This is a genomic window from Nostoc sp. ChiVER01 (assembly GCF_034531155.1).
In the GTDB taxonomy this organism is placed as follows: domain Bacteria; phylum Cyanobacteriota; class Cyanobacteriia; order Cyanobacteriales; family Nostocaceae; genus Nostoc.
In genome coordinates this window covers 5,106-120,448 of the sequence record NZ_JAVRBS010000007.1, presented here as the reverse complement: position 1 = coordinate 120,448, position 115,343 = coordinate 5,106, and the positions used below count along the sequence as shown (strand labels likewise).

104 protein-coding genes and 2 pseudogenes (1 of these 106 only partly in view) are annotated in these 115,343 nt (G+C 40.6%); 49 read left to right on the top strand and 57 right to left on the bottom strand.

Annotated features, from left to right (window positions below; translation table 11 throughout):
- The 3 genes from RMY00_RS11860 to RMY00_RS11850 form a co-directional block, all read right to left on the bottom strand.
- A protein-coding gene (locus RMY00_RS11860) for an Rpn family recombination-promoting nuclease/putative transposase (RefSeq protein WP_322647730.1) crosses the window boundary here: on the bottom strand, window positions 1-55 show its start. Its footprint begins 749 nt before the window's first position; the window shows 55 of its 804 coding nt (coding positions 1-55); the start codon lies at window positions 53-55; its stop codon lies off the left edge, out of view.
- A gap of 131 nt (window positions 56-186) precedes the next feature.
- The gene (gene panB / locus RMY00_RS11855; protein ID WP_322647729.1) at window positions 187-957 is read right to left on the bottom strand and encodes a 3-methyl-2-oxobutanoate hydroxymethyltransferase; all 771 of its coding nucleotides are present in this window, start codon (window positions 955-957) and stop codon (window positions 187-189) included.
- Window positions 958-1,070: 113 nt separating this feature from the next.
- Window positions 1,071-2,177 carry a ligand-binding sensor domain-containing protein gene (locus tag RMY00_RS11850; RefSeq protein ID WP_322647728.1) on the bottom strand — a complete coding sequence of 369 codons (1,107 nt, stop codon included), beginning with the start codon at window positions 2,175-2,177 and terminating at the stop codon, window positions 1,071-1,073.
- Between the two features lie 800 nt (window positions 2,178-2,977).
- Here RMY00_RS11850 and RMY00_RS11845 point away from each other — a divergent pair.
- The 7 genes from RMY00_RS11845 to RMY00_RS11815 all read left to right on the top strand — a co-directional run bounded on the left by RMY00_RS11845 (window position 2,978) and on the right by RMY00_RS11815 (window position 8,258).
- The gene (locus RMY00_RS11845; RefSeq protein WP_100900845.1) at window positions 2,978-4,408 is read left to right on the top strand and encodes a form I ribulose bisphosphate carboxylase large subunit; all 1,431 of its coding nucleotides are present in this window, start codon (window positions 2,978-2,980) and stop codon (window positions 4,406-4,408) included.
- Window positions 4,409-4,653: 245 nt separating this feature from the next.
- Window positions 4,654-5,061 (top strand): RuBisCO chaperone RbcX, encoded by a 408-nt coding sequence (gene rcbX / locus RMY00_RS11840; protein ID WP_322647727.1) that lies wholly within the window; start codon window positions 4,654-4,656, stop codon window positions 5,059-5,061.
- A gap of 46 nt (window positions 5,062-5,107) precedes the next feature.
- Window positions 5,108-5,446 (top strand): ribulose bisphosphate carboxylase small subunit, encoded by a 339-nt coding sequence (locus RMY00_RS11835; RefSeq protein ID WP_322647726.1) that lies wholly within the window; start codon window positions 5,108-5,110, stop codon window positions 5,444-5,446.
- Window positions 5,447-5,600: 154 nt separating this feature from the next.
- A complete protein-coding gene (locus RMY00_RS11830) occupies window positions 5,601-6,227 on the top strand; it encodes a GDSL-type esterase/lipase family protein (protein WP_322647725.1) in 627 nt (208 codons plus the stop codon).
- 60 nt (window positions 6,228-6,287) lie between these two features.
- A complete protein-coding gene (locus RMY00_RS11825; RefSeq protein WP_322647724.1) occupies window positions 6,288-6,515 on the top strand; it encodes a type II toxin-antitoxin system prevent-host-death family antitoxin in 228 nt (75 codons plus the stop codon).
- The gene (locus RMY00_RS11820; RefSeq protein WP_322647723.1) at window positions 6,512-6,898 is read left to right on the top strand and encodes a type II toxin-antitoxin system VapC family toxin; all 387 of its coding nucleotides are present in this window, start codon (window positions 6,512-6,514) and stop codon (window positions 6,896-6,898) included. Before RMY00_RS11825 ends, RMY00_RS11820 begins: the two co-directional genes overlap by 4 nt.
- A gap of 85 nt (window positions 6,899-6,983) precedes the next feature.
- Window positions 6,984-8,258, top strand: coding sequence for a ribulose bisphosphate carboxylase small subunit (locus tag RMY00_RS11815; protein ID WP_322647722.1), 1,275 nt, complete (start codon window positions 6,984-6,986; stop codon window positions 8,256-8,258).
- Window positions 8,259-8,710: 452 nt separating this feature from the next.
- On the opposite strand, the gene RMY00_RS11810 is transcribed toward RMY00_RS11815, so the two are convergent.
- Both RMY00_RS11810 and RMY00_RS11805 read right to left on the bottom strand, forming a co-directional pair.
- Entirely contained in the window at window positions 8,711-9,007 is a 297-nt protein-coding gene (locus tag RMY00_RS11810) for a hypothetical protein (protein WP_322647721.1), read from the bottom strand.
- 28 nt (window positions 9,008-9,035) lie between these two features.
- On the bottom strand, window positions 9,036-9,503 hold the full coding sequence (locus tag RMY00_RS11805) for a VOC family protein (RefSeq protein ID WP_322647720.1): 468 nt from the start codon (window positions 9,501-9,503) through the stop codon (window positions 9,036-9,038).
- 76 nt (window positions 9,504-9,579) lie between these two features.
- Here RMY00_RS11805 and RMY00_RS11800 point away from each other — a divergent pair, with 76 nt between their 5' ends.
- Window positions 9,580-10,053, top strand: coding sequence for a DUF4385 domain-containing protein (locus RMY00_RS11800; RefSeq protein ID WP_322647719.1), 474 nt, complete (start codon window positions 9,580-9,582; stop codon window positions 10,051-10,053).
- Window positions 10,054-10,635: 582 nt separating this feature from the next.
- Here RMY00_RS11800 and RMY00_RS11795 read toward each other — a convergent pair.
- The 4 genes from RMY00_RS11795 to RMY00_RS11780 all read right to left on the bottom strand — a co-directional run bounded on the left by RMY00_RS11795 (window position 10,636) and on the right by RMY00_RS11780 (window position 13,419).
- Window positions 10,636-11,283, bottom strand: coding sequence for a hypothetical protein (locus tag RMY00_RS11795; RefSeq protein WP_322647718.1), 648 nt, complete (start codon window positions 11,281-11,283; stop codon window positions 10,636-10,638).
- Between the two features lie 302 nt (window positions 11,284-11,585).
- Window positions 11,586-12,605 carry an aldo/keto reductase gene (locus tag RMY00_RS11790; protein WP_322647717.1) on the bottom strand — a complete coding sequence of 340 codons (1,020 nt, stop codon included), beginning with the start codon at window positions 12,603-12,605 and terminating at the stop codon, window positions 11,586-11,588.
- 198 nt (window positions 12,606-12,803) lie between these two features.
- Entirely contained in the window at window positions 12,804-13,139 is a 336-nt protein-coding gene (gene petJ / locus RMY00_RS11785; RefSeq protein ID WP_322647716.1) for a cytochrome c6 PetJ, read from the bottom strand.
- A 55-nt stretch (window positions 13,140-13,194) separates the two neighbouring features.
- Window positions 13,195-13,419 carry a hypothetical protein gene (locus tag RMY00_RS11780; RefSeq protein ID WP_322647715.1) on the bottom strand — a complete coding sequence of 75 codons (225 nt, stop codon included), beginning with the start codon at window positions 13,417-13,419 and terminating at the stop codon, window positions 13,195-13,197.
- A gap of 188 nt (window positions 13,420-13,607) precedes the next feature.
- On the opposite strand from RMY00_RS11780, the gene RMY00_RS11775 reads away from it, so the two are divergent.
- Window positions 13,608-14,408 (top strand): histidine kinase, encoded by an 801-nt coding sequence (locus RMY00_RS11775; protein WP_322647714.1) that lies wholly within the window; start codon window positions 13,608-13,610, stop codon window positions 14,406-14,408.
- A gap of 340 nt (window positions 14,409-14,748) precedes the next feature.
- Here RMY00_RS11775 and RMY00_RS11770 read toward each other — a convergent pair whose 3' ends face one another.
- The 4 genes from RMY00_RS11770 to RMY00_RS11755 all read right to left on the bottom strand — a co-directional run bounded on the left by RMY00_RS11770 (window position 14,749) and on the right by RMY00_RS11755 (window position 18,261).
- Window positions 14,749-14,940: a YqaE/Pmp3 family membrane protein gene (locus RMY00_RS11770; protein ID WP_100898558.1), complete on the bottom strand. Its 192-nt coding sequence runs from the start codon at window positions 14,938-14,940 to the stop codon at window positions 14,749-14,751.
- Window positions 14,941-15,074: 134 nt separating this feature from the next.
- Complete coding sequence (locus tag RMY00_RS11765) at window positions 15,075-15,470, bottom strand: phage holin family protein (protein WP_322647713.1); 396 nt, start codon at window positions 15,468-15,470, stop codon at window positions 15,075-15,077.
- Between the two features lie 275 nt (window positions 15,471-15,745).
- Window positions 15,746-16,087, bottom strand: a complete 342-nt coding sequence (locus tag RMY00_RS11760) for a 2Fe-2S iron-sulfur cluster-binding protein (RefSeq protein ID WP_322647851.1) — start codon at window positions 16,085-16,087, stop codon at window positions 15,746-15,748.
- A gap of 14 nt (window positions 16,088-16,101) precedes the next feature.
- A complete protein-coding gene (locus RMY00_RS11755) occupies window positions 16,102-18,261 on the bottom strand; it encodes a Tex family protein (RefSeq protein ID WP_322647712.1) in 2,160 nt (719 codons plus the stop codon).
- A gap of 991 nt (window positions 18,262-19,252) precedes the next feature.
- Between RMY00_RS11755 and RMY00_RS11750 the strand changes: the two genes are divergently transcribed.
- The 8 genes from RMY00_RS11750 (at window position 19,253) to RMY00_RS11715 (ending at window position 28,306) form a co-directional block, all read left to right on the top strand.
- Entirely contained in the window at window positions 19,253-19,612 is a 360-nt protein-coding gene (locus RMY00_RS11750) for a hypothetical protein (RefSeq protein WP_322647711.1), read from the top strand.
- A gap of 1,430 nt (window positions 19,613-21,042) precedes the next feature.
- The gene (locus RMY00_RS11745) at window positions 21,043-21,198 is read left to right on the top strand and encodes a hypothetical protein (RefSeq protein WP_322647710.1); all 156 of its coding nucleotides are present in this window, start codon (window positions 21,043-21,045) and stop codon (window positions 21,196-21,198) included.
- 389 nt (window positions 21,199-21,587) lie between these two features.
- Window positions 21,588-22,001: an EamA family transporter gene (locus RMY00_RS11740; RefSeq protein WP_322647709.1), complete on the top strand. Its 414-nt coding sequence runs from the start codon at window positions 21,588-21,590 to the stop codon at window positions 21,999-22,001.
- Between the two features lie 3 nt (window positions 22,002-22,004).
- Window positions 22,005-22,361, top strand: a complete 357-nt coding sequence (locus tag RMY00_RS11735) for an EamA family transporter (protein WP_322647708.1) — start codon at window positions 22,005-22,007, stop codon at window positions 22,359-22,361.
- Between the two features lie 96 nt (window positions 22,362-22,457).
- Window positions 22,458-23,762, top strand: a complete 1,305-nt coding sequence (locus RMY00_RS11730) for an NAD(P)/FAD-dependent oxidoreductase (protein WP_322647707.1) — start codon at window positions 22,458-22,460, stop codon at window positions 23,760-23,762.
- A gap of 39 nt (window positions 23,763-23,801) precedes the next feature.
- Window positions 23,802-24,629, top strand: a complete 828-nt coding sequence (locus RMY00_RS11725; RefSeq protein ID WP_322647706.1) for a glycosyltransferase family 2 protein — start codon at window positions 23,802-23,804, stop codon at window positions 24,627-24,629.
- A gap of 568 nt (window positions 24,630-25,197) precedes the next feature.
- Window positions 25,198-26,670, top strand: a complete 1,473-nt coding sequence (locus RMY00_RS11720; protein ID WP_322647705.1) for a TldD/PmbA family protein — start codon at window positions 25,198-25,200, stop codon at window positions 26,668-26,670.
- Window positions 26,671-26,965: 295 nt separating this feature from the next.
- Window positions 26,966-28,306 carry a TldD/PmbA family protein gene (locus RMY00_RS11715; RefSeq protein ID WP_322647704.1) on the top strand — a complete coding sequence of 447 codons (1,341 nt, stop codon included), beginning with the start codon at window positions 26,966-26,968 and terminating at the stop codon, window positions 28,304-28,306.
- Window positions 28,307-28,376: 70 nt separating this feature from the next.
- Here RMY00_RS11715 and RMY00_RS11710 read toward each other — a convergent pair whose 3' ends face one another.
- The 5 genes from RMY00_RS11710 to mgtE form a co-directional block, all read right to left on the bottom strand.
- Window positions 28,377-28,817 (bottom strand): pentapeptide repeat-containing protein, encoded by a 441-nt coding sequence (locus tag RMY00_RS11710; protein WP_322647703.1) that lies wholly within the window; start codon window positions 28,815-28,817, stop codon window positions 28,377-28,379.
- 195 nt (window positions 28,818-29,012) lie between these two features.
- Window positions 29,013-30,005, bottom strand: coding sequence for a pentapeptide repeat-containing protein (locus tag RMY00_RS11705; RefSeq protein WP_322647702.1), 993 nt, complete (start codon window positions 30,003-30,005; stop codon window positions 29,013-29,015).
- A gap of 71 nt (window positions 30,006-30,076) precedes the next feature.
- Window positions 30,077-30,967 carry a hypothetical protein gene (locus RMY00_RS11700; RefSeq protein WP_322647701.1) on the bottom strand — a complete coding sequence of 297 codons (891 nt, stop codon included), beginning with the start codon at window positions 30,965-30,967 and terminating at the stop codon, window positions 30,077-30,079.
- A gap of 535 nt (window positions 30,968-31,502) precedes the next feature.
- Entirely contained in the window at window positions 31,503-32,555 is a 1,053-nt protein-coding gene (locus RMY00_RS11695; protein WP_322647700.1) for an aspartate carbamoyltransferase catalytic subunit, read from the bottom strand.
- Between the two features lie 186 nt (window positions 32,556-32,741).
- Window positions 32,742-34,094 (bottom strand): magnesium transporter, encoded by a 1,353-nt coding sequence (mgtE, locus tag RMY00_RS11690; protein WP_322647699.1) that lies wholly within the window; start codon window positions 34,092-34,094, stop codon window positions 32,742-32,744.
- 943 nt (window positions 34,095-35,037) lie between these two features.
- On the opposite strand from mgtE, the gene RMY00_RS11685 reads away from it, so the two are divergent.
- A complete protein-coding gene (locus RMY00_RS11685) occupies window positions 35,038-35,832 on the top strand; it encodes a DUF2993 domain-containing protein (RefSeq protein ID WP_322647850.1) in 795 nt (264 codons plus the stop codon).
- A gap of 355 nt (window positions 35,833-36,187) precedes the next feature.
- Here the strand turns inward: RMY00_RS11685 and RMY00_RS11680 are convergent, their stop codons facing one another.
- The 8 genes from RMY00_RS11680 to RMY00_RS11645 all read right to left on the bottom strand — a co-directional run bounded on the left by RMY00_RS11680 (window position 36,188) and on the right by RMY00_RS11645 (window position 45,826).
- Entirely contained in the window at window positions 36,188-37,579 is a 1,392-nt protein-coding gene (locus RMY00_RS11680) for a UDP-glucose/GDP-mannose dehydrogenase family protein (RefSeq protein ID WP_322647698.1), read from the bottom strand.
- 146 nt (window positions 37,580-37,725) lie between these two features.
- Window positions 37,726-38,676 (bottom strand): UDP-glucuronic acid decarboxylase family protein, encoded by a 951-nt coding sequence (locus tag RMY00_RS11675; protein WP_322647697.1) that lies wholly within the window; start codon window positions 38,674-38,676, stop codon window positions 37,726-37,728.
- A gap of 564 nt (window positions 38,677-39,240) precedes the next feature.
- Window positions 39,241-41,379: a cation:proton antiporter gene (locus RMY00_RS11670; RefSeq protein WP_322647849.1), complete on the bottom strand. Its 2,139-nt coding sequence runs from the start codon at window positions 41,377-41,379 to the stop codon at window positions 39,241-39,243.
- 144 nt (window positions 41,380-41,523) lie between these two features.
- Window positions 41,524-42,180 carry an HAS-barrel domain-containing protein gene (locus RMY00_RS11665; RefSeq protein ID WP_322647696.1) on the bottom strand — a complete coding sequence of 219 codons (657 nt, stop codon included), beginning with the start codon at window positions 42,178-42,180 and terminating at the stop codon, window positions 41,524-41,526.
- Window positions 42,181-42,238: 58 nt separating this feature from the next.
- On the bottom strand, window positions 42,239-42,436 hold the full coding sequence (locus RMY00_RS11660) for an NAD(P)H dehydrogenase subunit NdhS (RefSeq protein ID WP_109007085.1): 198 nt from the start codon (window positions 42,434-42,436) through the stop codon (window positions 42,239-42,241).
- Between the two features lie 88 nt (window positions 42,437-42,524).
- Window positions 42,525-43,838: a rod shape-determining protein RodA gene (rodA, locus tag RMY00_RS11655; protein ID WP_322647695.1), complete on the bottom strand. Its 1,314-nt coding sequence runs from the start codon at window positions 43,836-43,838 to the stop codon at window positions 42,525-42,527.
- Window positions 43,839-44,011: 173 nt separating this feature from the next.
- A complete protein-coding gene (locus RMY00_RS11650) occupies window positions 44,012-45,082 on the bottom strand; it encodes an Mrp/NBP35 family ATP-binding protein (RefSeq protein WP_322647694.1) in 1,071 nt (356 codons plus the stop codon).
- Between the two features lie 219 nt (window positions 45,083-45,301).
- A complete protein-coding gene (locus RMY00_RS11645; RefSeq protein WP_322647693.1) occupies window positions 45,302-45,826 on the bottom strand; it encodes an SRPBCC family protein in 525 nt (174 codons plus the stop codon).
- Window positions 45,827-46,494: 668 nt separating this feature from the next.
- On the opposite strand from RMY00_RS11645, the gene hemF reads away from it, so the two are divergent.
- Both hemF and RMY00_RS11635 read left to right on the top strand, forming a co-directional pair.
- Complete coding sequence (hemF, locus tag RMY00_RS11640; RefSeq protein WP_322647692.1) at window positions 46,495-47,547, top strand: oxygen-dependent coproporphyrinogen oxidase; 1,053 nt, start codon at window positions 46,495-46,497, stop codon at window positions 47,545-47,547.
- A gap of 255 nt (window positions 47,548-47,802) precedes the next feature.
- On the top strand, window positions 47,803-48,171 hold the full coding sequence (locus RMY00_RS11635) for an STAS domain-containing protein (protein WP_012411454.1): 369 nt from the start codon (window positions 47,803-47,805) through the stop codon (window positions 48,169-48,171).
- A gap of 61 nt (window positions 48,172-48,232) precedes the next feature.
- On the opposite strand, the gene RMY00_RS11630 is transcribed toward RMY00_RS11635, so the two are convergent.
- Window positions 48,233-48,835 (bottom strand): chromophore lyase CpcT/CpeT, encoded by a 603-nt coding sequence (locus RMY00_RS11630; RefSeq protein ID WP_322647848.1) that lies wholly within the window; start codon window positions 48,833-48,835, stop codon window positions 48,233-48,235.
- A 204-nt stretch (window positions 48,836-49,039) separates the two neighbouring features.
- On the opposite strand from RMY00_RS11630, the gene psb29 reads away from it, so the two are divergent.
- Window positions 49,040-49,747, top strand: coding sequence for a photosystem II biogenesis protein Psp29 (psb29, locus tag RMY00_RS11625; RefSeq protein ID WP_100898608.1), 708 nt, complete (start codon window positions 49,040-49,042; stop codon window positions 49,745-49,747).
- 82 nt (window positions 49,748-49,829) lie between these two features.
- On the opposite strand, the gene RMY00_RS11620 is transcribed toward psb29, so the two are convergent.
- From RMY00_RS11620 to RMY00_RS11610, 3 genes are all read right to left on the bottom strand, one after another.
- A complete protein-coding gene (locus RMY00_RS11620; RefSeq protein WP_118165339.1) occupies window positions 49,830-50,192 on the bottom strand; it encodes a phage holin family protein in 363 nt (120 codons plus the stop codon).
- Between the two features lie 272 nt (window positions 50,193-50,464).
- Complete coding sequence (locus RMY00_RS11615; RefSeq protein ID WP_322647691.1) at window positions 50,465-51,163, bottom strand: ExbD/TolR family protein; 699 nt, start codon at window positions 51,161-51,163, stop codon at window positions 50,465-50,467.
- A gap of 41 nt (window positions 51,164-51,204) precedes the next feature.
- Window positions 51,205-51,933, bottom strand: a complete 729-nt coding sequence (locus RMY00_RS11610) for a MotA/TolQ/ExbB proton channel family protein (protein ID WP_322647690.1) — start codon at window positions 51,931-51,933, stop codon at window positions 51,205-51,207.
- Window positions 51,934-52,298: 365 nt separating this feature from the next.
- Between RMY00_RS11610 and RMY00_RS11605 the strand changes: the two genes are divergently transcribed.
- Window positions 52,299-52,613, top strand: a complete 315-nt coding sequence (locus RMY00_RS11605) for a YkvA family protein (RefSeq protein WP_322647689.1) — start codon at window positions 52,299-52,301, stop codon at window positions 52,611-52,613.
- A gap of 97 nt (window positions 52,614-52,710) precedes the next feature.
- Here RMY00_RS11605 and RMY00_RS11600 read toward each other — a convergent pair whose 3' ends face one another.
- From RMY00_RS11600 to glyA, 7 genes are all read right to left on the bottom strand, one after another.
- Window positions 52,711-53,088: a GxxExxY protein gene (locus RMY00_RS11600; protein ID WP_322647688.1), complete on the bottom strand. Its 378-nt coding sequence runs from the start codon at window positions 53,086-53,088 to the stop codon at window positions 52,711-52,713.
- Between the two features lie 19 nt (window positions 53,089-53,107).
- Window positions 53,108-56,314 carry a glycoside hydrolase family 15 protein gene (locus tag RMY00_RS11595; RefSeq protein WP_322647687.1) on the bottom strand — a complete coding sequence of 1,069 codons (3,207 nt, stop codon included), beginning with the start codon at window positions 56,312-56,314 and terminating at the stop codon, window positions 53,108-53,110.
- Window positions 56,315-56,748: 434 nt separating this feature from the next.
- Window positions 56,749-56,970 (bottom strand): type II toxin-antitoxin system HicB family antitoxin, encoded by a 222-nt coding sequence (locus RMY00_RS11590; protein WP_322647686.1) that lies wholly within the window; start codon window positions 56,968-56,970, stop codon window positions 56,749-56,751.
- Window positions 56,967-57,224, bottom strand: coding sequence for a type II toxin-antitoxin system HicA family toxin (locus RMY00_RS11585; protein ID WP_322647685.1), 258 nt, complete (start codon window positions 57,222-57,224; stop codon window positions 56,967-56,969). The genes RMY00_RS11590 and RMY00_RS11585 overlap by 4 nt, the downstream gene beginning before the upstream one ends.
- Before the next feature lie 77 nt (window positions 57,225-57,301).
- Entirely contained in the window at window positions 57,302-57,916 is a 615-nt protein-coding gene (locus RMY00_RS11580) for a hypothetical protein (protein WP_322647684.1), read from the bottom strand.
- Window positions 57,917-58,036: 120 nt separating this feature from the next.
- Entirely contained in the window at window positions 58,037-59,287 is a 1,251-nt protein-coding gene (locus tag RMY00_RS11575; RefSeq protein ID WP_322647683.1) for a competence/damage-inducible protein A, read from the bottom strand.
- A 103-nt stretch (window positions 59,288-59,390) separates the two neighbouring features.
- Window positions 59,391-60,674 carry a serine hydroxymethyltransferase gene (glyA, locus tag RMY00_RS11570; protein ID WP_322647682.1) on the bottom strand — a complete coding sequence of 428 codons (1,284 nt, stop codon included), beginning with the start codon at window positions 60,672-60,674 and terminating at the stop codon, window positions 59,391-59,393.
- A 716-nt stretch (window positions 60,675-61,390) separates the two neighbouring features.
- Between glyA and RMY00_RS36145 the strand changes: the two are divergent.
- The 3 genes and pseudogenes from RMY00_RS36145 to RMY00_RS11560 all read left to right on the top strand — a co-directional run.
- A pseudogene (locus RMY00_RS36145) lies at window positions 61,391-61,756 on the top strand (toll/interleukin-1 receptor domain-containing protein); the annotation flags it as partial.
- Between the two features lie 196 nt (window positions 61,757-61,952).
- Window positions 61,953-62,735: a pentapeptide repeat-containing protein gene (locus RMY00_RS11565; protein ID WP_322647681.1), complete on the top strand. Its 783-nt coding sequence runs from the start codon at window positions 61,953-61,955 to the stop codon at window positions 62,733-62,735.
- Between the two features lie 411 nt (window positions 62,736-63,146).
- On the top strand, window positions 63,147-64,238 hold the full coding sequence (locus tag RMY00_RS11560; RefSeq protein ID WP_322647680.1) for an exostosin domain-containing protein: 1,092 nt from the start codon (window positions 63,147-63,149) through the stop codon (window positions 64,236-64,238).
- 100 nt (window positions 64,239-64,338) lie between these two features.
- Here the strand turns inward: RMY00_RS11560 and RMY00_RS11555 are convergent, their stop codons facing one another.
- On the bottom strand, window positions 64,339-67,110 hold the full coding sequence (locus RMY00_RS11555; RefSeq protein ID WP_322647679.1) for a pitrilysin family protein: 2,772 nt from the start codon (window positions 67,108-67,110) through the stop codon (window positions 64,339-64,341).
- A gap of 484 nt (window positions 67,111-67,594) precedes the next feature.
- On the opposite strand from RMY00_RS11555, the gene RMY00_RS11550 reads away from it, so the two are divergent.
- The gene (locus RMY00_RS11550) at window positions 67,595-68,077 is read left to right on the top strand and encodes a hypothetical protein (protein ID WP_322647678.1); all 483 of its coding nucleotides are present in this window, start codon (window positions 67,595-67,597) and stop codon (window positions 68,075-68,077) included.
- A 186-nt stretch (window positions 68,078-68,263) separates the two neighbouring features.
- Here the strand turns inward: RMY00_RS11550 and RMY00_RS11545 are convergent, their stop codons facing one another.
- From RMY00_RS11545 to RMY00_RS11530, 4 genes are all read right to left on the bottom strand, one after another.
- Entirely contained in the window at window positions 68,264-68,413 is a 150-nt protein-coding gene (locus RMY00_RS11545) for a hypothetical protein (RefSeq protein WP_322647677.1), read from the bottom strand.
- A gap of 46 nt (window positions 68,414-68,459) precedes the next feature.
- Window positions 68,460-70,553: a prolyl oligopeptidase family serine peptidase gene (locus RMY00_RS11540; RefSeq protein ID WP_322647676.1), complete on the bottom strand. Its 2,094-nt coding sequence runs from the start codon at window positions 70,551-70,553 to the stop codon at window positions 68,460-68,462.
- 320 nt (window positions 70,554-70,873) lie between these two features.
- Window positions 70,874-71,095, bottom strand: a complete 222-nt coding sequence (locus RMY00_RS11535) for a DUF2839 domain-containing protein (protein ID WP_322647675.1) — start codon at window positions 71,093-71,095, stop codon at window positions 70,874-70,876.
- A 152-nt stretch (window positions 71,096-71,247) separates the two neighbouring features.
- Window positions 71,248-72,813: an ATP-dependent DNA helicase gene (locus tag RMY00_RS11530; RefSeq protein ID WP_322647674.1), complete on the bottom strand. Its 1,566-nt coding sequence runs from the start codon at window positions 72,811-72,813 to the stop codon at window positions 71,248-71,250.
- A gap of 139 nt (window positions 72,814-72,952) precedes the next feature.
- Between RMY00_RS11530 and RMY00_RS11525 the strand changes: the two genes are divergently transcribed.
- Window positions 72,953-73,915: a M48 family metallopeptidase gene (locus tag RMY00_RS11525; protein ID WP_322647673.1), complete on the top strand. Its 963-nt coding sequence runs from the start codon at window positions 72,953-72,955 to the stop codon at window positions 73,913-73,915.
- A 459-nt stretch (window positions 73,916-74,374) separates the two neighbouring features.
- The gene (locus tag RMY00_RS11520; RefSeq protein ID WP_322647672.1) at window positions 74,375-74,800 is read left to right on the top strand and encodes a hypothetical protein; all 426 of its coding nucleotides are present in this window, start codon (window positions 74,375-74,377) and stop codon (window positions 74,798-74,800) included.
- 275 nt (window positions 74,801-75,075) lie between these two features.
- On the opposite strand, the gene RMY00_RS11515 is transcribed toward RMY00_RS11520, so the two are convergent.
- Window positions 75,076-75,633: a Uma2 family endonuclease gene (locus RMY00_RS11515; protein ID WP_322647671.1), complete on the bottom strand. Its 558-nt coding sequence runs from the start codon at window positions 75,631-75,633 to the stop codon at window positions 75,076-75,078.
- 102 nt (window positions 75,634-75,735) lie between these two features.
- On the opposite strand from RMY00_RS11515, the gene lysS reads away from it, so the two are divergent.
- From lysS to RMY00_RS11495, 4 genes are all read left to right on the top strand, one after another.
- The gene (gene lysS, locus RMY00_RS11510; RefSeq protein ID WP_322647670.1) at window positions 75,736-77,421 is read left to right on the top strand and encodes a lysine--tRNA ligase; all 1,686 of its coding nucleotides are present in this window, start codon (window positions 75,736-75,738) and stop codon (window positions 77,419-77,421) included.
- A gap of 156 nt (window positions 77,422-77,577) precedes the next feature.
- Window positions 77,578-77,985 (top strand): type II toxin-antitoxin system RelE/ParE family toxin, encoded by a 408-nt coding sequence (locus RMY00_RS11505; RefSeq protein ID WP_322647669.1) that lies wholly within the window; start codon window positions 77,578-77,580, stop codon window positions 77,983-77,985.
- The gene (locus RMY00_RS11500; RefSeq protein ID WP_322647668.1) at window positions 77,982-78,689 is read left to right on the top strand and encodes a helix-turn-helix domain-containing protein; all 708 of its coding nucleotides are present in this window, start codon (window positions 77,982-77,984) and stop codon (window positions 78,687-78,689) included. Before RMY00_RS11505 ends, RMY00_RS11500 begins: the two co-directional genes overlap by 4 nt.
- A gap of 136 nt (window positions 78,690-78,825) precedes the next feature.
- The gene (locus tag RMY00_RS11495; protein ID WP_322647667.1) at window positions 78,826-81,573 is read left to right on the top strand and encodes a CHAT domain-containing tetratricopeptide repeat protein; all 2,748 of its coding nucleotides are present in this window, start codon (window positions 78,826-78,828) and stop codon (window positions 81,571-81,573) included.
- A gap of 337 nt (window positions 81,574-81,910) precedes the next feature.
- On the opposite strand, the gene RMY00_RS11490 is transcribed toward RMY00_RS11495, so the two are convergent.
- Both RMY00_RS11490 and RMY00_RS11485 read right to left on the bottom strand, forming a co-directional pair.
- Window positions 81,911-82,375, bottom strand: a complete 465-nt coding sequence (locus RMY00_RS11490) for a DUF29 domain-containing protein (protein WP_322647847.1) — start codon at window positions 82,373-82,375, stop codon at window positions 81,911-81,913.
- A 167-nt stretch (window positions 82,376-82,542) separates the two neighbouring features.
- Window positions 82,543-83,139 carry a glyoxalase-like domain protein gene (locus tag RMY00_RS11485; protein ID WP_118168372.1) on the bottom strand — a complete coding sequence of 199 codons (597 nt, stop codon included), beginning with the start codon at window positions 83,137-83,139 and terminating at the stop codon, window positions 82,543-82,545.
- Between the two features lie 196 nt (window positions 83,140-83,335).
- Between RMY00_RS11485 and RMY00_RS11480 the strand changes: the two genes are divergently transcribed.
- Together RMY00_RS11480 and RMY00_RS11475 are read left to right on the top strand one after the other, a co-directional pair.
- On the top strand, window positions 83,336-83,965 hold the full coding sequence (locus tag RMY00_RS11480; protein ID WP_322647666.1) for a sigma-70 family RNA polymerase sigma factor: 630 nt from the start codon (window positions 83,336-83,338) through the stop codon (window positions 83,963-83,965).
- Between the two features lie 97 nt (window positions 83,966-84,062).
- Window positions 84,063-85,145 carry a tetratricopeptide repeat protein gene (locus tag RMY00_RS11475; RefSeq protein ID WP_322647665.1) on the top strand — a complete coding sequence of 361 codons (1,083 nt, stop codon included), beginning with the start codon at window positions 84,063-84,065 and terminating at the stop codon, window positions 85,143-85,145.
- Window positions 85,146-85,381: 236 nt separating this feature from the next.
- Here the strand turns inward: RMY00_RS11475 and RMY00_RS11470 are convergent, their stop codons facing one another.
- Complete coding sequence (locus tag RMY00_RS11470; RefSeq protein ID WP_322647664.1) at window positions 85,382-86,113, bottom strand: hypothetical protein; 732 nt, start codon at window positions 86,111-86,113, stop codon at window positions 85,382-85,384.
- A 403-nt stretch (window positions 86,114-86,516) separates the two neighbouring features.
- A complete protein-coding gene (locus RMY00_RS11465; protein ID WP_322647663.1) occupies window positions 86,517-87,983 on the bottom strand; it encodes a sensor histidine kinase in 1,467 nt (488 codons plus the stop codon).
- A gap of 445 nt (window positions 87,984-88,428) precedes the next feature.
- Between RMY00_RS11465 and RMY00_RS11460 the strand changes: the two genes are divergently transcribed.
- The gene (locus RMY00_RS11460; RefSeq protein ID WP_322647662.1) at window positions 88,429-90,921 is read left to right on the top strand and encodes a hypothetical protein; all 2,493 of its coding nucleotides are present in this window, start codon (window positions 88,429-88,431) and stop codon (window positions 90,919-90,921) included.
- A gap of 174 nt (window positions 90,922-91,095) precedes the next feature.
- On the opposite strand, the gene RMY00_RS11455 is transcribed toward RMY00_RS11460, so the two are convergent.
- Both RMY00_RS11455 and RMY00_RS11450 read right to left on the bottom strand, forming a co-directional pair.
- Window positions 91,096-91,497, bottom strand: a complete 402-nt coding sequence (locus RMY00_RS11455; protein ID WP_322647661.1) for a hypothetical protein — start codon at window positions 91,495-91,497, stop codon at window positions 91,096-91,098.
- A gap of 620 nt (window positions 91,498-92,117) precedes the next feature.
- Entirely contained in the window at window positions 92,118-92,522 is a 405-nt protein-coding gene (locus RMY00_RS11450) for a hypothetical protein (RefSeq protein WP_322647660.1), read from the bottom strand.
- A 713-nt stretch (window positions 92,523-93,235) separates the two neighbouring features.
- Between RMY00_RS11450 and ppk1 the strand changes: the two genes are divergently transcribed.
- Complete coding sequence (gene ppk1, locus RMY00_RS11445) at window positions 93,236-95,416, top strand: polyphosphate kinase 1 (RefSeq protein WP_322647659.1); 2,181 nt, start codon at window positions 93,236-93,238, stop codon at window positions 95,414-95,416.
- Window positions 95,417-95,606: 190 nt separating this feature from the next.
- The gene (locus tag RMY00_RS11440) at window positions 95,607-96,023 is read left to right on the top strand and encodes a response regulator transcription factor (protein ID WP_322647658.1); all 417 of its coding nucleotides are present in this window, start codon (window positions 95,607-95,609) and stop codon (window positions 96,021-96,023) included.
- 129 nt (window positions 96,024-96,152) lie between these two features.
- Here RMY00_RS11440 and RMY00_RS11435 read toward each other — a convergent pair whose 3' ends face one another.
- Window positions 96,153-96,326 carry a hypothetical protein gene (locus RMY00_RS11435; protein ID WP_322647657.1) on the bottom strand — a complete coding sequence of 58 codons (174 nt, stop codon included), beginning with the start codon at window positions 96,324-96,326 and terminating at the stop codon, window positions 96,153-96,155.
- 274 nt (window positions 96,327-96,600) lie between these two features.
- Between RMY00_RS11435 and RMY00_RS11430 the strand changes: the two genes are divergently transcribed.
- Window positions 96,601-97,170, top strand: coding sequence for a DUF2854 domain-containing protein (locus RMY00_RS11430; RefSeq protein ID WP_322647656.1), 570 nt, complete (start codon window positions 96,601-96,603; stop codon window positions 97,168-97,170).
- A gap of 333 nt (window positions 97,171-97,503) precedes the next feature.
- On the opposite strand, the gene RMY00_RS11425 is transcribed toward RMY00_RS11430, so the two are convergent.
- The gene (locus tag RMY00_RS11425) at window positions 97,504-97,764 is read right to left on the bottom strand and encodes a chlororespiratory reduction protein 7 (RefSeq protein ID WP_322647655.1); all 261 of its coding nucleotides are present in this window, start codon (window positions 97,762-97,764) and stop codon (window positions 97,504-97,506) included.
- Between the two features lie 593 nt (window positions 97,765-98,357).
- Here RMY00_RS11425 and RMY00_RS11420 point away from each other — a divergent pair.
- Entirely contained in the window at window positions 98,358-98,558 is a 201-nt protein-coding gene (locus RMY00_RS11420; RefSeq protein WP_322647654.1) for a hypothetical protein, read from the top strand.
- Entirely contained in the window at window positions 98,546-99,571 is a 1,026-nt protein-coding gene (locus RMY00_RS11415) for a PleD family two-component system response regulator (protein ID WP_322647653.1), read from the top strand. The genes RMY00_RS11420 and RMY00_RS11415 overlap by 13 nt, the downstream gene beginning before the upstream one ends.
- A gap of 57 nt (window positions 99,572-99,628) precedes the next feature.
- Here RMY00_RS11415 and RMY00_RS11410 read toward each other — a convergent pair whose 3' ends face one another.
- The 3 genes from RMY00_RS11410 to RMY00_RS11400 form a co-directional block, all read right to left on the bottom strand.
- A complete protein-coding gene (locus tag RMY00_RS11410; RefSeq protein ID WP_322647652.1) occupies window positions 99,629-100,834 on the bottom strand; it encodes a histidine kinase in 1,206 nt (401 codons plus the stop codon).
- A 1,118-nt stretch (window positions 100,835-101,952) separates the two neighbouring features.
- Window positions 101,953-102,710, bottom strand: a protein-coding gene (locus tag RMY00_RS11405; RefSeq protein ID WP_322647651.1) for an IS5 family transposase whose coding sequence is annotated in 2 segments (ribosomal slippage) — window positions 101,953-102,372 and window positions 102,375-102,710 — 756 coding nt in all. Because the reading frame shifts where the segments join, the coding sequence is not laid out codon by codon here.
- 63 nt (window positions 102,711-102,773) lie between these two features.
- Entirely contained in the window at window positions 102,774-103,649 is an 876-nt protein-coding gene (locus tag RMY00_RS11400; RefSeq protein WP_322647650.1) for a phosphodiester glycosidase family protein, read from the bottom strand.
- A 392-nt stretch (window positions 103,650-104,041) separates the two neighbouring features.
- Between RMY00_RS11400 and RMY00_RS11395 the strand changes: the two genes are divergently transcribed.
- Entirely contained in the window at window positions 104,042-104,362 is a 321-nt protein-coding gene (locus RMY00_RS11395) for a hypothetical protein (RefSeq protein WP_322647649.1), read from the top strand.
- A 288-nt stretch (window positions 104,363-104,650) separates the two neighbouring features.
- Here the strand turns inward: RMY00_RS11395 and RMY00_RS11390 are convergent, their stop codons facing one another.
- Window positions 104,651-106,819: a PAS domain S-box protein gene (locus tag RMY00_RS11390; protein WP_322647648.1), complete on the bottom strand. Its 2,169-nt coding sequence runs from the start codon at window positions 106,817-106,819 to the stop codon at window positions 104,651-104,653.
- A 460-nt stretch (window positions 106,820-107,279) separates the two neighbouring features.
- Window positions 107,280-107,738 (bottom strand): DUF6920 family protein, encoded by a 459-nt coding sequence (locus RMY00_RS11385; RefSeq protein ID WP_322647647.1) that lies wholly within the window; start codon window positions 107,736-107,738, stop codon window positions 107,280-107,282.
- A gap of 230 nt (window positions 107,739-107,968) precedes the next feature.
- Between RMY00_RS11385 and RMY00_RS11380 the strand changes: the two genes are divergently transcribed.
- The 6 genes from RMY00_RS11380 (at window position 107,969) to RMY00_RS11355 (ending at window position 113,424) form a co-directional block, all read left to right on the top strand.
- A complete protein-coding gene (locus RMY00_RS11380; RefSeq protein WP_322647646.1) occupies window positions 107,969-109,312 on the top strand; it encodes an adenylosuccinate synthase in 1,344 nt (447 codons plus the stop codon).
- Window positions 109,313-109,388: 76 nt separating this feature from the next.
- Window positions 109,389-110,006 carry a 50S ribosomal protein L25/general stress protein Ctc gene (locus RMY00_RS11375; RefSeq protein WP_322647645.1) on the top strand — a complete coding sequence of 206 codons (618 nt, stop codon included), beginning with the start codon at window positions 109,389-109,391 and terminating at the stop codon, window positions 110,004-110,006.
- Between the two features lie 75 nt (window positions 110,007-110,081).
- Entirely contained in the window at window positions 110,082-111,611 is a 1,530-nt protein-coding gene (locus RMY00_RS11370; protein WP_322647644.1) for an AAA family ATPase, read from the top strand.
- Window positions 111,612-111,690: 79 nt separating this feature from the next.
- A complete protein-coding gene (locus RMY00_RS11365) occupies window positions 111,691-112,200 on the top strand; it encodes a hypothetical protein (RefSeq protein ID WP_322647643.1) in 510 nt (169 codons plus the stop codon).
- 134 nt (window positions 112,201-112,334) lie between these two features.
- Window positions 112,335-113,126, top strand: coding sequence for a YdcF family protein (locus RMY00_RS11360; protein ID WP_322647642.1), 792 nt, complete (start codon window positions 112,335-112,337; stop codon window positions 113,124-113,126).
- A gap of 76 nt (window positions 113,127-113,202) precedes the next feature.
- Complete coding sequence (locus tag RMY00_RS11355; protein WP_322647641.1) at window positions 113,203-113,424, top strand: hypothetical protein; 222 nt, start codon at window positions 113,203-113,205, stop codon at window positions 113,422-113,424.
- Window positions 113,425-113,429: 5 nt separating this feature from the next.
- Here RMY00_RS11355 and RMY00_RS11350 read toward each other — a convergent pair whose 3' ends face one another.
- Window positions 113,430-113,651, bottom strand: a complete 222-nt coding sequence (locus tag RMY00_RS11350) for a ferredoxin-thioredoxin reductase variable chain (protein ID WP_416212062.1) — start codon at window positions 113,649-113,651, stop codon at window positions 113,430-113,432.
- Between the two features lie 943 nt (window positions 113,652-114,594).
- Here RMY00_RS11350 and RMY00_RS11345 point away from each other — a divergent pair.
- Entirely contained in the window at window positions 114,595-114,774 is a 180-nt protein-coding gene (locus RMY00_RS11345; protein ID WP_322647640.1) for a hypothetical protein, read from the top strand.
- A gap of 51 nt (window positions 114,775-114,825) precedes the next feature.
- Window positions 114,826-115,343 (top strand): annotated as a pseudogene (locus RMY00_RS11340) (integrin alpha); the annotation flags it as partial.

Sequence of the window (115,343 nt, the reverse complement as noted above, 5' to 3'; positions counted from 1 at the left end):
AGAATATACTGGGGAATTCTTGAAATAAACGATAAAAGATGCTGTCAGTTTTCACTCTGGATGTTAAGGCACAATTTTGAACTTTAGCAATTTTATAATGTGCTTCTCTCTAATTGCATAAATTATCACAGATGGAAAACTAGCTATTTGGCAGCTTTTTGTATTTTTTGATCGTAAAATCCATGCCTATGGAAATTTCCGATCGCGTACTTCCACAGCATAATCTTGCACGGCTTTGGTAATAGTTTCTCGCAAGTTTGTGTAAACTTTGGCAAATGGTGGATGCTTTTCGGTAAGTCCGAGGACATCAGAGGTAACTAAAACTTGTCCATCGCAGTGAGTTCCCGCACCGATACCGATTGTGGGAATGCTTAATTTTTGTGTAATGTGCATTGCCAAATCTACGGGTATATGCTCTAAAACTAGAGAAAATACACCTGCTTGTTCCAGAGCGATCGCTTCTTGTAAAATCCTCTCACTCGCCTCTTGCGTTTTCCCTTGTTGTCGCAAACCGAGTTGATGTACTGATTGCGGTGTCAAACCGACATGACCCATTACCGGAATTCCAGCTTGTACCAAACGAGCAATAGTTTCTGCGATCGCTGGATAGCCACCTTCCAATTTTACTGCTTGAGCGCCCGTTTCCTTGAGTACCCGCCCAGCAGAGTGCATTGCTTGCTGGAGACTTTCTTGATACGTCAAAAAGGGTAAATCTACCACCACTAATGCGCGTTTAACCCCACGACGCACGGATTTGGCGTGGTAGATCATCTCATCCAAAGTTATCGGCAGTGTTGTTTCATACCCTAAAACTACTGCCATAGAGTCGCCCACAAGGATTAAATCTACACCAGCTGCATCGATGAGTTGAGCGATCGCATAATCCCAGGCTGTCAACGCCACAATTGAACGTCCCTGTTGTTTCCATTGAATTAATTGCTGGGTAGTGATTGCCATTTTTCTAGGTGGGGAGTAGGGAGTAGGGAGTGGGGAATAGAGATTAGGGATTAGGGAATTTCACCACTTTGTACAGACGCGATTAATCGCGTCTTTCCCCACTCCCCATTCCCTCATTTAACAGCGCGACTGAAAGCAATATGGGTTTTTGCACTGTCAGTTTTGGGCATTAACCAAGCTAGACCTTCACTAGTGCCGATCCATAATTTATTGGCAATGTCAGGTGCAAGAGCAAGAACCCGACTAGAAGGAAGTCCAGCAACTTCTGCATCTAACACAGCCCCTGTATTTGGATTTAATCGTAACAAACCATTGTTAGTCCCGACCCAGACACTACCATCTTTAGCAAAACGTACCGCCGTCACGTCACGCCCACGCAGGCGAGTTACAGAACGCAACACTGCACCAGTTTTTGGATTAATAACTAGTAAATTATTTGGCATTCCTGCCCAAATTAATCCTTCTGGACTGATAGCTAAAGCTTGGACAGTCGTCCCTGGTAAATCGGCTATCCGCTTCATAATTGCAGCACTAGCAGTATTTATCCGCACCAATCCATCAAGAGTGCCAACCCACAGTTGACCTTCAGCATCTAAAGTCAGGGTATTGGCGCTGACACCAGGCAGATTTTTTAATGTTGTCATAATTAGACCTTGGTCAGGACTAATTAGAGCTAAACCGCTATCGGTTCCAGTCCACAAATAACCCCGTTTGTCAACTAACAATGACAACACCCGTTTGGAAGGCAAAAATAAATTCTGCGCGGTGATTTCACTAGTACGGGGGTCTACTCGGAACAGTCCATCATAACTTCCTACCCACAAACGTCCTACTTTGTCTTGGGCTAAAGCACCAATGGCAACATTTGGTAAATTAACACGAGAAATAATCTTGCCAGTTTTAGGATCAATCCGCGATAGTCCCCGCCAAGAACCTACCCAAAGATTGCCAGTAATATCTCCTAGTAAGTTACCCACACGATAATCGGTTTTTGGTGAATTTTCTTGCACTCTACGCTCATCGGGCAAAGGTTCTACTCGCGGTGGCGGTGCAGAAGGTGGGTAAGCAGGAGTTAGATCAGATGAATTAATATCAGGGGTTTTTTGTGCCCATCCTATACTTGGCAAAGCTATCAACCCCAGCAAGATAGAAGTAATCAATAAACTAGTACGCTTGCAAAACAATACCACGGTGACATTTCCTTTGGAGACAGTACCCATAGCCGTTACCTAAACTGCCTTTGGGTTACTTCCAGTGTTCCCCTAGTCGGAATTTTTTAAACGTCATCTAGAATTTTTCTCAAATTTTATAGAGATTGGGCATTGGGAAAATAATTTTTATAACTCTTAACTCCTAACTCCCCACTCGCTTCTTTACAGTTATTGATGACACTTTGTAAAGCATATGTAACAAAATGTTAAATTTTTATATAATAACAAAATTAAATATATAAGTTAAAAACTTTCAAAGAATAACTTATCCAATTATTGATATATTGTGGAATAAGTTACAAATTACGTGGTGTGCAATTTTTTATCTTTACGCTCACGACTCTGCTAAATCTCTGTCAAGTAAATTCTTTTCTGGTATCTTTTCCATCAACGGAAAAGATATAAGGAGTGTAGAGGCGGGAATGTGTGCCAGCTAGCCCAATCCCCTGAATACCCCGATTTGTAGGGAAATTATTTAAATCAAGCCGCAAAAGCGGAAGTTTTGGTGAAATTGAGAAGGTTTAGTTAGGTGCGAAGAAGAGGTAAAAAAGAATTTTGATTCGTAAGAAGAGGGTACAGTAGAAGCGCTAGGTCGTTTTCCCCTAGAAGGGGATAACACTGGTGAGGAGGGCTACCACCGCTACCAAAGTGTCAGCCGGAAAAAAACTGCTACCCTTTGCCAAAAACAACCCTTAACAAAAATTTTTACCGTTCTTTTCCCCGATGAAGGGGGAAAAAATCGGGTGAGGGGAAGTTGCACAAAACGTGATTTGATAATTAACAAGAGTGATTTCAGGGAAGGATAAAATATGTCTTACGCTCAAACGAAGACTCAGAGCAAGTCTGGGTATCAAGCCGGGGTTAAGGATTACAGACTAACTTATTACACACCCGATTACACACCAAAAGATACCGATCTTCTAGCTGCGTTCCGCATGACACCCCAGCCTGGTGTTCCTCCCGAAGAAGCAGGTGCGGCTGTAGCGGCTGAGTCTTCCACAGGTACTTGGACAACTGTGTGGACAGACTTGCTCACCGACCTCGATCGCTACAAAGGTCGTTGCTACGATATCGAACCAGTTCCCGGTGAAGACAACCAGTACATCTGCTACGTTGCCTATCCTTTGGACTTGTTTGAAGAAGGTTCTGTAACCAACGTTTTGACCTCAATTGTAGGTAACGTATTTGGTTTCAAAGCTCTGCGGGCACTGCGTTTAGAAGATATTCGCTTTCCTGTTGCTTACATCAAGACCTTCCAAGGGCCTCCTCACGGTATCCAAGTTGAGCGCGACAAGTTGAACAAATACGGTCGTCCTTTACTGGGTTGTACCATTAAGCCCAAATTGGGTCTTTCTGCTAAGAACTACGGACGCGCTGTATACGAGTGCTTACGTGGTGGTTTGGACTTCACCAAAGACGACGAAAACATCAACTCTGCACCATTCCAAAGATGGCGCGATCGCTTCTTGTTCGTAGCTGAAGCTATCAACAAATCCCAAGCAGAAACCGGTGAAATCAAAGGTCACTACCTAAACGTTACCGCTCCTACCTGTGAAGAAATGCTGAAGCGGGCTGAGTACGCAAAAGAACTCAAAATGCCCATCATCATGCATGACTACCTAACCGCAGGTTTCACCGCCAACACCACATTGGCTCGTTGGTGTCGTGATAATGGTATTCTGCTACACATTCACCGTGCTATGCACGCTGTAATCGACCGTCAAAAAAATCACGGTATCCACTTCCGTGTATTGGCTAAAGCCCTACGTTTGTCTGGTGGTGACCACATCCACACCGGTACAGTAGTTGGTAAGTTGGAAGGTGAGCGCGGCATCACAATGGGCTTCGTTGACCTGTTGCGTGAAAACTACATTGAGCAAGACAAGTCTCGTGGTATTTACTTTACCCAAGACTGGGCTTCTTTACCTGGTGTAATGGCAGTTGCTTCTGGTGGTATCCACGTATGGCACATGCCCGCGCTGGTAGAAATCTTTGGTGATGACTCCGTACTACAATTCGGTGGTGGTACTCTGGGACATCCTTGGGGTAACGCTCCTGGTGCAACCGCTAACCGCGTCGCCTTGGAAGCCGTTGTTCAAGCTCGTAACGAAGGCCGCAACTTGGCTCGTGAAGGTAACGATATCATCCGCGAAGCTGCCAAGTGGTCTCCTGAACTAGCTGTTGCTTGCGAACTGTGGAAAGAAATCAAGTTCGAGTTTGAAGCAATGGATACCGTCTGATCTGGGTTAACAGTTAAGAGTTAAGAGTTAGAGAAGCGATTAATCGCATCTGTACAGTAGAGACGCGACGCCAGTCGCTACAACGGGGAGGCAGTCCGTTGGACGACTTCGCCGACTTGAAGGAACTGCCGTGGGCACCCCCCCAATACGCTGGCTGATGAATCGCTTCTGTACAAGAGTTAGGATTTGCATTAATTCATAACTCATAACTCATAACTCATAACTCTTCAGGGCTGGGGTCAAGCATGAATCTTAAGCAAATTGCGAAGGACACAGCCAAGACTCTCCAAAGCTACCTGACTTATCAGGCTCTAAGGACAGTATTGGCACAGCTAGGCGAAACGAATCCTCCATTAGAACTTTGGCTGCATAACTTTTCTGCCGACAAAATTCAGGATGGTGAATCGTATATTGAACAACTGTTGCGAGAAAAACCAGATTTGGCTTTGCGAATCATGACTGTTAGAGAACACATTGCGGAAGAAATCATCGAATTTTTACCAGAAATGGTTCACACTGGCATTCAGCAAGCCAATATGGAACAGCGTCGTCAGCATTTAGAACGCATCACACGAATAGACACATCTAACCCCAGTCTGCAACCAGAACAGCAAGCAACTTCAGATCCGAATTTGGATAACTTATCCAATTAGTTCGCTCAACCTAGTAGTCAAAAATCGCAACCCATTATCAAAAGCTATGCAAACTTTACCAAAAGAGCGTCGTTACGAAACCCTTTCTTATCTGCCACCTCTGTCTGACGCTCAAATTTCCAAGCAGATCCAGTACATTTTGAATCAAGGTTACATTCCAGCGATCGAGTTTAATGAAACTTCTGAGCCAACAGAATTATATTGGACAATGTGGAAGTTGCCTTTGTTCGGTGCTAGATCCACTCAAGAAGTATTGAGCGAAGTTCAAGGATGCCGTTCTCAATTCAATAGCAGCTATATCCGTGTTGTGGGTTTTGACAACATCAAGCAGTGCCAAGTTCTCAGCTTTCTTGTTCACAAACCTAACAAAGGCAACAGATACTAAAGCAAGCGTTGCTTTAAGTAATTAGTTTATCTTCATAGGAGAGGTGGAATTATCTGCCTCTCCTATTTTTTAAATTTGTTTTGAAACGCAGAGGGACGCAGAGAATAACTCCGCGCCCCTTTGTGTAAATCTCTGCTTTTTTAAAATATAATACATGGAATTACAGCATCTGCCGGAAGTAAGAATTTGCTTTGTTGGTGACTCCTTTGTTAATGGTACTGGCGATCAAGAATGTCTTGGTTGGACAGGGAGAGTATGTGCTAATGCTAATAAAAAAGGTTATGACATTACTTACTATAATTTAGGAATTAGGCGTGATACGAGTACTGATATATCAAAGCGTTGGTTACAGGAAGTATCACTGCGATTACCCAAAGAATATGATGGCAGAGTTGTGTTTTCTTTTGGATTGAATGACACAACATTAGAAAATGGTAAAACTCGTGTGGATTTGACAGATTCTATCAAAAATGCTTGTGAAATTTTAAGTAAAGCTCAAAAGTTATATCCTGTTTTGATGGTTGGCCCTGCACCCTACGCAGAACAAAAAGATAGTCAAAGAACGAACAGAAATACTGATTTATCTAAACAGTTTGCTTTAATTTGCAATAAATTGAATATACCTTATTTAGACGTTTTGACCATATTAGAAAAATCAAACATCTGGATTAATGAAGCAAGAGCTAATGATGGTGTTCATCCAAGAGCAGGCGGTTATACAGAGTTTGCCCAAATAGTAGAAAATTGGGACGCTTGGTTAAATTGGTTTCTTCTAACTTAATCAAACATTCAAAGTTAGTATAGTGGTAGCACCTAATTTTGATATCCGAAGGTGGTAACTATGCAACAAATTACTCTAGCTGAAGCATCTCAAAACTTACCCGACTTAATTGAAGCAGCACTAGGAGGTGAGGAAATTATTATTATCAAAGATAATCAACCTTTGGTGAAGTTAACTCCTGTATCATCACTTAAACACCGCCGTCAACCTGGAAGCGCAAAGGGTTTAATTACAATATCTGATGACTTTGATGCACCACTCGAAGAGTTTAAGGAATATATGGAATGAGATTACTGTTGGATACACATACTTTTATTTGGTATGTGACAGATAATTCAAGACTTAGTAATCAAGTAGTAGAATTAATCAATAATGAGAATAATGAAATTTTACTAAGTATTGCTAGTCTATGGGAAATAGCTATTAAGCAGAATTTAGGCAAGCTTAGTTTCAATCAGCCATTTGAGATATTCATCACACAGCAACTCAACCTGAACGATTTTAGGTTACTCGATATCAAAATTAGCCATGTTACTGTTGTTGCCACACTACCCTTACATCACCGTGATCCATTTGACCGAATTTTAATTGCACAATCGGTAGTGGAAAATATACCTTTGCTGAGTGCTGATAAAATTTTTGATGCATATCCAATAAGACGTGTATGGTAAATAGTGTTGCTTTTCTACCAAAAGATAAATAAACAGTTATCACCAAAAAAACTTAACATTATTGCAGTGCTAGGTAGATAATTTTATGGGTTACTATATCGCTCCCCGCTTTCTGGACAAACTGGCTGTCCACATCACCAAAAACTTTCTAAAGCTTCCTGGCGTGCGAGTTCCCGTGATTTTGGGTATTCACGGACGCAAGGGAGAAGGCAAAACATTTCAATGTCAATTAGTCTTCGAGAAAATGGGTATCGAAGTGACTAACATATCTGGCGGCGAATTGGAAAGTCCAGATGCAGGAGATCCAGCACGGTTGATTCGGCTGCGCTATCGGGAAACAGCAGAACTGATCAAAGTACGCGGCAAAATGTGTGTACTGATGATTAACGATTTAGATGCGGGGGCTGGACGCTTTGATGAAGGTACTCAATATACTGTAAATACGCAGTTAGTGAATGCCACATTGATGAATATTGCTGATAATCCCACAGATGTGCAGTTGCCTGGAAGCTATGATTCCACGCCTTTACATCGTGTGCCGATTATTGTCACAGGTAATGATTTTTCCACTCTCTATGCACCGTTAATTCGGGATGGACGGATGGAGAAATTTTACTGGGAACCAAACCGAGACGACAAGGTGGGGATTGTCAGGGGAATTTTTGAATCAGATGGACTGTCACAGAGGGAAGTTGAACAGCTAGTTGATACTTTTGTCAATCAGTCTATTGACTTCTTTAGTGCTTTGCGGTCGCGCATTTATGACGAACAAATCCGCAACTACATCCATAAAGTAGGTTTTGAGCGGGTATCCTTGAATGTGGTTAATAGCACTGAAGGGCCACCAGAATTTAGAAAACCAGATTTCAGCCTGTCTCATTTAATCGAGTCTGGTAACTTCCTCGTTGGTGAACAAAAACGAGTGGAAAATTCCCATTTGGTTGATGATTACAACCGACTCAATCGAGGTAGAAATTCTCAATCTGCACCACCAGCGGCTGTAACACCAATTAATCAGCCCTCAAGCAATGGTGCAACTCAAGAACTAAAAACTAATGGATTCCAAAAGCAGGAAGCATCAATTACCCATTTGAGTTTGGATACACAAGCTCAAATTAGGCAATTATTATCTCAAGGTTATAAAATTAGTGTTGAACACGTAGATGAACGCCGCTTCCGTACAGGTGCTTGGCAAACTTGTGTTCATAGCCACATTGATGCAGAGTCTGATGCAATCTCAAATTTGGAATCAACTCTGACAGAATATAGCGGTGAGTACGTGCGTTTGGTTGGTATTGATCCAAAAGCCAAGCGCCGGGTGGTAGAGACAATTATTCAACGTCCGAATGGAAAGAATTAGTCATTAGTCATTAGACCTGCCTTGAAAATAGGGACTGGGGATTGGGGAATGGGGAAGAAATATTTTCATTCCTTCATTAGACTTCTTGCATAAGTCGGGAAAAGGGGAAGGTGGGGCCCCCTCTGGGGATAAGGGGCGGGGGGAAGGGGAAAAAGTTCTGTATCGTCCTTTTCCCCTTTAACATGAACCCTTTTCCCCAAGAGTGCAAAAAGCACTTTTGCCAAGAGGTCTATTGTGAAACGTGTTTATCGCTAACGTAATTCGTAATTCCCAATAAAAGGCAGGCATTTACTGTAGACTATAGGACTAATGTTTGATTTCTGAAAAAGCTCGGTAGAACTTGAAAAGCCTAATTCCCTACTCCCCACTCCCCGCTCACGTAGATAATTTCAAAAATCAAATACCATTCCTATATTAATTACGAATTATTCGGTTACAGCAATTTTTTGGCATTAGTCTATTTTTTTAGGAATGAGACTGGCGCTTTTTGTTGCACTATCCCAAACAATCCAGCTAAGAGAATTATCTAAATCATCGGGGCTATTTGAAACTTTGAAATATAGCTTTTCTGTACCTTTTATTTCAATAGCAAAGTCGGCATTTTGAGCATAAACGACTATAAAACCTTTGTCTCGTAAACAATACATCGCCCAGGCTTTCAATGATTGCTTGTATGGTTCGTGTGGAATTGGGGGTTTTGTGATTGTGTCTTCAATTAGTTTAAATATTTGCGTGATTTTCGCGGTCATAGTAGATACTTTTGTTATTACCCTTAAGTTAACTAGCTTCTGGATCACAACGAATTTCAATCATAAAGCCATCTGGATCGTAAAAATACACTCCTTTACCAGTAGGACGCGTGACTGGGCCATGTGCGATCGCTATTTTATTTTCTCTGATCACTGTCACCGCGCGATCAAATAACTGCGGATCGATGTCAAAGGCGAGATGATAGGCTCTGGTAAAGGTCTTTTCTGGATTGGGATTTGGTGGTGTTAAATCGGGTTCTCCAAATAAATCTAGAATTGTACCATCCGGGGTGATGAAGTTGGCTACTTTCCCAGATGCGACAAGTTCTACCAGGGTTGCAGGTACCTCTTCGCCTGTGAGTTCATGTAAACCCAGGATAGTGCCATAAAAGTAGCGGGAAGCTTGCATATCTTGGACATTGAGGGCAATGTGATGCACTTTACGCAGATTTCCTGGCGCAAGGACACTGTTCGCGGATTGGGTGCTAGATAGCATAGTAAAACAAAATCTCAATACTTTGATAGAAGTTGAACTTTCTTTTAAAGTTTATTATTCCTAATAAAAATCTATCATGGCTTTTGATTATTCTTTAGACTTTAAAAATATTGATTTTCGCCAACATCCTGAACTCTATCGTGTTGGGAAGGGTGAGCAGGGCGTACTTTTGGTTGAACCATACAAATCAGAAATTCTTCCTTACTGGCGGTTTAAAACTCCTGATATTGCTAGAGAGTCAAGTGAAAAGATATACGAGATGTTTCTTGATTATTTAGAGAAAGATGATTTTATTGGTGCAGATATGGCACGAAAGTTTATCCAAATGGGCTATACTCGCTCTCGGCGTTATGCTAATCATAAAAGTGGTAGGAAGTATAAACAAAATTCTGAAACTTCAGATTCTAAAAAAGAAATTCTTCCCTATGAAGTTGACCCAGTTAAAGCGGAATCAGCAGCAATATTTAAAGCCAAGTGGGTAGAAGCAAAGACAAATGAGAAATATCAAAAGCTTTTAGCCAAACATAAGCAGATGTATGAGCTAGAGTAAAACACTATTAACTTTCAATTGAGTGGTTTTCGGAGAGTGCGTTAGGTGACTGAACTTCTGAGCTTTGTAAATAAACCTCGTTAGACTTGGAGGCTAAAGCAATCAAAAATCTGAAAATCCTCTGAGTTCTTAACAAAATGTAGGGGTTTAAGTCCCCGGCTTTTATCAAGCCGCAAGTGTTGGGCTGCTTGTCTTTATCGCCGTTACAACACGTAATTGCTCTCTTCTCTACGAGACGCTTTGCGAACGTAGCGGGGCGTTCGCTTTTAGCGTCTCCAAGAGTTGCCCATTGCGTACAGCCCTGCGGGCATGAAAACAGCAAAGCGGGGCATTAGCAAGAGTGCAAATTGGTTTAACTGTTGCTAACTCCTTTGTCTTCAGGCGATCTTATTGGGTTTGTTTGCTGCGGAATGGATAGAACAACAAGTGTTAGAGAACTATCCTACTCTTAACTCAGAAGCACTAACAGCAATATTCGCTTTTACCTGAGGTCAGACTAAATATTAAAGAAAAAGGGGTATCTGATTGAACACAGACCCCCAATTGGCTAAAGCTAAAAAAAGAACAACCAAAATCAACAGGTTAAGGGTTGCAAGTAGGCGGGTTTTTTGAGGTGTTAGGGTTAATGCACAGCGGCCCAAGGTTAGTTAGAGAATTAGGTCGGCTAATAAATGCTAACGGGCCAGCCTTGTGTTCACCATTAAAGGGGGTAGGTTTGCGAACATCAAATCCACACGCAGCAGCATCTTTAGGGTTGTTAAACCAAAACCCTACATGGAAAGTATTAGTAGGTAGTAAGTTCACTTCCGGATCAAAACCGAAAATCTGATCTAGCAGAATAGTTTTAATTGTCACAAGTCTAGGCTCAACGTCAGATTGATACCAAGCCAGACCAAAGTTCTTGAAATTTGGATTTGGGGTACCGAATGCCTGCTGAGGACTATTCTCTACAGTAAACAGATCAAACTTCAAACCAGACTTGAAACCTGTCAGCCTCAAAGTCAGCTGGTCATTAAGATTGCCACGCTTTACGGTGGCTTGAACCCGAGGCGTCACTCCAGGAGTAGCTGCCATACAATTAATGAACTGCTTGTTAGGAAATAACTCAAAAGTAGTTTCATCAGAACTTGATGAAAACTGTGCTGAAGCAAGCTGTCCAAACCCAAATACTAATAGCAACCCTCCGGCAAATATGCGAGGAGCTAGTAAGGATGGAAATTTGCGAAGCATAAATTTAAATTGTTTTGTTAAAGTATTTTGCAAGAAGCAACCTACAGATTTACACTACTATAAATCTGTATATATTCAAAACAATTTAAGATAATGTTACATATTGAACTAATAAGAAAAAGCTAAGTATTCAGGTACTTCTAAAGAATAAGTTAATCAAAAAAATAATAGTTTACCCCTCACAATTATAATCATTGTGAGGGGCAAGTAGACGGTTGCCAACATCGTTCTATTTTAATGGCATGGTTTGTAGAGGTAGATTCCACAATAACCTTCACCGTATTATCAACCTTTTTAGGAAGTTATCGCCGATATTCATCGCCACAATCGCCGATTAGCTGGTACAAATCGTGTGACTGGCGAGATACTGCATTGATGCGATCGCGATCGTCAGCATCTAAACTAAAACTAAATACTTTGGCGTTATCTTCTATATGTTCAGAGACACCAAGTCTTGCACCAACTATCACACCTCCCACGGTTGGCTGATCTAAAATGTAACGCACTGCCACGTTAGAAATACTTACCCCATGCTTATTAGCAATTTCCTTCAGGATAGCCAGCAACTCTTGAAATAATCGCCAACCACCCCAAGCATCGATCATATTTTTATATTTTTTCAAACTAGCAGTGGATAAATCAAATCCTCGCGGTTCCGGTTTTCCCAAATAGTTTTCTGATAACAAACCGCCGCATAGTGTACCGTAAGTAAAAAGCTTTATGTCATACTGTTGACAAAACTCCACCATATTAATTTCGGGACGGCGGTCAACAAGGGAAAATTGCACTTGGTTAGAAACAATTTTGATACCTGCTTCAGTAATAATTTTCAAGTTTTCTGTGTCAAAATTAGTTAAACCTAGATGCTTAATTTTACCCTCAGTCTGAAGTTCTGCCATATATTTGAGGGCATCCAAGTAATTTTTATCTTGATATTCCCACCAGTGGAATTGCATCAAATCTAACGATTCCACATTCATCCTTCTTAGGGAAATATCAATATTTTCCTCAACGAGTTTTTTTGTCATTTTGCCAGGACGAGGTACCCATTTTGTAAAAGCTTGTACCTGAGATAAAGCATCTTTACCACGAGTGTCAATTAGTTGACAGCGAAACTCACCAATAAAGTCTTCTGCGGGGCCATAGTGGTCTGCTAAATCCCAAGTAGTGAAGCCTGCATCTACATATTTGAACATAGTCTCAATAGCGGCTTGGGGATTGATCCGTCCGTGTGCGCCGGAGACTTGCCACATCCCATTTAAGATCCGGCAAATGTTCAAATCAGGAGTGAATTGGAGACGACTAGCTGCGGGTAAGTTCATTTTCAAGTTTAGGAGGAATTAGGAGTGAGGAGTTAGGAGTAAGGTAATGAAGAATTAGTTAGTTCGTAAGCATCTTATTACAAGATTATTAGCCTTTACACCTTCTTAAGAACCATTTATAACAGCGATAATCAATAACTCTTAAATTTTAACTCTTAACTCCTAACTTTTGTACAGAGGCGATTAATCACGTTTCTCTTAACGCCAGTCTTTTTCAGCTTGTTGGAGAACATAAGCAGCAACATCTTGAATTTGCTGTTCAGTGAGGCGTTCTTTGTAGGCTGACATATTATTTTTACCATTGGTAACTATAGATGTAACTGCCTCTATTGAATCCATACCATACTTTTTCAGCGCTTGCTTTTTGAGATTTTTACCTCGTCTGATGATGTTGCTGCCGTTGATATGACAACCAGCACAATGAACACTAAATATTTGTTCACCTTTAACTGTATCTGCTGCATTAGCAGGTAAAGTAAATGTGTTGATTAATAACAAAAATGTTACTAACACTAACGTAAGTAGTCTTCTCACTTAACTTCTCCTGATTTGAATATACTGATTACATAGATTAGTATCAAAAGCAATACTACAAGGATTCAAAGTCAGTTTTAAATCCAGCAAAATTTACACAATCATCTTGAAAGGCTTCGGCATCGCTAACTTCTTCAATTTTGTAAGACATGATGCGCGTCCCATCTGGCATTTTTTTAGAACTAATCAATTCACCTTGATACTTTTCTGCGATCGCTTTAAATTCAGTACCATATAGCTTCCAGGCATCGGTTGAACAAGTAATATTTACTCGCCACATATTTGCATCTCAATTACTACTAATAATTAATCATCTCACGAATGGGCAACATGCTCCACATCACCTCTTTCGGGTTAGTATTTTCTATCTAAAGGAAGTACCTAGCCTTTTTAGGCTACGCCATAATGTGGGTATGGGAACATGTCTAGAAAATATTATCCAAAATAGTTAAACCCTAAGAGTTGAAAATGCCTAACAATATCAAACAACAAATTCAAGCAGACTTGCAACAAGCTAAAGAAACCGGACAATTAAGAACTGAACGGATTCGAGAAATTGTAAAATCCGCAGTTTCTCAAGTAGCTTCTGAGTTTAGACAAGGTTCAAGTGAAGTTCGTAGTCTTGTTAAAGACGCTGTTTCTGCTGTAATTGAAAACTTTCAAGAAAAAGGTGGCGAACTCAAAGATGAAGTGACAGCTTCTATTGAAGGAGCGCTGGAAGGAATTAATAGCAAAAGACACGAAAGCATTGCTAAAACTCAGACAGATATAAAGCGCCTACAGGCTCAACTGGATGGTGAAGAAGAACAACTCCAGCAAGAGGTTGATGTAATTTTGGCAGAGATTGAAGAAACGGGTAAGGAAAAACCCGCTACTACTAAAACCGCAATTGATTCTGCTGTTAATGCTATTAAAGATAGTGAAGAAGTAGGATTGTTAAAGAAACGTTACGCCCAACTACAAGCGCAGCTAGCAATTGTCCGAGCTAACTTAGCTGCACGCTATGGCGGACGTAATATGGAAGTTCAGGATTATCTAGACGAAGCTAAACATTGGTATGATAAAGCTCGTCCTCAAGCAGAATCTATGGCTGTGCAGGTAGAACAGAAGCGATCGCAGCTTGAAGATAAACTAGGTGAAGCTGGTACATCTCTAGCAAGAAAAGAACACCAAATTAAACAGACGTTGAGAGAGTTACTCTTAACGGCAGCTGACTTATTCAAAGATAAGGAACCTGCAAATAAAGAGCGAGATACTATTCATAAATAGACTGGAGTGCTTTTTCACAAAACTCTGATACATATAGAATTTTAGTAGGGGAAACGGCATTGTCGTGCCCCTATTAAAGTATCTGTATAATTATTAAAGATTCACTTTTCATAGGATGCGTTAGCCAAAGACTAAAGCATTGCTTAATACAATTCGCAATTAAAATACTTAAATAAAGCAATGCTTTCAAGGTTTACATCTATATCAGATTTTTCGTGAAATGGTATTAAGGGGTTAGGTCTTATAACCTCTAATTCTAGTAGAAACTAAAATGGTGCGTTACGGCTTTAGCCATAACGCACCCTACTTACTTAAGATTCCTTAAAATTCATCTTGCGTATTAGTAAATATTTCCTTCTCTATTCAGTTGTTCATCATGCTTGGCAATAACCCAAATTGCATGAATACTACCGGGTAGCCAACCTAGAACTGTGAGCAAGATATTAATAAACAGAGTTGGGCCAATTCCAACAGTCAGAAAAACGCCTAAAGGAGGCACTAACAAACCTAGAAGAAAACGAACTAATTTCATGATTTTGCCGTATTTTTGTGATTTTCTTTAATTACATTCTGCTGAAGATACCGAATTAGGAAATCCACCTTCGGATATTTTATTTGGAGTAGAGATGTAACAAAACTAGTATTTCTACTCCTTATAAATAATACTTATCTAGAAGGTAATTCACCTTGGGTTTTTTCGCCACTGCTGGTTAACAAGTTTCTTTCAACAAAGTAGTTGTTAATAAAGGTGTTAGCAAAAGTTAGAATGACTGGCCCAAGAAGGAAACCAATAATTCCGCGAACTGCAAATCCAGGAACTAATACTGCTGCTAACCAGAAACACAAACCGTTGACGACAAGCGAAAATGCTCCAAATGATAGAAAGTTAAGTGGTAAAGAAAGAGTAGACAGAACTGGTTTAACTGAACCGTTAATTAGACCAATTACTAAAGCAGCAATCATAGCTGCGGGAAAATTAGCAATATTAACGCCTGGAACAACTAAATCAACAATTAACAGGCTTAAAGCTGTAGCTAGAGCGGTTAATAATGGTGTTAACATTTTTCTTACCTAATCACTAAAGATTTTTTGTAACTTCTTATCTCATCTTCAACTATGTGTTAGGTTTTAACCTCTCTTGCAAGATAGAATTTCGTTCTACCGTTAGGCCGATCATTAAGAAAAAGATAGCGGTTTGAATACTACGTAAGTTTTACTTAAAACATCACTCGTCGGTATGTTTGGTTAAGGAATGAAACCCAACATTTTCACCATCTTGTCGGGTTTCACTACCTACAACCCAACCTACAAATCTTCTTAACGGATTAATATATCAATCACTTAGATTTTCCAGACTCAGGCTGATAGTAAAGCGCTGATTTATACAAGATTTGTTCTTGATGGGTTTCTAAAGTGCAATTAGATAAAGGGTAAGTTACACAAGTAACAACATAACCAGCCTGTACTTCACTTGGGCGCAGAAATTTTTGCTCACTTTGATCAACTTCACCGCTAATGAGTTTGGCGACACAAGCAGAACATTCGCCTTGTTTGCACCCAGATGGTAGGCGAATACCTGCTTCTTCTGCGATATCCAGAATATATTGATCGTCTGGTACTGGAATAGTACGATCTAATCCAAGTGTAGGATTGATGAATTGAACTTGATAAACTGCCATCTGCTGTTTGTAATTCATTGTTTAACTGCTTTCATCGATAAACTAATCCGCTTGAGTTTCTCGTTGATTTCTAGCACCTGCACTTTGACTACTTGTCCGACTTTGACAACTTTTTTGGGATCGTCTACAAATCTATCAGCAAGTTGAGATATATGCACCAAGCCATCTTGATGTACGCCGATATCAACGAAAGCGCCGAAGTTGGCGACATTTGTAATCATTCCCTCTAGTTCCATTCCCACCTTTAAGTCCCTGATTTCTTTAATTCCTTCTTTGAAGGTGGCATACTTAAATTCTGCACGGGGATCTCTACCTGGTTTTTCTAGTTCACTAAGGATGTCGCGCAGTGTGGGTTCGCCAATAGTATCGGTAACATATTTTTTCAGGTTGGTCTTTTTAAGTTTTTCGGCAATTTCTGTGACCTGATTTAATGGCACATTTAGATCAGATGCGATCGCTTCTACTACGGAATAACTTTCTGGATGCACTGCTGTATTATCCAATGGGTTGTCACCGCCGCGAATCCGCAGAAAACCCGCCGCTTGTTCAAAGGCTTTTGGCCCCAACTTCGGAACTTTCAAAAGTTGTCGGCGATTTTTAAAAGCTCCATTCTGGTTACGATAGGCGACAATGTTATTGGCAACTGTTGCCGTAATCCCAGAGACGGAAGTCAGAAGTTCTTTAGAAGCCATGTTCAAGTCTACGCCGACGTAATTAACGCAGCTTTCTACAGTCTCATCCAATTTCTTTTTCAGCAACTTCTGATCGACATCGTGCTGATATTGTCCCACACCAATAGATTTGGGATCGATTTTCACCAGTTCCGCTAGAGGATCTTGCAAACGGCGGCCGATGCTAATTGCACCGCGCACGGTAATATCTAAATCGGGAAACTCTTCTAGCGCTACTTTACTCGCAGAATATATAGATGCGCCAGATTCATTCACCATCACCTTAACTGGTTTACGTTCTATGGTTTCCAATACTTGTGTGACAAACTCCTCTGTCTCGCGGGACGCTGTACCGTTACCAATGGCGATTAACTCAATCTTGTACTTTTCAATTAGCTTTTTGACAGTTTGTGCAGCTTTAGCGCGTTGTTCAGCCGCTTGGTGAGGAAAAACCGCTTGGTATTCCAAAAATTTCCCGGTTTGGTCGAGAACAGCAACTTTACACCCAGTTCTAAATCCAGGGTCTATCGCTAAGGTGGGTTTCATTCCGGCTGGTGCAGACAGTAGTAATTCTCGCAGATTAGTTTCAAATGTCTTGATTGATTCCATGTCTGCGTAAACTTTCATTTCAGAAATTACCTCTCCCATTAGAGATATTTTCATCAAACGGTTAAATGCATCCTTTAACATCGCCTGATAAAAATCCCGAATTGTCCGAACTTTGGTTTTAATTTCTTTTGACTCAAGATAGTAAAGTACCGTATCTTCATCAAAAGCAATTTCAAAGCTTAATACTTTCTCCGTTTCACCGCGACACAACGCTAGCATATTGTGGGGTGCAATATTTTTTACCTTAATTTGATAGTTACGGTACATCTCAAATTTGGTTGTACCTTCAGGATAATTATCTTTGATACGGGAGACAAATACCCCTTCTTCGAGAAGATAATCGCGGATATATGCGCGTAATTCAGCTTTTTCAGCCACTTCTTCCGCTAAAATATCAGCAGCACCTTTGAGCGCTTCTTCTGCTGTTTTTACTCCCTTGGCTTCAGAAATATACTTAGCCGCTTCTTCTTCCAGGGAAGCCGTTGCAGCATTTTTTACATTTAGCGACTTGATGAATTCCGCCAGTGGTTCGAGTCCTTTTTCTCTGGCAATAGTAGCGCGGGTGCGTCGTTTTGGGCGATAGGGTAGATATAAATCCTCAAGTTCGGTTTTTTGTAAACAGGATGAGATTTTGGCTTTGAGTTCATCTGTGAGTTTACCAAGTTCTGCGATCGCACTTAAAATCACAGATTTTCGTTCTTCCAGTTCTGTTAAATAAGTATATCGATCAGCCAGTTCACGTAGTTGCACCTCATTCATCTCATCAGTGCGCTCTTTACGATAACGTGCAATAAAAGGAATTGTTGCACCCTCCGCCAAAAGTTCCAGCGCGTTTTGCACCTGATGGGGTTTGAGATTTATTTCAGTTGCCAGTAATTGAGGAATGTTCAGCATTGAGTGTCTAAAAGGAAAAAATGAAAATGCTACTTCTAAAGGTAATATGCTAGTACCGCAACGCAAAAGTCACGCATTCAAAAGTTTTGTATATCAAAGCTTTTGCAAGTTTTCAAATGGTAGCTTGATTTACGCTGCGCTGTACTAGATCCTTATTTTGGCGCAAAGCCAAAGTTTTAAGCTAATTTACCAAAGTTTGATTTTCAAGCTAGAGGGCAGAATTTGAACGAGGCTTTAAAGAAAACTCAATTCTTAGCCACCCAACGGGAAAGCCAGTCCTTCTTTGTTGAAACAACAAGACCGGGCTGGCGAACCAAATCGGAGATTATGGTGCAATACGCTTGGGTTAGCGCCAAAAACCTTGAAATGTGTAGCGACTGTCTTAAAAGTCAAGCGTATTGGATTATGGTGAGGTACTCAGACCGAAGACCCGTATAGTCGTAGCAGGGAAAAGAGAGCAGTAGACCTCTTGGCATTTGTGCTTTTTGCACTCTTAGGGAAAAGGGTTCATGTTAAAGGGGAAAAGGACGATACAGAAGTTTTTCCCCTTCCCCCCGCCCCTTATCCCCCTATCCATTACCCGGATCTTTCTCAACAATTGCGAGAGTATTCACTCACGTTTCTTACAACCCTGATACGTCTGTCGTTAATTCTCAATAAAAACCTAATTTTAGCGAGAATATTAAGAGCCAATTTGTCAAGTATGCCTCACACCTCAGTGTTTCAGATGCCTACAAAACAAGCGTTTCAAGATTGTAAAGAAAGATGTGGGTAATGCATAGCCTTATCCCCAGAGGGGACCCCACCTTCCTCTTTTCCCGACTTATGCAAGAAGTCTAGTATTCCAACTGAGCCTCCTGCCCTCTGCCTCTCTTGTTGAGTTTTAAATCCTTTCAATCCTCGTGGGCAAACGAGAGTTTGTATAATAGCATACCTAAGCTATTTTGAATCGGGACACTGGCAGAACAAATATTTATTTCGATCGACTCTTGTGGCTAATACCTTATTGAATGTAAAATCAACCAGAATTACAAAAACGATTTCAATTTGTTTCAGTTTCATAGATACAACAACTTTTAGTTCAGAGGTTACTAAAATGCCTTTGTTTTTCTTGATACCACTGTGTACGGCTATAGCCACTGGCTACTTCTTTAAAAAGAGTAGTGATGAAATTGCATATATTGCAGGTGTATTTGCAGCTATTAGCTTTATTTTCAGTTTAGTATTAGCACCCTGGCCAATTCAATTTGGATTGTTAATCATTGTCTTAATTATTACCAACAGACTTTTGCAAGAAAATGAGTTAAAACAAACTCAAAGCAAAGGAAAACAATTTAGGGAAACTAAATAAGACCAACTACCAGTAAATATCAAATATAAAGTTTGATAGGAATGTGAATTAAATAACAATCATCATTTATCGATGAATTGTAAATCAATTGAGAGTCAAAGTCTTCGACAACTGAGAAGTGGTGTATTTCAGTTGGCGTCAAATTCCTACACTGTTACCGTGATAACTGATAAATTTTGACTGTTTACTGATTTGATAATGCCAGATTATTGATAGAGGTATAACGGAGATTTAAGGATTTTAAAAATAATTTTCCGTTCTTTTCTGTGCATTTGATTACAGACTCGACTTATATCTACACGGTAGTAGTAAAAAGAGGGATTGGGGGTGAGATTCTACGCTTTATTTAATCCGCCTTCTTAAGAAAATTCAGAAATAGGGGCTTACGTGTTATTTGGTTTCTAAGTTAACCATAAAATAAGTTTTGTTTAAGATATTTGAATTTGAAGATTTTCATAAATAAATAATGATTCAGACTATTAGTTAACATCTATAGTCTTAAATTAAGTGTATTTTTATACTAAAAGTTTTTACTTGTACTAGTGTTCAAATTTCAATTCTACTTTCTCAAACTCTTACGCTTTGCACTTTTAGAATCTGATACTGAATCGCTACTTCTGCAACTTTATTAGTCAGAAAGTGGTACACAAATGTAGAAATTATTAAAAACAGAGATTCATCAAAAGAAAAATGTATGATTTTATAAAGTTTCTGTTTAGGTATATTTTCCTAAAATAAATTTTTGATAAAGTGTGGCGATAAATTTGCAACATTGTTTTCTCATGGTATTCTAGTAAGTAATTATATGTAAAAATAAATTCTGAGAGAAAGCTCTAATTAAAATTACATATAGTTAAAAACAATTAAACAGCAGTGTTACTAAGATGAATCTAAAAATATCTCAAATCCACTTAAATCAATAGTAAGTAGCTGCGAGTTGCTTACCAAATGCTAGTTTACATTGCCCTTTAGTGTTGTCAAAAGCTGCATTTCTACATGCAATAAAATTTACCAGAAACATGTAAGGCGCATGACTGTATAGTTATCTATAGATAGTTTCCACTCTAAGGCAGATTTTTCTTAACCATTGTGTTCCTATGTCCAAAAAGAGTACATATACACACTATTTTTGAGTACAAATTTTTAAGAATCGGCTTAGTTTCTAACCGAGGTTGCAGATATGTGTGTAAGACTGGATAAACTCTATGGCATGTCGTAGAACTAATAAACACTTACTGGAGAAAATTAAGAATATTTATCAATCCAGCTTAGTTTTGATGCATAAGTTAACGGCTTTAGAAGTTGAGTAGTGTCTTTAACAAGGTTTCTATAGCAGGATACAACTGATGAAAGTTAATGCATGGATTAATAAAAAATTTCGGGAATCCATTTTTACTCGCTTAACTCCATCTGTTGAACATACAGTTTAAATGCGAGTTCAGCATAAACTATGTCTCAGTGCTAAACTTTGTCCACTTTGTGGCACACCCAATGTTTTCTATATCTGCATCCACTATGACATAGATATTGCGATCGCCGATAGTGGGCGCATACGCCATCGCACTAAAACTAGTCTGGAAACATAACTGGCTGATAAGGAAGACATCTGCAATTCACAATTGGGCAAAGTCTAAACTGTTGCGCTAATTGTCAAGCAATTAAACTGTTATGTCTGCGAGTGTAACTCAGTAAGCAAATTTAGCATACTCTAATCCGATAATATCGGGTCTTGCCAAAATAAAGTAACCGTCCTCCAGGCTACATAGTATCTACTTGCTAACTCTTGGATATGAGCTTCTATGATCATTTTAATATCAATCACTTTAACATAATCTTCCTAATTTTATTGTCTATTTACTGAAGTGAAAGTTTAATTACACATAAAGTATGACCTAAATCTAAATCTGTTTAAACCTATAAATTGTTTACTGTCCCGTTCATACCTAATATCTCTATTGAGCCAAATTTACTGACTATGAAATCTATCTCGCAAACTTCAAACTTTAAAATAATTCCTTATATTATATTGTTTGTCAGTATTTTATTTAGTATTTCTGGTCAACTGCTGATGAAATATACCATGAGCCATACAAATGAGGGGCTACTAAACTGGGTATTTATTCAAAAATTAGTATTCGCTATTAGTGTCTATTGCTTGGGGGTAGTAAATTGGATATTAGCTCTGCGTTCGGTAAAATTGAGTATTGCTTATCCACTGACTAGTTTAAATTATGTCGGGATACTTTTTGGTTCGCACTACTTTTTTAATGAAGAGATTACACTAACTAGAATAGCGGGAGTAATTACTATTTTCATAGGTGTTATTTTAGTAGTTATTCCTTTAAAAAAATCGACATTAATGTATAGAAACTCTCATCAAGAAGATTGAAAAATGAACATCATTACTTGGCTTGTATTAATGCTTGTGGTTTTATTTGGAACAACAGCGAACCTATCACTAAAGTATGGACTTCACATTTCTAGCCATGCTAAGGGAGCAAGTACATCTATCCAAAATCTATTATTGTCTCGTTATTTTTGGATTTGGTTTATTTGCTATGCATTTATGACTATATTGTGGCTTTATGTATTGCGGACAATTCCTCTAAGCCAAGCATTTCCAGTTCTAGGATTAATGTATGCATTTGTTCCAATTGCTTCCCACTATCTTTTAAAAGAGCAGGTTGTGTTTAGTCAGTGGTTAGGAATTTCGATTATTATAACTGGTGTAATTTTGGTTGTAAATTAATAGCCAAAGGAATAGACAGCAAAAGTATTAATATTACAATTTGCCAAAAATAAATCTCAAAAGCAAAGTATCCTTATATAAATCTCAATTAAATTTATGAATATAGGCATCATTGGCGGGGGTATAACTGGGCTGGTATTAGCCCAACGTCTTTCAAATCAAGGACATAAAGTAACTGTATTCGATAGTAATAAGCAGCTTGGTGGACTTACCACTTATCATGATTATGGGTTGTTTACTTGGGATCGTTTTTATCACGTTATCCTCCCTTCTGATACTCATTTAATAAATTTTCTCAGAGATATTGGTCTTGGAAATAAGCTGCGTTGGCATAGAAGCTTAACAGGTTTCTACGACAATCAAAAATTTTATTCTATCAGTAACTCTATAGAATTTTTGCGGTTTCCTCTGTTCGGACTTATAGGTAAGATCAGATTAGCTTTCACTCTACTGTATGGTTCACGCCTGAATAACTGGCGACGCTTAGAGAAGATATTAGTTGAAGATTGGCTATTGAAACTTGGTGGTAAAAGCACATACGAAAAGCTCTGGAAACCTTTGCTTCTATCCAAATTAGGAGAGAACTATAAGCGAATATCAGCAGTTTTTATCTGGGCTTATATCAAACGGTTATTTTCAGCGCGAGATTCTTCATTAAATAAAGAACAACTTGGTTATGTTTCAGGTGGTTACAAAACTGTTTTTGACCATATAGAAAAATTAATTTACGCGGCTGGTGGTCATATCCACACAGGTGTTGCAGTGGAATATATTGCACCTCATCCAGAGGGTGGAATGTGGGTAGAATATCAGGGCAAAAAGGAACATTTTGATAAAGTCATCTTTACTGGCCCAGTTAATATTTTGCAACAGGTTGCTGCCAAAGAATTGGTGAAAGTTTCAGACACTGGTGAAACAGTAGAATACCTGGGTGTAATCTGCATGGTGCTTATTACTCGTAAGGCTTTAATTCCTTATTACGTAGTAAATATTGCCGATAGAAATGTTCCTTTTACTGGAGTCATCGGTATGAGTAACCTAGTTTCTTTGCAAGAGACAGCAGGGTATCATATTACATTTTTACCAAAATATATCCTTTCCACTGACCCGTTATTAAAACAGCCAGATGATGAGTTGCGCCAAGTATTTTTCCAAGGTATACGTTTGATGTTCCCAGAACTCAAAGCAGATGATATTGTTGCAGCACACATTAATCGAGCTATTAAAGTACAGCCGCTACAAGTTTTAAATTATTCAAGCCTAGTTCCAAAAGTGAGTACTGAAAACGATGATTTCTTCGTTGTCAATACCTCACAGTTGGTTAATGATAGCGTCAATAACAACGCAGTCGTCCGACAGGTTGATGAATTTCTCAAGAAATCAACATTATTGAATTCTTGAACTTAGAGAATAATATTTTGAAAATTACACGAGGTACTTATGAGTCTTTTTGTTCTTTTACCCGCATACAATGAGCAAGAATCAATTCGCCCCTTGTTCAAAAAGTTTCAGGTATTGCAGGAAATATCTAATATGGATATCCGGCTAATTCTTGTTGATGATGGTAGCAAGGATGCAACTGCTCAGACTGCAATAGAAGAATCTCAATCGCTAGGGATATTACTTAAATTAGTCCAGCATCCCAAAAATGCTGGTTTAGGTCAAGCAATTAAAACAGGTTTCACAACTTTCTTAGAAATTTCTAAAGAAGGTGATTTTTTAGCCGCGATGGATTGCGACAACACTCAACCACCAGAACTATTAATCAAGATGTATGAGACGATGATAGCTGGTAGCTATGATATTGCGATCGCATCTAGATATCGAAAAGGCTCTAAAGTCATAGGCTTATCAAAATTTAGAGAGGTGATGAGCTACGGAGCAAGCTGGCTTTTTAGAATTGCAGCCCGTGTACCAGGTGTAAGAGACTACACTTGTGGCTACAGACTGTATAACCGTACTTTCGTCAGCAAACTAGATATCTATTATGGTGAGAGTTTATTCACTGAAAGCGGATTTGCTTGCATGATAGATTTATTGCTGAAAGCCAAAGCGCTCAAACCAAAAATCATAGAAATTCCAATGGTTTTGAGATATGACGAAAAGCCGAGCGCCAGCAAAATGAAAATTATTAAAACTATTACTCGAACCCTAAAGTTATTGTTTAAGAATCTAACATCGCCACCGCCAACTGCTGCTAATTTAGGTCAGACTTTCAATCAGCAAGAAACAGTAAGAATTCCCTTGAAAATGACAAATCGTAAATAAGCCTAAGAAAGAACAGGCTCTTACCAAGAATTAAATAGATGGAAAATGGTCATTTATCAACCATTCTAGGGATGAGCAAGGCATAAATCAAAAATAAGTTTGATTAAATTCTTGCTTTTACCAATATTATATATGGATATTTTTTCCTAATAGTTTAAGAAATTGGAAGACAGTCTAAGGCTGCCTTCCAATTTTTTATGCATGAATATTTTCATTTTTTGATTTGCTCATTCGCTATGAAAGTGTATTATATCTCGACTCTATATGATAGCGATCGCTCTCCAAAGGGCGTTACTTAAATATTTCACTCACGCTTAACGAAAGGGAAGTAATACCAATTCTCCAAAATGAAGCAACAGATGTAAATCAGGAAAGTCTTGCTGTATCTAAGTTTCTTAATTGCCTTAGCGCAGCGGGGCGTTAGCCCATTGCGAATTGGTATAAATTTCCCAGGTGAGGAAACCCCTACTACTTAATTGCCGACTCTGACTTTCACTGATTTGTTAGACTAAACACACCAGGATTTTTCAGTCAAATCTCTGAACTACGCCAGCAGACGAGGCTACCCATGCTTACAAGTACGCTACTTCTCTCGAATCAACTTCCCACCCTGCAATATTCCTCCACACCAGAGCGTTTCGATGAAACCTGGGAAGCCCCCCTGGCTACCCTCCTGGGATTAGGACGCGCCGCAGGCGCTGACTTCATCGAATTATTTTTAGAACGTCGCAACTATATTAGTTGCCTTGCAGAAGACGACTCCATCACTAGTATTTCACCAAGTCTGTCTACAGGCGCGGGAGTCAGAGTATTTCGCGGCAAAGCTGATTGCTATGTCAGCACCAATGACCTTTCGTTTTCCGGTTTGAAAGCAGCTTTAGAAAAAGGTCTTTCTATCCTGGGATTGCAACTACCCATTGCTAAAGCTTTCATCCCAGAAATCAACCTAGAATTATTGAGAGATTACGCCACCAAAAGAGGCAAAGATGCATGGCTACCAGTGTGTAGTTCCATCCGAGAAATGGGAGAAGTCCTCCTTGATGGCACTGCCAACCTGAAGCGAAAAGCTAGCCACGTCCAATCGCGCCGTGCTACCTATTTCCGGGATTGGCAAGAAGTTTTAATCGCCGCCAGTGACGGCACTTTTGCCCGTGACATTCGCCTCACCCAGTCAGTAGGATTTAACCTCTTGTGTGCTGATGGCGCTAATCGTGCTTCTATCGGTGAACGCGCTGGTAATACTAGCGATGCCAACTTCTTAAGGACTTGGGATTCTCAACAAGCTGCCGAAAAAATAGCAGAATCTGCTGGCAAAATGCTCTACGCCGATTACGTAGAATCAGGTACTTACCCGATTATTATGGCGAATCACTTTGGCGGCGTAATCTTCCACGAAGCTTGCGGACATCTGTTAGAAACCACCCAAATTGAACGCAATACCACACCCTTTGCTGACAAAAAAGGCGAAAAAATTGCCCACGAAAGTTTGACAGCCTGGGATGAAGGGCGTTCTGAAAATGCCTTTGGAACAATTGACATGGATGACGAAGGTATGCCTGCTCAAAGAACCCTATTAATTGAAAAAGGCGTTCTCAAAAACTTCTTAGCAGATAGAACAGGTTCTGCACGCACCGGACACCCCAGAACTGGAAGTGGACGCCGCCAAAATTATACCTTTGCTGCTGCTAGCCGGATGCGTAATACTTATATTGATTCTGGCGAATATAGCATTGATGATTTATTTACCTCTGTTGATAAAGGTATCTACTGTAAAAAGATGGGTGGCGGAAGCGTTGGTGCTACGGGCCAATTTAACTTTAGCGTTGATGAAGCTTATTTGATTGAAAATGGCAAAATCACCAAACCGCTAAAGGGAGCAATTCTAATTGGTGAAGCTAAGGAAATTATGAATAAAATTTCTATGTGTTCCCAAGATTTGGAAATTGCACCAGGTTTTTGTGGTTCTGTGAGTGGTAGTATTTACACCACAGTAGGACAACCCCATATCAAGGTTGATTCTATTACCGTTGGTGGACGATAAGAATTTTAGATTTTAGATTTTGGATTTTGGATTGTGAATTAGTAGGAGTTGAAGGCTAGAACAAAGCACCTGAAACGCTTTACTTGTTAGAGCTTCTTATTGAATCTAGATTAATGACAACAGAAAAACTAAAAAGCCTAATGCAAGAAGCTACCGAAATTCTAGCTGTGCCTGTTGCGTCAATAAAAACTCTCCGAGCAAAATATTAAGTCATAACATCCAAGATTCAAAATCTAATATCAAAAATAAAATTGCTCTCAATCCAAAATCTAAAATTAAAAATCCAAAATTGACTATGCCAAATATCAATGAAATTGTAGATTATGCCAAGGACAATGCTGGTAAGCTTGGTATTAAGAAATTCGACATTTATGGTTCAACAGTAGATGATACTAGCGTGCAAGTAGACCAAGGTGAGCCAAAACAAGTCAAAGCCTCAAACCGCTCTGGTGTTACTGTTCGTGTCTGGAATGAAGATAATACAATGGGTGTCACCAGCACCACAGATGTAGACCCTAAAGGACTGGAATTAGCTTTGAAGACTGCCTACGAAGCCAGTTTCTTTGGTGTTAAAGAAAATGTTCCTGATTTTAGTCCAGAAGCTACTGTTCCTATTGCAAATAAACCTCAAGATAAGGCACCCCAAGCACCTGTTGCTGAACTCATAGAAAAATTGTTGGTAGCTGAAAAAGAACTACTAGCAGCTCATCCAGCAATTAAAGGTGTGCCTTATAATGGTTTATCGCAAAGAGATATTGACAGATTTTATCTTAATAGCGACGGTGCAGTGAGAACTGAATCTCACTCCTTAGCATCAGTTTATCTTTACAGCAAAACTGAGGAAGAAGGAAAAAAACCTCGCAGTGCAGGTGCTTTTAGAATCAACCATAGTTTAGATAATCTAGACATCAATAGTTGCATAAAAGAAACCGCAGATAAAACTATCAGTCACTTGAACTATGAAAAAATCAAAACTGGTAAATATCGGGTTGTTTTTTCACCGGAAGCTTTTTTAAGTCTGTTGGGTGGTTTTTCTAACTTGTTCAACGCTCAAAGTATTTTAGACAACCAAAGCTTATCTACTGCTGATGATTTAGGTAAGCAAATTGCTTCTCCTCTACTTTCAGTTTTTGATGATGCACTTCACCCTGCTAACGTAGGCGCAGAAACTTTTGATGGTGAAGGAACTCCTACTCGTCAGGTTTCACTGATTGAAAATGGAGTTTTAAAAAGCTTTCTCCACAGTGCAGGCACTGCCAAAAGGTTCAATACCCAGCCAACAGGTAACGCTAGTATTGGTGCAAAAGTTAGCGTTAGTCCCAATTTCTATCACGTTTTTTCAACAGCAACTCCTGAAGAAGAGTTGAGTTTAGAAACTGCTGAAAATGTGATCTTTATCGATGATTTACAAGCTCTCCATGCTGGAGTTAAAGCTTTGCAGGGTTCATTTTCTTTGCCGTTTGATGGTTGGCTAGTTAACAATGGTGTCAAGACAAGTATTGAGTCAGCAACTGTTGCTGGTGATTTCTTAGAAGTCCTGAAGTCAATTATTTATGTAGAAAAAGAGCCAGAGTTAACGCCAGGGGGAGTTTGCCCGAAAATCTGGGTTAATGAATTGTCGATTACTGGTGAGTAAAAGTTAAAAAGTAGAGAGTTAGGAGTTGAATATAACTCTTAACTCATCACTTCAAAATCATTAATCACCATTAGTATTCACCACCAATGCTAATGGCAGTATTAAATACATCAGCGCCGCTTAAATCAATATTAGCCATAACAGCGCCATCTACGTCACTATTATATAAGCGGGAATTGCTCAAATTAACGTTGGTGAGATTGGCATTATTTAACATAGTATCGCTGACGAATGCTTTTGTGAGATTAGCAGACTTCAAATTTGCACCAGTTAAATCAGCACCTTCTAAGTTAGCACCTTCGAGATTAGCCCCTTTTAAATTTGCATTTCTGAGGTCAACACCTATGAGGTGAGCGCCTTTGAGGTTAGCTCCTGTTAGATTACATCCAGAACATTCTCTAGTTTCCAGCAAGCGCCGGACAGAGGCGGAGTTTTCTGCTTTGACGGGAAGGGGAGCAGCTAAAGATAGCGTGCTGAGTAAGGCTGCTGCCGTCAAAAAAATTCGTTTCATATTTACCTCCGACACTTCTAGAAGTTATTAAAATTTTTAAACTTCTACGATACCAGTGTGCCAAGATTACAGAATTTTGTACTCATGCGATCGGAGTAATAGATAATTTCTATGAGAATAGGTATTCTTTTGTAAACTAGTCCGATCGGACTAATAGTAATATTATTGGACTTAACTGCAAACCGCTATATATTTTTAGTCGTTAATTGTTCCATCAGGCATGACTGCACCACGCAAATCTGCACCAGTCAGATTTGTACTACTCATTTCTACTCTGATTAGATTTGCTTTACTTAAATTAGCATCAGTCAAGTTTGTTCTAGCAAGATAGGCATCAACCAAGTCTGCTTCAGTAAGGTTAGCCCCACGCAGGTTAGCCCGACTTAAATCAACTCTATTTAGCCTTGCAAAACTCAGGTTTACTCCACTCATCTGGCATTTAGTCAGTTTAGCATCTGGCATAATTGCACCGTACAAGTTAACACCTGTAAGTTCGGCATCAATGAGATTTGAGCGTTCTAGTCTAGCGTTCATTAGGTTAGCACCTTTCAAATTAGCACCTCCGATGTTAGTATCTGCCAGAGATGCATTATATAAAATAGCTTTACTCAGGTTGGCATCACTCAAATCGGCATAACGTAGCGTTGCCTCACTCAAGTTAGCACCACTCAAATCAACTTTAGATAAGTCTACACCAGTTAAATCAGCGCCCCGCAGGTCAGCCTTATGGAGGTTAGCACCCCGTAGACTAGCAGAATACATTCTCTTTTCTTCTCTGAAGTTAGCACCACGCAGGCACGCGCCAGTTAAATTTGCACCACTCAAATTTGCACCACGCAAATCGGCGTCCATCAAGTTACTATCTAACATATACGCCAAAGTTAAATTCGCATTACGCAAATCAGCACCCTGTAAAGTTGCACCATGTAAATTAGCATCATGCAAGTTGGCATCGATTAAACTTGCCTGATTTAGGTTCGCACCACTTAGCTTTGTACAAACTAGATTTGCCTTATTTAGGATTCCCCGATTTAGATAGCTAAAAATTAAGATTGCATTAGATAAATCTGCCTTATTCAAAGTTATACCAATCAAGTCTGCACCAAACAAATTTACGCCGTTTAAGTTTGCCTCCAAAAACTTTGTTTCTCCATTTTCATATCGTTTAAGAAGCTCATTGGCATCCATATTTATTTTCCCCTATCAATTACTACACTCGTTTTAAATTTTCCAGTATCAACAATAGTCAAAAGTTGCCATTATTCTTTGGTAGGGGGTGCTAGAAATTGACAGGTATTATTGTCATCCTTGAATGCCATTTTATGATAAGGATTAACTAGTGTTTTCGTTTCCAGAGATGAATCGCTGTTAAACGGTTGATATCCATTAACACTGGATGATATATTTCCATATAGACCTCGCATAGATTGGATAATTGCACTAGCTGCTTGAATATTTTCATCTGGTTTGCCTAGAGATATAACGGCATTATTTAGTTTAGATTCAAGCTCTCTGATAGTTGGACAAGTATTAAATAATTTCAGCAATAAATCATCAAGTTTTTCAGCCTTCAGTTTCAACCAGTCTTCTTCATTGAAAGTAAATTTTTTGTAAAGTGCAGAAAATAGGACTATCTTAGCCCTAAGTGGGTTAGTATACTTCATAATATTTTGCCGTAAATCAAACTGATTATATTGATGTTTGATTTGACTGTTTCGAGATTTATCTATAGGATTTAATGATATTTGCCTAGAATTATAAAAGGTCTGTTCCTCTTTACAAGGTTGATTTAATAATATTCCTGTTAAGTCTTCTTGAGGAGGTTGATTTAATAATATTCCTGTTGATTCATCAAGTGTTATATATAATTTCTGCATCTCATGAGAAATAACACTGGCTATTAGGGCGTATTCATCTTGTTTATTGAGGGTTTTTACAACTTTAGATAAAGTATAATTTAAATTATTTATAGTTGGATTTAATCTGTATAATTCTTGAATTAATTCTTGGAGTTTAAACCGTTCTAGCGTATCTTCATCATTCTCCCAGATATTTTTACAGGCTGAGTATATTAATTTTTTAATCCGTTTTGAGTTTTCATGATGCTCTAAATTTTTAGTTACTGTATCAAGGCTAGATATAGTTTTCATCAGCAAATCTCCGGCACAGGTATCAGGTAGTAATAAATGATAGAACTAGCTCTTTAAACGTGACTTCTAAAATCTCTTTTTCTCTAATTTTTCTCTGTGTGAAAAGTGGTTTATAAGTTATTTATTTAACCGCCGAGACACAGTAGAAAGTTTGAAGGCAACAAACCTCCGTTGGCGCAGTCCGCCGTAGACATCAGGCTTTCTAAGACAGAGAATACGGAGAATAGAAATTTATATTATGTCCGCTTGATTACTTATTAAACCCGAAGAACCCCACCCTGCCAAAGCTACGCTTTATCTCTTTTACCCGCAAGCGGGGAGAGAATTAAAGGCTGAGGTGCAAAGGCTCTGGGAATCACAACTAATTATGCGGCCATGATATTAGAGAGGAATTCACTTGCGAGAATTTCTACTTACTTTAAAAGGGCTGGTCTTATGTTATACCTTTTTTATCTAGCTTGTGTAGTCATGTCTTTGCCTACAGTTGCCTCAACAGCCGAATCCTGATGGTCATTGCCTGTGAGAGTTAAATTACTTAGACCTTACTGCTTCCTATCAAATACAACAGCGCCATACGAACGGCGACACCACTGGTAACTTGTGATTGTATGAGACTAAATTCTGGGTCATCCATCAATTCAGAACTGATTTCGACACCACGGTTAACTGGGCCTGGATGCAAAACCTTGACGTTAGGTTTACAAAGTTGCAATTTTGTGATTGTAATGCCAAATAGCTGATGATATTCTCGCAAACTTGGCAGTAAATGAGCGGTCATCCGTTCCTTTTGCAGGCGCAAAGTCATGACAAAATCGGCATTTTGCAAAGCTGGTTCTAGTTGCCAATGTAGAAATAGTTGGGGAGTGGGGAGTGAGGAGTGGGGAGTGGGGGATGAGGAGATAATAAATTCCTGATTCTTAACTGCTGCCTCTTCCAAAATATACTCGGCAAATAATTTGGGTAAGAGGGTAGGTGGGGCTGCTAGATGCACTTCGGCACCACTGGCGATTAAACTCCAGATATTTGATCGCGCCACACGAGAATGGAGAATATCCCCAACAATGGCAATCTTTTTACCCTTTAAAAGTTCTAGTCGGGGACTAGCTGGATCAATTAGAGTACAAATGGTAAATAAATCTAGCAGTGCTTGGGAAGGATGCTCATGTTGACCATCACCAGCATTGAGGACACTAACTTTTACACCTAAACGATCCATTTCAGCCGCGATCGCATTCGGTACTCCTGCCTCTCGATGGCGGACTACCATAATATCAGTTCCCATTGCCAAATAGGTTTTCGCCGTGTCGAGAATTGTTTCTCCCTTAGTCATAGAAGATGTGGCTGCGGCAAAATTCAGCGTATCTGCACTTAAACGTTTCGCCGCGAGTTCAAAACTGCTGCGAGTGCGAGTAGACGATTCAAAAAATAAATTCGCTACCACCTGTCCCTGTAAGGTTGGTACTTTCTTTGTCCGCCGTGATAGCACTTCCTGAAAACTGGCAGCAGTTTGCAAAACAGTATTATATTCAGCCGCCGTAAAGTCAGCTAGGGAAAGAACGTGATGACGATTCCAGGTAGTAGTAGGCATAGAATTTGGGAAGTGGGGACAAGGGGAGGCAGGGGAGGCAGGGGAGGCAGGGGAGGCAGGGGAGCAGAGGGGACAAGGTGACAAAAGTTTAGAACTTCCAACAAGTCTTTCCCCTTGTCCCCAATTCTCCTTGTCCCCAAGTCCTCTTTCCCATGCTCAATGTCCAATGCCCCATGCCCAATCCTTTCAAGTTGGTAAATGGAAAACGTTTAAAGCTAGAGAAATTAGGCTGAGGAATGTTAAAAACCCAATTGTATCTAGCATTGTAGTCACTAACGGGCCACTAACTAAAGCAGGGTCAAGCTTCAGCCGTGTCAAACCCATTGGCAATAAAGTACCAAGTGTAACAGCCACAATTGTATTAGTTGCCATGACCATTCCGGCAATTAAAGCCACCCATCGTTCTTGGGGTTGCGCCCAGATTAAGGAAAGCAGGAACATTGTTGTGGCTAAAGCTACGGCTGTACCTAAACCAGCTAAAAGTTCTTTGCGGAGAATTTTTAAGGTATCTTTGGGTGTTACCTCGCCCACTCCCAAGCCGCGAATTGTCACCGTTAATGATTGAATCCCAACAGTACCACCGGTATTAGAAAAAATTGGCATGATTACTGCTAGAACTGGTACTGCGGCAATTACAGATTGAAAAGGCGCGATCGCACTGGCAGCACCAATATACAGTGCCATAATCCCCAACAACCAAGGTAAGCGGTTACGGATAGTGAGTAAGGGAGAGGATAAAGCAGCTTCATCACCACTGACACCTGCCAGTTTTTGGATATCTTCTGTGGCTTCCTCTTCCAAAATATCCATGACATCATCAATGGTGACGATGCCAACCAATCGGTCTTCTCGGTCAACTACGGGGATAGCGATTAAGTCGTAGCGCTGCATGATTCGCGCCACTTCTTCCTGAGGGGTTTCAGTTCTAACTTTGATGACGCGATCGCTAGCAATATCTTTGATAAAAACATCGGGAAAGGTAAACAACAACTGGCGCAGTGAAACTACTCTCACCAGCGTTCGATTGTCATCTGTGACGTAGGCGTAGTAAATCGACTCCTTGTCTTCGTCCTGACGACGGATTTTGCTTAGGGCTTCACCTACAGTTAATCCTTGGCGCAACCGGACATACTCAGTTGTCATTACCCGCCCAGCAGTACCTTCTGGATAGCCGAGAATCGTTGCTGTTGCTTGCCTTTGTTCTGGACTCAGTTCTTGTAATAGCCGTTTGATTACTCCAGCAGGTAGTTCATCAAACAATTCTGCCCGTTCATCGGGACTCATGGCTTCTACAAGTTGCACTACCTGGACATCATGCAGAGAATTAATTAATTCCTCCTGCACCTCTGTGGGCAAATATTCAAATACATCAATTGCCTGAGCTTTATTGAGTAAACGGAATGCGATCGCGCGTTGCTGTTCAGGTAATTGTGTAATGTAGTCTCCCACATCTACAGGTTGCAAGCGATTTAAATCCCATTTTAACTGGTTTAAATCGGTAGTATCAGTCAGCAAATCACGAATATCTTGTGTAAGCATGTAGATATATCTCCTAAGTCTCCCCCGCGCTGGGAGACTTCCTCGCCAGCTCAGAGGAGGTTGATACTGCCATCTGGTGGACTATTGCCCATAAAATTTCAACAATTCAATATCGATATCTAAATTAAGGCATCGCTAGTCATCATCCTAACCCGGAATAGCACTCTCCAGGAAACACTGAATATTAGCATTCAGTATTCGTGATATTTACTACTAGTAGCTAAGTTAATTACCCTGAAATTTAGGTAATTTTTATCTAGCTTAAAGTAGATTTTACTATTGCTATAAGATATGTGTCTTCCCAATCAACAAATTTTTTCGCAAACTTTATACAGTTAAAATATTTACAACATCAGTAAGCAATATTTGGTATCAAGCAATTTTATGCATAGTCACCTGGACAACGAAGAATCAGAAATGGGTTAGCAGGTTTCACTTCATAGTCACGGTAAGGTGTTTGAGCTTTGGCGATCGCTTTGAATCTCTAAGAGGAGATAGAAAAGGTCAGCTTGAACTCTTAGAGAAGGTGTGTTTCAGTTCTGCTCAATATAATTCACGTTCAGGGAACTCAAAAGTCACGCATTCAAAAGTCAATAATTTTGAATCCCATAAATAAATTAGGGTAAAAACTTTCGCGGACTCCTTTACTATCTTGAAAAAAAAAGAGCAGTCATTTAGTCAACTAAAGTAAATCTTTAGTTGCTCAAGGTAGGGTGTTTACTCTAAACCCTTTAGCCCATATACTTCAAAGTATAATTGTTAATGTTATGAATGCTGCGACATTCTCCCTGTCTAAGTCAAATTTGTAATATTTTATACGTTGAGATAACAACTATCAGCCATCCTATACCTACCTATCAGCACAATTAATCACGGGATCGCTTGCTGTATTCTTCACAGTTTGTTACAAAAGTACAAAGAACTTCTAGAGACTAAAAACCACATGTTCGGCGGACTTACTGGTTTACAAAATCCTAAAGGCACAGATTGGGGAGAGCGGATGCTCAACACGGTCGCCAGCCAAACGATTCGCCACCTGTTTACGCAAAGCGAGTCAGTAGAAGTCTCTGTGCGCTGCTACCCCTCCAGCAAACTGTTGCAAGGCAGCATTGATAGCTTCAAAATGAGCGGTCGTGGGTTGGTGATTCGGAGAGATTTTGCGGTAGAGGAGATGTCTTTTGAAACCGATGCGGTTGCCATTGACTTCGGCTCGGTTTTAAGTGGCAAGCTCAGTCTTAAGCAACCTACTCAAGCGATCGCCCAAGTAATTTTATCAGAAGCAGGCATAAACCAAGCCTTTAATGCGGAACTGGTGAAAAAGCGCCTGCTTAATCTCACCGTACCATCACTGACAGAATTATCTGGCGGTGAACCAGTTTCCTTTACGGAAGTACAGGTACAGTTATTGCCAGGAAATCGCTTACAGCTTGTAGCAAAAGCAGATTTAAATAATGGCGAACTCGTTCCCTTGAATATGAGCCTAACTTTAGGCATTGAAAGGCGGCGGCGAGTTTCCTTCAAAGATCCAAAAATCGAACTTGACCAAGTACCAGAAGCACAACGGGAAATCTCGCAAACCTTGAGCGTGGCGCTGGTAGAAATTTTAGATAATATGGTTGATCTCGATCGTTTTGACCTCGATGGAGTGAAAATGCGGCTCAACCGATTAGACACTGAAGGTCAAAAACTTATTTTCAGTGGTTATGCTGAAATTGAACGTATTCCACATAGCGCTTGATATTATATTGTCACGTAAGCAAAGTAAGTAAAAAATTTTAACGTGAACTCGATAAACCTCTCCTTGGTTTGAACTAAAGTTCAAGTTTTCCCACCCGTGGGAGAGTTTGTTTTACGTAGTAAAATCTCTTAGCAATCTTTTGATTGGGCTAATTAGACGTACAGTATATGAACAGTCGAATTCACGTTTTTTTGGGTCTTTGCATGAAGCCCTAAAACAAAATTAAATACCGCCTAAAGCAATTTAGGCGGTATTATAATACTTTAGGTTTTTAAGATAGTTAGAGTTAGGAGTAATGGATTATAATTTATAAGCAATTTTTATCCATCATTGATCGCTTCTAACTCCTAAATCTCTATCGTCCCACCCCTACGTATTGGAATCCAGCCCGTATCATTGCTTCCGGGTCAAGGAAGTTACGACCGTCGATGATAACGGGGTGGGTCATCAATTTTGCCATTTTTACATAGTCAAGAGTGCTAAACTGCTGCCATTCGGTGACAAGTACTAACGCATCGCAGCCATCAGCTAGTCTTTCGGCATCGGTTTCTACTAGCACACCAGAAAGCCCATGACGTAAACCTGTTTGAGAAACAATCGGGTCAAAGGCTTTAACTTTGGCTCCCAATCGGTTGAGCTGCTCAATCAAATTGAGGGCTGGGGCGTCACGCAAGTCGTCGGTATCGGGCTTGAAGGTCAGTCCGAGTAGTCCAACTGTTTTGCCTTTAAGAATTTTTAGAACTTTTTGGAGTTTTTCTAAAGCAATCAATCGCTGGCGTTCGTTGACACTGACAGCAGCTTTGAGTAATTGGGCTTCATAGCCATAATCATCAGCAGTGTGAATCAGAGCAGAGACATCTTTAGGAAAACAAGAACCACCCCAACCAATACCAGCTTGTAAAAATTTGTTACCAATGCGGGAGTCTAGACCGATACCTCTAGCTACTTGGCTAACATCAGCACCAACGCGATCGCAAATATTAGCAACTTCGTTAATAAAACTAATCTTAGTGGCTAAGAAAGCATTAGCGGCGTATTTAATCATCTCCGCCGAACTTAGGTCTGTTGCCAGAATTGGCACAGGGGGTAAAGATTGATCAAGAGCGTACTTGCGTTCCACAATTGGGGCATAGAGTTGTCGCATTAAGGCTACTGCTCTTTGGCTATTGCCTCCTAGTACAATGCGATCGGGGTTGAAGGTGTCGTACACTGCCGAACCCTCGCGCAAAAATTCTGGATTGCTGATTACATCAAACTCGGCTGCAAACTCAGGTAATTTTTCATTACTCGGAACCCCACCAGCTGGTACTAATGTTTTCTGCCGTTCAGCCACACCATCTAAAACAAGCATTCGTACCCAGTCACCTGAGCCAATGGGTACTGTAGATTTATTGACTATAACTTTATAACCGCCGTTGAGATTTTCCCCAATCCCACGGGCTACAGCTTCAACATAACGAGTATCACTTTCACCAGTGGGTAAAGGTGGCGTTCCCACAGCAATAAACAGAATTTCTCCGTGGGAAACTCCAGCAGCGAGATCGCTAGTAAAATGAATCTTTTCTGTTTGAATGGCAGACTGGATAATTTCTGAAAGTCCCGGCTCAAAAATTGGAGACTGTCCAGACTTCATTAACTTAACTTTTTCTTCGTTATTGTCTACACAAATGACATCATGCCCAATATGAGCCAAGCAAGCACCTGTAACTAAACCAACGTAACCAGTACCAATCACGCAAACACGCATTTTTTAACTCCTCACTTTTTTGGGGTTAGTTTTTTAAAAGAAGTATCAATATGACACTTAAACACTGGTAGTCAACTCAGCCACTAAGCATACTAGCTACCGATAGGGTGAGCCTGCATGAAATTTAGAGCAACGTTAGGCGCTACTCAAGTGGTTGAATTATTTACATCGCTTTGAATGCGATCGCGAAAATCTTCTATTGTTAGCTTTAACCCCTCTTGCAGAGGAATAGTCGGTTCCCAATTTAACCAAGTTTTTGCCTTTGTGATATCAGGTTGGCGACGCCGGGGATCGTCCGAAGGTAGTGGCTCGAATTTAATCTGCGCGTCTGGATTAATCATATTTTGCACAGCTTCTGCCAATTGCAAAATCGTATATTCACCAGGATTACCCAGGTTTACTGGGCCTATGTAGTCGCTATTCATCAAGCGGATGAATCCTTCGACTAAATCGGAAACATAGCAGAAACTACGAGTTTGCGAACCATCACCGTAAACGGTTAAAGGATTACCCCGCAAGGCTTGAACTATAAAATTGCTTACCACCCGGCCATCATTTTCTAACATTCTCGGCCCATAAGTGTTAAATATCCGAACAACTCGAATATCAACTTTATTTTGCCTATAGTAATCAAATGCTAGAGTCTCAGCAATTCTTTTACCTTCGTCGTAGCATGAACGTATGCCAATGGGATTGACGCTACCCCGATACTCTTCAGGTTGGGGATGAACTTCTGGATCACCGTATACTTCACTGGTTGAAGCCAAGAAAAATCTAGCTTTCACACGTTTAGCCAGCCCCAACATATTGAGTGTTCCCATCACGTTAGTTTTAACGGTTTTAACTGGGTTGTACTGGTAATGTACTGGTGAAGCAGGACAAGCCAAATGATAAATTTGATCCACTTCTAGCCGAATTGGTTCAGTAATATCGTGGCGGATTAGTTCAAAATACGGATGACCTAGCCATTTAAGAATGTTTCTTTTGTGACCAGTGTAAAAATTATCCAAGCATATTAATTCATGCCCATCATTCATTAGTCGGTCGATGAGATGGGAACCAATAAACCCAGCACCACCCGTCACCAAAATTCTCATAGTTTCTCAGTTACTTACAAATATGTTCAGTAGCTATTGCACTTACTTTTAGATTACCCAGATTGGGAACAAAAATACAAAACGAAAAAAAGAACAAACTTCAATCAAAAAGTGTTGTTGAAATTACGTATTTTTCTTCAGTTATATTTTTGTTATTTTTTACTTGCTTCTCTTAATAATTTAACTAGTAAAGTAACAAAAATCGCCAGTCTTCCACCTAAAGTTCATCAAATCTTTAACAATACAAAGTGTTTTTATGAATACTACTGTTTTCAGTTGGATGCAGCAATAAGTTGACACTTTCCACAGTTCAAGGTCTTACAATTACCCATATTTGTACAATACTCAAGTTGTCGGATTTACCAACATTCTGCCCTTTATTTCAGTGCAGAGACTTATATCATTTCAGAATATTCTTGCTATAAATACATAAGTTTGTTAGGACATACATCTATATGCCCCTACGGATGATTCATTTGTTGCAAAGTTTATTGTCAATGCGATGCCTCCGATGGACTACACCAACGCAGCCTAAGTCCATGTGAATGGACTGAATGCCTCATATCATACAGCAGAGGTAATACTAGTAACCGTTTTAGACATAACTAAATTTGTAGTTTGAGTGCGTTGCGGTTCTCCAAGCATGATAATGGAGCAGGTGAGTTGTCTGGCTAACTGAGTTGTGACATCGCTAATGGCTAATCCTCCAGGGCTGGTACGATTACGTATAAAAGGTAAAACTACTAGATCGTATAATCGTGCTGCCTGCAAAATTGCTTGGGCAACATTCTCATGAGCAATAATTTGAATTTCTGGGGCATTGGTCAAAGCTAGTTGAGATACCAATAAGGAGAGATGCGATCGCCTCCAAGCAATTTTACTAGAACTAGTGCGGCGATCGCACACATTTAGTACAGTAATGTGGCTCTGATTTGCTTCTGCTAGCATCTGAGCAAATTGTACAGGCTGTAATGTTGGTGCTGTTAAGTTTTCTACTGGTACTAAGATGCGCTGAATTTTTTTCGGTGATTCTACTAAACGTGTTACCGCCACTGGACAATGAGATGCCCAAAGTACACCATCAATCACATTCCCAAATAAACGCGCTCGTAACCCAGTCCGTTTACCCCAACCCATAACGATTAAATTAGCCTTTTGTTCACGAGCCGCTCTGCTAATTCCTTGAGCAAAAGCATCATCAATCCGCAGCATTGGTTCTGCGGCTACGCCCAGTCCTCGACTATGTACCGTGGCTTTTGTTAATAATTGCTCACTCCGTTGTAAAGACGTTTCTAACTGGGGTGCATCCATTTGAGCGGTGGCATTAGCGATCGCAAGCGGTATAATTTTACCTTGACACTGACGTGCTAATAATGCTGCCATTTCAATCAAATACTGCTCAGTATGAGGATTATAGACAGGTACGACTATAGTAAAAGCACTGTCTGTTTTTGGTGCGTTTTGGTCAGGTTGGGGTAGTGCTGGCTCTTCGGCGGGTGAGGAATTCAAACCAACAGCTATTTTATTAGTAATCAACGGCCCCAAGCTTGATGTGACAACCATTAAGACAATCACGCTGTGTAATACTTCTAGTGGCAGCAACCCAGCTCGGTATCCCACTAACGTTGCTGCTAACGTTGTCGCAACCTGGGGAAGTGATAGCGACCAGATGGTTAGCATTTCTTGCCAGTTGTAGCGGTAAATCAGTTTTGTGAAAAAAGCTGCTATCAATTTACTGACAATCAAACCGACTATCATCAACAGCGTTAACTTGAGCGTAGCTAGGCTGTTCACAAAGGCGGATAGATTGATCGTTAAGCCAAGGTCAACAAAGAAAATGGGTATGAATAGCACACTGCCAATAAATACCATTTTTTGTTTGACTGGGCCTTCCCCTACAACTTCATTTACCGCCAAACCCGCTAAAAACGCACCAACAATTTTCTCTATCCCAATCAATTGAGCGCCCACAGCCGCCAGAAACACAGAAAGTAACACAAACAAAAACTTGTTTCCTTCGTCGTCTCCAGACCGTTTGAAAAATTCTTTGCCTGTCCAATCAAAGCCTGTCACAACGGCAACAGAGTAAATAATTAACCAACCTGACAAGCTGAGTAGTTTCGCAAAGGTGAATGCTCCAGCATGAGCGACGCCTACACAAACGGCTAAGATCAGCACTGCGCCAATGTCTGTAAAAATCTTAGCTCCAATAGTGACCGTAACAGCTTCGTTATTGCTCACTCCCAAACGGCTGATTATGGGATATGCCAAAAGAGTATAGGAAGCAAATAAAGAGCCAACTAATATTGAAGTATTCCAGCCATAGCCTAAAATTAGTCCTACTAAAGTTCCCATCACCAGGGGTACAGTGAAAGTTAAGCTAGCAAACCCGAAGGCACGACTTTTTTGCCGACGAAACTGCTCTAGGTCAACTTCTAGCCCTGCGACAAACAGCAAGTAAATTAACCCAATGTCTGATAGCAAGTTAATCATCGGCGAGTCCGACTGAAATAGATTCCAGCCTGAGGGGCCGAGTACTAGCCCTGAGAAAACCAAACCCACTAATCCTGGTAATCTTAGCCGCTCAAACATGATCGGTATAACTAAGATGACCACCAGCAAAATAGCAAAGGGAACAATTGGTTCCTTGCCAAGAACTTGGGAAGTTGGCTCCAGAGCAAGAACTTGTGATATGAGTTCCATCATGTAGGAATGAAGGGGCTATAGTAAAACTGCGATTCCCTTGAGGCGATCGCTTAATCGATATAAATAAATAGAAAAGCCACCTGAGAAAAAATCAAATATATTAATTTACACTAACTAGGCAATTGTCTGTGAACTAACTACCTACGGATGGATTTGACTCAAAATGAACCGTAAGCGATCGTAGTCGTCTTTAAGTAGCACACTTAAGCTACGTCCAGCTTTAATTAGCCATTCTCGGTCAGCTTTGCGTAACTGGTATATATCTCGAATGGCAGCTGCGGCCAAAGACTCTACTGGCGCACCGTTAATACAAAGCAGTGTCCGCAAAAAATCTAGTTCTTCAGTAAATTTAATGATTGCTTCTGCTTCACACTGATAAACAGCTTGATGAATTTGCGGGGGACGCGGTGGTAGATATTGATATATTCTTTGGTTATAACCTCGATTCTGGGAAGATTGCTCAAATCCTACGATCGCAGCTCTAAATTCTGTTCTGAGCATGGCAAATATCTGGGGTTGTTCTTCGCGTAAGTCTTGCAATGATAACCCCAAAGCTCTAGCCCGATGTACGGAATCTATAGGCATAGTTGTAGCATAATACACCACTGCATAAACTTGATTGCCCGATTCTTCATCTACAGAGCAGACCCAACTACCAAAGGGTGGCATGGAGGGAAAGCTCAAATCGTCTGGTTCCAAACACTGAGCTAAAAACTCAGTACTAGTAGTTTCAATCACCTCCGCAATGTGGTTGGGATGGCGATCGCCAGTTGCAAACTGTGGTAAGGGGAGGCGCATAGTAATTTAGTCATTAGTCATTAGTCATTTGTTTTTACCAAATGACTAATGACTAATCTTATTTGGCTTTTTTACGTCCGGCTGTGGTTTCTACAAGTTCCAATTCGCTCAGGCGAAAGGTAATTAATTTATCCCAGTTACCACCTTCAAATAATACGGCTACTTTGCCATCGGTCAGTCGTTGCACGAGTCCTTCGTAGCGATAATAGGTATCTGCGGGATTCTTGACGCGAACAGTTGCTCCAGGCAGAATCATGTTTTTAGCCTCGCTTGTTTCCTTTTAATAGCTTAATACTTCTTATTAGTCATTTGTCATTAGCAAATAATAAAGGACTAATGACAAATCAATAATACTTCTGCCTCTGGCGAAAATTCGCTACTGATTCTACTATTCCTAAGGAAATGAAGTTGGTCAGCATCGCAGAACGTCCATAACTCATCCAAGGTAGGGGAATGCCTGCTACAGGCGCTAAACCAACTGTCATGCCAACGTTGACAATTAGCTGAAACACAATCATGGACAAAACGCCAATAGCCAACAAGGAACCAAAGTTATCTTTGGCAGTTTGGGCAATATGTAGTAGACGGAAGCAAATTAAGCAGAAGGCAAACAGCACTACCAAACAACCAACAAAACCGAATTCTTCGCCGACTGCGGAAAAAATAAAGTCTGTATGCTGTTCAGGTACGAAATTCAGTTGCGTCATTGGCCCCTTGAACAGACCCCATCCCCAAATTTCACCAGCACCAATAGCAATACGAGATTGGATTAAGTGATATCCAGCACCGAGTGGGTCGTGATCCGGGTTCATGAATACAGTTAGCCGATCTTTTTGATACTCTTTTAAAACATGGTTCCAAGCGAAGACTCCTAATTCGCCACCTATTATATTGAAAGTCCATGCACCAATAGCACCTAAACCAAATCGACGCCAGGGAAGAGTTTGCCAGCCTACAATAGCCATTGCAAATGACCAAACTATTCCTAATGGGCCAAAAGATAGTTCTTTAAATAAAACTATTGGCTCTGATAAAGGCCAAGATATACTAAACAAAATGGCAGCAACCACAGGAGAAATCATCAGAATTAGCCAGCCTGGGTTAGCATTTGCCCAGTAAAGCATTCCTAAAACGATCGCACCAAATACTAGTGATGTTGCTAAATCTGGCTGCAAAAATACTAATCCCCAAGGTATAGCAGTGATTGCCAGAACACGGAAAACGCCTTCGAGGCTAGAAGCAGTGCGCCTGTGCAGCAAAGCTGCTAAGGTGATGATCATGCCGATTTTGGCAAATTCTGAGGGTTGGACATTGAAACCAGCAATAGGAATCCACCTTTGTGCTCCTTTGGCGCTAGTACCAGCAATCATCACGGCAATTAAGCTGAAGTTTGTTAGTGCATAAGTTACCCAGTGCCACTGCATCAAGAGTTCATAACGGATGCGAGCTAAAAACAGGGCTATAAGCACGCCGATACCCGCTACGATCCAGTGCCACCACCAGTCAGTGACTGGCTGTTTCAGTTCCGTACTGAGAATCATGACACCACCAAAGATACTGACAGCAATCGGCAAACAAAATAGTAGCCAATCGACATTCTGCCAAGGCTTAACCCAAGACTTCCAGCGAATTTTGGGGAGCGATCGTTTTAATAACATTGTGTAAGTTTAGACTTTAGCTTTAATTGTTGGGAATTGAAAAGAGGCAGAGGGGCGGGGGGCAGGGTGCAGAGGGGAAAATTCTTCTCCCTTGCTCCCCTACTTCTTCCCGACTCCCCAATCCTTAGTATTCCCAAGACATAGCCCAGGAAGCAGATAGAAATTAAAATTAATTATGTCAGAGCAGCAACTGATACTTTACCAGCAATGGTAAGAGCGATCGCTGTTAATGCTTTTGCTGAAGCTGAATCTGGATCACCAACAACTATTGGCACACCACTGTCACCGCCAACTCGTGTAGAAATTTCTAGCGGTACGCAACCCAACAATGGCACTCCTAATTCTGCTGCTGTTTTAGAGCCACCACCGGAACCAAATATGTCATACTGCTTATCTGGTTGATCGGGGGGGATAAAATAACTCATATTTTCTACGATCCCCAATACCGGGACATTCATCTGTTGGAACATCCGCAATCCCTTGCGAGAATCTAATAAGGCTACATTTTGCGGTGTGGTAACAATTACTGCCCCTGCCATCGGCACTGCTTGGGTTAAAGTTAACTGAGCATCTCCGGTTCCCGGTGGCATATCTACAATCAAATAGTCCAGTTCTCCCCATTGCACTTGATAGAGAAACTGGCGAATTACACCATTGAGCATAGGCCCCCGCCAAATTACTGGCTGATCTCGGTCAATCAAAAAGCCCATTGAAACTAATTTGACGCCGTGATTAAAAGCAGGTTCTAGGATGTCACCTGTTTCACTAGAACGCACAGTAATTTGGGCATCAGCCAGCCCCAGCATAGTGGGGTCATTAGGGCCGTAAATATCAGCATCTAGTAAACCGACTTTTGCACCAGTTTGAGCTAGAGCCACTGCTACATTCACCGCCACCGTACTTTTACCAACGCCACCTTTGCCACTGGAAACAGCAATGATATTTTTCACCCCAGAAATGCCAGTGCGGTCAGGTAAACTTTTTTGTTGCGGTGTTTCTGCCGTCACTTCTATGCTGACATCTGTAACGCCTGGGAGTTTTTTGACAGCTTTTTTACAGTCTTCAACGATAAATTCACGTAAAGGACAGGCAGGAGTGGTTAACACTAAAGTAAAACTAACTTTGCCACCGTCAATTTTCACGTTGCGAATCATATTCAGTTCCACCAGACTTTTGCGGAGTTCTGGGTCTTCCACTGGTCGCAACACTTCTAAGACAGAACGAGAATCGAGGACATCGTACATAAAAATTTAAAATTCAAAATGAATAAATACACTTGTGGCGAACATCTTAGCTATTAACTAGATGCTTTCTTCAGTAAGGTCAGCTTAGTGTTTTCACTGTCAATGACGTAATAAAACTTAGCAAATTGCATTATCACCTAATAGAATCTTAACTTTCTTTGGACATTGGTCATTTGTCATTTGTCATTAGGTATAGGTTATTCTCCTTGTCCCCATTACCTAAAAATCCAAACAACTATCATTAAGGGATTTTTTCTTACCAGATACCGTTGATAATGCCGTCTTTTCTACTGCTTCTACTAAAGACCGGGCTACACGGTCTGCATAAGGACGGGATAAAGACCAAATGAGGGGCGATAACCAACCCCGTAGTGTTACTGAATAAGACAAACAAGTACCACAAACCGTTGACTCTACTTGATAAGTCACCCGTTCTTCTATGCCAGGAATCGCCATCACTCGGATACTCAACATCTCCTTATGATTAACGCGCTCCACAAAAATTCGGATGGGAATCGGCGAAAAGCGTGTTACAGCATGAAAAATTAATCCTGGTTTGGGTACTAATCCGTAGGGCACATTAGTGCTTTTAAGTAGGGGATGCCAGGAAACATCAGTTAAATCAGCGACTTTTTGCCACAGTTCATCAACAGAAGCAGAACTTATCTCTCGATACGTCCGCACCAGAGAAGCGCAAAACCGACGACGTTTGCGGTGGATGAATTTGGATAACCAGCCTTGCATTTTCCTAATCCTCCTCGCTAGACACTTTCTGGTAACTCTGGTATTGTAGGCAACTACCCTCAAACCCTAATAGGACTTACGCAAAATTATATACACTCAGGGGCAACTCATGTAGACGCAAAGCGGTGAGGGGGTCGCAGTCTTGGCGGTTCCCGTCGGTTGCGATAGCGCAACGTTAGCGAGTCATCGAGCGTCACCCCCGAACCCGGAGGGCTTCTTGCAGGGTATTACCCTAAGAAGAAACTTATTCTTTTTGACTATTGTTTGCCTAAGTCCTGCCTAAATTAAAACTTTCTCAGAAATGCACTGAACATAGCAAGCCTTTATTCGGTACAGACACTAACAGATAATATAAGTAATATGGCAAAGAAGTTTTGAGCAGGGCAAGTTTTACCCTTGGTAATTCAAGGTTACGACTAAAGTCTAGTGTTTATACCAGAATGTTCCAATTAAGAATTTCAAAAAAACTCAGTCAATATACAACAAGCCTATACGCATTTGAGGGAAAATAAACTCTAGTGATGTCCATCAATCGTATAAATGCTTAACCAGTAAGACAAAGCGGGTTGGGCAAATAGACCTTGATTTTTGGCGCGTGTTTCCCCCAAATTTTAAGATAAGAAATTTGTGGCTTTCTGGAAATTGTAATTTTTTAGGTTCGGGAATCTATGTTGACCAACTCGCAAACACCAACTGTATCAGCATCATCCAAATCTTTGCCAGCACCTGACGCTCAGACTAGAGTCAGTCAGTTTATGAAACAACTGCAAGACGAAATTACCGCATCATTGGCAAAACTAGATGGTGTGGCTAATTTTCATGAAGATAGTTGGGAACGCCCAGAAGGGGGCGGAGGGCGATCGCGCGTGCTGCGAGAAGGTGCAATATTTGAACAAGCTGGTGTAAATTTTTCTGAAGTTTGGGGTTCCCATTTGCCAGCCTCAATTTTAGCCCAACGCCCTGAAGCCGCAGGGCATGGCTTTTATGCCACAGGCACTTCAATGGTGTTACATCCTCGTAATCCATACGTGCCAACAGTTCATCTAAATTATCGCTACTTTGAAGCAGGGCCAGTGTGGTGGTTTGGTGGTGGTCTTGATTTGACACCTTATTACCCCTTTGCTGAAGATGCAGCACATTTGCACAAAACGTTAAAACAGGCTTGTGACAAACACCACCCAGACTATTACCCTGTGTTTAAGCGGTGGTGTGATGAATATTTTTACCTTAAGCATCGTGACGAGACACGGGGCGTAGGTGGTTTGTTTTTTGATTACCAAGATGGCGAGGGTGCTTTATATCGCGGGCCGAATCCCAATGGGGAAGCAGCTATTTATAGCAACCAGGTAGGAACACCAGCAACCCGCAATTGGGAAGATTTGTTTGCCTTTGTGCAAGACTGTGGTAGGGCATTTTTACCAGCTTACGTACCAATTGTAGAACGGCGCAATGGAATGGAATATGGCGATCGCCAAAGGAATTTTCAACTCTACCGCCGGGGACGGTATGTAGAATTTAACTTGGTTTATGACCGAGGCACCATTTTTGGTCTACAAACCAACGGACGCACCGAATCAATTCTCATGTCCCTACCACCTTTAGTGCGCTGGGAATACGGCTATCAACCGGAACCCAATACACCCGAAGCCGAGTTGTATGAAACTTTCCTTAAGCCTCAAGATTGGATCAACTGGACATCACCGACATCATCATCTCATTAGTGACTTGAAAATCGGGCATGGGGCATGGAAAAGAGGCAGAGGGGCGGGGTGCGGGGGGCAGAAGGGAAAAATCTTCTCCCTTGCTCACTGCCCCCACTTCCCCCTCCCCACAATTTTGCTGAGTTCAATTACAAAAGTTAAGCACTTAGCAAAAAAAGGTGACAATTTTAGCTATAGCTTGTTAACCTCAAGTGGCAGTATTAAAAAATTCTGTAACTAGTTAATCTTTAGAAAAATGTCACGGGGAGGCCTTCAGTGATTCATATAGACCAAAAAACTTATACAACCCAAGACGGAAATACTGTTATTGTCCTGACACCAGCAGGTCGCCTAGACATTACTACTGCTTGGCAATTTCGGCTAAAGTTACAAGAGTGTATTTCTAAACTCAGCCGCCATGTAGTTGTAAATCTGGCTCAGGTAAATTTTATTGATAGTTCTGGTCTCACGTCTTTGGTTGCTGGGATGCGTGATGCTGATAAAGTTAAGGGCAGTTTCCGTATCTGTAATGTACATCCAGAAGCCAAACTCGTGTTTGAAGTGACGATGATGGATACTGTCTTTGAAATCTTTGAAACAGAAGAGGAAGCTTTAGAAGGTGTACCTCGGAGCATCGCTAGCTAATAAAGAGTTAGGAGTGAGGAGTTAGTTCAAAATTCATAACTTATATTCATGACTTATAACTTTATGTTATTGAATACTGGTTTCGCTTGGTATAGCGATAAGGCCCCATAATCGCTCCCCAAGTTGCGTTTCCGGTTGCTGGATCGATTCCTTTGTCGTAGCTGTGAAATTCTGCCGCAGTAGCTTCAAAACCGAGGGAAACATTGATGCTATTGCCAAGATAAGTAAAGCTACAACGAGTTTCTGGTGGCGCAGTAGCGGTAAATTTATAGCGATCGCCAGCTAGAGTTTCCTGAGCAACTTTTAGGATACAACCTGGTAGTAAATCTAATTTTTCGGATGTCAGTGTCTTAAGTAAAGCAGGGTTATTGCCTGCGCCTATTAATGCGCCTGGATCTTGAGGCATGTAGTATTGTACTTCCAGAGATGTGTCATTGCTGCCTTGGCGCAATCGCATAATTCGCTGGCGGTAAGGTTTATCTAGATTAATAACATTAGCTTGCTCGGCAAACAGGGTGATGCTATCTTCTGTGAACAGATTAATTGGTCTTTGCCACAGCCGGAGGTGGACATACCAAATTGGTTCTCCTATGGCTTGTTCCTGATTATCAAATTCACCAGCTAGATACTCACCCAAAGCAATTAACTGTGGCGAGAAGTTCATAGACACGATAAAAAAATCATTAAGAATAAGTATTTTTGGCTAGTTTTTTAGCGGAAAGGGTCTTAATCCCTTATGGCTACTAGCTTATAAAATACTTTTGATTTCTCTACATTGTAAATGAAACCGTCACCAGTCAAAAGCTAAACTTGGCAAAGTACCCTTTAAGCGAGAAAATAAAGATACGTCGCCCTTAACATTTTCTTTGTGAACAACGTCCGTACTGTCTCTGATACAAAACGAACTTTTTACAATCTTCATACCCGTCCGATCAACACTATTTATCGTCGGGTAGTAGAAGAATTGATGGTGGAAATGCATCTGCTGTCAGTAAATATCGATTTTAGCTACAATTCAATTTATGCCTTGGGCGTCGTCACTACTTTTGACCGCTTCATGCAAGGCTATGAACCAGAACGGGATCAAGAATCAATTTTTAATGCCCTATGTCGGGCTATGGAACAAGATCCGCAACGCTATCGACAAGATGCTGAAAGATTGCAAGCTGTAGCTAAAGGTTTGCCAGTTAAAGATTTAATTGGGTGGCTAGGCCAAACTACTTTTTTAGATCGAGATGGTGACTTGCAAGCACAACTGCAAGCGATCGCCAACAATCCTAACTTTAAATACAACCGTTTGTTCGCAATTGGTGTATTTTCGTTGTTAGAACAATCAGATCCTGAATTAGTCAAAGATGAAAAGCAACTCACGGAGGCGCTAAAAGCGATCGCTGCTGGCTTGCACCTTTCTGATGACAAACTCAACAAGGATTTGGAGCTATATCGTTCTAACCTAGAGAAAATGGCGCAAGCGCTAATAGTGATGGCAGATATGCTCTCTGCCGATCGCAAAAAACGCGAACAACGTAAACAACAATCAACTACCCCCGTTGCTCCCCCAAGTTCCAACGAATAGTTAGAATTTTGCAGTGATGAGTTAGGAGTTATGAGTGAGAAATTATTAATAACTCCTAACTCTTAACTCTTAACTTTTAATTTTAGACGCCCAATAATTTGTAGATTAAGCTGTTAATTATAGTCAGCGCAAATGCTCCAATAACGGCGCTCCAAATACCGTAACGTAAGCGAAAGCCCTCAACTAACCAAGCAGCAATACTAAAACAAACCACTGCAATCATAAATGTGAAAATGCTGGATAGCAAGTCCAATGTGAGTAAATTTGGTACTGCAAAAACGAGGCTTAAAATCGGTCTGACTATTGCCGTCACGATACCAAGCACTGCGGCAGAAAGGAAGGCTTTACCAGGAGTATCAATTTCAACTCCTAAAGGTAATTTACTAATTATCAACAGGCTAATAGCTGTTACTAACCAAACAATTAAAAGCGTCACAATATTCATGCCACAACCCCTGAAACGTGAATGGCAATTGGTGATAAATTACTTCAGTTTCTCGGTGAAAAAATCTTTAAAGCTCAACCAATTATTTATAAATTAGCAGGATATTTTTCTCTAACGGAATTTTATTTCAGATATCTTTAGGTTTGGGAAAAGTTTGAAGGGAAGTAGGGAGTGGGGAGTGGCGAGTAGGGAGTAGGGGAAGAATATAAAATTACCTCTTTCCCCTTTGCTCCCTGCTCCCTGCCCCTCTGCCTCTTCCCCATGCCCCTATCTCATCTTTTGGGATTAGGTTGAGTTTGTTTAGGTGCTACAGGCGCTTGGGATGCTGGTGGGTTGGAAATACCAGGATTGATAGGACTAATACTTTGTCCAGTTGGAGGCTGAGTTATGCCAGGAAGAGGCACAGGATTGGGTGCTGAGGGAAATCTTGGGGTAAGATTCCCTTCGGGATTGATGCCTGGAACTGGTGCGGTTGTGGGTATTGGTGCTGCACCAGGATCGATTGGGAAAGAGGGGATATTAGGCTGGTTAAGTGAGTTTGTGGGTGATTGAGATGGGCCAGGAATAATTCCTAAAGAAACGCGATCGCCTCCTACTTGCCGTAGCAAATCCAATGTCTCAATCACATCATTATAAGTTGCTGTCCGCGAAGCATTCAGCACCACAACAGCACTAGGGTTTGCTTGAAGATACTGTTTTAACCTGGCTCCTAAATCATCCCGTTGTACAGGCTGTTTTTCTATGTAAGTATTGCCAACAGCATCGATAGTTACAATCAGACTTCCACTTTGTGATGTTATTCCAGATACTGAACTGGCGCTGGCTTTAGGCAAATCAACATTTATTGCCTGTTGGCGCGTAAATTGTAATGCCGCTAATAAAAAAAACGTCAGAATACAAAAAACAACATCTATTAAAGGGATGATTTGAATTTGGACTTCTTCAATTGGGGTATGTAGATTAACTTTCATTTTTTCAATTTAAACGCCTATTTCGGGGATTGAATTTTTAACTAATTAGGTGCATTCGGGGGTTCAGGAGGTTCAGGCAACCTTGTCTTTCCTGGCTTGCGGGGTGGAGTGAAATTTTCCCGGACAATTGCTGATGTACTATTACTAAAATCAGGGGGGGACTGACGGTAGAGCAATTCCATTTCATTCCCAGCCTTCCGAAAAACTTTGACTTGGTTGACTACAAAACTTTGAAATAGGCGATAAAATACCAAACTAATAATGGCAACTATTAGCCCAGTTGCCGTACTAATTAACGATTCACCAATACCAGTAGTTACCCCGGCGGTAGATTCAGTTCCCAAATCACCAATCCGAATTGAGCGCAGGGAGCGGATTAGTCCCAAAACCGTGCCCAACAATCCCAACAGGGGCGCGAGGGCAATTACGGCTTCTAAAAGTTTTTCGCCCCGTCGCATTCCAGCTAACTCATCTTCGGCTGTAGCCTCAAGTGCTAATCGAAAGGTTTCCGCATCAGTTTTTGGAAAACGTAAGGGAGCATAGAGAAAACGCCCGACAGGCTGATGGCTTGCTCGTTTTGCAATGTCAGCAGCTTCTTGCCAATTATCCTGGGCAGCATCCAGGATGCGATCGACTATTTGCTTTTCCTGAGTCAATATTCGCAACCAGAACCACAAACGCTCAAAAATCACACTCAAAGACAGAATGGATAGAACTAGTAAAGGCCACATCGCTGGCCCGCCTTTATAAAATAAATCTAAAATATCCACTGTTTTAGTTTCCTCCCTCCATGATTAAAGCAAATGTGCTAAGGCAATTTAATTCTAGAGATTAATGCAAAATGAGGGACTTCCAAAATATAAATTTACCGAAAATCTAAAAAGATAGTGTAAGCATGGGCTATTGGACTTAGACTGGTGGAAAAACTTGCTGCTGGGTTGCCATAATCCCGAATTAATACAATCACTGTCTAATTTGTCAAACCCTTGCGGTATTAAACTCTTATGAAGAATTACAAAATAGGTTTTTGATGACAGATTACGAGTAGCGTCTTCCAGACTCATTAGGGCGGTTATTCGCACCAGAAGTTTTTAGGATAATTTGTCAAAATTAAAGATAACTGGAGGTTCAAAATATGAAATTTTCAATCGAATCGCTTTATACCTGGTATCGCAGTGTGCTTCGTAACCCGAAGTACCGTTGGTGGGTAATTTTAGGAACACTCGCCTATTTGGTCAGCCCATTTGATATTCTTCCAGATTTTATACCCGTTGTGGGACAGATTGATGATGTTTTCCTTTTGACTTTGCTAGTTTCTGAGGTGTCTGGGCTAGTAATTGAGGGGTGGAAGGCTCGTAAGGGTGAGGTGGGTACTGAAGTACCTAATACTACCGAGGGTTCTGCCTCTACTGCAAACACTGTTGATGTTGATGCTGTTTCGGTTAAGTAGTTTTAATGAAACCCCTGCTTTTGGGATGTGAGGTGGGGGTATTTTTTTTTAACGCAGAGGAACGCGGAGGGAAGCGCAGAGGTTCGCAGAGAGGGAGTTAGAGGTTGTTGGCTACGCGTTTGATGCCTTCTTTGAGGTGGAGGACGTTGAAGTTGAGGAGTAGTCCTAGTTTACAGTTTGCTAGTTTGAGATAGGTTAGGAGTTGGACGGAGTGAATCGGGTGGAAGGATTCTACAGATTTAATCTCTACAATTATTTGGTTTTCGACAATCAAATCTAATCGATAAACGCATTCCAATTTCACTTCTTGGTAAACCAAAGGCAATGGAATTTGTTTACCAACATTCAACCCGGCTTTCTTCAACTCATAATCCAAACACTCCTCATAAGCCGACTCCAATAAACCAGGCCCCAAAGCAGTATGCACCCTCATTGCACAACCAATAATCACCCCACTCAAATCATTCTCTTTCATCCTCTGCGCTCCTCTGCGTTTAAAAATCCTTCACAAATTCCGTCAAGAACCTAAACGCCTTCAAAATATAACTAGCGCAATCTCTAGGTGAAGTATTGTAAAACGATCGCCACGCACTCGCCTTATCCTCGTCATACCGATCGCTGCGTTGACTATGATTTTCCAGCCACGCCAATCGCACCGCATGGCCAATTAACACATCCAACACAATATATTCTTCAATTTGCAACTTGGGATTATTGGCAGCGATCGCAGCTAATTCAATTAATGCTTCAATATTTACTTGTCGGTATTCTGGAGCTTCAATTTTATTCAACAAATGCTCAACTAAGAGAGCAAAATTTCTTTCCCCGGCTGTCATTTCCGACAGCATTATCTCACTATCTAAACGATTACGACGCTCTAATTTATCGCCAATTACTAAACCCTTGCAATGTTGCATTAGTAGCCAAACTTGTTTAAAAAATTCTTTTGGTACGCGCCCCGTCGCACCTTCGGCTTGACGAAACCGCCGCCAACCACCTGGCGGAACTTCTATCCCTTCGCCGATTCCTGGTAGCACTACCCAAGCAATATCACTTTCTTTTTGTTTAACGTGCAGTGATTCTTGTTGGCGCAATAGGTTACTCATGCCAGTATATCCAGTTAATACCTGACGCAAGCGCACTTTAACTTCAAAGGGTGAAAGTTGCATTAAGCGATCGTAAGCTTCATCTTGAGTTACATGCAATTCCCGCGCTAGTTCGCTGGTAATCAATAAGATGAGATAGCCGACTCTTAGCGTTAGTAGCCCCTGGAATAGTTCGGGTTCTGAGCGAATTAAGATGCCAACATAGATTAAAATCTCTTGAGTGAGGACGCGATCGCGGATATCCTCACGACAAAAATTATTAATTTTATCGGCAATCTCATCGTGAGACATGGGTACGCTAATCAAGGACGCTTCACTGTAAGCTTTACCCACAGCAATTTGCTTACCCCGCACCAAAATACTTGTAACTGCATCTGATAGGCTAATATCAACCATTTGCCGTAACCCAGCAGCCCGACGCACTACTGCCCAAATGCCTAAATCTCCAGCTTTGGTATAAACTTCATCTAGTAAATCCCCTACAGTGACAGCATATCCTGGGCCGCCATATCCCGTATCAAATTGCATTCCCTGCAAACGAGTCAAAGTTTGCAATAACTCAATTTGCTCGTAGATATTCTCTGATGAACGCAAATAAGAAAGCAATAACCCCAAGTTAGTTTCATACTCCATTTTAAATTCTTGGGTATGTCCTAAACGCCAGCTTTTCTCAGGATGATAAGCTAGATAATAGCAACGTGGGCTAGCATTTTTTACTGGCGATCGCGAGAATTCTGCATTGGGAAGAAAATCAATTCTTTGGATTCCGGCTGTCAGCATTAGCTGATTTAACCGCCCTAATTTCACTCGCACACCGTTACAAACACCATCTTTTAGTTCTTGCATCAATCCTAGTAATGCTTCTGAACCAGCTTCTAACATTGTGTGCGTCAACATTAAAGTCAAGGTAGGACGACCTAAGTCACTCCAATATTTTTGAATGTAAGCTAGTTCGCTTCTAATTTGATCCAGTAAAAAATGGTAATCAAGGGTTAAGTAAAACTGTTGAGAGTCGGAAAATGAAGGCAAAAATACAATTGTTTCACCGCTAATCCGAAAGATTCTAGATGTTGTTAAACTCCGCAACCTCCGCACTGGCCGTCCAGTTAAACCAAGTTTATTGTTACGTCCAATTTGGGTATACATAGCTGAAAATTCTCCAGCTTTCCTCACTTGAATCGGTTCTACTTGGGTGGGTGTTTGCGCTTCAATTCCGTGAACTTCTAGTTTTGTTTGTAAATTTTCATCTTCTGCTAACAAGGCAATTTGTACTAATGCCTCGCGCTGTTTACCTACACACAAATGTCTTCCTAAAGGGTCGATATCACCAATTGCTATTAAACCTTCACTCAACATTTCACCGAGAAAATATAAACTCTGCGCCCACACCAAGGGAATATTTTCATTGGGTAAGCGTGGTTGCGTTTGGGGTGATAACTTTTCTGCCTCTATGTTTTCGGCTGGAACATAATAGAGTTCAGGCAATAAACGCAAGCCATTTTGTTCTATAAGTAATGATTCTAAAAGATTTTGGTATTTTTTAACTTGTTCTTGTTCGCCGCGAAATAATCCATCTAGAACTAAATAAGTGAAAAATAACGGCCATTCGCATTCAATATGCTCAAATTGCTTGAGTTCCCACGGTTCGTAGTGTAAACGCTGATTATCTTCTAAAACGGTTTGGTGTCCATCACGCAGAAAGCGTTTGCAGCCGTATTTACCTGCGAGTTTATTGATAATATCGTTTAAAGTGCGATCGCGTAATTGCAAATCTTCCACTGCAAAGGCAGGATAACTAATAATACTCAACAGCGCTGCATCAATTTCTTTGGAACCAGATTCCCTTGGTAATAAGGATTCTAAGGTAATCCGGGCGCGGGCAATTTCATCTGGTAGCACATGAATAACCGATGCTTGACTACCACGCACACCAAACAAATCCAGTCCATTGATAGCTTCTAAAGCAGCTTTTGCCATACCTACAGAACTGGCATTTAACTCAGCACTACCCCGATTTATTTTATTCCCACGTTCCCAAATGCCGTAATCTGGTGTGCGGTAAGCTCGTCCAATGTAGTAAACCAAATTTTGGACGAAATTCACTTCATCAATCGTATAAATTATTGGCAATCCGGCTGCGGTCATTTGCGCCAATATCAGCAAAAATATAGATGTGGCATCAAGTTGCAAATGTCCCCATTCATCATCACCAACAACAATATCACCGGTCGCAGTATTATATTTGGCGTGCAGTCCATCTAGTAGCGACTGAGTATGTTTAAATGTCTCTACTTTATGAGCCTGTCGCATCATCGCAAACAACAACCCGCGCATTAGTTTGATGACACTGTGTTCTAGTTCATAGGTGCGTCCTTTGTCGTCATCAATCTTGCGGTATGCAAGTCCTAAACCCCAAACTGCTAAAATGCTGTAAACATTGTCTCGCACCCAGGCATCAGTATAATCACCGTGGGCTGTAATTGCTGTACTCGCAGGTAGTAAACCAGTAATTGGATTCTGCCGAGTCAGGATAATCGTTTTGATTTGCTGGTAGTAATAGTCCAGGCGAGATGGCAATTTGGTAGATGTTTTCATAGCTTGGTTCAGAACAACTTGCAAAATTTGACCCTTTGACTGTCAACTGAATTACCTAAACCAAGCCAGAATAAGTTCTGTAATGGTTGATGGGAGAGCAGTTAAAGGTGGTGTGAGTTTATTATTATCTCTTGTTAATACGCCTCTGGGTACTGAATTTTGGCGATTCCGAATTAAAATATGATATTTTTGAAACATTCATTAATACGTGTAATTATTTATACATAAATGATTATATTATGGGCTAGACAACAAAGCTTCCTTACTTTGGATCAAGCTATCTCAAATCGCTCCATAGTTTTTTTATTCGGACAAAACTTACGTAACATGAATGTTAATTTTTTAACTGTGCTTAGTAACTCTAAATTGAGAAAAAGAAGTCTTCGGGTGCAAAACGCAAAGCGGCTTGTCGTCAGACACCGCCTCTCTGCTAATCATGAGGCTATCTGGTAAATTGCAGGACGATATCTCGGCTCAGGAATTAGTTTTCCCTCTTTTTGTGCAGCATCTAACCATGCTTCTTTTGCTTTCAAAACTTCATGAAGTGCTTCTTCTTCAGTTGAACCAAATGCTGAACAGTATTTCAAATCAGGAATATCAGCAATATAGCCCTCATCTTCTTGACTGTAGAAGATATTAATATGATAGTTTTTCATACTTCATCCTCCAAGGTAAGTGTATATTTTTCAATCAAAATCAAAAGTTGACGGACTTGATATGGAACAGCTTCGCCCTTTCGATTTTGCAGGTTAACAAGCTCAGGAATATCTGGATTAGTAAATATGTGGTGACTGCCATTAACCCGTGATAGAGAAAATCCAAACGCCTTAACCAAAGTCACCAGTTCATTAAATTGAATATTTTTGGAGCTAGAAAGTACTTTCTCTAGCAATTTACGTTTTTTCGACATTATTTATCCACTTTATCATCACAAAATCAAAAGTGTGTAGATGCAAAGCAGCTTGCGATCATACATCGCTATATTTCTCAGCTACTGAGTATTGCCACCAAAATCCGCAGCAAGTCTTCTATATCAGCAGGAACACGATATAAATTGAGGTCTTGGGTTATTTGTTTACTTTCTCGATTCAATAGAGCAAATTGCCAAATATCCCCTGTAGAAACAGCCCCTTGTAAATTTGCCTCTTGAGAATCAGTCCACGCATCAATAGCAATCAGTTCTACAGCAAGCTGGGTAAAACCTCTTGCTAAATCAGCATTTTTAGCTTCTACAACTAAGAGTTTATGGTCTGCGTGCAAATAATAATCAAGGGAACCTTTTAATTGTTCTGTAACTATAAGAGGATATTCGATTCTAAGTTGGGCTTGAGTGTAATGAACAACATCCAATAAAATTGGTGCAATTAGTAACTCTCTGCGGGCTGCTTCACTAGTCAAACTAATATATGGCAAACTCTCTTCAATCCTAGATTTGAGATTTGCGAGTCTATCTAATTCAATGGTGGACTTTTGTTGATTGAGAGAAGAACGTTTTAAAGAATAGCCAAATTCAGCCAGTATATCTTCTGGCTCGAATGACATCTCAAAATAGCTTCTGAAAGTGTATGAGTGATTAAGTTGAAGGATAGGAGTTTTGCTCATACTTGGATAATTTGTAATGACGCTCCTGCGTCGCTAACGTAATTGAGTTTTTTAAAATAACATCAGATTGTCAATAGGTTCGATTGTCATACAACTTGTATGACAAACGTAATAGACCTCCTACCTCGTCAACAACTTGCGTCGCAGATTGTCCAACGCTGCATTCGCGCTGACATGACGAATTAAAGCTCGACCTCGCATTGTACCGAACTGATACTCAAAACTTGCCACTTCGTCCTTTGGCCCAGCTAAACCAATGTAAACTAAACCCACCGGCTTAGTATCTGTCCCTCCAGTTGGGCCAGCAATACCAGTAATACTCAATCCCCAAGTTGTTGCAAGGCGAGTTTTGACTCCAACAGCCATTTGCTCTGCAACAGTTGCACTTACCGCCCCAAATTTATCTAAGTCTTCCTGGTTAACCCCCAGCAGCCCAACCTTCACCGAATTGTCATAAGAAATTACTCCACCCCAAAAGTAATCAGAACTCCCAGAAATCTCAGTCAACATTTGCCCTAAACCGCCACCAGTGCAAGATTCTGCCACCGAAAGCGTTTCTTTTGATGCCCGCAACAACTGACCAACCACGGAAGCAAGAGTATCATTATTAACGCCGTAGAAATCCAGTCCGGCAATTTCTGTAAGTTGTTTCTCAATGGGTGCAATTAAGGCTTCTGCGGCTGCTTCTGAAGTGGCTTTAGCTGAGACTCGCAATCTTACTTCCCCTTTACCTGCATAAGGGGCTACTGTGGGATTTGGCAACTTCAAATAAGAAGAAACTTTTTCCGCCAAAGCAGATTCACCAATACCCCAAAACTTTAAACTCCGACTGTAAATAATTTCTTTACCCCAACCTTGACTTTTGAGAAATGGCACGGCTGTTTCTTCCCACATTACGTGCATTTCACTAGGAACACCGGGAAAGGTAAAAATCGTGATTTCAGGGCGAGGTTGCCAAATAATACCGGGTGCTGTTCCAGTGGGGTTGGGGAGAATTTCTGCACCTTGGGGAATCAAAGCTTGCTTGCGATTACTTGGTGACATAACCCGACCACGTTGGGCGAATTTTTGGGTTATGTCTTCGATGATGTCAGAACGTTCTACCAACGGGACTTTAAAAAAATCGGCGATAGTTTCGCAGGTAAGGTCATCTGGTGTGGGGCCGAGTCCACCAGTGAAAATGAGAATTTGCGCTCTGGAAATAGCAATTTCTATAACTTGCTTTAACCGTTCTGGATTATCCCCAACCACTGTTTGATAGTAATGGGGAATTCCTAGCTGCGCTAATTGTTGCGCCAAAAATTGAGCATTGCCGTTGAGGATATCTCCTAGCAGCAGTTCAGTACCAACACAAATAATTTCTGCACTCATTGGATTGGGGAAGGGGAGTAGGGAGTGGGGCAGGGGGAGCAGGGGAAGCAGAGGAAGCAGGGGAGGCAGGGGGAGAAATAACTAATGCCCCATGCCCTATGCCCTATGCTAGTGCTGGTACAGGAATTTCTAGGTGAGGATATAAGGGGAAGCGATCGCACAATGCTGCTACCCGTTGCCGACAATCTTGGGTTACTACGTCGGAATCTGGAGAAAGCAGGCGATCGCTAATAATATTTGCAATCTCGGTAAATTCTGCTATTCCTAAACCTCGCGTGGTCATTGCAGGCGAACCTAACCTCAGACCACTAGTAACAAATGGTGATTGCGGATCGAAGGGTATGGTATTTTTGTTAGCAGTAATATTCACAGTACTAACTAGCTGATCTGCTTGTTTACCAGTTAGACCTACAGAGCGTAAATCTACCAAAATCAAATGGTTATCAGTACCATTGGATACTAGCTTTAAACCCCGATTTTGCAGTTGTTCTGCCAAAGCACGAGCATTTTCAATCACTTTAGCAGAATAGGTTTTAAACTCAGGCTTTAGGGCTTCTCCAAAAGCTACTGCTTTTCCAGCAATGACATGTTCCAATGGCCCGCCCTGGCTACCAGGAAAAACAGATTTATCTAGCTTTTTACCTAGTTCTGCGTCGCTGGTCAAAATTAAACCACCTCTAGGGCCGCGTAGAGTCTTATGTGTAGTTGTTGTTACTACATGACAATGAGGAATGGGATCAGGATGAAGACCACTAGCAACTAAGCCAGCAATATGGGCAATATCAGCAAGTAAGTAAGCGCCGATTTCATCAGCAATACTACGGAACTTTTCAAAATCAATTATACGGGGGTAAGCCGAATAACCACAAATTAAGAGCTTAGGACGCTCCCTCAGCGCCAGCTCCCGAATTTGATCGTAGTCAAGTTGTTCTGTTTGTTGACTGACATTGTAGTGGCTAACTTGGAACCACTTACCTGAGACATTTACAGGTGAACCGTGGGTGAGATGTCCCCCATGAGACAAATCCATCCCCATAATTTTGTCTCCTGGTTGCAGCAGCGACAGGAACACTGCAAAATTGGCTTGTGCGCCAGAATGAGGTTGCACATTCGCATGAGCAGCACCAAATATCTGTTTAGCACGATTGATTGCTAGTTGCTCGATTTTGTCGATATACTCACAACCGCCATAGTAGCGTTTACCAGGTAATCCCTCGGCATATTTATTTGTCAGTACCGAACCTTGAGCAGCTAATACAGCAGCAGAGGTAAAGTTTTCGCTAGCAATTAACTCCAAGTGATCTCGCTGACGCTGTAGTTCGTCGTTGATTAACTCCGCGATCGCTGGATCGGTGGAAGAAAGAAAGTCTGAATTAGTCCTAGTCACTTCAATTATCCTTATGGAAATTTGTACAACGGCTGATTTTGGTTGGACGCAGCACCTAACAGTCCACTCTCAAGAGTCTATAGCCCAAAGTCTATAGTTCAATGATTTTTGACTGCTCTACAGAGGCGATTAATCGTCTCCGTACTATTGAGGTTTATTTGTGCCAACTTATTTATTATTAGACGATTAATTATCATAACGTTGCTTGTTGAGGCTGCGCTAAATAAAGCGGCGTTGCGTAGGCGTAGCCGTCGGAGACATCGCTCCTCTGCAAGACAAAAAGCTGAACGCTTCAACAATTGCGGAATATGACTGCGAAGTTCTACGCTGCAAAACTTAAGCACTCAGTATTAGCGTTAATCCTGGAAGGTTAGTTGTTGTGATTGCTGGTAGTGCTACCGCAGATATATTTGCAGATGCCTTGCGTGGACAGGCTACCGATGAACAGCTAAAAAGTTAGCTGAATCTGGTATATTACCATACATCAACTTCATCGACATAGAGGGGAGAGTTGAAACTTAGGCGAAATAATTAAGGGTTTGCTTTCTAATCAGGAGTTAATAATGACATTACTCTATATCGCTTGCAGACAGTACTTGGCGTAAAGTTAGAATTTATTATGTTTGTGAATATATGGCAAATATTTTTATCTCATACTCCCATAAAGATAAAGAATATGTACATAAATTTAATGATGGACTAAAAAAAACAACCACAACATTTGGGTTGACTGGATTGATGCTCAGGGATTTACAGATTGGTGGGAGAAAGTTAAAACTGGTATTGAAGATACGGATATTTTTATTTTTATTGTCAGCCCTGATTCCATTATTTCTGAAGTTTGCAAAGAAGAGATTAAATATGCAGCAAAGCATAATAAAAAAATTATTCCTATTCTTTTACGAGAAATTTCCGATTTTGATAAACAACAAGCAAATCCTGCTTTGTTAAAACAAGAATGGCTAGTAATTAGCCAAAAAATGATATATTTAGTGATATTCAATCATTTCTTTAATAATAAAATAATTATGAAAACCAAAGAAGCTTATGCATTAAAAAAAAATTTTTTAACCAAAGTATAGCTCTAATAGTAGTAGCAGTCTTGCTTGCTACTTTAGTTGTTGCTTTTGTCTCTCAAGTGGTAGTAGAACAAGGTTCTCTTAGTAGATATGACAATAAATTATTAAATGATGTAGGTAAACAAAAAACACAGCGTGAGATTGACAAACTTACAGCAGAAATTAGGCAAATTAGAAGTGAGACTGGGGGAAGTCTATTTTGGATCAAGTTACTGGGAGCTTTCGTCACTGTAGGGGGGCTGTTGGAGGTTATGTTCTTGCACAAAAAGAGACAAATAAAGACCGATTAGATTTTGAAGCTGATAAAGAGCAAAAACGGCTAGATTTTGAACATCGTAAAGATATAGATACAGCTTACCAAGCTATTATTCAAGAATTGACTACACCAGAACGACCATTATTACGTGCAGCAGCAGCAATGAAACTAGGTTCGCTCTTACAAGAATTTCCTAGTGAATGGAGTGTCCCAGAATACAGAAAGAACCAACTGATTAATTTAACCAAACAAATATTAGCAGTAGCTTTAATTAACGAAACTAAAACAAAAGTTCGTAAAGTATTAACTACTTCGCTCGCGCAGGACTCTAAATTGCAAGAACTTGATTTATCTGAGGTGCAGGCTGCCAACGCCTATTGGGCCAAAATAGATTTTACTGGGACTGATTTTTTTAAAGCAGATTTATGTTGCACATCCTTCCGAAAAGCTAATCTTTGTAGAGTCCAATTTCGCAGTGCCAATCTACAGGAAGCAGTTCTAGCTGAAGCTAATTGTACAGAAACAAATTTTAAGCTAGCTGATCTAAGTGGTGCAAATTTAAGAAATGCAAATATGATTAGAGCTATTTTAGTGGATGCTAACCTAGAACAAACTGATTTACAAGATGCTTATAACTTAAGTGTAGATCAAATCAAAGCTGCAAAAAATTGGGAACATGCCCATTACGATCAAGAATTAGGTGTGCAACTAGGCTTAGATTCGTAGCATTTCGACTTGCTTTTGTACTCTGTCCAGTTTAATTTGCTAGTTCGGGCAAAAATATAATTTTTCAAGCGAAATATTTACTAATTATCAATTTAGTAGAAATTTATGTTGCGTCAATCCTAATTATAAAAGTAATCTTACCTGCCGCTAAGAGCCAGAAATTATTGCTTTTTTAAATAAACTTTCCCCCTTAGATAAAAATATGAGGACTTTAGCTCTTTTTACAAGACGCTACGCGTAGCAGGATTCCCAAAGGGTTGCATTACAAACCTATGTTTGGCTAATATCATTTTAAGTATATTTTCATAAATTATTGGTATAAAAAGAAATATATCCAAAGGTTATTTGAAATTAATTTAATTTATTGTAAAATTCCTCAGTCATTCAACTAGTCAGAATTCAGGTTAAAATATGCAATTAAGTATCTATTCTGATAAAGATTATCTACCTAAAGGAATGGAGCCAGTTCCAATGCTTTATCCCCTTTGGAGGGAATTTCTCCCTACTGAAAAATACCCTTGGTCTAGATTGTATGGTAAGTATTTAGAAATAGGTAATTCTCTTTTTAAAATGACTTCTTTACAAGAAGCTGACTTAGTTGTAATGCCTATAAACTGGAGAATAATCAGAGGAGAGAGTTGGAGAAGTAAAATTAATAAAGAAGCAGAAAGTCTATCTATTAAATTTGCAGAAAAAGTAGCTAATAGCGGCAAAAAATTAATTATTTTTTTTGCAGGTGATTGTTGCGCCGAAGAAATTCCTGTCAAGAATGCAACAGTATTTCGGATGGCAGTATATCGGTCGAAAATGAAGCAAAATGATATTATTATGCCTTCTTTTACTGAAGATTTTGTTAAAGAATATTTAGGAGGACAAATGTCTCTCAGGCATAAATCTGAGAAACCTGTTGTTGGATTTTGTGGACTAGCAGTAACGGATTCATGGGAAAATAAACTAAAAACGGTTTTATTTCACGGGGCGATGTTAACCAAATCATTTGAGCTTGGAGTTCCGCCTTACAAAGGACAAATTTTGCGTAGTCAGGCTCTGAAAGTACTTGCAGAAAACCCGTCTTTAGTAAATACAAACTTCATTATCAAAAACGAAGCAGTATTTCTAAATACACAAGATATAGAGCAAAGACAGAAGGCTCGTGCTGAATATGTGAACAATATGGTCGAGAGTGACTATATTTTATCCTGTCGTGGTTCTGCAAACTATTCTATTCGATTATATGAAATTCTTAGTTGTGGTCGTATTCCAATTTTTATTGATACAGACTGCGTTTTACCTGACGAGTCTATAATAGACTGGAAAAAATATTGCGTATGGATAGATGAGAAGGAAATACCACATATTGCTGAAAAAGTAGCTGAATTCCATAGCAATATTTCAGACCAAGAATTCTTAGATTTGCAGTATGAGTGCCGAAAACTTTGGGAGAATAGGCTTTCTGCTCAGGGATTTTATACTAATTTTCATCATCATTTTTCGACAAAATAATTCATTTAAATAAGTATTATGTCTAGAACGAAATAGCCTTAAGCTAAAACACAAAGGCGTAAAACAAATTTTAGCACCTTTGTGTTTTAAATCGAGGCAATTAGCTGCCCTTGGGTACAGTCTCTCCAGGGCCAGCAGTAACAATTATCAGACTTTCCGGCTTAATTAAATCTTCAATTGCCTGTTGCATCTGAACCATTGTAACTGCTTGTATTCTCTTGGGAAAGTCTCGGATTTCTGAGCGTGAAAGTCCTAAGACAGCATTATCCAAAATTATGCTTGATACATCACTAGGATTAGCTAAATCCACAGGATAGCTATTAGTAATTGAGCGTTTTGCTGCATTGAATTCTGCCTCAGTCACTCCTTGTTCGCGTAACTGTTTGAGTAAAGCGAGAGTACTAGCGATCGCTTTTTGAGCATCACCAGGAGCAGTCTGCATCTGAATCAAGAACGGGCCGGGATTGATTCCGGCAGCAAAACCACTATAGATACCGTAGGTTAGACCTTGGCGATCGCGCACTTCCGTACCCAAACGGCTTGCTAAGGTATCACCACCCAAAATTTGATTTAGTACTAGTGCTGCATAATAACGTGGATCTTTCCGAGAGATACCGTTGTAGCCGATGTAAGTAACAGCTTCGGACTTACCAGGAATCACTTTATTTAAACGTGTCAAAGTTTCCGGTAATGGCACGGATGGTATTTTCAAAACAGGTGGCTTACCTGGGGCTGACCATTTGCCAAATACCTGATTTAGCAAAGCTTTTACCTTAACTGGATCAAAGTCTCCTACTAAGGCAATGGTTGTGTTATCTGGTCGGTAGTGTGTCTGGTAGAAGCCAAGCAAATCATTACGAGTAATACTTTTTAAACTCTCAGCTGTAGGAAAGCTGTGGAATGGATGATTTTCTGGGTAAATTGCTTGCTGAAATACTTGTCTTCCTAAACCTCTAGGGTCATCTAGCTGGACTTTGAGACTTGTCAGCGCCCGTTGGCGACTCAGTTCTAATTGATCGGCTGGGAAAGTGGCATTTTCCAGTACATCTGCCAGAGTTTGAATCAATATCGGCAAGTCTGCTGAAAGTCCCTCACCGCTAACGTTAACTCCCTCGCGGCTGGCACCAAAGTTCAAATCGGCTCCCCGGTCTTCTAAGGTTTTTGCTAGGGTAAGAGCATTTTTAGTCTGCGTCCCATTCATTAAGTTGGCCGCAGTCAAATTCGCTAATCCAGCTTTTTGGTTGCCGTCAAATTCACTACCAGCATCAATTTGTCCATTCAGGTTAATGGTGGGGAGGTTGCGATCGCGCAATAGCAAAACCCGCAAACCATTATTTAAGGTAAACTCTTCTGGTAATGATTGTTTGCCCGAATCTGTCGCTGATGTGGCAGGTGGCAGATATTTCGCCAGTTCTGCTGGATCTACAGGCTTACCAGGGCTGAAATTTTCCACTGTGCGACCAGAACCAGCGCTAGAAGCCCCTGGTTTGCCGTCTGGTTGAGTTGGTTCAAAGAAGCCGATGGTTTGTTTTGCCGGATTCAGGTAAGTTTTCGCTACTTTCTGTACTTGGGCTGGGGTGACTTTTGCGATCGCAGCCAGATACTGTTCAATAAAACGATAATCACCGGCCACTGTTTGGTTATATCCCAGTTGGGTTGCCTGACTAGTAATGTCTTGGTTCCCTAAAATATACGAGGCTTGCAGTTGCGTCTTCGCCCGGTTCAATTCTTCAGTAGTAACTGGCTGTTCTTGCAATTTTGCTAAAGATTCCTGAAGCACTTGGCCAATTTTACTTAACTCTTGACCCGGAGCTGCCGTAGCATTAATTTCATACCAACCTGGTTCGATAAGTTCGGAAGCACTACCACTCACTGAACTAGCGAGTCCAGATTCCACCAAAGCTTGGTAAAGCCTAGAACTACGTCCGCCTGTAAGGATGGCATCCATCACATCAATTGCCGGGACATCAGGATGCTTGATATCTGGTAGAGGATACACCGCTTGCAATAGTGCTGCACTTCCAGGTTGCTTAAGGACGATGGGTGTTTTTTTGGCAACATTAAAAGCAGTCACCTGAGGAGAATTTTTAGCCACAACCCTCTTGGGTCGTTTTGGCAACTTTCCGTAAGTTTCTTTAACAACTTTGAGTACAGGTTCTGTAGCAAAATCGCCTGTAATAACCAACGTGGCATTTTCTGGGCTGTAATAGGTTTGGTAATAATTCCGCACCTGCTCCACCGTGAATTTTTCTACATCAGCTTTTGTGCCTCCTACAGGTAAGCCATAGGCTCTATTAGGGAAAGCATCTCGCATCACTGCCCGACTCAGACGATAGCCTGGTGAATTTTCATACCCCTGTAACTCGGAGATTACCACCCGCTTTTCACTTGTGAGTTGTTCAGGCCCAACTAAAGAGTTTTCCATGCGATCGGCTTCTAATGTCAACAATGCTTCGAGTTTGTCTCGTTGCACAGTGCCAAAGTAAGCTGTTTCGTCATAACTAGTAAAAGCATTAAACTGGCTACCCAAGGCACTAAATAACCTACCAAACTGCACAGGACGGTCAGTTGTACCTTTGAACATTAAATGTTCTAGCTGGTGAGAAATGCCATTTTCTCCCTTAACCTCATTACGTGAGCCAACTTTATACCAAACTTGGACGCTCACTACTGGAGCAGTATGGACTTCTTTAGTTAGAACTGTTAAGCCGTTGTCTAATACGGTTTTTTGTACCCCTTGGATGAATGACACAGCAGATACAGGTGCGACTGTTGTTGGTGTTGCAGCATTAGTGAAATTGCCCGAAAAAGGCAAAATACTTAGCACAAGGCTAAGAAAAAACCCTACAAGCATATATGAGCGTAGCTTCATAAGCAATGGGAAATGCAAAATTTCTAATTATAAAACAAAACCTTTGTATCGCTTTCTGGAAGTCAAAAGACTTATATTTTCGGTTTTTTTACCATTTTCAATGGTAGCTTTATTTCCGCCATGCTGTAATAGGCGGTTTTAAAGTTTACCTATTTGCAAGACATCTACGAGCAATAACTTACAACGAAGGTATAAAAATCTCTTTTATTATTTATTGGCATTTGTTCTCTATTTTAAAGACAGTCCCGATGAAGCAAGTTTCACAACCAAGCATGAAAGTGATCTTCCCTCACTCACCACTCTCAACTTTAAAGTCAGATGTAACTCTACGCAGTATTACAAAATGTTACAAACATGTTAACAACAATTGCGATGTGTTTCATTTGACAAGTTTTCCGGAATATCCATTTTTAGAATTGGTTTTATTCCTTGTCATCCTATCGGCGTAGATATCTTCGTCTAATTAGCAATAACTTTTGGAAATATGCTTACAAGAAACTTAATTACATCATTCACATTAGGTATAACCTTAGCAGCAATACCTGTATTACAATCTCATGCTCAAGTACAAAGAACACCGAACTTGTATAATTTCACAGGGTATAATTCAAAAGGCGAGAAAGTCAGTATTAATTACTCAACGTCAAGCTTTACTGGTAAGCCCCTTTTCAACTATCAAGAGCAGAAACAGACATTAAACTTTACTGGAGATGAGATCCGTACAGTAGATACAGAAATTGGTACGCTAGTAACTGTAACTATTAAAAAGACAGTAGATACTGGCAACACCACATTTACCTTGCTCATACCTCGTGTAAACCTTGGAAATAACATCGAAGCAAAAGTTGAAACTAAAGGAATCACTACAATAAACCGCTTTTCTGTGATTCCTCAATTCAACCAGGGGCAAAAACAAATTTATACAACAATCAATCTGAAGGGGACAGCCCAAGCTGTCGCGTTTTAAGCACAAGAGGGATTAAAACAATTGGCAATGGGCTAACGCCCCGCTCCGCTAACGCAATTCGCAATTACGTTTTGCGTTAGCGAGTCTGCGAACATCCGGGGATTTAGACCCCGACCCAAAACGGGCTGCCGTCATTAGGCAGGGGACTTAAACCCCCAAAGTTCGTTAAAAAATTAAACTTCTTGCTCAGATGCAGGAAAGCGGTAAGGGTGGAGATAAAAAATTAGCAGTATTTGGGATACACCTTACCCAGAAGTGGAAGCGATCGCCTTTATCGAAATTAATAAAGCAGTCAATACAAAGAAGTTGGGTAACTTTTTCTTGATTTCTATTCATTGCTGCTAAATGCCAATTAGTCCAAACTCAAGAAATAAATCAACTCCTAAACTTCAACATTCAAAGTACGCACCAAAAAAGCCCATTTATCTGCGGCTTCCTCAATAATTTTAGCCGTGGGTTTACCCGCACCATGTCCTGCTTTAGTCTCAATTCTAATTAGAACTGGCGCATCACCTGCGTGAGCCTCTTGCAAAGCTGCGGCAAATTTGAAACTATGAGCAGGGACAACGCGATCGTCATGATCGGCTGTGGTAATTAAGGTTGCTGGGTAAGCTGTATCTGGTTTAATGTTGTGTAGTGGTGAATAAGCATACAGCGTTGGAAACTCTTCTGGATTATCTGCTGAACCATATTCAGAAGTCCAAGCCCAGCCGATGGTAAATTTGTGGAAGCGCAACATATCCATGACGCCAACTGCTGGTAAAGCTGCACCAAACAAATCGGGACGTTGCGTTATACAAGCACCCACTAATAAACCGCCGTTACTACCACCTGCGATCGCTAGCTTATCTGTCTTAGTATACTTATTCGCAATTAACCACTCAGCAGCACCAATAAAGTCATCAAAGACATTCTGCTTTTTATCTTTCATTCCTGCTTGATGCCATTCTTCGCCGTATTCTCCACCGCCGCGTATATTAGGCATAGCATAGACACCACCCATCTCCATCCACACCAAAAGACTCACAGAAAAACTAGGTGTCATTGAGGCATTAAAACCACCATAGGCATAGAGATAAGTCGGGTTATTTCCATCTAACTTTATGCCCTTTTTATGAGTAATAAACATTGGTACCTTAGTACCATCTTTGCTATGATAAAAGATTTGTTTCGTCTCGTAATCATCAGGATTAAAATCTACCTCTGGCTGGCGGAAAATGCTACTTTTACCAGTTACCATATCGTAGCGATAGATAGTTCCTGGTGTGGTGAAACTGGTGAAACTATAAAAAGTTTCGGTATCATGACGCTTACCTCCAAAACCTCCGGCTGAACCGAGTCTAGGTAATTCTACCTCACGAATAAATGCACCTTTGAGGTCGAATATTTTAATTTGGCTGTGAGCATCTTTGAGGTAATCAGCAACAAATTGGTTATTGAGTATCCCGACACTTTCCAACGTTTCTGCTGATTGAGGAATGATTTCTCGCCAATTTTCTGGTGCAGGGTTTTTGGTGTCAATAGCAATCACTCTTCCCCTTGGTGCATTTAAATCCGTGCGGAAATAAAACACGCTATCATCATTATCGATAAAGCTGTAATCTGCCTCAAATTGGTTAATTAGTTCTACGACTTCAGCATTAGGGTTAGTCAAATCTTTAAAGAAAACCAAATTTTTGGAGTCAGTCCCTAGCCAAATTGAAATTATTAAATAGCGTCCATCTTCAGTAACACCGCCACTAAAACCCCATTCCTTTTGGTCAGGACGATGATAAATTAGTACATCTTCTGATTGGGGTTTACCTAGCTGATGATAGTAGAGCTTTTGATAATAGTTAACATCTTCTAATTGAGTTTTTTCATTTGGCTCATCGTAGCGACTGTAAAAGAAACCTTGATTATCATGTGTCCACGATGCGCCAGAAAATTTAATCCACTTCAGGTGATCTTGCAGGTCTTTACCAGTTTCGACATTGCGTACTTTCCATTCTTGCCAATCAGAACCAGAGGCGGATAGACTATATGCTAAAAGTTTACTATCCTCGCTAATGGACAATCCCGAAAGAGCAACAGTACCATCTTCTGAAAGTTTATTGGGGTCGAGTAAAACTTTGGGTTGATCGTCGAGGGTTTTCAGAGTGTAGAGGACACTTTGGTTTTGTAGTCCATCATTTTTGAAATAAAAGTAGCGTTCAGTGGAACCGTCTTGCAGAGATTTGCCTTCTTTAAAAGGGATGCCATATTTTTCATAATCCCAAAGTTTGGTGAGGCGTTGTTTAATTTTTTCCCTGGTAGGAATTTCCTTCAAGTAGCCAAAAGTAACTTGATTTTGTGCCTCAATCCAAGCCCTTGTTTCTTCAGAGTCAGGATCTTCTAGCCAACGGTAAGGATCTGCGACTAAATTACCGTGGTAGTTATCGACTTGATTGCTTTTGTGGCTGGATGTGTAGGTGAGGGGTTTTTTAGAGAAGGGCATAATCTCAGGTCAAAAGTGCTTCTTTACATACTACAAAGATAGACCCAAGACGCAGAACATATACTGACCAAACCTGCGGGAAAATTCCAATTTAAGATCAGCCCTTTCAAGTTGACTGGTAAAATCTCTTTTTTTCTCTCTGCACCACGGACACTTTACTCAAGTCGGGAAACCCGCCCACGCAAGTGTCCTACTCCGTCTCTGTGCGGCTAAAAATTCTTTTATTTAACCGCACAGGCACAGAGAATACAGAGTTAAGAGGTTGAAGTTTATTAGGCAAAATTTTTACCCAGCTTGAAAGGGCTATTCTACAGCAGCATTTAGTTGACTACTTGCCACCAACCGAAGGCTGGGCCGATAAAACGGATAGTTGTCCATGCTACAACCATAAGAACAATACCTATCCAAGCACCACGACTTGTCCAACTGACAAATAATTCGGCTTGCTTTTTTGTGATGGGAAGCCAAGGCAAGATGCGAGTCTCTTTCTCTTGACCGTATGTTTCCCCTAATGTGGTTTTACGACGCTTTGCTTCACCCATAATCAGCAACTCAAATTTTTACTTAGGTTCTATCTAAATTTATCTTGCCAGGAATCATAGCTACAGAGAGGCAATAAATTGATAATAGTGCTTGCTTTTAGACGATCGCGCTTTGGTTGACAAAATTTAAATTGGGCATTGGGAACTGAACTTTAGGCAGAATTTTCTTCATCGGTATTAGAAAACAGACTGGGGTCGAGATAGTTAATGCGGGCCAGAGGGCTTAAAGCTGCGAGAATTTGAGCGCCGTAGCTGCGATTAACTACACGACTATCAAGTAAAGCAACAATACCTTGACTTTCTCGGACTGGAGCGATCGCTCTTTGTAATTCACTCAAGGCTGCTGGCAACAAATATAAACGGAACCAATCTTGATGCGATCGCTTATAACGAGCTACCCTACCAGCTACTAGCGGATTTTCTAGAGATGGTAAAGGTAAAGTAGCAATAATTAACAGATGGGGTGCTGGCAAAACTCGCTGATGTTCTCGCCAAAATTCCCAACCGCTAATCAAAATACCATTTTCATCTAAACAAGTTTTTTCTACTTGCACCCGTGAACCAAATTCTGAAGCCAGAATTGTCGCAACTTGAGCCTTTAGTGGTACATCCCCCACCAAGACAACCGTTAATCCTGGTGCTGTAGCACTTAGACAAACCAGTGTGCGGACTTTGTGAATAAATGCCGCTTGAAATTCTGGCGTGTTGGGTAGGGGCAATTTATAGGGTACATACAGTTGAATTGCTTCTGCTTGATCCGCAGAGAACTTCAGGCAAGTTAAATCGTCCAAACCAAGTCGCTGTCGGAAAAGAGGAGCCTCAGTTTCCGGTTCGATAGCGCTGCCAATTAAAACTACTGGTTGTCGCTGCCAAATAGGTGAGAGTATTTCCCCTAACTCCATTGGGGCGTAGTGTAAAGAAAATAAACCTTGTCGATGGGCAATAGTCGCCCAGAAGAGGGCAGGGGGAGATGAGGGAGCAAGGGAGGAAAGATTTTCATTAAGGGTTTGAAATTGCTGCCAGAAATTTTTCCAAGGTTCTGGAAGTGCTTGTATTGACCCTAAAGCAGAATAGAGACGATTTAAAATTTCTATTTCTGGCTGGGAAATTAGATAGCACTGATATGGATTGACAGGATGCTGAAAAAGTTGATGTGTAAGTTGTATCCTTGCTTCACGAATTACCTCAGCTTGATTTGGGCAAGCCAGGATGAGTTGTTCCCAATCATCGGGTTGAATATCTTGCGTAAGTTGATCGCGCACCCAATCTTCTAGGTCGTCTACTCCATCAATAATTGTGGGGATGCCTTGGGGAAAGCAGGAGCCACCAGCAAATTGTCCTTTTAACCAAGCTTCTGGAGAGGTCAACAGTAGCCCTTGGAACTCAGCACTAGGCCAAGCATCACCTGTCCTAATCGGTTTGTTGGCTGGTAGCCACTGCTGTAGACGGGGAATTTCCACCCGCAGTAGAAGTTGTTGCACCGCTTCTTGAGCAACAATAATTACAGGGCCATGCCACATTAGGGCTGATGCTATGAAACTAGTACGATATCGCCCTTGATAGCCACAAACCGCCCCTACTTGAATTAGGGCGCTACGTCCCAGGCGCAAGGCGCGTGCTACCAACCGTGCCATCGTCAAATGATGGGGCCAGGAAGGGAACCCCGCCTGCGATCGCAAAAAGTTATGTAGTGAAAAATGAACTTCTGCTTCAATCACACGCTTTTAATTCCATACAAAGTGACTTTTACTTCCAATTGCCCCACTTCTATTATGTTGTCCTTTGTCCTTTGTCATTTGTCCTTTGTCCTTTGCTAATGACCAATGACCAATGACCAATCACCCAATACCCTGAATTATGCCAACTTACACAGGAATTTCCAGCGAAGCCTTTAGGCATCCACTAGATCGCCAAGCCGAGCAAGCTTTACGAAATTTACCAGGATTTGATTTAATCGCTCGTAAATTTGTGGAATTTATCTACGAACGCCCTCAGTTAGTCTATCTAATGGGTAACACCATCCAAGTAGGGCCGCGTCAATATTCCACTATTTACCAGATGTTTCGGGAATGCGTCCGAGATTTGGACATTTACCCAGAACCGACACTGTTTGTCTCGCAAAATCCCCAAGCAAATAGCTATGCACTGGGGCAAGAGAATCCTTACATAGTCATAAATACAGGGATACTAGACTTACTAGACGAAGCCGAGATTCGGGCGGTGCTAGCCCATGAACTGGGGCATATTAAATGTGGTCATACTATTTTAATTCAAATGGCGATGTGGGCAATGAGTGCTGCTTCCGCTTTGGGAGAATTAACTTTCGGCATCGGTAATATTGTCACACAAGGTTTGATTTACGCCTTTTTCGAGTGGCGGCGTAAAGCTGAGTTATCGTCAGATCGCGCCGCACTACTAGTCATGGATGACTTGAATCCCGTGATGTCAACGATGATGAAACTCTCTGGTGGTAGTAACAAATATGCCAATGAATGTAGTTTACAAGAGTTTATCAAGCAGTCAGAAAATTATCAGGCATTAGATGAAGATGGATTAAATCAGGTATATAAATTTTTGATCTACAATGGCGCTCAGGGTACGATGTTGACCCATCCTTTCCCAGTGGAACGCCTGCATTACTTACGGGCGTGGGCAATATCTGAAGAATACCAGCAAATTCGCCGAGGAAATTATCAGCGATCGCCTGCTTCCGGATCAGTAAATGTTGCAGCAGAATCTTCCACCAATGAAACAGAAACTTTACGCCGTCAGATTGAAGAATTACAACGAGAAATTGACAGAATGAAAAGGTCTGAGTAGTTGTGAGTACTTAAATGAAGTTATATATAGTGCGTTAGATTTGCCTGATGCACTATTTATATCTCTTTTAGCACATACTTTGTCTGAGGGATTTCCAGAAATTAAATTGAGAACTTACGCATTGACAGATAATTGATATTATGCAATCAAGCCAAACTTCTGTGATAGGTGTTCTAAAATAAAATCACGAGCTACTTGCAGGATTTACGCATTGACAGACTAACAGAAATGAGCCATCAAGTGATGATTTTGTAAAAACTTGAATTTGAGTCTGGATTTTAGCAAAAATAATTCAGTTAAGTTTGCCATTCTAGTTTTTTGGATTCCTTTAAAGCGGATAATATTTTTTAGCTGAACTACCATCCTCTTGAGGGTGGATAAATTCAAAATTCAAAATTAAGACTTGAAAATTGCTTAACTATATCTCAGCATTAAATTTAGATGTAGGCATTTCTGAATATGGCAATTTACTTGACAAAACGGCTTTCTGTGTTCGCTGCTATTCTAACTATTGTCCTTTCCATGCCGGGAATTGCCTTAGCTGCACCCGTTCAACTCCATACTAGTTCTGGTGTTATTTCTGCCCAAACTACCAAAACTGCTAGCTACTCCACCTCGTCGGAGATTAACCTGACTCCTTTACAACGCCAAGAACTTCAGGCTGTGCGTCAGAGAAGAAATAGGGAAATTGAGGCAGTCTTAAACACATCGCAACGTGCCCAACTTAATCGCAATCTCCGGGCTGGTAATAATATGAATCAAGCCCTAGAAAAACTACATTTGCAACCAGAACAGCAAGATTTTGTAAAGGCGATCGTGCAATTTACTAACTTGAAAATGAAAGCAATTTCATCTAGGCATTCGCTAATAGTAGGTCATAAATAAAGGATTGATTTGTACATTGAATTATTAAATCGTTGTCATAGAAGATATCAATCATATTTTCTATGACAGTCTTTTGGATAAAATGCGATAAAGTAAGCGATCGCACTTTCTTTCTTTGTGTCCTTTGCGACGGCAGTCGCTCATGGGGGAGACCCCCAAGACCGCGCTGCCTCCCCTTTGCGGTTCGTTTCTCTTTCTTATTTCTTATACTTAAATATGGTTTAGCGCATCTTCATACAAAATTGGTATTGTGAAGGAATTTAAAATTGCCGAACTTATGGAAACAGTTGACTAATCTGAACTTCAATTTCTGGAAATGCCATCAAAGATAAAGTTGCATCCTCCGGCAAAATAAATTTCAAATTGTAGCCTTCCAAACCCGGTTCACGGAAAACATAAACCTGACGCTGATTCACATCCAAAATCCAGTACTCAGCAATTCCTGCCTTAGCATATAAAGGTGCTTTCTGTTTGCGATCCGTGTCTAGCGTTGTATCTGCTACCTCAATCAATAAAAAGATTTCATTGGGTGCAGGATGATGATCAATGTACTTTCGCGCATCAATGCGGACAACGGCAATATCTGGTTCAGGTTCCGAGTATTGGCTTAACTGAATGGGATCTTGCACCCGAACTAAGGCAACTTCTGCTAGCGAACGCTTGAGATAATCAGATGCACACAGCGTTGTCGCTGCATGGGGGGGATTTTTGGCACTCATGGGGATAACTTGCCCATCAATCAGTTCTACCCGTTCATCGGCTGTGATAATACCCGTCTCAAGCATCCGGTGATATTCATCTACATTCCACAAGCGCACTCTAGTTTGTGTCATTGTATTTGGTTTGGCGATATTATCATCTGCAAAGTGCAAATATCTCTTACTCTCAACTTTTGCAGCATCTATAATTAATCTTGCCCTATTTAGTTCGTTACCATGTCGGAAGAAGATATCCGAGCCGCAAGGCTGGAGAAAGTAGAACAACTTAAGCAGCTAGGGACTAATCCCTACGCCTATCGTTGGGAATCTACCCATCACGCAGCAAAGTTGCAAGAAAAGTTTGCCGATTTAGCCAGTGGTGAAGAAGTTGATTTAGAAGTTGCGATCGCTGGACGCATTATGGCGCGTCGCGTTTTTGGTAAACTGGCTTTCTTCACTTTGCAAGATGAAACTGGCACAATTCAGCTTTATTTGGATAAAAATCGCATCCAAGAAGGGATGGCAGATATTGATGCTGATGCCTTCAATCACTTAAAACAACTCACAGATGCAGGCGACATCCTGGGAGTTAAAGGTACTATTAAACGGACTGAAAAGGGCGAGTTATCTGTCTACGTTAAACAATATACTATCCTGACTAAATCCCTATTGCCCCTACCCGACAAGTGGCATGGATTAACGGATGTTGCCAAGCGCTACCGTCAGCGCTACGTTGACTTGATTGTTAACCCGGAAGTGCGGCAAACTTTCCGCCGTCGCGCCCAAATTACTGCCGGTATTCGCCGCTATTTAGAAGAACGAGATTTTCTAGAAATTGAAACGCCAGTTTTGCAAAGTGAAGCTGGGGGTGCAGATGCGCGTCCATTTATCACCCACCACAACACTTTAGAAATGGAGTTGTATCTGCGAATTGCCACAGAACTCCATCTCAAGCGGTTGATTGTAGGTGGTTTTGAAAAGGTGTTTGAATTGGGACGGATTTTCCGTAATGAGGGAATTTCGACTCGACACAATCCCGAATTTACGACGATTGAAATTTACCAAGCCTACGCCGACTACAATGATATGATGGCGCTGACAGAAGGGATTATTACCACTGTCGCTCAAGACGTACTCGGCACATTGCAAATTACCTACCAAGGAGAACCGATAGATTTAACACCACCTTGGCGACGGGTAACAATGCATGATTTAGTTAAAGAATTTACAGGCTTGGATTTCAATTCTTTCCAAACATTGGAAGAAGCAAAAACAGCGAGTAAAAATGCTGCTATTCCTGGTGTAGATGAAGCGAAATCAATTGGTAAGTTACTGAATTTAGCTTTTGAAGAGAAAGTAGAAGCTAATTTAATTCAACCTACCTTTGTAATTGATTACCCAGTAGAAATTTCGCCTTTAGCAAAACCCCACCGTTCTCAACCTGGTTTGGTGGAAAGATTTGAGTTATTTATCGTCGGGCGAGAAACTGGGAATAGCTTCTCAGAACTTACAGATCCTATCGATCAAAGAGAACGCCTAGAAGCCCAAGCTGAAAGGAAAGCTGCTGGTGATTTAGAAGCCCAAGGTGTAGATGAAGACTTTTTGACAGCCCTTGAATACGGTATGCCGCCTACGGGTGGTTTAGGGATTGGGATTGATCGGTTGGTAATGTTATTAACTGATTGTGCCAGTATTCGGGATGCGATCGCCTTCCCGCTACTCAAGCCCGAAGGCAGTGTTATTAAGCAATTTAGCTATGAGCCAAAAACTCAAACACTGACTATTGAATTTGATAGTGGAAGTGTTTACGAGTATTTCAAAGTACCTCCCAGTGTCAAGGAAGACTTAGACAATGCGCCGTCTAAAGGTCAATACTTTAACAAGTTCATTAAAGGGAAATTTAAATTTGAACAGTTGAGTTGAGCTACTTAAGCATATAAACAGTGGGGTGCGTTATGGTTTTGCCTAACGCACCATTTTTATTACCTAAGTTGCACTCACTGATTCTATATGATATTCCTTTAAAAGAATAATAAAATTGACATTCCTTATAAGGAATACTATACTGTGAGGTAGGAAGTGACCTGGACTTGGGAACTTTATCTAGATGTCAATGGGGAAATCCCCAAAGATTTGCTGGCTTTTTTCATCAAGATGATTCCCGAAGAGGATCAACCAGAAAATCCACCCAAAGCATTACTGAGTGCTTCCGAAACCAAGCGTCTGCAAGTTAATCTTGGCTACCTGTGCGACAAAGGACTCGCATCACTTACCAGTGGCATATTTGAGAAACTGGAAGATGATTTGTATGAGTTACGGATGACTAAAAGCGAACATAATCCACGGTTTATCTTAACGGCTGCTACTCCTCAGAGATTTGTGGTGCTGCACGCCTTTATGAAGAAATACGACAACGCTATCAAAGATAAAGACAAAGAACCTGCAAGAGTGAGATTTCGTGAATTGCAGCAGAGGGAAAAGTCATGAAAAAGCCTAATTTTCAAGCTTGGTTGCAGCAAAAGGTAAGCGACGAACCAGAGGTGATTTTGGCGGGAAAGTTAGAGTACCTGCGCCTATATCTTACCGATGCCATGCGGGAAATACGTAATAAAGCAGGATTGACTCAGGCACAGCTAGCTCAAAAAATGGGAGTAAAGCAAGCTGCGGTGTCCAAGTTAGAGTCGGCGTTAAAGGAACATGAATTAGAATCGGTGTTGCACTATTTACACGCTTTGGGTGCAGATTTGCTGATAGCCGTCAAACAAGGAGATGACTTATATCAAGCCAGTGATAACGAAGGTGTATTGCTGGTGGACGTACCAGATGTAGTTTTTCAAAAGGCATTAGCGGCAAACATGAGCGTGCGGGAATATGTGCGTGTAGCCGTTGAGAAGTTTTCGCGCGAGGATGATGGACTGAGAACAGCTTTGGTAAAACTACTGGAAAGTGACGATTTAGTAGCGGTGAAAGTGAGAGAACGTTTGGGTTCAAGGACAATTCAAGAAGTTGCTGTAGAGTTGGAAAAATGTTTGAGTTTATCTGAAGAAGAAGACAGGATTTTTGCTGTCAAAAATGTTTTGGCTGCTAATGTGACGAGTGGAGAAAGTAATCGTGGAACTAGTGATGAAATTGATGAAATTGAGTTATTGGATTTAGCTGAGGAATTGCTGGAGAAATTGGCAGATTTTTAGGATGACAATAAAAGCTAACTCGATTAATTTTATATTGAGCCAATTGCTCTCAAGCAGTGTGTGTTAGTAGCTTGCTTGACCTACAGCTTAGTGCTATTGGCTTGCTATGCCAAAATTTAGAGTGAGTAATTCAGGAATGGACAAACAACAAATAAAAGCCTATTTCAGTTTCTTATTTAAAATATTGAATACAATTTCGATAAATTGGGGCAACTCACAAGCATTAAACTCGCTGCTCCTAAATAACTTAGAAAAACTAGATGACAATTTTGCTAAAGTACTGCAAATTTGGGCGACAGATGAGCTGTCTAAAGTCGAACCGTCAAGGGCAAAAGAGATTGCATTAGTGATCTCCGACTTCAGTATACAAATCCAGTCTTTTCCATTTGGCAGCAGAGCAAGCAATTTAGAGATTGCCCTCACAGGCAACAAGATGGCACTAACTGTTTTTACAAGAGAAGCTTCCTCACAGCAATTGTATATAGAACAATGGGCTGTGCTGCAAACTAACCTTGCTAATGTTTACTGCGATAGAATTAAAGGAAACCGAGCGGAAAATTTAGAGGCTGCGATCGAGGCTTACCAATTAGCCTTAAAAGTCTTTACAGAGGAATCATTTCCAGAAGAGTGGGCAACAATAATAAATAATCTTGGTACTGCTTACAATGAGCGGATACTGGGTAATAGAGCAGAAAATCTGGAAGTAGCGATCAATGCCTACAGATTGGCATTAAAAGTCCGCACTAGAGAGGCATTTCCTGAAAAATGGGCTAGTACTCAAGATAATTTGGGTAGTGCCTACGATCAACGCATTAAAGGAGATCGAGCGGAGAATCTAGAAGCAGCTATCGAAGCTTATAAATTGGCTTTACAAGTTCGCATCTTGGAAGAATTACCCCAAGAATGGGCTAAAACTCACTTGAATTTAAGTAGTACATACGTTGCTCGTATTAAAGGAGATCAGGCACAAAATTTAGAAGCAGCTATTCAGGCTTGTGAAGCAGCTTTACAAGTATACACACAGCAAAATTTACCAGAACTTTGGGCTAAAACTCAAATAAATCTCGCTATTGCTTATCGTCAACAAACACATGAAAACCGGACATATAATTTGCAAGCGGCTATGAATAGTTACAAGTCAGCCTTGCAAATTTTTACACGGGACGCGTTTCCAGTCGATTGGGCTACACTCCAATATAACTTGGGCAATCTCTACAGTGACTCAAATCAAAAGAAGCATACACAAAATTTGAGAGCAGCAATTCAGGCTTATGATTTAGCTTTGCAAATATTTACAAGGGAAGCATTTCCAGCAGATTGGGCAATGACCCAATCTAGTTTGGGTACTACTTATACTCTACAAGGAAAAATAGATGAAGCTATTGAGTGTTTACAATTAGCTTTAGAAATTTATACCCCTACTTCTCTTCCTCAAGAATGCTTGAGATGTTCAAGAAAATTGGGAAACATAGCTTTTGGTATTAAATTATGGAATGAGGCTATAAAAGGCTACAATAATGCTATTGATGCCGTTGAACAAATCCGTAGTTGGGCAACTTCTGAATCGCGCCGTCAAGAGATTTTGGAAGAATCCATCGATCTTTACCAAAACATGGTGCAAGCTTGCATCAATGCTGGACAAATAGAAAAAGCTTTTGAATATTCAGAGCGATCGCGTTCCAAACTTCTTGTAGACTTAATGGCAAGCTACAACCTCTCTCAAGGCGAAGAAATCCCCCCAAAAGTCCAAGAATTATTGCAACAGTATGAAGAACTGCAACGGCAAATTGACCAAGAACGCCAAAGCCATAAATCTGAAAAGAATCGCAGTGAAACACGGGCTGCTTGGGAAGCTTATAATGAAGCGATCGCATCTTTAGAAACCCAAAAACAACAAGTTTGGGAAAATCTCAGACGCGAAGATCCCGTATTAGCTGGCGAAATTCAAGTTAACCCCCTCAGCTTGTCAGAAATTCAAAAGCTAATCGACCAGCCCAATACAGCAATCCTCAGTTTCTACACTACCAACAGCGCCACCCATATTTTTGTCGTCCAACAAAACCAAATTACTCTCCATACCTGCACAGGGCAAGGGTTAGATTCCTTGCAAGGCTGGATTAACCAGAATTGGTTGTTGCCTTATATAAATGATTCCAAAAAATGGGAAACTCAAATTAACAGTATTCTGTGCGAACTAGCTGCACGGCTGCAAATACCTGAACTCATTTCCCAACATCTTCAAGGAATAGAAGAATTAATTTTAGTTCCTCATTTATTACTACATCAGATTCCCTTTGCTGCTTTGCCCGCAGGAGAATATCAGGAATATTTAGGAGATAAATTTCTGATTCGTTATACCCCAAGCTGCCAAATTTTAGAATTTTGTCAACAACGCAACAATGTAGAAACATTTAATGGAACATCTTTACAATATGGAACTGTAGAAGATGCCGAAGATAACCTTTCCTGTGCCAGATTTGAAGGCGAAAAACTCGCCCAAATGTATAACATTCCATCAGAGAATAGATTAATTGGCAGCAGTCAAGCCACTTGTAAGAACTATCGGCAATTAGCAAAAAAAGTTAATGTACTTCATTCCTGCCACCATGCCATATCTCGCCTCGATAATCCTTTAGAATCACAGTTAAAATTAGCGCATGGCAGCATCACCTTGGGGCAATTGATGACACCAAGCTGGCGTTTACCTCAACTTGTAGAAGTGTTTTTGTCTTGCTGCGAGACGAATCTTGGTATTCCACCCCTGACTGATGATATTCTTACTCTTGCCACAGGTTTTTTATGTGCAGGTGCTAGAAGCGTTGTTAGTAGTTTATGGTTAATAGATGACTTAGCAACAGCATTATTTTCTATCTTTTATTACTAACATCGACAAGAAGGTAACAGCCGTCCTAAAGCTTTACAGCAAGCCCAAATCAAACTGTGCGAACTCAAGAAAGAGGCACTGCTAAGTAGAGAGGATATACAAGAATTTTATAGTCAAGTTATCAAAAAATCGAAAGAAGCAAAAACTAATAGAAACCAATATTCCAAAGGTTCAGCCACCTATTTAGAGTGGGACTATGAATATAAAAAGTACCGTAAAGTACTAAGTCAAATTTATGATATAAAAAATTCGCCTGAGGAATTTCCCTTTTTAAAGCCTCGTTACTGGGCTGCTTTTATTTGCCACGGTTTAGGCTGATAAAATATTGTTTGGCTAATTACTCGCTCTGCTCCTCAACCTGATTCAGATTTGGTAAGAATTCAGGATTTAGAGTTTCACCTAAAGTGTAAGGGCATACTTCTGGAAAAAATTGCTCACCTAACTCAGTTTCTCTAATTGCTAAAGCTAAACCTAGTTCATAAATAGTCAGGAAAACTTCATCGAGATAGGGTTTCAAACTAGGGCTATCTTGCAGAAGTAGCTTAATTTGAACACGTTGCTCTCGAATTGTACTCAACCAGCTATTACTACGTTTTTCAGGTTGAAATTGCCATTTTAGTAAGTGTCCTAGCAATACTCCGAGCCGATTTCTCAATTCTTGCCGTTCTCTTCTCCCCAAAGTTTCAATTTCTTCAATCAGGTTAACTGTATCTAATTGATCCCACTGTTGAGTTTTGAGCAAGCTAACCTGCTGTTGAGTCCAAGTATAGAAATCTGTTTCATACAGATGAGATGTGTACATATTTTCAACGGTCATAAGCTTTTATTTAGCAAAACCCGATAATGATTTTGAATAATCAATCGTAGAGCGATGCCTACGGCGGCAAGCTACGCTTCACCTACTATAGAAAAAATATTGGGTGGAGCTACGCACCCCACCCAACCTAAAATAATCTAAAAATCTAATAACTAATTTGCTACTTCAGCCACCTCAATAACCCGCCCTTCATAGTCCTTGACCAAAAAATTCAGGGGCTTTTGGTTGCGAATCTTGAATTTCAAACCGCGCACTTCGACTCGCATTAAAATCATTTCCAGGCAATCGTGATCGAAACAAACGTGGCGTTGCTGATTTTTGCTACCTAAACTCGCCCCAGTAATGACATGTAGCTGGGTGTTTTTCTTCAATTGATACCACAGCCCATCATTGGCATTATTCATCATTTTACTAGACAAGCTCGGCCCAGTAGACATATATAGTGGATCAATGCCAGTTGTGCCGATAGTTTGTTCGTAATTGTAGTAGTAGTGCAATGGCACCTCAGCTGCTGGCAAATCTAGCAGCCCTTCATACAACTGTCGAGCAATCTCCAAATCCGACACCATCACAGTGTGTACTTTTGGGGCACTGGTGAGAAACATCCACATTGCGCCAGCGTAAGCTGCTAGCAGCATCACCATAATGCCTTGAGTGGAGAACAGGCTATCTAAGGGCAGGGAAGGTAGAAAGGAGCCTAAGGTAAGGGGACTGAGCAGGAACGATATCACACTAACTGCTATAACCATGAACAAATAAGGATTCTATAAGGGAGTCGATTTTATGATTATCCATTAAGACTAAAATTAAGTCTTTGTTTCTAGTTTATCAATATTCAAGTAGTCTGAGTTGGGGCTACAAATTGGTCAACACCAAGATATTATGCGATTAATTACAGGAGTGCAATTCCCAAAACTATTTTAACAACTATCCATTGAAAGGCTTATGCAAATTCCTCATTTCCCGGAAGCTAATCACCCTCTGGTGAAGTCGCTGTTCCATCACAGTGACCATGAACTACTGACTCTGTTTCAGCAAAATCCAGATGCCGGAAAGTACTTCACGGTGATTTTTTGCCGTTATAGTCCCATAGTTTATACCTTAATTCGGCATTCGGCGCGATCGCCTGTGCAGGCAGATTATCTGTTTGCCCTCACCTGGCGACATATCTACTATGAACTCGGTGGACTAAATTTAACTGACTCCGAATCAGGTAAGGAAGCCCTAACCATGCAAAATTGGTTAATTAATATGACAGCTTTCTGTATTAACGAGATTAAAGTACCACCCACAGAAGCAATTCATTATTCTCTGCAAGCGACTTCGCCGCCGCTATGGTGCTATGTACAACAGGCATTAGACCAACTACCACCTGTTTTGCGATTAATTGTGTTAATGGTTCAAACTTTCCACTGGAGCGAAACTAGAATCGCCGCCTATCTGCAAGCCGAAGGAGAAGCGATCGCACCAAGCGAAGTAGCCGATTTTCTCCAGGAAGGCTATCGTATGCTAGAGGACAAATTACCCACAGATATCCGCGCTATATACTTCGGGGAAGATTTAGCGCAATCATAAATTAAGTATAAATGCGTATATTTTTTGTCTTCAATTAAAAAATTAAAACTTTTTCTTAGACCTTCTACTTAAACCCGCAACTTTAAGGGTAATTTTTATGAAACAACGGCTTGTATTTCCCAGGCAAAAGTTAGGCTTAATTTGTGTAGGTGCGATTTCTCGTCCCCAAATATTGTTACAAAGTTTTTTACTGTTTACTTTTTTGCTGAGTCCCATAGTTGCGAGTGCAGCTGATATTACCCAACAACTCCACCGCCCTTTAAATAGTTCCGTTGGGCGACAATCAAGAGATGAAGCAGATAGCTTGCTGAGTATCGGTGAAAAACAATACGCTTCAGGATATGCCGATAAAACAATTACCTCTTGCTTGCGGGCATTGGAATTATATCACTCAATTGGCGACCTGAAAGCACAAGGTCTAACTTACAATTTGCTTGCGAAGGCTTATGTGCAACTTGGTAGTTTAAAAGAAGCGGAAGATGCTTTAAGAAGAGGATTAGCGATCGCTCGTGATACTAAAGACTTCCAATCTCAGGTTTTTGTACTAAATAATCTCGGTACATTTTTCCTGCAACAAGGAGAATTTGCTGCTGCCAGCAATTTTGTTGAAGATGCACTCACAATTGCTCACCATGTCAAAAACATTGAAGGAGAAGGACTATCTTTGAGCAATTTAGGTTTAGTAACTGCCAGGTTGGGAGATTATAACAAGGCGATTAAATTGTATGAAAATGCTTTAATCTTCCGCCGTCAGACTGGCGATGCCATCGGTGAAGCAAATACTTTGAATAATTTAGGAGATGCTTACTTAGCATCTGGAAATTATCAGGATACCATTGGCAGTTATGGAACAGCAATGCAGATAGCAAAAACTAACCGCGATCGCACTAATGAATTACGGGCAATTGACGGTTTAGTTACTGCTCACACTGCTGTCGGACGTTACGAACGGGCTTTTGATTTACTAGAGCAACGTTTAGCAATCGCTAAAGAATTGCAAAATTTGCGAGAAGAATTAAAATCTTTTGAGTCTTACGCTCAGTTATACAAACAACAAGGTAATTATTTAACTGCCCGCAATTTTTACGAAAGGGCAATTATACTGGCGCGGACATTGGAAGATAGCAAACAAGAAGTGCAATTGCTGGATCAGCTAACTAAAATGCTTCAGCGCAAGTAGCAATCATTCAATTTTAGATTTTGAATTTTGGATTGAAAGAGAAATCTAAAATTGGCAGAATTCACTCTTTAATTAATGTGAATTTGACGGCTCATATCATGTTCGCCAAATTACCCATAATAAAAGAACCTCTCCTCCAACACCTCTTGCAACAAAGGCTTCCCTTTCCGAGTTACAGAGGGACAGATTTGAACTTTAGTTCAAGTCAGGGAGAGGTTCATCGAACTCACGTTTAATTAATTCAAAAACACTGAACCGTTTCGGTCGATTCTCATAGTACTTCTACCCTGTGCTGCATTCGTGGCTTCCTTAAATCTAACTTCCAAGGTTCCTGTCTCTGAAGAAGGCTGTGGAGTTACTATCAACTGTCCGCCATCTTCGCGTTCAAATGTCACTGTTACTGGTGCCTTTAGACCTTGCAATGTTACATAAGATTTACCTTGTAGCGATCGCGGTGCTGTATCGCCAATTACTTGGTAGGTTACATTAGCCGCAGTGTCATTTTCCAACCTGACATTAACAGTACCATTTGCTAGTGCGATCGTAGTGGTGGGGGTTTGCCGTGGTTCTAGTTGTTGTTGATCGGTGGAAACCGCCCCTGTTGAAGGCTGCTGACTTTGATTGTTTGGTGCTGGCTGTGATGGTGTGACTCCTGGTTGTGGAGCTTCACCACCTACACCCACTTTTGTTTGCTCTTGTAATGGGGTAGCTGGGACGGGAAGAAGCCCTTGAGCAGCTAGTCTTTGTGTTAGCGCATTTGGAGGACATCCTTGTGGTACAACAACCTGACTATTATGTGGTTCTTCGTAGAAAATTCTAGGACATGGGTTAACCTTGGGAGTAGATTGTTGTGTTACTGATTGTTGTGCTAGTGCTTGAGGAATTGCTGGCAAAGTGATTAGTAATCCACCGCATATAGCACCAAGTAACTCAGCAGACTTGCGAAAACTTTGAAACTTCATATTCATTTTTAACTCCTAATAAAATTCAATTTGTCTTTCTTTAAAAGAAAACTTTCTCAAACAACAAGTTTAATTACAGCATTTTGTAACTAAATTTTGTAACTAAATAAAGTACAGAACTAAGGATTTAAAAATCAAATTATTCTTCTGCCTCTTGCCTCCTGCCTTTTGCCTCCTGCCTCAAAACCAGTAACTTTGTTGTACCTCATGCAAAAGAAACTGCTGTAGCAGTTAATATATGCAATTTGAATGTAGAACAGCTTACTAATTAATCAGCTAAAGTATCAACAATATAAATATGATGTTAGTAAGCAATTCAAATACTGAATATTGCAACTGTTGCTATATAAATTAGTAAATAAATTCACTTTTCTGCATCTATCACAGGAAACAAAAATTTCTTACCGAATTAAGACTCAAGATTTATTGGTAAGGTGACAGTGAATGTAGTGCCAATGCCTTGAGTACTTTCAACTTGAATATGACCTTGGTGATGTTCGACAATAGCTTGAGCGATCGCTAATCCTAATCCTGAACCAGTAGCACTAGCTGTAGCTGTATTCCCAGTTGTATGAGTCCGTGCCGGATCTACCCGATAAAAGCGGTCAAATAAGCGTGGTAGTGCTTCTGCTGGAATTCCAACACCAGTATCACTCACTTTAACTTGCAACTGGGCGCTGGTATAACGTAGTCCAGAAACGCGATTTATTCCCTCTATCCGCGCCAATTCAACTTTCACTCGTCCACCTGCTGGAGTGTAATGCAAGGCGTTAGCAATTAAATTTGTGAACAAGCGCACTAGTTGATCCCAATTGCCCACAAGGGTAAACCAATTTTCCAGTAATTCCGGGCTAGTTTCGGAGGCGGGAGGGTCAACTAAGTCTAGAGAAAGAGCAATTTTTTTTTCAGGGAGTAACAATTGTTGTTCTGCAACCACCTCCATCAACAAAGCGTCTAGCGGACAAAGTGAAAAAATATCTTTGCTAATACCACTATCCTGTCGTGCTAAGAACAGTAAGTCATTAACTAACTTACCCAAACGCTGCGTTAACCGTTCCACCACCTTTAACTGTTGCCGATACTGCAAAGAATTATTCGTTTCTGACTCTGCTAAATCTAAGTCAGTAAGGGCGACTTGTACATTTGTTTGAATTAAAGTAATAGGACTTCTAAGTTCATGAGAAGCATCAGCAGTAAATTGTTTGAGGCGTTGATAAGACTCCCTTACAGGTTCCATTGCTTTACCCGAAAGAAACCAACCACTTGCGCCCACAGAAAGCACCATTAACCCAATACCTAGTGCCAAATCAAAAATTAACTGGCGACTGGGTTTAGTGACTTCAAACCAAGGATGACTAACACGCAGATATCCTAATACTTGCCGCCCTACTTCCACCCGTTGTGTCACTTGACGCAATAATAGTGGGGAGTTAGGAGTGAGGAGTTTATCATCTTTGCCTTTTTCTTTCTCGCCCTTAACTACGCGCACAGTTTCACCAGTGCGGTTGGCATGAATAGGAATATTTAGGGGTTCGGATAGCGTTGACCAAAGTAATTCACCAGTCGGACCAAACCATTCTAGGTCGATGTGGTCATCTTCTACGGTGTCGTTATTGTCACGGAAACTGGCTTCTAAATTATTAATGCGAAATTTATCTGAATCAGCATTAATCGGCTCAAATATGAGCTTAGATGCACAGGGGCTGGTTGTGAGACAACGCTCCACTATTTCTACTACATGGTTAAGAGTATCGTCAATGCGCTCAATTAGTGTACTACGGACGTATAAATAAACGCCACTAGCAAACAGTAGTAGTAATACGGCAGTAACGGCAGTGTACCAAATTGCAAGACGGCGGCGAGTAGCTTGAAACATAGTTATGAGTTGTGAATCTTAGTCCTTATTAAACAAATATGCCAGTAACAATGTTTTGTGAATTTATATTTTAGTCAACAGTAATAGTACTCAAAAGTATAAGGTGATTTTGATTGAATGTAGGAATTATACTGATGTCTGTTAAATGTTAAGACGGTTACAGTCTGTTTACAGTATATTTACTAATTTTATTGCCCAAATTGAAGTACATATTAAACGTAAACATAGGCAAAGTTTAATAAAAATAACTCACGATTAGTTAGCTTAATTAGGAGTTATAAGATTTGCCTTTATTAAGTATGTTTACACAAAATGAGATTACTGCAAACATACTTTTTTATTATTTTACTTTTTTTAAATGATTAATATTCTTTGCACTTTACTGAAAATGCAACACGCACTTTACTGAAAATGCAACACGAAAATAGAGGCATAAAGCTAAATTATGAAAAAAATAGTTTATCTAGTTTTTAATAAAGTTTTAGCCTTACCTATTTTTATAATAAAAATTATATTTTTTATTAATACATTTGCCATTGCTTCCGAGTTAAATATTCCAAATAAGTTTAAAACACCAGAATTACCTTCAAAGGATGAAGTTGAATTAAAGCAGGATTATGGGAATTTTGATAATCAGCCAAAAGTAACAGATTTAGCACTGAAAAATAGCAAATCTCAAGCTACTTTCCCTGAAAAATCGGTGCAAAATGAGGTTATACCAAACTTACCTGAAGTTATTTCAAATAATCCTCATGAAATTAGTGTTTCGGAGCTAGGCAATAAGCTAACATTTCCAAAAACCCAAACCCCGCAAAACTTGCCCCTAGTTGCAGAATTAGACGAGAAACCATTAATACAAAATTCTCAAGAAACTCTGCCAACTGATCCAAATTACAAGATACCGCCGAGGATTGCTCCTAACGAGCGAATTAACCCATTTACAACTACTCTACCACTGAATGGCATACCCATTAGCCACTTAACAAAATGGGAGCTTTTTGGAGGTAGCGGTTTTGGAGACGATCGCAACGTTACATTCGATGTTAATGGAATCTTTAAACTAAATAGCCGAATTCAGGAGAATTTAACTAGAAATAATATTTATACGGTAGACCAAAAAGGTACTTACTTACAACTACAAACGGTTAGACAATCTAGAAAAGTGACAGTTCTGAAGAAAGAACCACAAACTCTATTTGGCACACAAATCCAAATGAGTTTGACTGCTTCTTGTCTTTTTCCAGGAACTTCTTCTGACAAACAATGTACGTACACCCCTGGTTTAGTAACTGACAAAAATAGTATTGATCCTAACTTTTTTGTTCCAACTCGCATTGTTCAAACTGCTAATGTAGGTGATGTGGTAACTCCCGAATCTTTGGCAGTTATGAGTTTACCTGGCTTTCAAATGGGAGCAAATGGCCAAAAATTTGGTGTAGATTTTTACTTTCCTAATGCTGGGACTTTGCCTGGTAATACCCAAGGGAATACACCTTTTTACACTAGAAAAGAAAATATTGATAATACGCCAGCAACTTTTTATTCGACAGTTAGACAAGTTGTCAGAGCGAATGATAAAAAAGCTGTTATTGGTCGAACAATTCGCGGTTATGGATTTATCTTAAATGATGACAATACACTACTTAATTCAGCTTTGCAATTAGGTAATTTTATTTTACCTGATGCTAATCCGCAACTCCAAGGAGGGGCAAATCCGGTCAATCCAAATATTAACAAAAATTTATTTTTAGCTGCAAATAATACTAGGCTTCCTGTAAATAGCTTTACCTTTTATCATGCTGGTATTGGACAAGCAAAAAGCCCAGCAGCAAATATAACAAGTTTAAATCAAGTTCCTAGTGGAAATTTTAATAGTATCTGGTTTGGAATTTCACCAGTTATACTCCGCAGAATTGATTCAGTTGTTCGTTATGAACCTACTGGGCCTCGTAGGATGTTGGCAGAGGCGGGTGCTGAAGGAGGAGTTAACTCAAATGTTGCTGTAGCGTCTATTGTGAATGGTGAAGTTTATTCTCCTGCGACTCTGCAAAATTTTTATACGCAAATTTATTTAGAAGACTTTGTACAAGATGTAAATTTTGCTAACGGCAGCAGACTCACGGAAAAGACGGTTTATTACCCACATATTAGCTTTAGTGGAAATATCACAGGATCATCAGATGTTTTCAGATATTATGCAGGTGTAATTACTGGAGACACAATTAAAGCTTATCTTGGCGGAGACTTTAGTCACAGGACATCAAGCGGTTGGACTTATTCGGCAGGAGGCATCGGTTATGTCAACCCAGATCGTGATTACTATAGTCAACTAGTAGGTAGTATTACAAAAAAAATACCCTTAAGTAAGACTAACAATCTTGTTTTTTCAACCGGATTAAATTATGCTATTGACCAAGATACTAGAATCGGTAGAACTATAAGTATTAGTCCTGCTAGTTCTCTTACACTAGGAGCAAGGGCAAATATTGGCCCTGTTTCTTTTGGGTTAGTTAACTATTTTGGTGATATTTTACCTAATTCAATAGAAAATACGCTTTTAGCTGACTTTGAAATTAGGTTCAGTGAAAATTTTCGATTGTCAGCGTATTATACGCCCATTAATGAAAGTATTAGTCGTTCTCGGTATGGAGCTAGGGCGCAGTGGAAAATGGGCAAACAATACAATAGTCCAACGCTAAGTCTGTCTTGGAGTAATAATGACTATGATTATGGCAGAGACTTGGTTGGAAATAACTTCAATGTCACAGAAAACGTCTTCACCGTGTTGTTTAAATTAGGAGACCCGCCTAATCCTTTTGACCAACAAACTGCTGAACGATTAAGGAGAGGAATCGATCAAGGGGTTGAACAGTTAGAAATACAACGCAACAGACAAGACGTGGAAGAGCAAAAACCGCAACCAATACCACCTAGATAGATTTAGCAACAAAAGAAAAGTTTTGGACGAATAGAATTTGCTACTACACAAACATAGACGCTTTGCGGCTTCCCGCAGGGTAGTCCATCTCCGTGGACTAATTCAAATCAAGGGTTTTGAACCTGCGGAGGCAGGTTTTGTCTGTATAGCCGCGACTTCTAGTCGCCAGGGCTTCTAAAACTTGATAAGTTCGTCACCACTGGTAGTCCCGATTTTGATTGTGGTATTGGAACTGAACTGATTAATCTGTGCAGTGCCTAGTGCTGTATCTGGTGTGCCGACGATTTGAGCAGTTGCGGGATTTCCTAAATTAGTTATGGTAATTGCACCAGCAGAACCTAGCGCATAGGCGGAATTGGCAATACCACTAGTGGCATTAGGAGCATTAAATGCGGCGGCGGCGGCGTCATTTTTGCCAGTTGCAGCAGATTGAGCTACTCCAGTGACGACACCAGATCCGAGTGTGAATGCTACTGCTCCAGCAGCACCACCTTCTCCAGCTATAGCTATAGAATTTATGCCAAATGTGCTAGTAACAACAGTAAACAATAATGCTATTTGACGTGTCGAATTCATACTTATTATTCATTGTTGGTTAATTAAGCAAAATACTTAGATTAGCCATAGCAATCTGTCTATAAATTGCGAACTGCTCATTTATAGAAATACTATATGGTCATCTTGCTTTTTGCTAATTCAATGAATATAGCTGATAACAATACGGTGATTTTCACTTACTTTGTCAAGAAATCTATAAGTTTTTACTAGCAATGATAAAGGTGTTATAAATAAGATTAGGTTGAGTGAAATATTTATGTTGTTTCTTTGACTTTGCATTGCGTGAAATGCAGAGTTTGTTCAGGCGCGATGAACCATGTCTCTAAATAATAGACATTTCCGAAAAATATGGGTGATATTGATAAGTTAGAAATAGTTTACAATAACCTTAGTCCAGCTAGATTTAGATTTTTTTACGATTCATAATTTTGTTTTTTCCAAATTATTGTTTAGAGAGTTTTTTGAATATGATGTCACACAAATAAACAAAGGCTGCTTTTGCAGCCTTTACGTATTTATTTCCAGGCTTACAGCTACTGGAGTATGTTTGCAAACTTGGTATACACCCTTAAGATAATCTTTTGATTCAATTTGACTACCTAAATGTGTCTTAGCTCAACCGAAAATTAGGTTGTAGCCTATGGAGCAGGAGTACCAAGGGTTACAACACTATTAGGAGAAGTAGTACCAATTTGGATTGTTGCATTACCACCCAAGGTGTTAGTTTCATTAAGGGCAGTAGAAGTTGCACCTTTGATACTGGCTGTTGCTGGTTCTCCTATACTTTCCAAAGTAATCAGACCGCCAGAACCTAGAGCATAGGCAGCGTTTGGAATACCTTCAGCACCCTGAAATGCGGCGGCAGCAGCATCATTTCTACCGACCGCAGCAGCTACAGCAACACCTGTTACTTTATTATCACTATCAATTGTAAATGCAGCAGCACCAGCAGCGCCAGCTTCACCAGCCATAGCTCCAGAAGCTAGACTAAAAACACTAGTAGCAGCAACTAAAGCGATCGCAAATTTTGTGTTGAATTTCATAATTAAAAGCTCCTTTGTCCATTTAAAAAAATAATCGCTGAACAAATCTATCAAATGCCATTCAAACCGAAGTTTTTAGGTAGTCGTCAAGTTGTTGCTGACCTAATCAATTTATCCCTCATTCCTTGATATTGAGATTAGAGAATTTACTTAAAAATGGTATCAATATTTATTGAGTCTATAAAAAAAGTAAATATTGGGTTGCGTATAAAATATTAATGGCAATTTTATTAGCTATAATCAAAGTCCATATCCATGTTCTTTTACTCAGTCAATCCTTAGATGGTATTTGTAGCAATATTTACTAATACTTGTCTTTTGAAAAACTAAATCTAACAAGCACCATAGGTATGGTTTTAGACTGCATTTAATACAAAATTATTATGTAAACTGCACTTAATAATTAGTCGAAAATTTTCATAATACTCAGGTTATATCTTTACCAAATCTTAAGCGCATCTTTAAAATTAACATGCTATTAACAACGATTTTAATCTCTGGACTTATAGCAGTTTTTATCTGGATGCAACGCATTTTAGGGTAGTAGTGCTGTGCTACCCTACGAAAAATCTGTATTTTGCACGATTGAAATAGTCTGTAAAAAATGGCTATGGCAAACTATCCGCCTCAGCGTAACGCTCAAGCCCCATTTAATTTACTATGTTTATTGTCCCCCAGCTAAATGGGCTACTTCTGCCTGCCTTTAAGTCATTATGGCGAAATCTAAAAAAAGCTCTACCCCCATCAATTTAAACGATCCACAATATTATCTTAACCGTGAGTTAAGCTGGCTAGAGTTTAATGCCAGGGTATTACATGAAGCCTGTGACGAGCGCACGCCACTTCTAGAACGCTTAAAGTTTTTGGGAATATTCAACTCTAATTTGGATGAGTTTTTCATGGTACGGGTTGCTGGTTTAAAGCAACAAGTAGAGGCGAAAGTTAGCCTGTTGACTCCTGATGGTCGGACACCACAACAACAGTTAGACGATATTAGGTCTACCCTCACTCCTCTTGTAAAGAAAGAGCATCAGCATTTTGAGCAAGTACTTCGTCCCCTACTAACAAATCATGGCATCTATATCTTAGATTACATAGATTTGAATCAAAAACAGAAGACTCATCTCAACAGTTATTTTGAAGAACAAGTCTTTCCTGTTTTGACTCCTCTGGCTGTTGATCCTAGTCATCCCTTTCCTTTCATTTCCAATCTCAGTCTGAATCTGGCTGTTGTGGTCAAAAACCCAGACACCGAAGAAGAATTATTTGCCAGAGTTAAAGTTCCCAATCTGCTACCACGATTTTTAGCAATACCGCCAGAATTGGGAGATCAGCACAAAGACAAACCTGTAAACTGGACTGGTGTACCTTTAGAACAAGCGATCGCTCATAACTTGGAATCTCTATTTCCAGGGATGAATATTCAAGAATATCATCCGTTCCGCATTACTCGTGATGCCGATTTGGTCTTAGAAGAAGATGAAGCAGATGATTTATTGTTAGCCATCGAACAGGAATTGCGAAAACGGCGCTTGGGTGGAAGTCCAGTCCGGTTAGAACTTCAATCCCAGACTCCTGAAATAGTGCGATCGCGATTATTGCATGATTTGGAATTAACAGAAAGCGATCTCTACGAAGTAGATGGTCTTTTGGGACTGCGGGATTTAATGTATTTTATGTCCTTGCCATTGCCAGAACTCAAAGATCCACCACGCCAATCTGTTGTACCATTACGTTTGCAAAGACTCAGGGAACCGAGTTTAGATCCAGATACGCTGGAGACAGATGAAGGAAAAGACTTTTTTGCTGTAATTCGGGAAAAGGATTTGCTAGTACACCATCCCTATCAATCCTTTTCGGCTACAGTAGTACGCTTTATTACCTATGCCGCCTACGATCCGGATGTGTTAGCCATCAAGATGACCCTTTACCGCACTTCTGGCGACTCGCCCATCGTCAACGCCTTAATTGCCGCCGCCGAAAATGGCAAACAGATATCCGTACTGGTGGAATTAAAAGCGCGATTTGATGAGGAAAATAATATTTACTGGGCAAAACGACTAGAAAGAGTTGGGGTTCATGTTGTCTATGGTTTAGTGGGACTGAAAACCCACAGTAAAACCGTCATGGTGGTACGGCGCGAAAAAGACCGGATACGCCGATATGTGCATATTGGTACAGGTAACTATAACCCCAAAACGGCACGCCTGTACACAGATTTGGGATTGTTCAGTTGCCGTGAAGAATTAGGTGCTGACATTACAGATTTATTTAATTTCTTGACCGGATACTCTCTGCAAAAGTCTTATCGAGAGTTGCTAGTTGCGCCTGTGAATATGCGCGATCGCTTTTTGGCACTAATTCACCGCGAAATCGAAAATGTTCAAAATGGATTTTCTGGACGCATTGTTGCCAAAATGAATTCCCTAGTCGATCCAGAAATTATTGCCACTTTATACGAAGCCTCCCGCGCCGGGGTGCAAATCGACTTAATTATTAGGGGCGTTTGCTGTTTGCGTCCAGGACTCAAAGACATTAGTGAAAACATTCGCATAATCAGCATTGTCGGTCGCTTTTTAGAACACTCTCGGATTTATTATTTTCATAACAATACACAAGAAGAAATCTATATCGGCAGTGCCGACTGGATGCGCCGCAATTTAGACCGCCGAGTGGAAGTAATTACCCCAGTCAAAGACCCAGATATTGCCAAAGATTTGCAAGAAATTATGGGAATTATGCTCGCAGATAATCGCCAAGCTTGGGAATTACAAGCCGATGGCACTTACATTCAACGGCGTCCTTATGATGATTCTCCAGAAGCTAATTCACAAAAAATTCTCATAAATATGGCATTACGTTCAACTGGTGTAGCCTCAAACCTGATTGATTAAAAATAAGTTACTTTTACCTTGACAACTAGCTCAACTTAGTTTTTTTATAAAACTTGATTTTTTTGAGAAGTCATCTAAGTTGTTTGTCATGGGTTCACACAAGTTATTCAACCATAGGATAGAGTTAGTGCTGGCATTTGTTCCCATAGACTAGAGAGGCTGTTCTGAAATAATTTCGTCTTTCCCCTCAATGTTAATGTTATCCTGTGAGCTTTCTACCTTGCGTGTTCTAGTAGTTGATGACCACGAGCTGACTCGTTTAACCTTACAATTAGTTTTTTCTTGCCAAGAAAATATTCAAGTAGTAGGTTTAGCCAGTAATGGTGAAGAAGCTATAGAAATGGTTAAACGTTGCCATCCTGACGTAATTGTTTTAGATTTACAGATGCCAGTTATGGATGGCTGGAGTGCGTCTAGTCACATTAAAGCTATATCTCCCAATACCCAGATCCTTGCTTACTCCTCAGTGGAAGACGTGAATTTTCAGGGGACAAAAGCAATGTCTAGCTTTGATGATATTTGCAAGAAAGATGTACCTACAAAGGAACTTATTGCGTTAGTTAGGCAGCTAGGTAAGCGTGCAGGAGATGATTCAGTTGCAGGATAAATGATACAGCTATGTTGCTTCGCCAACTAACACTTAGTTGAATTCTGGGGATTTGAAGACATGATAATACTAAGGAGCGTCAGTTTAACCTGAAGTTGACGGTTAAACCGACGCAATTTTCGATAATTTTTACTCTACCGCGATCGTGCGTCTAAATTCATCAATTAATTCATCCAGTTCTTCCAAAGCCTGATTTACGTCAACTCTCAAAGTTCCCAAATTTGGTTGCTCAAGTAGACCTAACAGGTACTCGCGTTTGCTTTGAACTGCGGCAATTCGTTCTTTTATAGTCTGTAAATCCATTATTTTTTCCTATCTTTAACTACCTTTAAATTTTAAGTTAACTCAAAATCCAGCATTCTGGGGCAATAATACGCCCTTACTAGTCTACTACACAAACTTTGTGGCTTAGAAAAAGGAAAGCAGAACCCCTTGACTTCTTAGCGTGTCAATCTTGGTCTGGCTATTTTAAGTTGGTTGAATACCACTGTTTAGGAACGATGTTCTTCCCTAATTTGTTACTCATAGCCGATGATAATAAAACTGAGGTATTCAGAATTTATATTAATTTAAGCTCATGCTACGCAACATCTCTTTGGGAACACTCGGTTTAACTATCGGCGGCATATTAACCATTATGGGCTTCGTCGCTTATGGTGCTGATAATGCCACATTAAATCTTGTCGGATTTTTTTACGGGATTCCTCTATTCTTGGGAGGATTAGCGCTGAAAGCTAATGAACTCAAGCCAGTGCCCTTTACTCAAACTACGTCACCGTCAGCATTGATATTGCGAGAACAGCAAGCAACTGACACCCAAACTAAAATTCGCAAAGACATCACCCGATATTGTTACGGTCAAGATGCTCATCTAGATACAACACTTTCTTTTTTGGGTTTGAGTCCTTCAGATCAGGAACGACCAACAGTCACAGGCTTGCGAGAAACAGAAGTCAATGGTAACTATGCTTTAATTTTAGAATTTGATTCACCGCTAATACCAATTGATGTCTGGCAACAAAAGCAGGAAAAAATGACCAACTATTTTGGCCCTGGATTGGAGGTTCAAATAACGCAGCCATCTGAAAACAAAATTGAGCTAGCACTGATCAATACTCAAAAAGAGTCACTAGTCACTAGTCAATAGTCAAGAACGGAAATTCTTGTTATCCAAACTTGATTCTTTTATGTATCAATCCTGAATCAAACGCGCAGATCCCGAATTATCAAAGAAGTTGGGGATCTGCCAATATGATTCGGATAAGCAGGGTGAGCAGAGCAGGAAAGAGGATATTTTTGAGTAATTTTTCTCTTATCTGCTTCCAATACTGCGTAGTTAAGCCTAAAAAATAATTCCAATGTAAGTTAGGTTGATGAACAAAACCTAACATTCTCAGGACTTTGTTGGGTAACGCTTAAGTTCAATCCAACCTACAAATCTAATGTCTGTTATACTATTTCTTAATCGCTAACTAAAAAGTTACTTTTCTAAACGAACTGCATACCATTGCAAATATTGCCCAGGAGCAATATCTAATTCGCAAGTGGTGTCAAGTAAATATTGTGCTTGAGCTTCCGCAGTATCAAACTTTTGCAAGTCAGGCGGCAAATCTTGAATTACAAGTTGTTGGAGAGTTATTTTGAGCTTTTCTAATAACTCTGATTGTGTCAGAAATTGTTCTGGTTGATTTGTTTCTAGAACCACAAAGTGATCTTGCTGATACATTAATGAGTCTGGCATTTTGAATATTTAGTGAATGGAAAGAGGTTTGATTTTTGGTAAAAGGAAAATGGCAGCTTTATATGCTAATTCTAAATTAATTGTGAGATTTATCTATTCAATAAATCTTAATTTAGTATATCTAAATTTTATATAATATTATTTATTAATTCGGTGTATTTATTTTAGAATAAATAACTATAATTTTTATTTAGCTAGAATATATCTAAATAAAATGATAATTTTTAATTAATTATTTGATTAACCCAACATTAATTTACAAAAAATTTTTATTCTAAGGTAAATTTATATTCTATGTAATTATACTAGACATCTATAGCCCTTATCGAATAGACTAAATAAATTTGATCAAGTGATATTAATATTTAGTGTTAACTATCTTTATGAGCGCACTTTTGATTTTTGCTTTGCGCTGTATCTTTAGGTTTCTAAACCAACTACAGAATTAAATAAATAATCTATGGATTTGCAATTTTTTTAAAAATCGCAATTTAACTTTAACAATGGGGAAATATAAAAGTAACATTTCCTCTCCTAACCATAAATGAACAAAAAGGTAAGAATTGCCTTCGTGTTCCAATTATAGATTGTCTATGCAACTTAGTTATCTACCTCTTGCTTGGCTCAGTAACACAAGAGCCTCTATTGTCAAAAAACAGTTGATTGTGAAGCCAGATACACCTTTGCCGCAAATCCTGGCATTGCTAAAAAGAGCGATCGCCCCTATGCGATTGAGTTGCACAGCCTTTTTCAAGATAGTTCTGCAAGTGGAAGGCAACTCATGTCAGGCATAACCCCATTTTCTGTTCCTAAGCAACCACCACTGATTCTAGTAGCTGATGATGACAAGACCATCCGAGTATTGTTGCGTAAAGCTATGGAACAAGAAGGTTATCGAGTGGTCGAGGCCAATGATGGTAAGCAATGTTTAGATGCTTACGAGATTATCAAACCGGATATAGTTTTGCTAGATGCTGTCATGCCTGTGATGGATGGTTTTACCTGCTGTAAGCACTTGCTCCAGATTGCCAGGAATAATTTAATCTCAGCACTTGCAACTTTTGATACTGACTCTGGTCTGAATAATACTGTGATTTCCAAGATATGGGAGCGCACTCCCATATTGATGATCACATGCTTAGATGATGAAGAATCTGTAGACCGTGCTTTTGAAGCAGGGGCGACTGATTATGTAACTAAGCCAATTCACTGGCCTGTATTGCGCCAGCGATTGCGTCGCCTGCTACAGCAAGCGCAAGTCTACAAACAGTTAGAGGCGGCAAACGAAGCTTTACACCACCTCGCTAATGTAGATGGCTTAACTGAGTTGGCAAATCGTCGCCGTTTTGACGATTATCTCAATACTCAGTGGATTAATCTGGCACAAGAGGAATCTCCTCTATCAATGATTTTGTGTGATATCGACTATTTTAAATTTTATAACGATAAATATGGTCATCCGGCTGGAGATGTCTGTTTACAAAAGGTGGGTGCTTTATTAAGCCTCAAGGCACAAAAACATCAGGATTTAGTAGCGCGTTATGGTGGTGAAGAATTTGCTGTGATTATGCCATACACCCCTGCATCTGGCGCAGTTCACGTTGCCGCAGCAATACAAGAGGGAATCAAAGATTTGCAAATTGTTCACGATGGGTCTGCGGTGAGTCAGCATGTCACGCTAAGTATGGGCGTGGCTACTGTTGTGCCCACTTGGGAATCCTCTCCTTCAGATTTGATTGTGCGGGCAGATAAAGCACTTTACCAAGCAAAGACCGGGGGGCGCGATCGCTTTGTCTCAAGTTTTTAGAGACGCGATTAATCGCGTCTGTACAATGGTCATTAGTCATTAGTGAATGACCAATTTCTAAGAAGGATAAACTGGTAGTGTGAAGTGGAACCATGCTCCATTATTGGGGGCAGAATCTACCCAAATTTGACCATAATGTGCCAGGATGATGCGTTGGCATAAACAAAGACCAATCCCGTAACCTTCTGTACCTTCATCGCGTTGCAGGCGGAAGTGATTTTCAAAAATGCGATCGCGATTCTCTACAGGAATACCAGGCCCGGTATCGCCGATACTAAACTGAACTTTTTGGGTAGTGCGATGCAATCCGGCAATGCTAATCTTGCCACCTTCTGGGGTGTATTTGATGGCATTATCTAACAGATTCACTAGCACTTGGCGGATGCGTTCTGGGTCAGCATATACATAAGGCAAGTCATTAGGAATATCTGTTTCTACCTCTTGGGATTTGGCGGTGTAGCGATCGCACAATTCTTCTAGTACATCTAAGCACAGTTTCCCTAGCTGTAACTTTTGTGGTAAGATTGGAAACTCTGTATCTTTACCCCGACCTACTTCCAAAAGGTCAGCAATCATCCGGTCAATAACCTTAGTTTGATTGCGGGCTTGTTTTAATAAATGCGCCGTCATCGATGGCTTGAGGCGCTGGAATTGCCCCGTCTCTAAATTGTAATTAGCTTGGAGAGTTTCGATGGCGATCGCGGCAGCAGTTAGCGGATTGCGGAGATCGTGCGCCAGCATAGCAATCACCCGATCTTTAAACTGTAGCTGCTCTTGGAGATTATCTTTTTCCTGTTTCAAGCGAAAAATTTCGTCTGAGAGTCGAATTAGTTCCGCAGAAACAGCAACTGAACGGATAGTAGATTTGGGTGATGTCGCCCTAGCATTGTCGTCTATACGTTCTTGTAAGTCTTCCTGTACTTTTAAGTAGGTATCTACAGCAGCTTGCCAGCGAGGCCACCAGTTTTTTAATTGCGCTATGATATTACTCCCAGCTAAAACCTGTCGTGGTTCGGGATGGATTTTGATTAAAGCTGGCGTTGCTATCAATTTAAAGTGTTCTGCTAAGTAAGGTTGTTGTCCAACATCGATAGTTTCAACTTCAAAACTATACTCAGCCTGCAATTCTTTTAAGTAAGCACGGATTCGCTGCACTTGTTGTCGGGACTTGGGTCGTCCATCGACAAACAGTAGCAGCTGGAGTGGAGCCTCAGAATAAATAGGCTGATCCTGGGAAACTTGCATGTAATCGTGTTTCAGCACTGGTAACAACCTGGCGACGCTTTACAGAAAGTAAAATAGACTGACGGTTGTCGATGGTCGTTGTTCTTTTTTCAATTTAATATCTATTTTAGATTCTTAATACTCCTATCAGTTCTGCGTTTTTGACATCAGAGATATCTTTTTCACCCTTTTGCCCGGTTTTGGTTAACTTTATCTCCAAGAAACACCCAAGTTCTTTGAATATAAGTCTTAATTTGCCCTGAAGCAAAAATTCTCGCCAGAGCTAGCAGGTGAAAAGTTTAACACTGTGTCAATTCAAGTACTTGTTCAAAGCAAGTACTCACTTCAGCAAACGCAGATGCTAATTGTATCTAATCTATCAGCAAGTTGTTAACTGTTCAGACCAAGTTTGTAGAGGGCTTTCTCAACCGTCAGTGCATCAGATGAAGTGTCTTTTTCGCCTCTACCCAATCCTAGTAATGATTGGGAAAACAGTTACAGCTAAGTATGTACTGTCTCTATAAGTTGCGAAGCGCACCTTCTGTCCAGCCTTTCTACAAGAATCCCTACCCTATACCATAAGAACAGGGGATGGATTGCCAAAGAAAAAACTTTGGATAACATAAAGGCGATGCCTACGGCGGTAAACTACGCACTTTTAGAGAAAGCACTCACTGCTTTCAAGGCTGCCAAGAAACTCTTGATCATAGCATAAGTAACACTTTCCCCAGAAAATCAATTTAGAGATACTAGGGAAACTGCTTTGCTTTTCACCCCGGCCCCCAAAACCACAAACTTACGCTAAGTTTCTGAAATTGCTTAATAGTGGCATTTTTCACCTATTGCCTTATTCAGCTTACCATCGTCAGATGAATAATTTCCAGAATCGATTGTCAGCCGACGTTAGCGAACTTTATCTATTCCCCTCCTTGAGTGAGGCTAAAGGGGCCTTTAGTCTTAGTCTATCACTTCAGTTGCTTGGCGAACGCATTATAACTAGTGCATCTAAAAGAAGATTAAAGCTTGTACTAGCTACACTGTTCTTTGGTGAGTTAACAATCAGTTATCGGCTATGTCAACTGAATATTTCCAGAACTCTTTAAATTGCAGAGAAGTTAAAAGGTAAAGTTGGCTTGACACAGTACTAGAGCGTGTCATCAATTGAGCCAAATGACAGAAGCAGCCAGATAAATTGCACCTAGAAAGTTTGTAGCACGTTTGTCGTAGCGTGTTGCGATCGCTCGGTACTGCTTGAGTTTGGCAAAAAAGTTTTCAATGAGATGACGGGTGTATAAATCTCGGTCATAGTCACGAGGTCTGGTACGGTTGCGTTTGGGGGGAATCACTGCGGTTTTACCCAGAGACTCAAGTCGCTCAATGACTCGCTCATCGGCATCATAACTTTTATCTGCCAGTACTGTATCCGCCACAACAGTAGGTAGCAATTGGTCGGCTCCATCCAAGTCGCAGGCTTGCCCTGGCGTCAGGTAAAAGCTTAGTGGGTTGCCCAACGCATCCACTACAGCATGAATCTTGGTACTCAATCCACCCTTGCTGCGACCAATGGCTTCAGTAGATGGCTCCCCCCCTTTGCACCAGCACTATGCTGATGGGCGCGGACAATCGTGGAGTCAATCATCGCATATTCATTATCGGCATCGTCTGCCAAGTGCTGAAACACTCCTTCCCAAACCCCCGTTTTTGACCATCGGCTAAAACGAGTATGAATCACTCGGAAATCTCCAAATCGCTCTGGGAGGTCTCTCCAGGGTATCCCTGCCCGATAACGGTACAGTACTGCTTCCACAAACAACCGATTATCTCTTGCTGTCACTCCGACATACCCTTGTGTTCCGGGCAGTAAGTCTTTTATCCTCTCCCACTGGTCATCTCGTAGCGCATAACGTCGAGTCATTGTTTCTCTATTTGGCTTATCCCAAGCATTACCTACTCAAGTTTACCTAATTGATGACACGCCCTAGTTTTCCTGAACCAGCAAAACTGATTTCACGGGACGCTTTATAGGATTTCCTTCCAAATCAACCTTCCCGTAAAAAGTTTTGCCATTGTAATAAAGCGAAGACGAACTCCCCCCATCCAGATTCAGCGCTTGATCAGCACCAAGAGTTTTCATAAAATCAGCTAATGCTGGCAAAGATATCCCATTAGCGGGAGCCGAGGGTTTTTGAGCCACCATAACTAACACAACCCCACCATCACGGGTAATACCTACAGCAGTTCTGGCGTTGGGTTGGTTGCTGCCAAGTGCATCTCGTTTACTGGTATTATCTACAAAGCCCTCTTTTGCTAACGTGAGTTCTGGTAATAAGTTTGGGCCTGCGCCTATAGAATCGACTAACTGACAACCTGCTGGTGTTGACTGACTGTGTATAGCAATGGCATAGCGGTTAGTTTGCCCACATAGGTAGCGGCGAAATTCTGCGCGATTGAATATTTTACCCAGGTAAGGTTTTAAGTTGGGATTGTTCACCAATCGCTCGTTTTTTTTGGGATCAGCTACCAACTTCCCTTGTAGGATGACATAAGATGTAGATTTTTGGTTAACTGGGTCAAAAAAGCCTGCATTCAAAATAGCTACAGCTCGATGTTTTTGGGCAAATTCCTCTACAGTGGCTACCTTCTGTGATAGTGCAGGAGTTACTAAAAATTTGCTATTAGCTGGAATCAACACAACGTGAGCGATGCTTTGGGGTAAAGTGCGCTCGAAGTAACGAATAGTTTTTGGTGGTGAAGATGCAACAGTTGGTATTAACGGCGTTGAGAAACGCAAATTAAACCACAACACCATTCCCAAACTAATTAATACCAAAGCTAGTAGTTTGATTTTCCTCACATTTAAACCCACTTGCGGTTAGCTCAAACAAAGTTAAGTATTAAAAAACAAATAGTGCAGCAGAAACACAAGCATAAGTTAACCGTTTAAAGGTGCTGTTCCCATTGTTACAGAGCGATCGCTAATTTTTGGCTGATGGGAAAAATGCTCTCAAAAGCCTATTAGATTAACTGTCGCACACCTTGCGGTATAAGTATTTTAAAGACTTTTCACTCTTACAAGAGCTTGAAAAGTTTGCTATTATGTACACATCCGCGCAACTAAACCTTAAAACCCAAATACAGCAAAGCTTTCAAAGGTCAGTCGTTGCAAGTTGCAAAACACCTCATTTTGATAGGGATTGAAACGCTTGAAACTTCCTAAAATCCCTATTGGGGATTGAAATTAAGACCATGTTAGAAACCACAAACCTGAAAAATATCTCCAAAAAATTCGCTAGAGCTAGAAATTATGCTTCTTTCAAAGAAAATGAGGCAATGAGAGCTATTGCGTATAGCATGGATTTACTACTACCTGGTTTATATATATGGCTATTTGGTTTTAGTTTTCGCATTGGTGGGAGCGTACCAGATGATATTCCCTATAAATATCCCGGTACAATTCACAGTTATACTGGAATTGCCTTAGTATTACCAGGATATAGGATTTTTACGACTTACCAGGGTAGCTATAACCCTAAACAGACATCAAATACAGGGACTAACAGCTTTTAATTGTACGGTTCTCGACTCAAATACTTTTGAAACCTTAATGACTCAGGCAGGGTATTCAATCTCAGGTAGCGCACCTGCACAGTCTAAGAGAATAAAAGTATGGTGGATTCATAACGAATACGCAAGAGTCGAGTCTGTATATAGTCCAGACAAGACAATAGTGTAGTGATAACGGCGTATCATATTAACTGATATTTTTTATTTCTAGTAACCAATTTCCAACGTCGGCAGAAAGTTTTGGTTAATAGGATTTTTTCTAGTCTGTAATACTTTCACCACCAAAATAAATTAGCCATCTCCTATAATTGATTCCAGTTCTGGAGACAACAAATGTGTGTCTCTGGATGTTGAAGCAGGCAAGTACACTGTAAATTGAGTCCCTCTGCCTACCTGACTGTAAACATTGACAAAACCACCGTGATTTTTAATGATGCCTAACACCGTGGAAAGTCCTAAACCTGTGCCTTTGCCTACCTCTTTGGTAGTAAAAAATGGTTCAAAAATCCGTTGCTGAACTTCCGACGACATCCCCATACCAGTATCCGTTACCACGATCGCAATATAAGAACCCACTTTAGCATCAATATTGATCTGGGCAGAATGTTCACCAATCACCACGTTTTCTGCCGCAATTCTCAATATACCGCCATTGAGCATGGTATCACGGGCGTTGACTACTAAATTTATCAGCACCTGATGTAGCTGAGTTGCGTCTCCACGAACGTACCACAGATTTTTAGGGATCTCTGTTTGGCAAATGATGGATTTGGGGAATGTTTGAGTGATAATTTGCTCAATTTCTGCCATCAAAGGCTGAATTTGGACTATTGTCTGTTTCCCTTCGATGCCCCGTGCAAAAGATAACACTTGCTTGAGCAAATTAGCGCCGCGTTTCACATTATTTTCTAAAGTTTGCAGTATTTGCTGACTTTGGGAATCGGGCAATTTTTTCTGCAATAGTTGAACTGACATTAAAATTGGGGATAGTATATTGTTCAGGTCATGAACGATACCGCCAGCTAGCGTGCCGATACTCTCCAAACGTTGCGATCGCAGAAGTTGAGCTTCCAGCTGTTTCTGCTGCGTAATCTCGGTGTTCACACTCAAAATGGATTTGGGTTGTCCATTATCATCCCGAATCAGTATCCACCGACTTTCAACGATAATTACTTTGCCTTCCCTTGTCAGTTGATGCAACTCACCCCGCCACTCACCCGTATTCATCACTCTCAAGTAAGCATCTTCTAGCTGTGGTGAAATATCTTTATACAAAAGTTGCAAAACATTCTTACCGACAACTTCCGCAGTCTTCCAGCCATACAGACGTTCAGCACCTTGATTCCAAAACAAAATTTGGTTGTGAATATTTCGCACTAGAATTGCATCACTTGATACATCTAGCAGTAACCCTTGTTCACGGATTTTCTGTTCTGCCTGTTTTTGCTGGGTTATGTCTCGCATCAGTGCCAAATGGATGAATGTGCCATCAGATTCGTTACGCAGTGGTACGGCATGAGTTTCTATGTAGCGGCGCGTACCTTTAAATCCAATAATTTCAAACTCCAAAGTCTCTTTATTACCTTGGCAAACACTTTTATGCAAGTCGGCAAAGGCTGCTTTATACTCTGGTACAATTACGGTATCAATAGGTTTACCAATTAATACATCGGCACTTTCCACTTCCATCATTGCCAACCCTTCTGCATTAATTTCTAAAAGAGTTCCATCCTTGGCAATTAACTTGATGCATTCTGGTTCTGCATCTATCATGGCTCGTAAACGATTTTCACTTTGGCGTAAGGCCAGTTCCGTCTGCTGAAGTTGCCTGATATAACGCCACAACAAGTCATATAGCAGCGTCACTAATACTAAATCCACAACAGCAGCGATAAAAAATGTCACTATTGCCTTTTGGGAACTTGCTTGTGACTGCTGCATTCCCTGGTGTAATAAATTTTGTTCCACCTCTAAAGAGTCGTGAATAAGCTGTTGGATTTCTTTGCTACTTTGCCTGTCTTTGTCAGATAAAATTTGCTGCCGAACTACTTCAAATCCCTGGTTTTGTCTAAGGGAAATCTCTTGTTGTAGGAGGTTGAGCCTGTTGCTAATTTTCGGCTCCAGCAAAGAAATCCACTGCCGCTTTTGATGACTATCAGCACTTAACTTGTTAATAATTTGAATATTGTTATTAGTTTTTTGATAAGCCACAAGATAGGTTTGTAAATCATCTGCATCTGCTGTAATTAAGTAATTACGTTGTGCAGTTTCAGTATCTTTGAGTGCAGATTGGATACTTTCAAGTTCAGTAACCACTTTATATGAGGATGTTACCCATTCCTGATTGGAAATCAGCTTGACAGTATTGCTATATGAGACTACAGCATTAGTAAATACAACTGCCAATGCTAGGATGAATATTGCTTTTAGCTTTTGAACTCGATACCATTTTTTGATCATGCGATCGCCCTTCTGCCGCAGATGCCCTCCATCAATTAAAATTAAAATTAAAGATTAAAAGCAAATACTGAGAATAATTTAATAATTGTGACAGCACGGGTAACAAAATACAATCTCTTTAAGTTATAAATATCTAGATTTTAGGGATGATGATTTATACATAGTAGTTACAAATAAATCCGCTAATTTTTAATATAAATTCATTTTTAACAATAGTATAGCCAATGCAGTTGGGATTCGATAAGTTGCCTATCCATAATATTTGTAGAAACGTTGTAATGCAATGTCTCTATATTTGGAATTGTAATTAACCTCACATTAACCGTAAATTCAAAATAAAATCAGGTAATATATCTTTTCCAGATAAGCTAGTAACGCAGGGCAAAAGTCAAATGATATCTTTTTCAATATTTTCAATAAATATTTATGCTGCTAAAAATCTTTTGAATCAAGCTTTTCATCAAAGGACTTCTATCTCAGAAACAAAAGACTCAATATAACGCTCGGTTCCAAACCACCAGCCTGCACTTATGCGAGAGGGAATGGTCAAACCTTCAAAGGTGCGTTCAGCTTGGAATATACCACCAAAGGGAATATAAGTCCAAGTTTTATCTTCTGTGCGTAGGCGTAGCCCGTTGTAGACATCGCCCCAACGTGGCAACCAAACCTGTAAAACCTTGCCGTTAGCATCAATTACTAAAGTCAAGTTGACGGATTCACCATCAATCTGAAAGCTGGCTTGAATCGTGTTATCGTCGATAGCTTTCCATGTGATATTCGGCTGAAGCAATAGAGCCGATGGTAGCCAAAAAAATTCTCCTCCCAGTCGCCCAATGCTTGAACGAGTAAGGGACTTCCAATAAAAAAAATAATCAATCGCTGTGTAGGCAGGGGAGCAGAGGGAAAAGAAAAATATCATTTGAATAAATTGGCTAACTTATTCTCTGGAAGTCCCTAAATTGAAAACAGCCACTACTGCAAAGCGGAAGTCAAAGGTATTTATTGTATTCCGAGCTTCTTACGCCATTTGAAATGATATGTTTATTTCCGCGCCTCATGTACTAAGTAGTTCTAGAATAAGCTTGACATGATTCAAGCAATATGTTAATAATTATAGTTTGTGGAAACTTTACTTCTTAATTTAAGCTCTTGGCTAACGTCATTGTCATAGGTGCCCAATGGGGCGATGAAGGAAAAGGTAAAATAACTGACTTACTCAGCCGTTCCGCAGATGTTGTGGTTCGTTACCAAGGGGGTGTCAATGCTGGACACACGATTGTAGTAAAAGGTCAAACCTTTAAGCTACACTTGATTCCCTCTGGTATTTTATATCCAAATACCGATTGCATTATCGGTTGTGGAACAGTCATCGATCCACAGATTTTGATTGCAGAACTCGACCAATTAAAAGAACTAAATATTTCCACTGACCACCTGCTGATATCTGAGACAGCCCACGTAACAATGCCTTATCATCGATTGATTGACCAGGCATCAGAAGAACGACGGGGAAGCCATAAGATCGGCACAACAGGTCGGGGCATTGGGCCGACTTATGCTGACAAATCTGAACGTACAGGCATTCGGGTTTTAGACTTGATGAACCCGGATGAGCTACGTGAGCAGTTGGAGTGGACGATTAATTATAAAAACGTCATTTTAGAAAAGCTTTACAACTTGCCGCCTCTAGATGCACAAGAGGTGATTGAAGAGTATTTGGGATATGCAGAACGCTTGCGTCCTTACGTTATTGATACATCGTTAAAAATATCCGATGCGATTGGGCGACGGCGGAATATTTTGTTTGAAGGCGCACAAGGTACGCTCCTTGACTTAGATCATGGGACTTATCCTTATGTGACCTCCTCTAATCCTGTAGCCGGGGGGGCTTGCGTTGGGACAGGGGTAGGGCCGACAATGATTGACCGGGTAATTGGAGTGTCGAAAGCCTATACGACACGCGTGGGAGAAGGGCCATTTCCTACAGAATTGGATGGACACTTGGGAGAATTATTGTGCGATCGCGGTGCTGAATTTGGCACAACTACCGGACGCAAACGGCGTTGTGGCTGGTTTGATGCCGTCATCGGTCGCTATGCTGTGCGGATTAACGGCATGGATTGTATGGCGCTCACCAAACTGGATGTCCTCGATGAATTAGAGGAAATCAAAGTTTGTGTCGCTTATGACATAGATGGTCAACGCAGCGAACACTTCCCCACAAGTTCTCGTCAATTTGCTAGATGTCGCCCGATCTACAAAACCTTACCAGGATGGCAAGTGCCAACAACCGACTGCCGCACCCTGGAAGACTTGCCACCGCAAGCACTAGACTATCTAAAATTCCTCGCTGAATTAATGGAAGTCCCGATCGCGATCGTTTCACTAGGAGCAAGCCGCGATCAAACCATAATCGTAGAAGACCCCATCCACGGGCCCAAACGCGCCTTATTGCAGACCGATGGCACACCAGCTACCCTGCTCAGTGCGTAAATTGGCCATTAGTCCTTTGCTAATGACAAATGACTAATGACAAATGACAAATGACTAATGACAAAGGACAACTTCTATGGCTATTACAGTCGAATCTCAAAAACGTCCAGAAGGCAGCAAGCCAAAAGCTTTGCGCCGTGCTGGACTGATACCCGCCAATTTGTATGGTCATAAGGGTACAGAATCCATTTCTTTGACCATTGAAGCCAAAACTGTTGAGCGCTTGCTCAAAAGAGCTTCCGTCAACAACACCTTGATTGAGTTGAATATTGCTGATGCGCCTTGGCGTGGCAAAACCTTGCTGCGAGAACTTCAGATCCATCCAGCAAAAGGTACGCCTTACCACCTCAGCTTTTTCGCAGTTGCGGGCCACGGTGACACTACTGTAGAAGTACCACTGCGTTTTGTGGGAAATGCTATTGGTGTTAAACAAGAAGGAGGTTTTTTAGACACTGTTATCACTGAGTTGCAAGTGAGCTGTGCGCCAGAAAACATCCCTGAAATAATTGAAATTGATGTCTCTAACCTGAAAATCGGAGATAGCTTACGTGTTCACGAGCTAGTCTTGCCTCAAGGTCTTACAGTTATCGGTGATACGGAGCGAGTCGTAGTTAGCGTTTCGCAGCCGCAAATCAGTGCTGCTGCTGAGGATGAGGCAGAGTTAGAGACTGAAACAGCCTCTGAAGCTACGTAAAGTGTGTAATAATTTTTGATGATAGCCAGGAGGAAACTCCTGGTTTTTTTGTATTTGAACCTATATAGCAAAGAGATGACAGAAGTAACTCTTCCAACTTTTATTGAGCAAATGTTGCAACCTGGATTTTATCCCCATGCAGTAACAGAACCTATTCAACTAATTCAAACCCACATTTCTTATGTGCTGCTGACTGGAGATTACGCCTATAAACTAAAAAAACCGATGAATTTTGGTTTTTTAGACTTTTCTACTTTAGAGAAGCGGCAACATTTTTCTCAGGAAGAGTTACGGTTGAATCAACGGGGAGCTGCTGAACTGTATTTGGAAGTATTACCTATAACTTTGGTAGGCGAACAATACCATTTAGGAGGAACTGACGAGCCTGTAGAATATGTACTAAAAATGCGTCAGTTTCCCCAAGAGTCGCTATTAAGTACACTTTTTGAACAGGGTAAGTTGAATGAGACACACCTAGAGGAGTTGGGACGGGTGGTGGCTCAATATCATGCCGAAGCACAGACGAATGATTATATTCGCAGTTTTGGTGAAGTCCTAAAAGTTAGAGCTGCCTTTGACGAGAATTATCAGCAAACTGAAAAGTATATTGGTGGCCCCCAGACTCAGGCGCAATTTACAGAAACAAAGCAATATACAGATAATTTTTTTGTAGAACGTCCAGAATTATTCGCTAGTAGAATTCACAACAACTATATTCGTGAATGTCACGGGGATTTACACCTGAGAAATATAGCCCTGTGGCACGATAAAATCTTGCTATTCGATTGCATTGAATTTAATGAGCCGTTTCGTTTTGTCGATGTGATGTACGATGTGGCATTCACGGTGATGGATTTAGAAGCGCGGCAGCGCAAAGACTTGGGTAATGTCTTTTTAAATTCATACATAGAGCAAACTGGAGATTGGGAAGGCTTACAGGTGCTACCTTTGTATTTAAGCCGTCAGGCTTATGTTCGAGCCAAGGTAACTTCATTTTTGCTAGACGATCCGAGTGTACCCGCAACAGTAAAGGAAGAAGCAACAAAAACTGCTGCTGAGTATTACAAACAAGCTTGGGAATACACTAAACCAAAGCCGGGAGAACTAATTTTGATGTCGGGGTTGTCGGGTTCTGGTAAAAGTACCACAGCAAGGCATTTAGCCCGTCAAATAGGAGCAATTCACCTGCGTTCTGATGCGGTGCGGAAACATTTAGGGGGAATTCCTCTGTGGGAAAAAGGTGGCGATGATTTGTATACCCCTGAGATGACCGAAAAAACTTACACACGGCTGTTGGAATTGGGAATTATTTTAGCTAAACAAGGTTTTCCGGTGATTTTGGATGCCAAGTACGATCGCCAGCAGTTGCGGCAAGAAGCGATCGCTCAAGCTACAAAGCATCAACTTTCCCTTCAAATTATCCAATGTACAGCACCTCTTGAAGTTATAAAAGAGCGCCTGAACAACCGAACTGGTGATATCGCTGATGCCACCGCCGATTTATTAGACTCGCAAATTAAACAAGCTGAACCTTTTACTGAAGAAGAACAACCTTACGTAAAGATTTTGGATACAACTCAACCACAGCAGGCACAATTAAAATAATTCGTAATTTGTAATTCGTAATTGAATGGAAATTTAGGAATTATGAATTAGTAATTAGTTAATAGTCTTTTTTTAATTTATGGCAGACAAAAAGAACGACCTTTTCAGTATTTCTCCCAGCTTCTTTTCTCAGTTATTATTTGGGGCATTTTTAATATTTATATTAATAATGACCGGCTCCTCACCAGCCCTGAGCATCTTCTTGGGTATCATGGGCGGTTTCATCCTTAGCTGGATCACAAATGTAACTGATAATAGCCCCCAAGCACCAAATGTAGCCTCCTCTGATGGTGTCGATACAGGACTGAAATACTGGTTATTTTTCATGCTTGGCTTTGTATATTTGGGCTATCCAGCACCTATGAGTATCTTGCTAGGTGGAATAGGCGCTTTAGCTGGAGGCTGGATTACTGCTTGGTGGGGGAGTAAAGAAGAAACTAGAACTCAGCTGCAAGTTGAAGAATTAGAAGAGGGCCAAATTGAACCAACGAACGACAGGATCAACAAACGGCAAACAAGAAGAACTACCCACCGTTACCGTCGCACCCCTGGTAGTAGTATCAATCTCAGGTTTTGGGAAAAGAAGTAATCTAGGAATTGGAAATTGGAAATTGGGCATGGGGCATAAGAGGCAGAGGGGCAGGGTGCGGGGGGCAGGGGGAAAAACTACTCTTATCCCTTGCTTCTTCCCTACTCCCCACTCCCCATTCCCCATTCCCCACTATGTTTTTATATCTCTCTAAATTACTGCCACTATTTTTTTATCCACTAGGATTAGCCTGCGTAAGTCTGGTAGTAGCATTGATCACGTTGTGGAAACGACCTCGTACTGCCGCGATCGCAATTGCTTTTGCTTTGACTTTATTGCTATTTTGTAGCAACGCTTGGATTGCTAAATCATTAGTGCGATCGCTAGAATGGCAAAATCTTCCACTCGCCCAAATACCAGTTGCAGAAGCGATTGTGGTTTTGGGTGGCGCAACCAAATCAGCTTTTTTCCCAAGACCTACCGTCGATTTGAGTGAAGCAGGCGATCGCGTCATCTACGCCGCACAACTGTATCGCCAAAAAAGAGCGCCTATAATCATTCTTAGCGGCGGGCGTATAGATTGGCGTGGAAGCGGTTCACCGGAATCGGCAGATATGGCAACATTACTCACATCTATTGGTATTCCATCTGAGGCAATTATCCAAGAACCTAAATCTCTAAATACTTATCAAAATGCTGTAAATGTCCGCAAAATTTTGGAGTCTCGTGGCATTCATCAGGTATTATTAGTTACTTCTGCAATGCACACGCCGCGATCGCTTAAGATTTTCCAACACCAAGGAATTAATGTTATTCCTACACCGACAGACTTTCTTGTTAGTCAGGGTGAACTGCAAGAACTCGGCAACACTCCTAAAGCCGCTATACTGAATTTATTACCTGATACCGAAAACTTGCACCAATTTACCAACGCTTTAAAAGAGTATATTGGTTCTTTAGTTTATCGTTTACGCGGTTGGATTTAATAAAAGTTATGAGTTGTTAATTATGAAATGTAGTAATTATCTAAACTCCTAACTCCTAACTCCTAACTTTATTAAGATGTCTAAAAATTTACCTTATATTATGCCATCCCCTCAACCCCAAGTTGAGGAAGCGTTTGCCACTTACCAAACAACTCATCAGTTCTACCACGAAGTTCGTTCACGGTCAGAGTTTCAGCGTTATTGTGAATGGTATCATACTACAGCAGAACAAAACCGCCAAGAGCTTAAAAGAATGCGCGGCGAACTGAACATTTTTCAGTGGTTTCGCCGCCGATAAGTGATTTAGATGATTTCTAACTCATTTTCGCGTAAATGGGCTTTAAACTTTTTACTAAACTGGACTAAAATCGGCAAATTAGCGCTTACGGGTCTGTCTCGCCATTGGGTGGCAATACCTACTACATCGCCTTCAGTACCTTTGATGTCAAAAGGCTGATTGCGATGTTCAGGATGATGATACACTACTACCGATTCTTTAACGCGGACGCGATCGCCAACTTTCATAACAACATTTACACCTAGCATTTTATTTTCCACAAGTATCTGCTACAAAATATATGATTAAATCGCTTAGAATTTGATTTAATCAGCTATTTCTTGACGCTTCATCGGGGTGCAACGGCGCATTTAACCCTCTGCGTCCAGGCACGTTTTAGCAATCCGTGCATACTTTTTTTAGTTTTTTGCCGCGTTAATACCTATCGCCCTTACCCTCTGTGTTTACCCCAAAAGTAGGGAAATGCAAGGAAATAAGCCGATATCAGATGCGCTTACTACTGTGACAAGATATCTAACCTTTTTATCTTCACTCTAGGATGTTCCCCAGGTCAACTCTCTTACCGATTTTCGTGCATAGCAGACGCGCCGTTCTTATCGAATCCACCTCATCTCACTTCTATTCCTCTCTCCGAAGCGGTTACGGTGCTGTAAACAAGTCTTCATAGAGTTTCCCCACAGGCTTCGTTCCCCAATTCCCGAAGATTACTTTCAAAGCCTATGCGCTTCTTGCAGTATGTTCTGGGCAGTATTTGACTTCAACTGTGAGTGTAAGTAGGTGCAGACATTGTGAGAGGCAAAGACAAATCTCCGTGTTATGTTTATATTTTACCAATATTTATATCTTTAGATAGATACCTACACAATCTTGAAAGATAAATATCTACGACAGGCTACATTTATACAAAAACTTTACTTTGCACGTTATAAAGTTAACTACAACTTTATCAGAATTACACTTAGCCTATTGACATTACTTACATATCATCAGAGTATCTAAGTGTTTAAAAAAATATCAAAGTATTTTAAAGATTTAAAAGTCAATTCCTTTGACTAAATGATACCCAAAGACTGCGACTAACATAATTCGTAATTTAATTACGAATTACGAATTATCATTTGCAGTCCAATTTTAGAGGGTAGCAATAGCGATCGCATTATCTACGACACTGTGAATGAGCGGTTATTCTACAAACCCAAAGCCTACCTGATTGTGGAAGTAGCAGTCAATTGGCAGTTCTTAAATAGTGCAAATCATCGAAGGGGACAACAGGAAACATCCCCTTGTTTCTTCATTGACACCAATGTATATCTGTACGCCCTTACTTGGAACACGGAACTTCAAGCTTAGAGCTTTAAAGCCCACTCCCTGACTAACAACAAATAAATATAAGAGAAAATCATGGCTAATTCATTCTTCAATCTCTCTGATTTGAATGGCACTAATGGCTTTAAAATTAACGGCATTGCAGTAGATGACTTCTCAGGCCACTCAGTCAGCAATGCGGGAGACATCAACAACGATGGCATTGACGACCTGATTATTGGGGCAATTTTTGCTGACCCCAACGGCAACTCTGATGCTGGGCAAAGCTATGTAGTGTTTGGGAGGACGAATCTGGGCAGTCGCGGCACCGGCACCTTCTACCTCTCTAATTTGAATGGCACTAATGGCTTTTTCATTAACGGCATTGCAGCAAAGAACTACTCAGCCACCTCAGTCAGCAATGCAGGGGACATCAACAACGATGGCATTGACGACCTGATTATTGGGGCATCTGGTGCCTCCCCCAACGGTATCACTCAAGCTGGGCAAAGCTATGTAGTGTTTGGGGGCAAGAATCTGGGCAGTGGCGGCAGCCTCAACCTCTCTAATTTGAATGGCACTAATGGCTTTTTCATTAACGGCATTGCAGCAAA

Bases quoted from the DNA above. Each gene is read 5' to 3' on its own strand.
- RMY00_RS11755 (WP_322647712.1), bottom strand. From the start codon at position 18,261: ATGCTGAACATTCCTCAATTACTGGCAACTGAAATAAATCTCAAACCC.
- RMY00_RS11560 (WP_322647680.1), top strand. From the start codon at position 63,147: ATGCAATTAAGTATCTATTCTGATAAAGATTATCTACCTAAAGGAATG.
- RMY00_RS11500 (WP_322647668.1), top strand. From the start codon at position 77,982: ATGAAAAAGCCTAATTTTCAAGCTTGGTTGCAGCAAAAGGTAAGCGAC.
- RMY00_RS11540 (WP_322647676.1), bottom strand. From the start codon at position 70,553: ATGCCCTTCTCTAAAAAACCCCTCACCTACACATCCAGCCACAAAAGC.
- RMY00_RS11375 (WP_322647645.1), top strand. From the start codon at position 109,389: ATGGCTATTACAGTCGAATCTCAAAAACGTCCAGAAGGCAGCAAGCCA.
- RMY00_RS11535 (WP_322647675.1), bottom strand. From the start codon at position 71,095: ATGGGTGAAGCAAAGCGTCGTAAAACCACATTAGGGGAAACATACGGT.
- RMY00_RS11720 (WP_322647705.1), top strand. From the start codon at position 25,198: ATGCTTACAAGTACGCTACTTCTCTCGAATCAACTTCCCACCCTGCAA.
- lysS (WP_322647670.1), top strand. From the start codon at position 75,736: ATGTCGGAAGAAGATATCCGAGCCGCAAGGCTGGAGAAAGTAGAACAA.
- RMY00_RS11715 (WP_322647704.1), top strand. From the start codon at position 26,966: ATGCCAAATATCAATGAAATTGTAGATTATGCCAAGGACAATGCTGGT.
- RMY00_RS11515 (WP_322647671.1), bottom strand. From the start codon at position 75,633: ATGACACAAACTAGAGTGCGCTTGTGGAATGTAGATGAATATCACCGG.
- RMY00_RS11630 (WP_322647848.1), bottom strand. From the start codon at position 48,835: ATGAACTTCTCGCCACAGTTAATTGCTTTGGGTGAGTATCTAGCTGGT.
- RMY00_RS11760 (WP_322647851.1), bottom strand. From the start codon at position 16,087: ATGGCAGTTTATCAAGTTCAATTCATCAATCCTACACTTGGATTAGAT.
- RMY00_RS11730 (WP_322647707.1), top strand. From the start codon at position 22,458: ATGAATATAGGCATCATTGGCGGGGGTATAACTGGGCTGGTATTAGCC.
- RMY00_RS11575 (WP_322647683.1), bottom strand. From the start codon at position 59,287: ATGAGTGCAGAAATTATTTGTGTTGGTACTGAACTGCTGCTAGGAGAT.
- RMY00_RS11795 (WP_322647718.1), bottom strand. From the start codon at position 11,283: ATGCTTCGCAAATTTCCATCCTTACTAGCTCCTCGCATATTTGCCGGA.
- RMY00_RS11385 (WP_322647647.1), bottom strand. From the start codon at position 107,738: ATGATATTTTTCTTTTCCCTCTGCTCCCCTGCCTACACAGCGATTGAT.
- RMY00_RS11710 (WP_322647703.1), bottom strand. From the start codon at position 28,817: ATGAAACGAATTTTTTTGACGGCAGCAGCCTTACTCAGCACGCTATCT.
- RMY00_RS11585 (WP_322647685.1), bottom strand. From the start codon at position 57,224: ATGTCGAAAAAACGTAAATTGCTAGAGAAAGTACTTTCTAGCTCCAAA.
- RMY00_RS11475 (WP_322647665.1), top strand. From the start codon at position 84,063: ATGAAACAACGGCTTGTATTTCCCAGGCAAAAGTTAGGCTTAATTTGT.
- RMY00_RS11545 (WP_322647677.1), bottom strand. From the start codon at position 68,413: ATGAATAGAAATCAAGAAAAAGTTACCCAACTTCTTTGTATTGACTGC.
- RMY00_RS11735 (WP_322647708.1), top strand. From the start codon at position 22,005: ATGAACATCATTACTTGGCTTGTATTAATGCTTGTGGTTTTATTTGGA.
- RMY00_RS11395 (WP_322647649.1), top strand. From the start codon at position 104,042: ATGTTAGAAACCACAAACCTGAAAAATATCTCCAAAAAATTCGCTAGA.
- RMY00_RS11775 (WP_322647714.1), top strand. From the start codon at position 13,608: ATGCCTAACAATATCAAACAACAAATTCAAGCAGACTTGCAACAAGCT.
- RMY00_RS11650 (WP_322647694.1), bottom strand. From the start codon at position 45,082: ATGTACGATGTCCTCGATTCTCGTTCTGTCTTAGAAGTGTTGCGACCA.
- RMY00_RS11770 (WP_100898558.1), bottom strand. From the start codon at position 14,940: ATGAAATTAGTTCGTTTTCTTCTAGGTTTGTTAGTGCCTCCTTTAGGC.
- RMY00_RS11745 (WP_322647710.1), top strand. From the start codon at position 21,043: ATGCGAGTTCAGCATAAACTATGTCTCAGTGCTAAACTTTGTCCACTT.
- rodA (WP_322647695.1), bottom strand. From the start codon at position 43,838: ATGTTATTAAAACGATCGCTCCCCAAAATTCGCTGGAAGTCTTGGGTT.
- RMY00_RS11415 (WP_322647653.1), top strand. From the start codon at position 98,546: ATGTCAGGCATAACCCCATTTTCTGTTCCTAAGCAACCACCACTGATT.
- RMY00_RS11660 (WP_109007085.1), bottom strand. From the start codon at position 42,436: ATGATTCTGCCTGGAGCAACTGTTCGCGTCAAGAATCCCGCAGATACC.
- RMY00_RS11555 (WP_322647679.1), bottom strand. From the start codon at position 67,110: ATGAAGCTACGCTCATATATGCTTGTAGGGTTTTTTCTTAGCCTTGTG.
- RMY00_RS11600 (WP_322647688.1), bottom strand. From the start codon at position 53,088: ATGAAAGAGAATGATTTGAGTGGGGTGATTATTGGTTGTGCAATGAGG.
- RMY00_RS11485 (WP_118168372.1), bottom strand. From the start codon at position 83,139: ATGGTTATAGCAGTTAGTGTGATATCGTTCCTGCTCAGTCCCCTTACC.
- RMY00_RS11460 (WP_322647662.1), top strand. From the start codon at position 88,429: ATGAAAAAAATAGTTTATCTAGTTTTTAATAAAGTTTTAGCCTTACCT.
- RMY00_RS11800 (WP_322647719.1), top strand. From the start codon at position 9,580: ATGGCTTTTGATTATTCTTTAGACTTTAAAAATATTGATTTTCGCCAA.
- RMY00_RS11850 (WP_322647728.1), bottom strand. From the start codon at position 2,177: ATGGGTACTGTCTCCAAAGGAAATGTCACCGTGGTATTGTTTTGCAAG.
- RMY00_RS11665 (WP_322647696.1), bottom strand. From the start codon at position 42,180: ATGCGCCTCCCCTTACCACAGTTTGCAACTGGCGATCGCCATCCCAAC.
- RMY00_RS11815 (WP_322647722.1), top strand. From the start codon at position 6,984: ATGGGTTACTATATCGCTCCCCGCTTTCTGGACAAACTGGCTGTCCAC.
- RMY00_RS11685 (WP_322647850.1), top strand. From the start codon at position 35,038: ATGTTCGGCGGACTTACTGGTTTACAAAATCCTAAAGGCACAGATTGG.
- RMY00_RS11620 (WP_118165339.1), bottom strand. From the start codon at position 50,192: ATGAATATTGTGACGCTTTTAATTGTTTGGTTAGTAACAGCTATTAGC.
- RMY00_RS11480 (WP_322647666.1), top strand. From the start codon at position 83,336: ATGCAAATTCCTCATTTCCCGGAAGCTAATCACCCTCTGGTGAAGTCG.
- RMY00_RS11430 (WP_322647656.1), top strand. From the start codon at position 96,601: ATGCTACGCAACATCTCTTTGGGAACACTCGGTTTAACTATCGGCGGC.
- RMY00_RS11615 (WP_322647691.1), bottom strand. From the start codon at position 51,163: ATGAAAGTTAATCTACATACCCCAATTGAAGAAGTCCAAATTCAAATC.
- RMY00_RS11835 (WP_322647726.1), top strand. From the start codon at position 5,108: ATGCAAACTTTACCAAAAGAGCGTCGTTACGAAACCCTTTCTTATCTG.
- RMY00_RS11450 (WP_322647660.1), bottom strand. From the start codon at position 92,522: ATGAAATTCAACACAAAATTTGCGATCGCTTTAGTTGCTGCTACTAGT.
- RMY00_RS11700 (WP_322647701.1), bottom strand. From the start codon at position 30,967: ATGAAAACTATATCTAGCCTTGATACAGTAACTAAAAATTTAGAGCAT.
- RMY00_RS11830 (WP_322647725.1), top strand. From the start codon at position 5,601: ATGGAATTACAGCATCTGCCGGAAGTAAGAATTTGCTTTGTTGGTGAC.
- RMY00_RS11845 (WP_100900845.1), top strand. From the start codon at position 2,978: ATGTCTTACGCTCAAACGAAGACTCAGAGCAAGTCTGGGTATCAAGCC.
- RMY00_RS11550 (WP_322647678.1), top strand. From the start codon at position 67,595: ATGCTTACAAGAAACTTAATTACATCATTCACATTAGGTATAACCTTA.
- RMY00_RS11790 (WP_322647717.1), bottom strand. From the start codon at position 12,605: ATGAACTTACCCGCAGCTAGTCGTCTCCAATTCACTCCTGATTTGAAC.
- RMY00_RS11440 (WP_322647658.1), top strand. From the start codon at position 95,607: ATGTTAATGTTATCCTGTGAGCTTTCTACCTTGCGTGTTCTAGTAGTT.
- RMY00_RS11470 (WP_322647664.1), bottom strand. From the start codon at position 86,113: ATGAATATGAAGTTTCAAAGTTTTCGCAAGTCTGCTGAGTTACTTGGT.
- RMY00_RS11365 (WP_322647643.1), top strand. From the start codon at position 111,691: ATGGCAGACAAAAAGAACGACCTTTTCAGTATTTCTCCCAGCTTCTTT.
- RMY00_RS11675 (WP_322647697.1), bottom strand. From the start codon at position 38,676: ATGAGAATTTTGGTGACGGGTGGTGCTGGGTTTATTGGTTCCCATCTC.
- RMY00_RS11680 (WP_322647698.1), bottom strand. From the start codon at position 37,579: ATGCGTGTTTGCGTGATTGGTACTGGTTACGTTGGTTTAGTTACAGGT.
- RMY00_RS11370 (WP_322647644.1), top strand. From the start codon at position 110,082: ATGACAGAAGTAACTCTTCCAACTTTTATTGAGCAAATGTTGCAACCT.
- RMY00_RS11705 (WP_322647702.1), bottom strand. From the start codon at position 30,005: ATGGATGCCAATGAGCTTCTTAAACGATATGAAAATGGAGAAACAAAG.
- RMY00_RS11820 (WP_322647723.1), top strand. From the start codon at position 6,512: ATGAGATTACTGTTGGATACACATACTTTTATTTGGTATGTGACAGAT.
- RMY00_RS11360 (WP_322647642.1), top strand. From the start codon at position 112,335: ATGTTTTTATATCTCTCTAAATTACTGCCACTATTTTTTTATCCACTA.
- RMY00_RS11355 (WP_322647641.1), top strand. From the start codon at position 113,203: ATGTCTAAAAATTTACCTTATATTATGCCATCCCCTCAACCCCAAGTT.
- ppk1 (WP_322647659.1), top strand. From the start codon at position 93,236: ATGGCGAAATCTAAAAAAAGCTCTACCCCCATCAATTTAAACGATCCA.
- RMY00_RS11740 (WP_322647709.1), top strand. From the start codon at position 21,588: ATGAAATCTATCTCGCAAACTTCAAACTTTAAAATAATTCCTTATATT.
- RMY00_RS11435 (WP_322647657.1), bottom strand. From the start codon at position 96,326: ATGGATTTACAGACTATAAAAGAACGAATTGCCGCAGTTCAAAGCAAA.
- RMY00_RS11825 (WP_322647724.1), top strand. From the start codon at position 6,288: ATGCAACAAATTACTCTAGCTGAAGCATCTCAAAACTTACCCGACTTA.
- RMY00_RS11810 (WP_322647721.1), bottom strand. From the start codon at position 9,007: ATGACCGCGAAAATCACGCAAATATTTAAACTAATTGAAGACACAATC.
- RMY00_RS11780 (WP_322647715.1), bottom strand. From the start codon at position 13,419: ATGTGGCGAGTAAATATTACTTGTTCAACCGATGCCTGGAAGCTATAT.
- RMY00_RS11520 (WP_322647672.1), top strand. From the start codon at position 74,375: ATGGCAATTTACTTGACAAAACGGCTTTCTGTGTTCGCTGCTATTCTA.
- RMY00_RS11525 (WP_322647673.1), top strand. From the start codon at position 72,953: ATGCCAACTTACACAGGAATTTCCAGCGAAGCCTTTAGGCATCCACTA.
- RMY00_RS11490 (WP_322647847.1), bottom strand. From the start codon at position 82,375: ATGTACACATCTCATCTGTATGAAACAGATTTCTATACTTGGACTCAA.
- RMY00_RS11605 (WP_322647689.1), top strand. From the start codon at position 52,299: ATGAAATTTTCAATCGAATCGCTTTATACCTGGTATCGCAGTGTGCTT.
- RMY00_RS11645 (WP_322647693.1), bottom strand. From the start codon at position 45,826: ATGCAAGGCTGGTTATCCAAATTCATCCACCGCAAACGTCGTCGGTTT.
- RMY00_RS11420 (WP_322647654.1), top strand. From the start codon at position 98,358: ATGCAACTTAGTTATCTACCTCTTGCTTGGCTCAGTAACACAAGAGCC.
- RMY00_RS11590 (WP_322647686.1), bottom strand. From the start codon at position 56,970: ATGAAAAACTATCATATTAATATCTTCTACAGTCAAGAAGATGAGGGC.
- RMY00_RS11670 (WP_322647849.1), bottom strand. From the start codon at position 41,379: ATGGAACTCATATCACAAGTTCTTGCTCTGGAGCCAACTTCCCAAGTT.
- RMY00_RS11495 (WP_322647667.1), top strand. From the start codon at position 78,826: ATGGACAAACAACAAATAAAAGCCTATTTCAGTTTCTTATTTAAAATA.
- panB (WP_322647729.1), bottom strand. From the start codon at position 957: ATGGCAATCACTACCCAGCAATTAATTCAATGGAAACAACAGGGACGT.
- RMY00_RS11805 (WP_322647720.1), bottom strand. From the start codon at position 9,503: ATGCTATCTAGCACCCAATCCGCGAACAGTGTCCTTGCGCCAGGAAAT.
- RMY00_RS11725 (WP_322647706.1), top strand. From the start codon at position 23,802: ATGAGTCTTTTTGTTCTTTTACCCGCATACAATGAGCAAGAATCAATT.
- RMY00_RS11390 (WP_322647648.1), bottom strand. From the start codon at position 106,819: ATGATCAAAAAATGGTATCGAGTTCAAAAGCTAAAAGCAATATTCATC.
- RMY00_RS11595 (WP_322647687.1), bottom strand. From the start codon at position 56,314: ATGAAAACATCTACCAAATTGCCATCTCGCCTGGACTATTACTACCAG.
- hemF (WP_322647692.1), top strand. From the start codon at position 46,495: ATGTTGACCAACTCGCAAACACCAACTGTATCAGCATCATCCAAATCT.
- RMY00_RS11765 (WP_322647713.1), bottom strand. From the start codon at position 15,470: ATGTTAACACCATTATTAACCGCTCTAGCTACAGCTTTAAGCCTGTTA.
- RMY00_RS11580 (WP_322647684.1), bottom strand. From the start codon at position 57,916: ATGAGCAAAACTCCTATCCTTCAACTTAATCACTCATACACTTTCAGA.
- RMY00_RS11425 (WP_322647655.1), bottom strand. From the start codon at position 97,764: ATGCCAGACTCATTAATGTATCAGCAAGATCACTTTGTGGTTCTAGAA.
- RMY00_RS11350 (WP_416212062.1), bottom strand. From the start codon at position 113,651: ATGAAAGTTGGCGATCGCGTCCGCGTTAAAGAATCGGTAGTAGTGTAT.
- RMY00_RS11455 (WP_322647661.1), bottom strand. From the start codon at position 91,497: ATGAATTCGACACGTCAAATAGCATTATTGTTTACTGTTGTTACTAGC.
- RMY00_RS11465 (WP_322647663.1), bottom strand. From the start codon at position 87,983: ATGTTTCAAGCTACTCGCCGCCGTCTTGCAATTTGGTACACTGCCGTT.
- rcbX (WP_322647727.1), top strand. From the start codon at position 4,654: ATGAATCTTAAGCAAATTGCGAAGGACACAGCCAAGACTCTCCAAAGC.
- mgtE (WP_322647699.1), bottom strand. From the start codon at position 34,094: ATGCTTACACAAGATATTCGTGATTTGCTGACTGATACTACCGATTTA.
- RMY00_RS11695 (WP_322647700.1), bottom strand. From the start codon at position 32,555: ATGCCTACTACTACCTGGAATCGTCATCACGTTCTTTCCCTAGCTGAC.